This window comes from Pseudomonas sp. TE3899, from assembly GCF_056279105.1.
In genome coordinates this window covers 4,130,001-4,244,668 of sequence record NZ_JBWBQR010000001.1, presented here as the reverse complement: position 1 = coordinate 4,244,668, position 114,668 = coordinate 4,130,001, and the positions used below count along the sequence as shown (strand labels likewise).

Annotated in this window: 93 protein-coding genes and 3 pseudogenes (1 of these 96 only partly in view); 39 read left to right on the top strand and 57 right to left on the bottom strand. The window is 61.5% G+C overall.

All coding sequences use genetic code 11. The features are described from left to right. The 6 genes from ACZ89E_RS19400 to cbiE all read right to left on the bottom strand — a co-directional run. On the bottom strand, positions 1-174 hold the start of the coding sequence (locus ACZ89E_RS19400) for a DUF2946 domain-containing protein (RefSeq protein WP_476256267.1). Its footprint begins 249 nt before the window's first position; the window shows 174 of its 423 coding nt (coding positions 1-174); its start codon is at positions 172-174; its stop codon lies off the left edge, out of view. Positions 175-194: 20 nt separating this feature from the next. Next, positions 195-674 carry a copper chaperone PCu(A)C gene (locus ACZ89E_RS19395; protein ID WP_476256266.1) on the bottom strand — a complete coding sequence of 160 codons (480 nt, stop codon included), beginning with the start codon at positions 672-674 and terminating at the stop codon, positions 195-197. A gap of 48 nt (positions 675-722) precedes the next feature. Then, positions 723-1,121, bottom strand: a complete 399-nt coding sequence (locus ACZ89E_RS19390) for a DUF2946 domain-containing protein (protein ID WP_476256265.1) — start codon at positions 1,119-1,121, stop codon at positions 723-725. A gap of 256 nt (positions 1,122-1,377) precedes the next feature. Then, positions 1,378-2,112, bottom strand: coding sequence for a cobalt-precorrin-6A reductase (locus ACZ89E_RS19385; protein WP_476256264.1), 735 nt, complete (start codon positions 2,110-2,112; stop codon positions 1,378-1,380). Continuing rightward, positions 2,109-3,206 carry a cobalt-precorrin-5B (C(1))-methyltransferase gene (locus tag ACZ89E_RS19380; protein WP_149660654.1) on the bottom strand — a complete coding sequence of 366 codons (1,098 nt, stop codon included), beginning with the start codon at positions 3,204-3,206 and terminating at the stop codon, positions 2,109-2,111. Before ACZ89E_RS19380 ends, ACZ89E_RS19385 begins: the two co-directional genes overlap by 4 nt. Continuing rightward, entirely contained in the window at positions 3,199-4,410 is a 1,212-nt protein-coding gene (gene cbiE, locus ACZ89E_RS19375) for a precorrin-6y C5,15-methyltransferase (decarboxylating) subunit CbiE (protein ID WP_476256263.1), read from the bottom strand. The genes ACZ89E_RS19380 and cbiE overlap by 8 nt, the downstream gene beginning before the upstream one ends. A 231-nt stretch (positions 4,411-4,641) precedes the next feature. Here cbiE and ACZ89E_RS19370 point away from each other — a divergent pair, with 231 nt between their 5' ends. The 6 genes from ACZ89E_RS19370 (at position 4,642) to ACZ89E_RS19345 (ending at position 17,109) form a co-directional block, all read left to right on the top strand. Further along, positions 4,642-5,283, top strand: coding sequence for a hypothetical protein (locus ACZ89E_RS19370; protein WP_149660657.1), 642 nt, complete (start codon positions 4,642-4,644; stop codon positions 5,281-5,283). A gap of 128 nt (positions 5,284-5,411) precedes the next feature. Then, entirely contained in the window at positions 5,412-6,716 is a 1,305-nt protein-coding gene (cobG, locus tag ACZ89E_RS19365) for a precorrin-3B synthase (protein ID WP_476256262.1), read from the top strand. Then, the gene (locus tag ACZ89E_RS19360; protein WP_149660659.1) at positions 6,709-7,335 is read left to right on the top strand and encodes a precorrin-8X methylmutase; all 627 of its coding nucleotides are present in this window, start codon (positions 6,709-6,711) and stop codon (positions 7,333-7,335) included. Before cobG ends, ACZ89E_RS19360 begins: the two co-directional genes overlap by 8 nt. Beyond that, positions 7,335-8,066: a precorrin-2 C(20)-methyltransferase gene (locus tag ACZ89E_RS19355; protein WP_149660738.1), complete on the top strand. Its 732-nt coding sequence runs from the start codon at positions 7,335-7,337 to the stop codon at positions 8,064-8,066. The genes ACZ89E_RS19360 and ACZ89E_RS19355 overlap by 1 nt, the downstream gene beginning before the upstream one ends. After that, the gene (gene cobJ / locus ACZ89E_RS19350) at positions 8,066-9,763 is read left to right on the top strand and encodes a precorrin-3B C(17)-methyltransferase (RefSeq protein ID WP_476256261.1); all 1,698 of its coding nucleotides are present in this window, start codon (positions 8,066-8,068) and stop codon (positions 9,761-9,763) included. Before ACZ89E_RS19355 ends, cobJ begins: the two co-directional genes overlap by 1 nt. 377 nt (positions 9,764-10,140) lie before the next feature. Continuing rightward, positions 10,141-17,109, top strand: a complete 6,969-nt coding sequence (locus ACZ89E_RS19345; protein ID WP_476256260.1) for a TcdA/TcdB pore-forming domain-containing protein — start codon at positions 10,141-10,143, stop codon at positions 17,107-17,109. A 91-nt stretch (positions 17,110-17,200) separates the two neighbouring features. Here ACZ89E_RS19345 and ACZ89E_RS19340 read toward each other — a convergent pair whose 3' ends face one another. Next, positions 17,201-17,797 carry a MarC family protein gene (locus ACZ89E_RS19340; protein WP_149660662.1) on the bottom strand — a complete coding sequence of 199 codons (597 nt, stop codon included), beginning with the start codon at positions 17,795-17,797 and terminating at the stop codon, positions 17,201-17,203. Between the two features lie 252 nt (positions 17,798-18,049). Between ACZ89E_RS19340 and ACZ89E_RS19335 the strand changes: the two genes are divergently transcribed. Both ACZ89E_RS19335 and ACZ89E_RS19330 read left to right on the top strand, forming a co-directional pair. Continuing rightward, positions 18,050-18,841, top strand: coding sequence for a hypothetical protein (locus ACZ89E_RS19335; protein WP_149660663.1), 792 nt, complete (start codon positions 18,050-18,052; stop codon positions 18,839-18,841). A 57-nt stretch (positions 18,842-18,898) separates the two neighbouring features. Next, positions 18,899-19,600: a hypothetical protein gene (locus ACZ89E_RS19330; protein ID WP_476256259.1), complete on the top strand. Its 702-nt coding sequence runs from the start codon at positions 18,899-18,901 to the stop codon at positions 19,598-19,600. A gap of 43 nt (positions 19,601-19,643) precedes the next feature. Here the strand turns inward: ACZ89E_RS19330 and ACZ89E_RS19325 are convergent, their stop codons facing one another. From ACZ89E_RS19325 to prmA, 7 genes are all read right to left on the bottom strand, one after another. Further along, positions 19,644-22,418 (bottom strand): hybrid sensor histidine kinase/response regulator, encoded by a 2,775-nt coding sequence (locus tag ACZ89E_RS19325; protein ID WP_149660665.1) that lies wholly within the window; start codon positions 22,416-22,418, stop codon positions 19,644-19,646. A 99-nt stretch (positions 22,419-22,517) separates the two neighbouring features. Then, the gene (purD, locus tag ACZ89E_RS19320; protein WP_463259284.1) at positions 22,518-23,813 is read right to left on the bottom strand and encodes a phosphoribosylamine--glycine ligase; all 1,296 of its coding nucleotides are present in this window, start codon (positions 23,811-23,813) and stop codon (positions 22,518-22,520) included. Between the two features lie 169 nt (positions 23,814-23,982). Next, on the bottom strand, positions 23,983-25,590 hold the full coding sequence (gene purH, locus ACZ89E_RS19315) for a bifunctional phosphoribosylaminoimidazolecarboxamide formyltransferase/IMP cyclohydrolase (protein ID WP_463259285.1): 1,608 nt from the start codon (positions 25,588-25,590) through the stop codon (positions 23,983-23,985). 81 nt (positions 25,591-25,671) lie between these two features. Further along, a complete protein-coding gene (gene fis / locus ACZ89E_RS19310) occupies positions 25,672-25,992 on the bottom strand; it encodes a DNA-binding transcriptional regulator Fis (protein WP_007907419.1) in 321 nt (106 codons plus the stop codon). After that, positions 25,989-26,999, bottom strand: a complete 1,011-nt coding sequence (dusB, locus tag ACZ89E_RS19305) for a tRNA dihydrouridine synthase DusB (protein ID WP_149660668.1) — start codon at positions 26,997-26,999, stop codon at positions 25,989-25,991. The genes fis and dusB overlap by 4 nt, the downstream gene beginning before the upstream one ends. 185 nt (positions 27,000-27,184) lie before the next feature. Then, entirely contained in the window at positions 27,185-28,399 is a 1,215-nt protein-coding gene (locus ACZ89E_RS19300) for a DUF3426 domain-containing protein (protein WP_476256258.1), read from the bottom strand. A 30-nt stretch (positions 28,400-28,429) separates the two neighbouring features. After that, positions 28,430-29,308, bottom strand: a complete 879-nt coding sequence (prmA, locus tag ACZ89E_RS19295) for a 50S ribosomal protein L11 methyltransferase (protein ID WP_149660670.1) — start codon at positions 29,306-29,308, stop codon at positions 28,430-28,432. Positions 29,309-29,578: 270 nt separating this feature from the next. Between prmA and ACZ89E_RS19290 the strand changes: the two genes are divergently transcribed. Next, entirely contained in the window at positions 29,579-33,214 is a 3,636-nt protein-coding gene (locus ACZ89E_RS19290; protein WP_476256257.1) for a hypothetical protein, read from the top strand. Positions 33,215-33,288: 74 nt separating this feature from the next. On the opposite strand, the gene accC is transcribed toward ACZ89E_RS19290, so the two are convergent. The 6 genes from accC to gcbA form a co-directional block, all read right to left on the bottom strand. After that, complete coding sequence (gene accC / locus ACZ89E_RS19285; RefSeq protein ID WP_054044025.1) at positions 33,289-34,644, bottom strand: acetyl-CoA carboxylase biotin carboxylase subunit; 1,356 nt, start codon at positions 34,642-34,644, stop codon at positions 33,289-33,291. 17 nt (positions 34,645-34,661) lie between these two features. Continuing rightward, positions 34,662-35,123, bottom strand: a complete 462-nt coding sequence (gene accB, locus ACZ89E_RS19280) for an acetyl-CoA carboxylase biotin carboxyl carrier protein (RefSeq protein ID WP_054044024.1) — start codon at positions 35,121-35,123, stop codon at positions 34,662-34,664. A 24-nt stretch (positions 35,124-35,147) separates the two neighbouring features. Beyond that, positions 35,148-35,603, bottom strand: coding sequence for a type II 3-dehydroquinate dehydratase (aroQ, locus tag ACZ89E_RS19275; protein ID WP_149660672.1), 456 nt, complete (start codon positions 35,601-35,603; stop codon positions 35,148-35,150). Positions 35,604-35,734: 131 nt separating this feature from the next. Continuing rightward, on the bottom strand, positions 35,735-37,489 hold the full coding sequence (locus tag ACZ89E_RS19270) for a protein-disulfide reductase DsbD (protein WP_476256256.1): 1,755 nt from the start codon (positions 37,487-37,489) through the stop codon (positions 35,735-35,737). A 197-nt stretch (positions 37,490-37,686) separates the two neighbouring features. Next, on the bottom strand, positions 37,687-38,730 hold the full coding sequence (locus ACZ89E_RS19265) for a methyl-accepting chemotaxis protein (protein ID WP_375538919.1): 1,044 nt from the start codon (positions 38,728-38,730) through the stop codon (positions 37,687-37,689). A 955-nt stretch (positions 38,731-39,685) separates the two neighbouring features. Continuing rightward, entirely contained in the window at positions 39,686-41,356 is a 1,671-nt protein-coding gene (gene gcbA, locus ACZ89E_RS19260; RefSeq protein WP_054044020.1) for a diguanylate cyclase GcbA, read from the bottom strand. Between the two features lie 290 nt (positions 41,357-41,646). Between gcbA and ACZ89E_RS19255 the strand changes: the two genes are divergently transcribed. From ACZ89E_RS19255 to ACZ89E_RS19225, 7 genes and pseudogenes are all read left to right on the top strand, one after another. Continuing rightward, complete coding sequence (locus ACZ89E_RS19255) at positions 41,647-42,714, top strand: DUF2333 family protein (protein ID WP_149660676.1); 1,068 nt, start codon at positions 41,647-41,649, stop codon at positions 42,712-42,714. A 3-nt stretch (positions 42,715-42,717) separates the two neighbouring features. Next, positions 42,718-43,275 carry an NUDIX hydrolase gene (locus ACZ89E_RS19250; RefSeq protein ID WP_476256255.1) on the top strand — a complete coding sequence of 186 codons (558 nt, stop codon included), beginning with the start codon at positions 42,718-42,720 and terminating at the stop codon, positions 43,273-43,275. A gap of 281 nt (positions 43,276-43,556) precedes the next feature. Then, complete coding sequence (locus tag ACZ89E_RS19245; protein WP_123599678.1) at positions 43,557-43,928, top strand: translation initiation factor Sui1; 372 nt, start codon at positions 43,557-43,559, stop codon at positions 43,926-43,928. A gap of 217 nt (positions 43,929-44,145) precedes the next feature. Next, the gene (speA, locus tag ACZ89E_RS19240; protein WP_149660678.1) at positions 44,146-46,059 is read left to right on the top strand and encodes an arginine decarboxylase; all 1,914 of its coding nucleotides are present in this window, start codon (positions 44,146-44,148) and stop codon (positions 46,057-46,059) included. Positions 46,060-46,292: 233 nt separating this feature from the next. Continuing rightward, the gene (locus ACZ89E_RS19235; RefSeq protein ID WP_476256254.1) at positions 46,293-47,603 is read left to right on the top strand and encodes a type VI secretion system Vgr family protein; all 1,311 of its coding nucleotides are present in this window, start codon (positions 46,293-46,295) and stop codon (positions 47,601-47,603) included. Continuing rightward, complete coding sequence (locus ACZ89E_RS19230; protein ID WP_149660680.1) at positions 47,600-48,397, top strand: DUF4123 domain-containing protein; 798 nt, start codon at positions 47,600-47,602, stop codon at positions 48,395-48,397. Before ACZ89E_RS19235 ends, ACZ89E_RS19230 begins: the two co-directional genes overlap by 4 nt. Positions 48,398-48,415: 18 nt before the next feature. After that, positions 48,416-49,292, top strand: a pseudogene (locus tag ACZ89E_RS19225) (alpha/beta hydrolase). On the opposite strand, the gene ACZ89E_RS19220 reads toward ACZ89E_RS19225, so the two are convergent. Both ACZ89E_RS19220 and ACZ89E_RS19215 read right to left on the bottom strand, forming a co-directional pair. Then, positions 49,286-50,635, bottom strand: coding sequence for an MATE family efflux transporter (locus ACZ89E_RS19220; RefSeq protein ID WP_476256253.1), 1,350 nt, complete (start codon positions 50,633-50,635; stop codon positions 49,286-49,288). The pseudogene ACZ89E_RS19225 and the gene ACZ89E_RS19220 sit on opposite strands and share 7 nt — an antisense overlap. 156 nt (positions 50,636-50,791) lie before the next feature. Next, on the bottom strand, positions 50,792-51,085 hold the full coding sequence (locus tag ACZ89E_RS19215; RefSeq protein ID WP_133839339.1) for a hypothetical protein: 294 nt from the start codon (positions 51,083-51,085) through the stop codon (positions 50,792-50,794). Positions 51,086-51,379: 294 nt separating this feature from the next. Between ACZ89E_RS19215 and ACZ89E_RS19210 the strand changes: the two genes are divergently transcribed. The 5 genes from ACZ89E_RS19210 (at position 51,380) to ACZ89E_RS19190 (ending at position 55,843) form a co-directional block, all read left to right on the top strand. Further along, positions 51,380-51,682 carry a MazG-like family protein gene (locus ACZ89E_RS19210; protein ID WP_017336358.1) on the top strand — a complete coding sequence of 101 codons (303 nt, stop codon included), beginning with the start codon at positions 51,380-51,382 and terminating at the stop codon, positions 51,680-51,682. Further along, positions 51,682-52,431 carry a methyltransferase gene (locus ACZ89E_RS19205; RefSeq protein ID WP_149660683.1) on the top strand — a complete coding sequence of 250 codons (750 nt, stop codon included), beginning with the start codon at positions 51,682-51,684 and terminating at the stop codon, positions 52,429-52,431. The genes ACZ89E_RS19210 and ACZ89E_RS19205 overlap by 1 nt, the downstream gene beginning before the upstream one ends. 12 nt (positions 52,432-52,443) lie before the next feature. Then, positions 52,444-53,058 (top strand): DUF4136 domain-containing protein, encoded by a 615-nt coding sequence (locus tag ACZ89E_RS19200; RefSeq protein ID WP_149660684.1) that lies wholly within the window; start codon positions 52,444-52,446, stop codon positions 53,056-53,058. A 55-nt stretch (positions 53,059-53,113) separates the two neighbouring features. Continuing rightward, on the top strand, positions 53,114-53,668 hold the full coding sequence (locus tag ACZ89E_RS19195) for a DUF4136 domain-containing protein (RefSeq protein WP_463259295.1): 555 nt from the start codon (positions 53,114-53,116) through the stop codon (positions 53,666-53,668). Between the two features lie 198 nt (positions 53,669-53,866). Continuing rightward, positions 53,867-55,843, top strand: coding sequence for a pilus assembly protein TadG-related protein (locus tag ACZ89E_RS19190; RefSeq protein WP_476256252.1), 1,977 nt, complete (start codon positions 53,867-53,869; stop codon positions 55,841-55,843). On the opposite strand, the gene ACZ89E_RS19185 is transcribed toward ACZ89E_RS19190, so the two are convergent. Together ACZ89E_RS19185 and ACZ89E_RS19180 are read right to left on the bottom strand one after the other, a co-directional pair. Continuing rightward, entirely contained in the window at positions 55,813-58,581 is a 2,769-nt protein-coding gene (locus tag ACZ89E_RS19185) for a PAS domain-containing sensor histidine kinase (RefSeq protein ID WP_476256251.1), read from the bottom strand. The genes ACZ89E_RS19190 and ACZ89E_RS19185 overlap by 31 nt on opposite strands. After that, complete coding sequence (locus tag ACZ89E_RS19180; RefSeq protein WP_476256250.1) at positions 58,578-59,018, bottom strand: TadE/TadG family type IV pilus assembly protein; 441 nt, start codon at positions 59,016-59,018, stop codon at positions 58,578-58,580. Before ACZ89E_RS19180 ends, ACZ89E_RS19185 begins: the two co-directional genes overlap by 4 nt. A gap of 75 nt (positions 59,019-59,093) precedes the next feature. Here ACZ89E_RS19180 and ACZ89E_RS19175 point away from each other — a divergent pair, with 75 nt between their 5' ends. Beyond that, a complete protein-coding gene (locus tag ACZ89E_RS19175; RefSeq protein ID WP_476256249.1) occupies positions 59,094-59,564 on the top strand; it encodes a prepilin peptidase in 471 nt (156 codons plus the stop codon). A 127-nt stretch (positions 59,565-59,691) separates the two neighbouring features. Further along, complete coding sequence (locus tag ACZ89E_RS19170) at positions 59,692-60,483, top strand: response regulator transcription factor (RefSeq protein ID WP_149660690.1); 792 nt, start codon at positions 59,692-59,694, stop codon at positions 60,481-60,483. Positions 60,484-60,568: 85 nt separating this feature from the next. Here the strand turns inward: ACZ89E_RS19170 and ACZ89E_RS19165 are convergent, their stop codons facing one another. From ACZ89E_RS19165 to cpaB, 9 genes are all read right to left on the bottom strand, one after another. Beyond that, positions 60,569-60,937 carry a DUF6124 family protein gene (locus ACZ89E_RS19165; RefSeq protein WP_476256248.1) on the bottom strand — a complete coding sequence of 123 codons (369 nt, stop codon included), beginning with the start codon at positions 60,935-60,937 and terminating at the stop codon, positions 60,569-60,571. A 388-nt stretch (positions 60,938-61,325) separates the two neighbouring features. Further along, on the bottom strand, positions 61,326-61,601 hold the full coding sequence (locus ACZ89E_RS19160) for a DUF3613 domain-containing protein (RefSeq protein WP_463259301.1): 276 nt from the start codon (positions 61,599-61,601) through the stop codon (positions 61,326-61,328). 12 nt (positions 61,602-61,613) lie between these two features. Beyond that, positions 61,614-62,327: a tetratricopeptide repeat protein gene (locus tag ACZ89E_RS19155; protein WP_476256247.1), complete on the bottom strand. Its 714-nt coding sequence runs from the start codon at positions 62,325-62,327 to the stop codon at positions 61,614-61,616. Positions 62,328-62,337: 10 nt separating this feature from the next. Beyond that, positions 62,338-63,228 (bottom strand): type II secretion system F family protein, encoded by an 891-nt coding sequence (locus ACZ89E_RS19150; RefSeq protein WP_476256246.1) that lies wholly within the window; start codon positions 63,226-63,228, stop codon positions 62,338-62,340. After that, entirely contained in the window at positions 63,225-64,109 is an 885-nt protein-coding gene (locus ACZ89E_RS19145) for a type II secretion system F family protein (protein ID WP_476256245.1), read from the bottom strand. Before ACZ89E_RS19145 ends, ACZ89E_RS19150 begins: the two co-directional genes overlap by 4 nt. A 10-nt stretch (positions 64,110-64,119) precedes the next feature. Next, positions 64,120-65,400 carry a CpaF family protein gene (locus ACZ89E_RS19140; RefSeq protein ID WP_476256244.1) on the bottom strand — a complete coding sequence of 427 codons (1,281 nt, stop codon included), beginning with the start codon at positions 65,398-65,400 and terminating at the stop codon, positions 64,120-64,122. Further along, on the bottom strand, positions 65,397-66,587 hold the full coding sequence (locus ACZ89E_RS19135; RefSeq protein WP_149660697.1) for a CpaE/TadZ family protein: 1,191 nt from the start codon (positions 66,585-66,587) through the stop codon (positions 65,397-65,399). The genes ACZ89E_RS19140 and ACZ89E_RS19135 overlap by 4 nt, the downstream gene beginning before the upstream one ends. Continuing rightward, the gene (locus ACZ89E_RS19130; RefSeq protein ID WP_476256243.1) at positions 66,584-67,846 is read right to left on the bottom strand and encodes a type II and III secretion system protein family protein; all 1,263 of its coding nucleotides are present in this window, start codon (positions 67,844-67,846) and stop codon (positions 66,584-66,586) included. The genes ACZ89E_RS19135 and ACZ89E_RS19130 overlap by 4 nt, the downstream gene beginning before the upstream one ends. Positions 67,847-67,867: 21 nt before the next feature. Next, a complete protein-coding gene (cpaB, locus tag ACZ89E_RS19125; RefSeq protein ID WP_476256242.1) occupies positions 67,868-68,815 on the bottom strand; it encodes a Flp pilus assembly protein CpaB in 948 nt (315 codons plus the stop codon). Positions 68,816-69,138: 323 nt separating this feature from the next. Here cpaB and ACZ89E_RS19120 point away from each other — a divergent pair, with 323 nt between their 5' ends. The 3 genes from ACZ89E_RS19120 to ACZ89E_RS19110 all read left to right on the top strand — a co-directional run bounded on the left by ACZ89E_RS19120 (position 69,139) and on the right by ACZ89E_RS19110 (position 72,385). After that, a complete protein-coding gene (locus ACZ89E_RS19120; protein ID WP_149660700.1) occupies positions 69,139-69,336 on the top strand; it encodes a Flp family type IVb pilin in 198 nt (65 codons plus the stop codon). A gap of 86 nt (positions 69,337-69,422) precedes the next feature. Continuing rightward, positions 69,423-69,833, top strand: coding sequence for a response regulator (locus ACZ89E_RS19115; protein WP_476256241.1), 411 nt, complete (start codon positions 69,423-69,425; stop codon positions 69,831-69,833). A 167-nt stretch (positions 69,834-70,000) separates the two neighbouring features. After that, the gene (locus ACZ89E_RS19110) at positions 70,001-72,385 is read left to right on the top strand and encodes an autotransporter family protein (RefSeq protein ID WP_476256240.1); all 2,385 of its coding nucleotides are present in this window, start codon (positions 70,001-70,003) and stop codon (positions 72,383-72,385) included. Between the two features lie 56 nt (positions 72,386-72,441). On the opposite strand, the gene ACZ89E_RS19105 is transcribed toward ACZ89E_RS19110, so the two are convergent. The 4 genes from ACZ89E_RS19105 to ACZ89E_RS19090 all read right to left on the bottom strand — a co-directional run bounded on the left by ACZ89E_RS19105 (position 72,442) and on the right by ACZ89E_RS19090 (position 78,474). Further along, positions 72,442-74,109, bottom strand: a complete 1,668-nt coding sequence (locus ACZ89E_RS19105; RefSeq protein ID WP_463259309.1) for a ShlB/FhaC/HecB family hemolysin secretion/activation protein — start codon at positions 74,107-74,109, stop codon at positions 72,442-72,444. Between the two features lie 168 nt (positions 74,110-74,277). Next, a complete protein-coding gene (locus ACZ89E_RS19100; protein WP_476256239.1) occupies positions 74,278-75,852 on the bottom strand; it encodes a collagen-like triple helix repeat-containing protein in 1,575 nt (524 codons plus the stop codon). A gap of 412 nt (positions 75,853-76,264) precedes the next feature. Next, positions 76,265-77,119, bottom strand: a complete 855-nt coding sequence (locus ACZ89E_RS19095) for a MaoC family dehydratase (protein ID WP_476256238.1) — start codon at positions 77,117-77,119, stop codon at positions 76,265-76,267. A gap of 2 nt (positions 77,120-77,121) precedes the next feature. Beyond that, the gene (locus tag ACZ89E_RS19090) at positions 77,122-78,474 is read right to left on the bottom strand and encodes a 3-oxoacyl-ACP reductase (protein WP_476256237.1); all 1,353 of its coding nucleotides are present in this window, start codon (positions 78,472-78,474) and stop codon (positions 77,122-77,124) included. Positions 78,475-78,816: 342 nt separating this feature from the next. Here ACZ89E_RS19090 and ACZ89E_RS19085 point away from each other — a divergent pair, with 342 nt between their 5' ends. Together ACZ89E_RS19085 and ACZ89E_RS19080 are read left to right on the top strand one after the other, a co-directional pair. After that, positions 78,817-80,094 (top strand): acetyl-CoA C-acetyltransferase, encoded by a 1,278-nt coding sequence (locus ACZ89E_RS19085; protein WP_463259312.1) that lies wholly within the window; start codon positions 78,817-78,819, stop codon positions 80,092-80,094. Positions 80,095-80,351: 257 nt separating this feature from the next. Next, positions 80,352-81,143 carry an AraC family transcriptional regulator gene (locus ACZ89E_RS19080; RefSeq protein ID WP_476256236.1) on the top strand — a complete coding sequence of 264 codons (792 nt, stop codon included), beginning with the start codon at positions 80,352-80,354 and terminating at the stop codon, positions 81,141-81,143. Positions 81,144-81,289: 146 nt separating this feature from the next. On the opposite strand, the gene ACZ89E_RS19075 is transcribed toward ACZ89E_RS19080, so the two are convergent. Further along, on the bottom strand, positions 81,290-82,018 hold the full coding sequence (locus ACZ89E_RS19075) for a methyl-accepting chemotaxis protein (RefSeq protein WP_476257061.1): 729 nt from the start codon (positions 82,016-82,018) through the stop codon (positions 81,290-81,292). 129 nt (positions 82,019-82,147) lie between these two features. Continuing rightward, positions 82,148-83,236, bottom strand: a pseudogene (locus tag ACZ89E_RS19070) (cache domain-containing protein); the annotation flags it as partial. A 446-nt stretch (positions 83,237-83,682) separates the two neighbouring features. Between ACZ89E_RS19070 and ACZ89E_RS19065 the strand changes: the two are divergent. Together ACZ89E_RS19065 and ACZ89E_RS19060 are read left to right on the top strand one after the other, a co-directional pair. Beyond that, positions 83,683-84,576: a PA4780 family RIO1-like protein kinase gene (locus ACZ89E_RS19065; protein WP_133839310.1), complete on the top strand. Its 894-nt coding sequence runs from the start codon at positions 83,683-83,685 to the stop codon at positions 84,574-84,576. Positions 84,577-84,793: 217 nt separating this feature from the next. Continuing rightward, complete coding sequence (locus ACZ89E_RS19060) at positions 84,794-86,008, top strand: MFS transporter (RefSeq protein WP_476256235.1); 1,215 nt, start codon at positions 84,794-84,796, stop codon at positions 86,006-86,008. Here the strand turns inward: ACZ89E_RS19060 and cueR are convergent. The 3 genes from cueR to ACZ89E_RS19045 all read right to left on the bottom strand — a co-directional run bounded on the left by cueR (position 85,962) and on the right by ACZ89E_RS19045 (position 89,374). After that, on the bottom strand, positions 85,962-86,375 hold the full coding sequence (gene cueR / locus ACZ89E_RS19055) for a Cu(I)-responsive transcriptional regulator (protein WP_054043982.1): 414 nt from the start codon (positions 86,373-86,375) through the stop codon (positions 85,962-85,964). The genes ACZ89E_RS19060 and cueR overlap by 47 nt on opposite strands. Continuing rightward, complete coding sequence (locus ACZ89E_RS19050; protein WP_476256234.1) at positions 86,372-88,762, bottom strand: heavy metal translocating P-type ATPase; 2,391 nt, start codon at positions 88,760-88,762, stop codon at positions 86,372-86,374. The genes cueR and ACZ89E_RS19050 overlap by 4 nt, the downstream gene beginning before the upstream one ends. A gap of 228 nt (positions 88,763-88,990) precedes the next feature. Beyond that, on the bottom strand, positions 88,991-89,374 hold the full coding sequence (locus ACZ89E_RS19045) for a hypothetical protein (protein ID WP_149660714.1): 384 nt from the start codon (positions 89,372-89,374) through the stop codon (positions 88,991-88,993). A 146-nt stretch (positions 89,375-89,520) separates the two neighbouring features. Here ACZ89E_RS19045 and ACZ89E_RS19040 point away from each other — a divergent pair, with 146 nt between their 5' ends. Both ACZ89E_RS19040 and ACZ89E_RS19035 read left to right on the top strand, forming a co-directional pair. Continuing rightward, a complete protein-coding gene (locus ACZ89E_RS19040) occupies positions 89,521-89,718 on the top strand; it encodes a heavy-metal-associated domain-containing protein (protein WP_149660715.1) in 198 nt (65 codons plus the stop codon). A 323-nt stretch (positions 89,719-90,041) separates the two neighbouring features. Next, positions 90,042-91,238 (top strand): multidrug effflux MFS transporter, encoded by a 1,197-nt coding sequence (locus ACZ89E_RS19035; protein WP_149660717.1) that lies wholly within the window; start codon positions 90,042-90,044, stop codon positions 91,236-91,238. An 8-nt stretch (positions 91,239-91,246) separates the two neighbouring features. On the opposite strand, the gene ACZ89E_RS19030 is transcribed toward ACZ89E_RS19035, so the two are convergent. The 3 genes from ACZ89E_RS19030 to ACZ89E_RS19020 form a co-directional block, all read right to left on the bottom strand. Continuing rightward, on the bottom strand, positions 91,247-91,417 hold the full coding sequence (locus ACZ89E_RS19030) for a hypothetical protein (RefSeq protein WP_177332684.1): 171 nt from the start codon (positions 91,415-91,417) through the stop codon (positions 91,247-91,249). 187 nt (positions 91,418-91,604) lie between these two features. Beyond that, positions 91,605-92,618 carry a zinc-binding alcohol dehydrogenase family protein gene (locus tag ACZ89E_RS19025; protein ID WP_476256233.1) on the bottom strand — a complete coding sequence of 338 codons (1,014 nt, stop codon included), beginning with the start codon at positions 92,616-92,618 and terminating at the stop codon, positions 91,605-91,607. Between the two features lie 33 nt (positions 92,619-92,651). Then, entirely contained in the window at positions 92,652-92,945 is a 294-nt protein-coding gene (locus ACZ89E_RS19020) for a putative quinol monooxygenase (RefSeq protein WP_463259319.1), read from the bottom strand. A 119-nt stretch (positions 92,946-93,064) separates the two neighbouring features. Between ACZ89E_RS19020 and ACZ89E_RS19015 the strand changes: the two genes are divergently transcribed. From ACZ89E_RS19015 to ACZ89E_RS19005, 3 genes are all read left to right on the top strand, one after another. Further along, the gene (locus tag ACZ89E_RS19015) at positions 93,065-93,994 is read left to right on the top strand and encodes a LysR family transcriptional regulator (protein ID WP_149660720.1); all 930 of its coding nucleotides are present in this window, start codon (positions 93,065-93,067) and stop codon (positions 93,992-93,994) included. 303 nt (positions 93,995-94,297) lie between these two features. Beyond that, entirely contained in the window at positions 94,298-95,032 is a 735-nt protein-coding gene (locus ACZ89E_RS19010) for an ArsR/SmtB family transcription factor (RefSeq protein ID WP_149660721.1), read from the top strand. 127 nt (positions 95,033-95,159) lie between these two features. Beyond that, the gene (locus tag ACZ89E_RS19005; RefSeq protein ID WP_463259320.1) at positions 95,160-96,536 is read left to right on the top strand and encodes an MFS transporter; all 1,377 of its coding nucleotides are present in this window, start codon (positions 95,160-95,162) and stop codon (positions 96,534-96,536) included. Between the two features lie 120 nt (positions 96,537-96,656). Here ACZ89E_RS19005 and ACZ89E_RS19000 read toward each other — a convergent pair whose 3' ends face one another. From ACZ89E_RS19000 to ACZ89E_RS18990, 3 genes are all read right to left on the bottom strand, one after another. Next, a complete protein-coding gene (locus tag ACZ89E_RS19000; protein ID WP_054043972.1) occupies positions 96,657-97,610 on the bottom strand; it encodes an adenosine deaminase in 954 nt (317 codons plus the stop codon). An 81-nt stretch (positions 97,611-97,691) separates the two neighbouring features. Beyond that, positions 97,692-98,657: a 2-oxoglutarate and iron-dependent oxygenase domain-containing protein gene (locus ACZ89E_RS18995; RefSeq protein WP_476256232.1), complete on the bottom strand. Its 966-nt coding sequence runs from the start codon at positions 98,655-98,657 to the stop codon at positions 97,692-97,694. A gap of 134 nt (positions 98,658-98,791) precedes the next feature. Continuing rightward, entirely contained in the window at positions 98,792-99,874 is a 1,083-nt protein-coding gene (locus ACZ89E_RS18990) for a BMP family ABC transporter substrate-binding protein (RefSeq protein WP_476256231.1), read from the bottom strand. A 316-nt stretch (positions 99,875-100,190) separates the two neighbouring features. On the opposite strand from ACZ89E_RS18990, the gene ACZ89E_RS18985 reads away from it, so the two are divergent. Continuing rightward, complete coding sequence (locus tag ACZ89E_RS18985; RefSeq protein ID WP_476256230.1) at positions 100,191-101,279, top strand: calcium:cation antiporter; 1,089 nt, start codon at positions 100,191-100,193, stop codon at positions 101,277-101,279. 97 nt (positions 101,280-101,376) lie between these two features. Here the strand turns inward: ACZ89E_RS18985 and ACZ89E_RS18980 are convergent, their stop codons facing one another. The 3 genes from ACZ89E_RS18980 to ACZ89E_RS18970 all read right to left on the bottom strand — a co-directional run bounded on the left by ACZ89E_RS18980 (position 101,377) and on the right by ACZ89E_RS18970 (position 104,068). After that, positions 101,377-102,735 (bottom strand): 8-oxoguanine deaminase, encoded by a 1,359-nt coding sequence (locus tag ACZ89E_RS18980; protein ID WP_476256229.1) that lies wholly within the window; start codon positions 102,733-102,735, stop codon positions 101,377-101,379. 270 nt (positions 102,736-103,005) lie between these two features. Then, complete coding sequence (locus ACZ89E_RS18975) at positions 103,006-103,692, bottom strand: SDR family oxidoreductase (protein ID WP_463259326.1); 687 nt, start codon at positions 103,690-103,692, stop codon at positions 103,006-103,008. A gap of 25 nt (positions 103,693-103,717) precedes the next feature. Continuing rightward, positions 103,718-104,068 carry a MerR family transcriptional regulator gene (locus ACZ89E_RS18970; RefSeq protein ID WP_123402752.1) on the bottom strand — a complete coding sequence of 117 codons (351 nt, stop codon included), beginning with the start codon at positions 104,066-104,068 and terminating at the stop codon, positions 103,718-103,720. Positions 104,069-104,150: 82 nt separating this feature from the next. On the opposite strand from ACZ89E_RS18970, the gene ACZ89E_RS18965 reads away from it, so the two are divergent. After that, positions 104,151-104,591, top strand: coding sequence for a hypothetical protein (locus tag ACZ89E_RS18965; RefSeq protein WP_476256228.1), 441 nt, complete (start codon positions 104,151-104,153; stop codon positions 104,589-104,591). 40 nt (positions 104,592-104,631) lie between these two features. Here the strand turns inward: ACZ89E_RS18965 and ACZ89E_RS18960 are convergent, their stop codons facing one another. From ACZ89E_RS18960 to ACZ89E_RS18935, 6 genes and pseudogenes are all read right to left on the bottom strand, one after another. Continuing rightward, positions 104,632-105,558, bottom strand: coding sequence for an ABC transporter permease (locus ACZ89E_RS18960; RefSeq protein ID WP_463259328.1), 927 nt, complete (start codon positions 105,556-105,558; stop codon positions 104,632-104,634). Further along, positions 105,558-106,664: an ABC transporter permease gene (locus ACZ89E_RS18955; RefSeq protein WP_123514978.1), complete on the bottom strand. Its 1,107-nt coding sequence runs from the start codon at positions 106,662-106,664 to the stop codon at positions 105,558-105,560. Before ACZ89E_RS18955 ends, ACZ89E_RS18960 begins: the two co-directional genes overlap by 1 nt. 11 nt (positions 106,665-106,675) lie before the next feature. After that, positions 106,676-108,229 (bottom strand): ABC transporter ATP-binding protein, encoded by a 1,554-nt coding sequence (locus ACZ89E_RS18950; RefSeq protein ID WP_476256227.1) that lies wholly within the window; start codon positions 108,227-108,229, stop codon positions 106,676-106,678. A 577-nt stretch (positions 108,230-108,806) separates the two neighbouring features. Further along, positions 108,807-109,389 (bottom strand): annotated as a pseudogene (locus ACZ89E_RS18945) (IMPACT family protein). A 7-nt stretch (positions 109,390-109,396) separates the two neighbouring features. Then, entirely contained in the window at positions 109,397-110,047 is a 651-nt protein-coding gene (locus ACZ89E_RS18940) for a TetR/AcrR family transcriptional regulator (RefSeq protein WP_149660733.1), read from the bottom strand. A gap of 210 nt (positions 110,048-110,257) precedes the next feature. Next, positions 110,258-111,178 carry a LysR family transcriptional regulator gene (locus ACZ89E_RS18935; RefSeq protein ID WP_133839289.1) on the bottom strand — a complete coding sequence of 307 codons (921 nt, stop codon included), beginning with the start codon at positions 111,176-111,178 and terminating at the stop codon, positions 110,258-110,260. A gap of 125 nt (positions 111,179-111,303) precedes the next feature. On the opposite strand from ACZ89E_RS18935, the gene aptA reads away from it, so the two are divergent. Next, positions 111,304-112,653 carry an omega-aminotransferase AptA gene (gene aptA / locus ACZ89E_RS18930; protein ID WP_133839288.1) on the top strand — a complete coding sequence of 450 codons (1,350 nt, stop codon included), beginning with the start codon at positions 111,304-111,306 and terminating at the stop codon, positions 112,651-112,653. A 66-nt stretch (positions 112,654-112,719) separates the two neighbouring features. Then, entirely contained in the window at positions 112,720-114,213 is a 1,494-nt protein-coding gene (locus tag ACZ89E_RS18925; protein ID WP_149660735.1) for a CoA-acylating methylmalonate-semialdehyde dehydrogenase, read from the top strand. Positions 114,214-114,668 lie beyond the last annotated feature (455 nt).

Here is a 114,668-nt window from a genome sequence, read left to right as displayed (position 1 = left end):
CATGTCCATCGACATGTTCATGGACATTGGGGCGCCCTGATCCATCGGCATCGACTGAGAAATCAGTGGACCGATAAAGATCATCAGCATGGCGAACAGGCTGATCCAGCTACCTCGCGTCAGGCCTGACGACTGACGGCGATGTGCGGATGACCTGGCGCTAAGGGCGCGCATGGCGGTTTCTGCTCAGGCGATTACTGGGCGTGAGCGTGCATCTGCATGTCTTCCGGTGGCTTCTTCTGCACCGAGACTTCAACCGTCACGTTGCCGGACTTCTCGAAATGCATCGTCAATGGAAAACGCTTGCCGTCGCTCAAAAGGCTGCGGTCCTTCAGGTTCAGCAGCATCACGTGATAGGCCATCGGCGCAAACGTGATGGTGCCGCCGGCAGGGATTTCCACGCGCGGCACTTGCTGCATTTTCATCAGATCGTTTTGCATGACGTGTTCATGCAACTGGGCTTCGCCGGAGATCGGCGAGTCGACACTGAGCAGTCGATCAGCGGTTTTGCCGTTGTTGTGAATCACGAAGTACGCCGCCACGGTCGGCGCGTTAGGCGGTAGTTCCTGCGACCACGGATGGGCGATTTCCAGCTCGCCGGCCTTGTATTCGTGGGCATTGGCGAAACAGGCAGGCAGCAGCAACGCGGCCAGAACGATGAGTTTGTTCAACATGGCAGTTCTCCAGAACGATTCAAAACGCAGGTCAATTGCGAGAAGGAATCACACCAGAGGGGAAGCGCGGGGGTTGAGACTCGGCCATTGCTGGCGCGGCGTGGGCGTATCGAGCGAGGCGGCGGGCAGGCTTCGATTGGCCTCGAACCGCGCGAAATACAACTGCGGTACATGCCCCGGCAGCGCCACCAGAGGCGCCGAGCCCGAGCAGCACCAGCAATGCTGCATAGTGGAATGATCGTCGTTTTGCGGGGTTTTCTGTTCCAGCGTGCCCAGGGAAATCGCCACCATCTTCGTCCCGCTGGACGTGCAGAAACTGCCCCACAACAACTGCTCGGCGGGTGACTTCGCCGACTGCGCCATCGCTCCGGTCATCGGCATGGCGAGCATATTGAACAGCACTGCAAAGCAGGCGATCCAGGCAAATGCGAGCCGTTGTCGGGACATGGGACAGATCCGGTTGAGTGGGCGATCAGGCGCGGCTATTTAGCCTGATCAGGGCCGATAAGTAAAAAAGCGGCGTGCGGTGTGGTGTCGCAGCGTACTTTCAAAAGAGTGTAGCGGCTTCGATTCAAAATGCCGGAGTTCAGGCTAGAACACTACCCTGTGGCGAGGGAGCTTGCTCCCGCTGGACTGCGTAGCAGTCCCATCTTTTGTGAGCGCTTCGCACTCAAGCGGGAGCAAGCTCCCTCGCCACAATGATTTATGCGTCTGTCATATTGCATTCCGCCAGTGCGGCCAATACCTCATCCACCAACCCAAACTCCCGCTCAACCCGCGCTAACACCGGCCGCTTCAACACCAGCACCGGCACCCCGCGCTCCCGCGCCACTTCCAGCTTCGGCTCGGTGGCGGTGCTTCCGCTGTTTTTGCTGATCAGCACATCGATTTGCCGACGTTCGAACAAATCCCGCTCCTCCTCGATCACAAACGGTCCACGGGCGCCGATGACTTCGCAGCGTTCGTTGCCGGGGTAAACGTCGAGGGCGCGCAAGGTCCAGAATTGCTCCGGGGGGATTTCGTGCAGGTGTTGCAACGGCTCGCGGCCGAGTGTGAACAGTGGTCGGCGGAACGGTTTCAAGGCTTCGATCAATTCTGCCCAGTCGCTGACTTCCCGCCAGTCGTCTCCGGCCTGAGGTTGCCAGGCCGGGCGTCGCAATGCCCAGCACGGGATGCCGCTCATTTGTGCGGCGGTGGCGGCGTTCTGGCTGATTTGCGCGGCGTAGGGGTGGGTGGCGTCCAGCAGCAGTTCAATGCCTTCATCGCGAATGAACTGCGCCAGGCCTTCAGCACCGCCGTATCCGCCGACGCGAACCTGGCAGGTCAAATCCGTCGGCACCCGACCGACGCCGGCCAGGCTGTAAATATGCTCCGGCCCCAACGTCCGGGCGATGGCCAGGGCTTCGGTGACGCCACCGAGCAACAACATACGCTTCATTGAAAAGCTCCCGCATGACCCACAATCCCGCCCTGGCGATCAATCGCAAACACCTCGACCTGCACCTGCGCCGGCACCACGCTGCGGGCAAACTCCAGCGCATGCCGACACACTTCATCCCCCAACGCGATGCCGACAGCGCTGGCCATGGCTAACGCCTGCTGACTGGTATTGGCCTCACGGATCGATTGCTGCAAAGCACCGTCCGCCCCAATCGCCGCCGCCCATTCGGCCAGTTGCGGCAAGTCGATGCTTGAATGCCGGCTGTGCAGGTCCATGTGCCCGGCCGCCAGTTTGCTGATCTTGCCGAAGCCGCCGCAAATGCTGAGTTTATCCACCGGCACTTTGCGCAGGTGCTTGAGCACCGCACCCACGAAGTCGCCCATTTCGATCAGGGCGATTTCCGGCAGGTCGTAGACCCGGCGCATGGTGTCTTCGCTGGCATTGCCGGTGCAGGCGGCGATGTGCAAGTAGCCGTTGGTTTTCGCGACGTCGATGCCCTGGTGGATCGAGGCGATGTACGCCGCGCAGGAAAACGGCCGGACGATGCCGCTGGTGCCGAGGATCGACAAGCCGCCGAGAATCCCCAGGCGCGGGTTCATGGTTTTCAGCGCCAGGGCTTCGCCGTTCTCGACATTGACCGTGACCTCGAAACCGCCGCTGTAGCTCAGCTCTTCGGCCAGCAATGTCAGATGCTCGGTGATCATCTTGCGCGGCACCGGGTTGATCGCCGGCTCGCCGACGTTCAGCACCAGACCGGGACGCGTCACGGTGCCGACGCCACGGCCGGCAAAAAAGCGAATCCCCGGCTCGGCACCCAGGCGCACGTGGGAATAAAGCAACGCGCCATGGGTCACGTCCGGGTCATCCCCGGCGTCCTTGAGGGTTCCAGCCTCGGCGCCGTCGTCGTTCAAACGGCAGAATTCCAGACGCATCCGCACCTGCTTGCCCTTGGGCAGGACGATCTCCACCGCGTCCGCCGTCGCGCCACTGAGCAACAACCGGGCGGCGGCGAGGCTGGTGGCCGTGGCGCAGCTGCCGGTGGTCAGGCCGCTGCGCAGGGGCGCGGGTTGTTCGGCGGTTTCGTCACGCATCGAACGGTTTCGTCACGTCGAGCAAGGTAATCGGCAACGCCTGACGCCAGGTATCGAACTCGCCAAGGGGTTGGGCCTGGGCGATGTGGATGCGGGTCAGTTCACCGCCATGCTGTTCGCGCCAAGCCATCAGGGTCATTTCACTTTGCAGGGTCACCGCGTTGGCGATCAGGCGGCCGCCGGGTTTCAGCGCCGACCAGCAGGCGTCGAGCACACCCTCGCGGGTCACGCCGCCGCCAATGAAAATCGCATCCGGGCGTTCGAGCCCGGTCAACGCTTGCGGCGCGCTGCCGCGAATCAATTGCAGGCCCGGGACGCCCAGGGCATCGCGGTTGTGTTCGATCAATAGCTGCCGGCCTTCATCAGCCTCGATGGCCAGCGCCCGGCAGCTCGGGTGCGTGCGCATCCATTCGATGCCGATCGAGCCGCTGCCGGCGCCGACGTCCCACAGCAGTTCGCCGGGTGTCGGCGCGAGGCGGGCGAGGGTGATGGCGCGCACGTCACGCTTGGTCAGTTGGCCGTCGTGCTGGAAGGCGCAATCCGGCAAACCGGCGAGGCGTGACAGGCGAGGGGTGCCAGGGTCGGCGATGCACTCGATGGCGACAACATTGAGATCGGCAATGCCCGTTGCGCTCCAGTCGCGGGCCACCCCGTCGATGCGCCGTTCGGCATCGCCGCCCAAGTGTTCCAGCACGGTCAGTCGGCTCGCCCCGAAACCCCGTTCGCGCAGCAACTCGGCAACCGCCGCCGGGCTCTGCCCGTCATTGCTCAACACCAACAACCGCACGCCACCGGACAACTGCGCATTCAGCGCAGCCACCGGGCGAGCCACCACTGAAAGCGTCACCACGTCCTGCAACGGCCAACCCAGGCGCGCCGCGGCGAGTGAGCTAGAGGAGGGCGCCGGCAGAATCAGCATTTGCTCGGCAGGAACCTGTCGCGCGAGGCTGGCACCGACGCCAAAGAACATCGGGTCGCCACTGGCCAGCACGCACACCGCTTCGCCATGACGCTCGAGCACCGGGGCCAAGGAAAACGGACTCGGCCACAACTGCCGCTCGCCGCGAATGCACACCGGCAGCAAATCCAGTTGGCGCTGGCCGCCGATGATCCGCGAGGCGTTCATCAGGGCGCGTCGGGCGTTTTTGCCCAGGCCCTTGAAGCCGTCTTCACCGATTCCCACAACCGTCAGCCAGGGTGTCATGCCGTTCCTTAATCCAGGGTTGATCTTCAAGGGCGGCATGATAACGCGGCTTGCGTCATTGCAGGCTCATCACTTGTCGAATGCCTGCCTGCTGTGCACTGACATTTAATGTTGATAAACCTCGACTGTTTTAATTAATCAATTTGTTTAGTCTGGTTTGTGCAGGGGCGCTGGGTATAGGGCGCCCATCAAAAGACCGGATGATATAAATGCCAAGGAGGCGAGGAAGTAATGAACTCAGTAAGTAACTTAAAAGGCACAGCCACCGTTGTGGATAACACGGTGTTATGCAGTGCCCAAGGGCCGACAAAAGAGGAACGTGACTTTGCCAGGAACTGCTTTTTACTGGCACAGCGCGAAGCAGACCAACATTACAACGTGGAAAGAGAAACAGGGCGGTGGTTTGACCATTACGCCGACTTGATGTGGAAGCATGGCTGGTCGCTGGACAGCGATCACATTGAAGTGGTTAAACCCAGTTTTTCCGGAAACATACAACAGATGTGGTCAAGTGCGGTTTCTAAACTGGTTTCCGGCCCTCAGATAGAAGAAGTTGAGCGGGTTATTGCATTGGTCGAACGAGATGCCCGATTGCTGACGGCATTTTCCGACGTCAGTGGAAGAGCGGTCAGGTTTCAACTGATTCCCATGGGCTACAACCGTAACGGGGATCTGGACGTCGTGGTGTCGCACATCCGGCTGATAAAACTGACCATGAGCACGACCTATCTGTTCTGGCGCGTGCGCCAACATACTTCTCAGTTGGAAATCCGCGCCCGACGCCTTGTAATCAAGCGCCGGGTGGTCGAGGCCCGAAAAAAGAGCGTGGAAGACGCTGTTCGGAGTCTGCCTTTTACAGAGTACGAACTGTAAGCCCGCCCGGCGGCGGATTTTTACCCTCGATCGGTCGGCAGGCATTTTCATGCGCTCGGGCAAAGCAGGCATAATGGCGACCTTTCGCCCATCACCGCGCAGCCAACCATCCCTTGAACGTCCGTCCGATGTCCACCGCCTTACGCCCCTCGGCTTGCCCGGGGTTGCTGCGTATTGTCCAGGCGCTGGATGGCGGTATCTGCCGGATCAAGTTGAATGGCGGCTCGATCAGCGCAGCCCAGGCTGACGCCGTGGCCGATGCCGCCGAGCGTTACGCCGGCGGCGTGATCGAGGCGACCAACCGCGCCAACCTGCAGATTCGCGGGATTGGCCGCGAAGAGACGGCATTGATCGACAGCCTGCTGGCCGCCGGGTTGGGGCCACGCACGGCGGCGGGCGACGATGTGCGCAACCTGATGCTCAGCCCGAGCGCCGGGATTGATCGGCAGATGCTGTTCGACACGCGCCCGTTGGCCGAGCAGATCCTCACCAGCCTGCAAAGCCATGAGCGTTTCCACGGGTTGAGCGCCAAGTTCGCCGTGCAACTCGATGGCGGCGAAGCCTTGGCGATGCTCGAACATCACCATGACCTGTGGCTGAGTGCCGTTGAACAGAATGGCGAGTGTCTGTTGGCGTTCGGCCTGGCCGGCTGCCCGACGGACGTAGCCCTGGGCGCGGTGCGGCTGGAACACGGTCATGCCTTGGTGATCGCGGTGCTGGAGCGGTTCCTCGACCTGGCGCGCCCCGAGCAGACCCGCCTGCGTCATCTGTTGGCCGAGTACCCGCTGGCCGGGTTTGTCGCGCAATTGGCCGAACGTGTGCCGCTGCTGTCCATCGCCAGTGTGCCGCGCACCGTTTCTGGCGTCCTGCACATCGGCGCGCATCCACAGCGCGATGCCGGTCGCGTCTATATCGGCGCGGTGCCCACGTTGGGCCGGCTCGATCCCGCCATGCTCCGTGGCGCGGCACAACTGGCTCGCGAGAAGGGCGACGGCACCCTACGTTTCACGCCATGGCAAAGCCTGCTGCTGCCCACTATCCACGAAGACGACGCCGCTGAAGTTATCCACCGCCTGGAAAACCTCGGCCTGCGCTGCTCGGCCGACGACGCCCTGACCCATGTGATTGCCTGCACCGGTTCCGCCGGTTGCGGCAAAGGTGTGTCCGACACCAAAAGCGATGCCCTGCAACTGGCGGCGCTGCTGCAACGTCACGACCAGATCCTCAATGTGCACCTGTCCGGCTGCCCGCGTTCCTGCGCCGCCGCGCACGTTGCGCCGGTCACCTTGCTGGCGGTTTCTCCCGGTCACTACGACCTCTATTTTCGCGATGCAGCACAGCCCGGTTTCGGCGCGCTGCACGCACGCAACCTTACTATTGAAGCGGTCGCGACCTTGCTCGACGCCCGCTCACGGAGCCCCCTTGATGCTTGATTACATCCGCGACGGTCAGGAGATCTATCGCAACTCCTTCGCGATCATTCGTGCCGAGGCCAACCTCTCGCGCATCCCGGCCGACCTGGAAAAACTCGCGGTGCGGGTGATCCACGCCTGCGGCATGGTCGACGCCATCGACGGTCTGCAATTCTCCGAAGGTGCCGGCAAGGCCGGGCGCGATGCCCTGGCCGCCGGCGCGCCGATTCTGTGCGACGCGCGGATGGTGTCCGAAGGCGTGACCCGCACGCGCCTGCCCGCCAATAATCAAGTGATCTGCACCCTGCGCGACGACAGCGTGCCGGAGCTGGCCCGTGAGTTGGGCAACACCCGTTCCGCCGCCGCGCTGGAACTGTGGCGCCCGCACCTGGAAGGCAGCGTGGTGGTGATCGGCAACGCGCCGACCGCGTTGTTTTATTTGCTGGAAATGCTCGACGCCGGCGCCCCGAAACCAGCGCTGATCCTCGGCTTCCCGGTGGGCTTCGTCGGTGCCGCCGAATCGAAAGCCGCGCTGGCGGCGGACAGTCGCGGCGTGCCGTTCGTCATCATGCAAGGCCGGCTCGGCGGTAGCGCCATGGCCGCCGCCGCCGTCAACGCGCTCGCCACGGAGATCGAATGATGCAGCAGCCTGGACGCTTGATCGGCCTGGGCGTGGGCCCCGGTGACCCGGAACTGATTACCGTCAAAGCCCTGCGCCTGCTGCGCGAATCGCCGGTGGTGGCGTACTTCGTCGCCAAGGGCAAGAAGGGCAATGCGTTCGGCATCATCGAAGCGCACCTTGTCGATGCACAAAACCTGTTGCCGCTGGTGTACCCGGTGACCACCGAAGCGCTGCCGGCGCCGCTGTCCTATGAACAAGTGATCAGCGATTTCTACGACACCGCCGCCGAGCAGTTGGCGCAACATTTGGACGCCGGGCGCGACGTGGCGGTGATCTGCGAAGGCGATCCGTTCTTCTACGGTTCCTACATGTACCTGCACGATCGTTTGGCCGAACGTTATGTGGCTGAAGTGGTGCCGGGTGTGTGCTCGATGCTTGGCGGTGCTTCGGTATTGGGCGCGCCGCTGGTGTATCGCAATCAGAGTTTGTCGGTGCTGTCCGGCGTGCTGCCCCATGACGAACTCAAGCGTCGTCTAGCGGATGCGGACGCGGCGGTGATCATGAAGCTGGGGCGCAACTTCCCCAAGGTGCGCCAGGTGCTGGAAGAACTCGGTCTGGCCGGGCGTGCGCTGTACGTCGAACGCGCGACCATGGCCAACCAGAAAATCGTGCCGCTGGATGCAGTCGAGCCGATGTCCTCGCCCTACTTCTCGCTGATCATCGTCCCCGGCGAACGGTGGCAAGGGTGATGGGCCGTCCTGCTCCGGCCATTGTCATCCTCGGCAATGGCAGCCTCGCCACGGCGCGGCGGATTCAGCAGCGCTACCCGGACGCTTTGATTCACGGACTGGCCGGGCGGGTTGAAGGCGCCAACCGCGACTATCAGGAATTTGGCGCGACCCTGCGCGAACTCTATCAGCAAGACACGCCGATCATCGCCCTGTGCGCCGCCGGCATTGTCATCCGCACCCTGGCGCCGTTGCTCCTGGAAAAAGGCGCCGAGCCGCCAGTGCTCGCGGTGGCCGAAGACGGCAGCGCCGTAGTGCCGCTGCTCGGTGGCCTGGGTGGCGTGAATGTCTTGGCGCGGGAAATCGCCGCCGCGTTGGACGTCGCCGCCGCGATCACCACCAGCGGTGAATTGCGCTTCGGCACCTGCCTGCTCAACCCGTCCGCTGGTTATGCCTTGGGCGATCTGGAGCTGGGCAAGCGCTTCGTTTCGGATTTGCTCGCGGGTGAATCGGTGCGCATCGAAGGCCCGGCGCCGTGGCTGGCCGCGGCGCAGTTGCCGGAGGATCAGCAGGCGCGATTGGCGATTCATGTCGGGCATGCCGAGCGTGAGCCGAGTGCCAATGAACTGCTGATCTATCCGCGCAACGTGCTGGTGGCGTTGACGGCGGGGACGGCTGAAACCCTTCGCACCGCATTGCATGACGCGAATATTGCGCTGCAATCGCTGGCCTGTTTGTTGGCCGATGAACGCGAGATGGCCAACCCGGCCCTGCGCGAAGCGGCGCTGGAATTGGGTGTGCCGCTGCGATTCAGTGCCCGGCCCGGCAGCGTGCTTGAGCTGGCCCGCAGTGCAGTGCCGTCGCTGCTGACGTCGATTGAAATCAATGACTCGATGGCCATCGCCGTCGCCGCCGAACCTCTCGACCCACTGCTGCTCGGCCGCCCGCGTGGTCGTCTCGCCGTGATCGGCCTCGGCCCCGGCGCCGCCGAATTGATGGTGCCGGCGGTCAGGGCCGAACTGGCCCGGGCCAATGACATCCTGGGTTACGAAACCTACGTGCGCATGGCCGGGCCGTTCCGCGCCGATCAAGTGATGCACTGCACCGACAACCGCGAAGAGATGCAGCGTGCCCGCCACGCCTTCGAACTCGCGGCCCAGGGGCGTTCGGTGGTGGTGGTGTCGTCGGGTGATCCGGGCGTGTTCGCCATGGCTGCGGCGGTGCTCGAAGCCTTGCACGAATCCAGCGATGCCAACTGGCACAACGTCGATCTGGAAATCCTGCCCGGCGTTTCCGCGTCCCTGGCCACCGCCGCTCAGGCGGGTGCGCCACTGGGCCATGACTTCTGCGTGATGTCGCTGTCGGACAACCTCAAGCCGTGGGCGATCATCGAGAAACGACTGGATCTGGCCTCCCAGGCCGACTTGGCCCTGGCCTTCTACAACCCGATCTCCCGCTCACGTCCGTGGCAGCTGGGCCGCGCGCTGGAGATCGTCGCGCAGCACCGCACCGCCGAAACGCCGGTGGTGCTGGGGCGTGACATTGGCCGGCCGGGGCAGACATTGCGTGTCACCACGCTTGGCCAATTGACCCCGGACCAAGTGGACATGCGCACGATGGTGCTGGTCGGTTCGTCCACCACCTGCGTGTTCCCTCGCGCCGAGGGTGGTGCGTGGGTCTATACGCCGCGCTGGTACGGCGACAAGCCGACCTCTTGATGCACGACGCCTCCACTCGGAGGCGTTTTTTTGTTCATTTATTAGTTGGCACGATGTGATGTCGGGCTGGTTTTTGTGTGCCTGGCACTAAGTTTCAAGTTGTGTAGACATTAAATGAATTTGTTTGTGGTTTGAAAAGTTCTATGCGAACTATTAGTTTTGTTCCGTGCAGTGTGTTTGTTGTTATTAATTTTAATACTTTTCAGATGATTTCAATTGTGACTTGTTACTCCAGTTGCAAGTGGCGGTGTGTGCTTGTCTGATGGATCGTATTTAATAACTGCCAAGAAAAATCAATGCGAAGTTGAATGTCGAGGGATGAACATTTTTCGACGTGCCCACGCGTGTCCCATTTTTTATTCAATGGATAAGTTGTCATGGAAGAACGTAATTTGAATGCGCTGGCCCTGCCGGCCTGGATCGATATGGCTGAAGTCAGGTCGATACTGGCCGAAGCTGTTTCGATGCCCGAATTCAGTCACTTGGAACGGTATTTTCAGGCCTCCATTAGCGCCATGGATGTGTCCGAAGAACTCACGGCGGTCAAGCTGTTCGAAGACACCCTGACGTCGCTGATCAAGCAACTCGAGACACCGACGACCGGGGAGCAGACCAGGCTGATTGCAACGGTCAGGGAATACGCGGTGCGCTGCGAAAACACCGTCAACATGTTGGTCGGTACGCAACCGGAAGTGCCGAAGGTCATGCACTTTGTCTGGGTCGGTGGCAGCGAGTTCGGCGCCATTCAAAGGGATTACATGAACATCTGGCGCCAGGTGATGGTGCCCGAGGGGCATCGGTTCAACCTGTGGTACGACAGCGATGCATTGCTGGCCTTTGAGATGAATCGGGTCATCCATGAGAGCGCCAGGGTGCATGCCATGGAGGCGGGCGGCGCCACGGTAACGAAGCCGGCTGAACTGGCGGGGATGATCGAAGATCGGGCGCGGGTGCTCAAGTGGCAAATGGCTGAGCATCTCGCCCAGCCGCAATGGGCCGGCAAGGCCGATGAAGCGCGGATCGATTTGATGGTCAGGGCTTATGGCAAAGACAAGGATGTGCTCACGGCCTTCCGGCAAAAGTGCCTGGACAGTCACTTGGCCATGGTTGATGACAACACCCGCCTGCGCGATGTTCGCGATACGTTCCAGTCGCACTTTCTCTGGGATGTTTATCAGCGTGAAGTGGCGATGCGTGGCAATTTTGCAGCGGCCAGTGATGTGGTGCGCCTGCTGGCGGTGGATATTGAAGGTGGACGCTACAGCGACCTGGATTACTTGCCGGGGCTGATCAAGCCGATCGGCGGTGTCGATATCAGCAAGTTTAGCGATGGGGCAGCAATAGGCGTGTTGCAACTTCTGCTCAATCACAATGCGCTGCTGTTGCCGGGGCGCGATGTTAAACGCTACGAGGATCGAACCGGGAGCATCCCGGTGGAGCATCAAGAGGCACTGCGCAAGTTTGCCGAAAGTAAGCCCTCGGTTCATGACATTTTTGTCTTACCCAAAGACAATCGAGTCGCCGTGGACGGCATGCGCCTGGCGCGTGCCACGTTCGGTGATATGAATTCGCACATCATCGCCCACCCAAAGAGCGGAGCTGTGCAGCACACGCTGCAATTGATCCGTTTCCACTACGACTGCTTGCTTGAAGTCGAGCGAAGGCTGTTAGCTCTGGGAACTGATTTTGGAGATGCCCGGGTAGCGTCTGATCTTATTGTTGATGTCGTGCGCGATCGCTATGCACAACGTTCATTCCAGTCTAGTGATCCCAGTACCGTAATCAAAAATGTGACGGATGGAATCAGCGCTTATTACCGGGATGGAATACGGCCGGAAGCTCGTGGAACCGTTGCGATGACTGGCCCTGGTGCGACGGTACTCGGTCTTGCAGAATTTGGCGAAATGCACCTTTCGCCTAGCGGGGCTGCAACCATCAGGGTGGACATGCAACTGAAGGAAGGTTTCAACGATCTGACCGAAGAAGACAAAATTTCTGGTTGGTCAGTCAACGACAATCCACAGGAATGGCTGCAACAAGAACAGGAAAAATGGACCGCCGGCCGCTACAAAACCCGTTACGCCGGTGACCTTGCCGAGTTGCTCAAAGGCCAGGCCCTGACCTTCGAAAAAGGCTGGCCGGTGATCGAGGGGCGTCCGGTCCTGGATACCCCGTTATTGCAACGCTGGGTCGATGAATCGGGTGAATCCTTCGTCCGCGCCATGACCGATAAATTGACCGGCGAGGTTCGCCTTCAAGGGCGGCTGCGTGTCAGTTTCGAAGAGCGCCAGCGGATCCGCGCACAAGCGCCGGTCGAACTGCCGTCGTCAATTGGTGCTCAGCCGCTGGGCAACTTTAACGAACTGTTCGCCCGTATCGCCCATGGTTCACTGCCGCTGAACCAACTGAGCCCGGTGCACCGGGTGTATCTCGGCGGTTTGTTCGGCGCCCAAACCCTGGACGATGCGGGGTTTGCCGACACCTGGCAGCGCAGCCGCGAGCTGGCACAGAACACCGTCGAGCGCGGTCTTGCGCAGCGCTACCTCGCGATTGAGCAAGCGTTGCTCAGCCAGAACAGTCCCGCTTTTGCCGCTGGTTTCGCCGAAGGACAAGCGCGTTTCGAAGTCTCGGCGCAAAACGCCAAAACCCTCAAGGCTCTGGCCTTTACCCAACCGTTGAGTGTGCGCGCGTGGGGCGAGCACATCGCTCGGATCCGCCTGCAAACCGAACACGAATTACGCATCCAGGTTCTGGACCGCAGTGCTTCCGTGCTGGAACGTTTTGTCGCGGCGGGCGCGTCGTCCGCCAAGATGATGCCGCAGGGGCTTTTGATTCGCGCAGAAGGCGACCCCGGCCGGCACTGCTATCCGCTGGTGCTGACCCTGGCGGCGGCGCTGTCGAAGGACGCGTCGGCAGTAGACGCAATGATCGCTCGCGTGGCCAACGCGAACCTGGACCCGAATGCCAACGATAGCCACGTGTTTCTGCGCACCCTGGATGAGTTGCGGACGGTGGCGATGGTCGAGACCGGTACGCCGGCCGGTCAGTTGCGGCTGGACCAGCTTCTGCGAACGCTGGAAGACAGTGCTAGCACCCGCACATTGATGGTCAATACCGACAACCACTCGATGCTGATCGCCAAAGTGGTCGACGGAGCATCAAGCAGCTACCGGTTCTATGACCCGAACTTTGGCATCTTTGGTTTTACAGAGGCTCAAGCTCTGCGCCGCGGCCTCCAGCAGTTTCTCGGCGATCCGGGCATCAGTGGCCTGTACGGCATCAGCCCGTCGGTGGATGCGACCTACCATGTGCTCGATCTCAATGGCTCGCGAATCGCCGAGAGGTCGCTGCCGTCGCATGTTGCAGTATCTGCATTGCTGGAACATGCCCCACTGAGTGGCGACACGGCGGTCACGCCATGGGCGCATCACGCGGCATTGCGCGCACGCTCCCTGTCGGAAAATGCCCGTCTGGGTCAGGGGCTGGCGGATCTGGAAGGCCAAAACTGGGCCCGGCAACTGGATGAAGTGACCTCCCGGCTGCGCCTGGAAAACAGCCTGGGTCGTGAATTCATCCCAATGATCGAAACCGCACAAACCAACGCCGCCGGCCAAGTCACGGTGTCGATGGTCAACGTCAAGAATTCGCAGACGGTGATGAGTGTCACCACGGCCGACACTCGCCTGATCCGGATCAAATCCTATCTGCGCGAACGTTTTCTGGCGCTGGGCCAACCCGCCGAAGCTTCGCCGGTCAATACACTGAACGCCGGTTTCGCGATCCAGTCCCTGATGCTCGCACTGCATCAGCGCGAGGGCGCATTGAGCGCCGATAACGCGCCGTTGGCGCTGTCCGTGCGGCTGCACAGCTATGTCGTTTACGCACAAATGATTCACGGCGTTGTCAGTGATGTGGTCGGCGTCATACGGCTGGTGCGTGAGGCCTTGAGAAACGAGAAGGTGATCGCCGCCACGACGTCCAGTGTGGTCGGTCGCGCGCTGGGCCGGGCCGTTGGTGAGGGCATCGGCCATCTGCTGGCCGTTGCCAGCGTCGGGTTCGATATCTATGAACTGGCCAACGCCGATGACCCCGCGCAAATCGCGCGTATCGGTACTCAGCTGTTTTTTGATTCGGTGGGGCTGGTACTCGGAGTGGGTGGGCTGGCCGTCGGCGGCACCGCCGGTGCTTTTGCCGGAGCAGTCGCGGTGCCATTGGCAGGAATCGGTTTTGGCGTTTCAGCCCTGGTCAATAACTACAGCTCGATCCTTCTGAAGTCGCAGAGCGTCGGCAAGTATTTCTACAGGTTGAAGTCCGCCTACGAGGATGGCGGTCACCTGGTGTTCAATGGCGTGTTGTGGCCAAGGCCGGAGGTCGTGACCACCACGATTGAACTACGCCGTCGGAATATCCAGTTCGACACGCATAAGTTGTTTCCCTCGCGGCGAAACGGGCCAGGCTTGCCGGACTATGTGGTCGACAGGTCCCGGGGGATTGATCTACGGGATAATTGGGGCTTGCTCGACTTTGCCTTGATTGATGGCGGCATTGACCCTAATACCGACCAGCCCGGTGATGAAGTGATCACCAGGGTCGTGCTGCCGAGCACGCCCAAACGTCATTACGGGTTTGAGTATCAGTTGCTGCCTGGTGCCGTGAACCGGCATGACAAAGGCTTCGACGAGGCACGCGAGCTGGAGTTCGATGGTCGGGGCAACCGCCAGTTTTACTTCACTCCCTGGACCCCTTTCGAATATATCGTCTACAAACTATTGCCAGTCTATGAACCCACGCAAATCAGTGTGCACCTGGATAAAGTCGTCACCTCGTTGTCCGTCTGGCCAATTCTTGCTGAATGCCATGGCCTGGTCTCCTATGACATTGAAGGCGTCGGCGGACAATGCTCTCTCACGCTCATCCCGGGCATTGCCAGCGTGCAGCTGACCACCTTGAAAGGCTCTGGCGCGATGCGTTGGATGATTGGCGCGGCCTGGGTCAATGAACGAAGCGTGGTTGTGGGTGACTCGACGCTGAAAGTGGGTGGCATTGAAGTCACGGTCGAAGCGGGCAACGAAATCTATCTGCTGCTTGAAGGCGGTCAGGTGTTCCAGGTCGATCGGGCGAAGCGCCAGTTGGTCCTGACGCAACTGAATATCAGCGACAAGACCGACTTGGCAGCCTTGCGAGAACAATTGGCCAAACTGGGTGATGATCACCGAATCCCCACCCCCTATCTGCCGTTGCAGCACTTCACCGCGCCTTTCAGTGACCCGGCGGCACCGGTTCGAACCCGGGCTTTCTACGACGTAGCGAAAAAACGGACGCTGTACGCGCGCAACCTGCCTGCCGCTGTCCGCGAGGAACTTCAGCTCGGCACGGTGGTGGGCGACCACGTGTATTTCTATCATCGTGAACACACGAGCATCTGGCGCGTCGATGTATCCACCGGGCTGGTCAACCGTCGCTACCGGTTGCTCAATCCTCAGTCGGGTTCGACCCTGATCGCTTGTGAGAGTGCGGGGTCGACGGTGCGAGTTGTGCAGCAGGTGATGGGTAATAACGGCCAGTCCTATAGCCTGGTCTATTTGGTACAGGGCGATCAGATCCATATGAGCGCCGTATCGACAATGGTGAGCGACGCAGATCAGGAGGACCCGTACTGGTATGCCTGGAATGACTTCCTGGCGCTGTTCAGCTTGAGCGATGTTTATGCGGATGCCACGCCGAACATGGCTTCGGATGTCAAACAGTGGCAACCGCCGCTGTACCTCGCATTGCAGGCCCACTTGAAGACTCGGATCTACACCTCCTGGTTGCGCATCCGTGACAACTGGATGATTGTCAGTGCTGACCCTGTCGCTGATAACGCTGTGTTGCTAATGCCAGAGACGGATCAGCACGACAGCTTCCTGATCTACACCATTTCTCTCGGGCGGCTGCGACGCGGCACTCGAGGCGAGGGAGACAGGATCACCGTCGAGACAGTGCTGGACGGCATCAAGAGCTTGACGGCACAGGGGCGCAGCTACCTGGTGGTGACCGACTCCGGCCTGATGTTTGATGCACGCGGCTCCGGGACGGTGGAACTCTGCGGGGTCAACCTGACGTGGCTGGAAAAGCAGGCTAATTGGCTGAGCGAGTTGGCATTGCTGGCCGAGCAGTATCAGGTGGCAGGCATCGAGGTGACGGGATTGACCACGTCCCGGGGAAGCGCGCTGGTCGGCTGGTATCAGGACAAGCGTTTGCTGTTGGTCGATGCTCAGAGCGACCAGGGCTTGCGTTTCCTGGCAACCACCCCGGACCAACGCTACGCCTGGTTGTTCGCACCGACGACTGGCCAGCTTTATCGCCAAGCCTATCTGGATAACGAACAACTGAGCGCGGCATTTGCCCAGGGCACGCGCCTGCTATCAGGCCATCCGTTGGCCGCCGCGCAGCGCGAGTGGTCAGAATGGACGTTTGCCGAGGTCGAGCTGCATGGCAGCGGCCTGAGGGGCGTGACCCGCGATGGCATTCAGCTTGATTTGCAATACGGTCTTCAAGCCCGCATCGTCGGTGTCACGGAGAAATGGCTCCGGGCCAATGCCGCAACGTTTGATCCGAGGCACGACCGTGCAAGAGCTGCTCTGAAAACGCTGGTCAGCCAGCACCCGCATCACCCTAATGTGTCCATCGGCAATCGCTTCAGCCGTGACTGGTATGTGAGCGACATTGATGAGGTGGTGGGCGTGAGTGGCTCCAAGCTTGACATGCGATTGCTGGGTGTTCGCAACCTGGGTGTCGGCAACAAAACCATGGCATTGGTGCATGAAGTGCCGACTGAGCTGACTTACAACTCATCCAAGGTCGTGTGGGTGCAGCCGAGCTTCGCCCGGCGTGAGGGTGACGTGCTGACCCTGCGACTGCAGGGCAGCTTCACCGACCTGGAGCCACTGCTGCCTGATGGCGTCACACAATTGGTCCTGGGCACGGGCTCGGATTCGCTGAGTTGTCGCGTATCGCTTGCGGTCTGGCAGCGTCTGGAATGCCTGGTGCTGGATGCCTCCGGGCGATCATCGGACGGTGCGGCCGGGCCGTCCACCACCCTGATCATGGACGTCGGTCCTCAGGATCTGTGGCGCGTGGATCAGGTTGACGGGCAGTTGCTGTTCACCGATCCGGACTCAGGCCACAGCCTGGTCCTGAGCGAGGTGGAATCGGCTGATCCAGCTTCGCGCAGCCAGGTAAGCCTGGGCCTGCACGTGCTGGGTGAAACACGAACCGTGAGCCTGGAGCAATTGATCGGGGCGCTGAGCGTCGGTCAGGTTGATTCGCTGGCGGCGCTGGTCCGGCGGATAAACCCGAAGTGACAGGGCTTCGGCAGTCCGTGTAAATGAAAACGCCGCAGGTTATTCAAACCTGCGGCGTTTTTTTTCACGGTCACTTTTCAAGACGTGGCATTCAGGGCACCAGGTAACCCCTGACCCCGGTAAAGATGATTTGTGCCGCCAGGGCGCAGACGAACAGGCCCATCAAGCGGCTGACGATCTGCAAGCCCTGATCACCGAGGATGCGTTCGATACGGTTGGACAGGTAAAGCACCACGCCCACGGTGAGGCTGGCCATGGCAATGCTGAGGATGGCCGTGAGTTTGTCATCCCAATGCGGCTGGCTGACGCCCATCACCAGCAGCGCACCGATGGTGCCGGGGCCGACGGTCAGGGGAATGGTCAGCGGCACGATGGTCACGTCTTGTTGCACGTTGTCGGTCTGCACCACGGATTTGCCTTGGGCCATGCCGAGCGCGGAGATGAACAGCACACTGCCGGCGCCGATGCGAAAGGCATCCACCGTGATCCCGAACACGTCGAAGATCACTCGCCCGAACAGGTACAGCAAGACGCTCGAGATCAGGGTCGCCAGGGCCACTTTCCAGGCCAGGCGACGTTGCTCCTTGCGTGAGTAACCGCGGGTCAGGCTGATGAAGCAGGACAATACGAAGAACGGGCTGTAGAGCACCAACATCTTCAGGTAAACGCTGAATAACACGTGGAGCATGGTTGGAACTCGCAGCAAGAGAGTTGAGGCGGAGTCTATCAGTCGATACGTGGCCCGTGGGATATGTTTCAAGCGTCTTTTTTACCTTCGTTCTTGCGCTGCTCCAGTGTGTTCAGGGGGTGGTTTCTTAGTTGCGAAAGTTGATTAAGGATAATGTTACAGCTTTCAGTTTGTTGGTTTTTTAGAGCTTGGTTAGAGTGGGTTCCACAAGCTCATGATGAGTTTGATTAATTATTTAACAAGGAGTTTGTTATGTACAACCAATCTATTCGTGACAGCTATGTTGCTACTTGCCTGAAAAATATTGAAGCGTATGAAGTTGATGCCCCGGAAGTTTCCCGTCCGCGTGGCTTTCTAATGGCGCAACCGCCTGTTGAAGAGCCGAGCAAAGCGTCTATTGTGGGCGAAGCCGTTGTAACGTTCACCGGTAATCTCAGTGCGGAAAATCGCTCGGATGCTCAGAACGCCTTTCTGTTCGCTTCCCTGGTAGCAAACAAGAAATACCCGTTGCAACATCAGGGTAAAGAAAATTACGAGATGTTCCGCGAAGTGATGACCAGTTGCGGTTGGACGCCAGTCACCAAGTTCTACAGTGATTTGAATGTGTCCGGGACCAGCGTCCGTATGGATAAGTTGGTACTGGAGATCCTGGGCTCGGTCGTCGCCGGTGTCGCCCTGCCGGGCCCGACCAGTGCACTGATGCTCAAGGTCGCGGGGGATGCCATTTCCGCTTTGCAGAAACGCGATACCGCGCTGACCACGTATGAGCGAAACCTGCTGGAAAACGGTATTGGCGGTGTCGCCACCGGTGCGTGCACTGAAGTTAATGGCGAGGCGATCATGGCCGTAGGCGCGGTGCGTTTCATGCGTCGAAACTCGTCGACCAAAGTGCTGTTCGTGGATGTAGATATTCGTGATGCGAAACTGTATCGCGGTGAAACCATGTTTGCCAAAAACGATATGGTCGCTAATCAGGCTCGCGAAGCGATCAAGACTAAACTGGGCTTGAATATCGAGAAGAAGATTGAAGATTACGAAATCTGATTAATTCGTGACGGAGCGGCCAGGTATCGGCCGCTCTTTCAATAGTACGGGGGTTGAATGGATTACAAATTTTCCTTTTTGGTCGTTGGCAGTGCGCTCGTTATTATTCCTGGCGCGGATAAAAGTGTCGTCGGCACAGACATGCTCAACTCTGTATTGCTGGCGCAACTGGTTGCCAACAAAGAAGTTGAAAAGCACCCGCAACGCAATTGGTACGATGCTTATTTGCAAGTGCTGGATGATTTCTGGCTGCGGTATGCAAAAGCACAGCAGAAATGGCGGATAACCGGCGATAGTGCTGAGTCTGCGGTCGACTGGATCGTCGGCGCGATGGGCAAGGGTGAAATGAGCGAAGGACAACTCATTGCTGCAGCCTTGAAGCAGGTAGCAGGTTTGCCGGGGACCGAGCCTGCCATCGGCTTACTGCGTAAACACCTGCAAAACGCTATCGATGGACAGCGGGAGGACACGGAAGCGTCCTCGAAAAATGCACGTTTGCTGGTGCTCCTGGCGCAATCGGCGACTTCACTCACCAGTGTGTATTTCGAGTTTCAATCCCATCAGGCCGTCGGCCCCAACCCCTTCGCCCAGTTGCATACAGCCCTGGACGTGCCAGGCTCTGTGTCCATGCGCTACGACCAGGCGAAACTGGCCGAAACCCGCTATAGCCCCGTGCGTGACCTTATTGCCCAGAAAGTTCGGGACAGGCTCAAGGACAATGTCGCAGTGATAACAGTGAGCGAGAAGTCGCAGCCCTGAGTCTTGAGATGCCGAACAGCCTGGACCTGCCGCGAGAGCGGCTTCAGAACGTCGAGGCTGTACGATTCTGCTGATCGCGCTGGGCCACCCAGTGTTCGATCAGTTCACGCAACTGCGACAACTCCACCGGTTTGGCCATGTGCCCGTCCATACCCGCCTGGCGCGCGCGTTCTTTGTGCTCGGCGAGGATGTGTGCGGTCAACGCCACCACCGGGGTGCGAATCCGTTGGTTGCCGACTTCCCACGCCCGCAATTGCTGGGTGGCGGAGAAGCCGTCGAGGATCGGCATTTCGCAATCCATCAACACCAGGTCGTAGCGTTGGGCCTTCATCGCCTGCAAGGCCTCTTCGCCGTTGCTGGCGGTGTCCGGTTGCAGGTTGAGCTTGCCCAGCATGCCGCGAATGACCTTGGTCGAGATGCTGTTGTCTTCGGCCACCAGGATCCTGAAGTCGCTCGGCACCTTGACCGGCAGGGTCGGGCCGGCGGGCAGGTGATGGTTCACGACCTGGCCTTTGTTGCGCTGGTTCAGCTCATCCGCCAGGGTGGTCTTGAGGGTGTAGCCGGCCACCGGTTTGGCGAGGATGCGCTTGATCCCCGAGTTGCGGGCGATGATCTTGCTCGGCGCATTGCTGATGCCGGTGAGCATGATCAGCAGGATGTCGTGGTTCAGGCTCGGGTCTTCCTTGATCTTGGCCGCCAGTTGCATGCCGGTCATGCCGGGCATGTTCTGGTCCAGCAGGACCACGTCGAAGTAGTCGCGCAGGTGCGCCTTGGTGCGCAGCAACGCCAACGCCTCCTTGCCGGATGGCACGGCGCTGACGTTCAGGCCCCAGGCGCTGCATTGCTGCACCAGCACCTTGCGACAGGTGTCGTTGTCGTCCACCACCAGCACCCGCGCGCCTTGCAACGGGCTGTCGAGGTCGGAGGTCGGGTGTTCCAGGCGATCCGGGTCCAGCGGCAAGGTCAGCCATAAGGTGCTGCCCTGATTGGTGCCGCTCTTGATCCCGAATTCCCCTTGCATCAGGCGAATCAACTGACGGGCGATCACCAGCCCCAGGTTGCCGCCCAGGCGCGTGGCCGAGAGGAAATGCTTGCTGTGCAACTCGGCGTGCATCAACGCATCGCGTTCCTCGGCTTCCATCGGCACGCCGCTGTCCTGCACGGCGATGCGCAGGCGTGGTTTGGCGCTGCGTTCGTCGAGGGCGACGACGATCAGGATTTCGCCTTCGTCGGTCTTTTTCAGGGCGTTTTCCAGCAGGCTCAGCAGGGTCTGGCGCAGGCGCGTCGGATCACCGCTGATCACCCGTGGCACTTGCGGCTGGATAAAGCTGATCAGCTCGACGTTCTGCTGTTCGGCCTTGGCCCGGAAGATACTCAGGCAGTCTTCGATCAGGGCATTGAGGTCGAATTGCACGTCGTCCAGTTCGATCTGCCCGGACTCGAGCTTGGAGATGTCGAGAATCTCGTTGATCAGGGTCAGCAGTTCGTTGCCGGCGCTGTGGATGGTCTGCACGTAATCCCGCTGCTTGACCGACAGCGGCGTACCCAGCAGCAGTTCGGTCATGCCCAATACGCCATTCATCGGCGTGCGGATCTCGTGGCTGATCTTGGCCAGGAACTCGGCCTTGGCGTTGATCTCGGCATTGCTGGCGGCCAGGTCACGGCTGACGCTGAAGCGGTCTTCGGTGATGCTGCGCTGGCGCTCGCCCAGGGCGATGCTCATCAACAGGCCGCTGATGCAGATGAAGGCCAGCAAGGTGATGATCAGGCCTTGCGGCGCCACCAGGGTCAGCCCCAACAGTGCCGGGAGGATGATCAGCGCGCCGATGTTGAACACCACCATGGCCGCCACGAACAGGCGCGCCGGGCGATAGCCTTTTTGCCAGTGGAAGGCGCTGACGAACAGCATGCTCAAGCCTGCGAGCGCGACGAGGGCGTAGGTGATGATGTTCAACGGCAGGGTGTTGACGAACAACAGCAGCAGCCCGCAGACCACCGTGAACAGAATGGCCCCGAGCAGCAATTTGTTCAGCGGGTGCGGGCCCAGCGGCGCGAAGAAGCGGTAGGCGAACATCAGGCCGCACGGCGCGGTCAGCAGCAAGGCGAGATAGGCGCCGGGGGTCTGGACCGCGTGCCAGTTCGGCAGCCACGGTCCGGCCAGGTTCAGCAGCAGGATCAGGCTGAGCATCAGCAGGAATTCGCACGCGGCCAGCCACAGGCTGCTGCGCGAGCGGGTGTAGGCGTAGCGCACGATGTTGTGCAGGATCAGCATGGCGATGCAGCCGAACAGCAGGCCATAGATCAGCGTGAGGTTCTGATTGGCGGCGGTCATTACTGCCGATTGCAGGGTGATGTAAGGCCGCAATTGGTGTTCGGACACCAGTCGCAGGTAGACGTCGAGGGGTTTGTCGCTTTGCGGCAGCGGCAACATGAAGTCGCTGCTGGGTAATGGCCGATCGGCCTGGGGCTGCTGGGTGCCGGTGTTCAGTTGCTCGACCAGCTTTTCGCCGTCCAGCACATACAGATTGAGGTGTGACAGGTCCGGGGCGAACACCCGCAGCAATTGTTCGTGCTTGCCGGGGGCCAGGCGAAAACGCAGCCATAACGCACCGTCGGGCTCGGCCGCGGTGAGGCGGTCAAGTTCGATGGGGCTGAATTGATTGGTGAAGCGGGCGGAACGGATGTCGCTCAGCGCCAGGTCGCCCTGTTCGTCGAGCAATACCGACCAGCCACTGCCTTGCGCGGCCTGGGCCGGGAGCATGCAGAGCAAGGTCAACAGAGTGACGGTAAGACCTATGGCAATCCTGAGCCAGCGCACGGCGAAATCCCTTCGTAGGTTGATGCCAGAATATAACTATGCGCGGCGCTGGAACAGTCCGGCAAGGGCATCACGCCCTTGCCTGGCCGAATGGCTGGCCTATTCCTGATTTTCGCCACGCTCGCGGGCAATGGCACGGTAGCCAATGTCCTTGCGATAGAAGCTGCCTTCCCAGTCGATCTTCGCCGCCAGCTTGTAAGCCTGCTGCTGGGCCGCATCGACGCTGGCGCCCATGGCCGTGGCGCACAACACCCGACCTCCGGCCGTTACCACCTGGCCGTCCTTCAGCGCGGTACCGGCGTGGAAGACTTTGCCTTCCAGTGCCGCCGCTGCTTCCAGACCGTTGATCGCCACGCCTTTAGCGTAGTCGCCCGGATAGCCGCCTGCCGCCAATACAATGCCGACGCTCGGACGTGGATCCCATTGCGCTTCGACCTTGTCCAGGGCTTGCGCCAGGGCCGCTTCGACCAGCAATACCAGGCTCGACTGCAAGCGCAGCATCACCGGTTGGGTCTCAGGGTCGCCGAAACGGCAGTTGAACTCGATAACTTTTGGGTTACCGGCTTTGTCGATCATCAGGCCGGCGTAGAGGAAACCGGTGTAGACGTTGCCTTCATCGGCCATGCCGCGCACGGTTGGCCAGATCACCAGGTCCATCACGCGCTTGTGCACTTCAGCGGTCACGACCGGGGCAGGGGAGTAAGCACCCATGCCGCCGGTGTTCGGGCCGGTGTCGCCGTCGCCGACGCGTTTGTGGTCCTGGCTGGTGGCCATCGGCAATACGTTCTTGCCGTCGACCATGACGATGAAGCTGGCTTCTTCGCCGTCGAGGAATTCTTCGATCACCACGCGGGAACCGGCGTCGCCGAACGCGTTGCCGGCGAGCATGTCGCGCACGGCGTCTTCGGCTTCGGCCAGAGTCATGGCGACGATCACGCCTTTACCGGCGGCCAGGCCGTCGGCCTTGATCACGATCGGTGCGCCTTTTTCACGCAGATAAGCCAGGGCCGGCTCGATCTCGGTGAAGTTCTGGTAGTCGGCGGTCGGGATCTTGTGGCGCGCCAGGAAATCCTTGGTAAACGCTTTCGAGCCTTCCAGCTGGGCAGCGCCCGCGGTCGGGCCGAAGCAATCCAGGCCACGGGCGCGGAACAGGTCGACAACACCGGCAACCAACGGGACTTCCGGGCCGACGATGGTCAGGGAAACGTTCTTCTCGGCAAAGTCGGCCAACTGCTCAAGGGCCAGCACGTCGATGGCGACGTTCTCGCATTTGGCTTCGATGGCCGTACCAGCGTTGCCCGGCGCGACGAAAACCTTCTGCACGCGCGGATCCTGAGCCACTTTCCAGGCCAGGGCGTGTTCACGGCCACCGCTGCCAATGATCAAAATGTTCAAAAGAAGACTCCTTCGGAGAAGCTGCAAGCTGCAAGCGGCAAGTTGAGAGCAATCTGTATCGCTCTGAAGTGCGGCGTGCAGCTCTGAATTAGTAAGGCTGCAAGTGGCAGTAAGAGCTACGCAGGTCGGCTTTTACTTGTCGCTTGCAGCTTGGGACTTGTCGCTGCACTCAGTGCCTGAAATGGCGCATGCCGGTGAAGACCATGGCGATGCCGGCTTCGTCAGCGGCAGCAATCACTTCCGCATCACGCATCGAGCCGCCTGGCTGGATCACGGCGGTGATACCGACCTTGGCCGCATTGTCCAGGCCGTCGCGGAACGGGAAGAACGCGTCCGATGCCATCACCGAGCCCGCCACTTGCAAACCGGCGTGTTCAGCCTTGATCGCGGCGATACGCGCGGAGTTCACACGGCTCATCTGGCCAGCGCCGACACCGATGGTCTGACGGTTCTTGGCGTAGACGATGGCGTTGGATTTAACGTACTTGGCTACTTTCCAGGCGAAGATCAGGTCGTTGATTTCCTGTTCGGTCGGCGCACGCTTGGTCACGACTTTCAGGTCTGCGCTGCTGATCATGCCGACGTCGCGGCTCTGTACCAGCAAGCCGCCGTTGACGCGCTTGTAGTCCCAGGCAGCGGCGCGATCAGCCGACCACTCGCCGCAGGCCAGCAGGCGCACGTTGGCTTTGGCCGCCACGATGGCGCGAGCTTCTGCGCTGACGGATGGCGCGATGATGACTTCGACGAATTGACGCTCGACGATGGCCTTGGCGGTTTCAGCATCCAGCTCGCGGTTGAAGGCGATGATGCCGCCGAACGCCGATTCGGTGTCGGTGGCATAAGCCAGTTCGTAAGCCTGACGGATGCCGCCTTCGGCGTCCGGGCTGACCGCAACGCCGCACGGGTTGGCGTGCTTGACGATCACGCAGGCCGGCTTGACGAAGCTTTTTACGCATTCCAGCGCGGCGTCGGTGTCGGCCACGTTGTTGTACGACAGTTCTTTGCCTTGCAGTTGGGTCGCGGTGGCGATGCCGACTTCGGCAGGCTTGGCTTCCACGTAGAACGCCGCGCTCTGGTGCGGGTTCTCGCCGTAGCGCATTTCCTGCGCCTTGACGAACTGGCTGTTGAACGTGCGCGGGAACTCGCTGCGACCTTCGGTGCTGAGTGTTTCAGCGGCCTGGTTCACGGTGCCCATGTAGTTGGCGATCATGCCGTCGTAGGCGGCGGTGTGTTCGAAGGCCTTGAGCATCAGGTCGAAACGCTGTGCGTAGGTCAGGCCGCCGGCCTTGAGGCTTTCCAGGACGTTGGCGTAGTCGCTGGCATTCACCACGATGGCCACGTCTTTATGGTTTTTTGCCGCCGAACGGACCATGGTCGGGCCGCCGATGTCGATGTTTTCGATGGCGGTCGGCAGGTCGCAGCCTGGCTTGTTGATGGTGGCTTCGAACGGGTACAGGTTGACCGCCACCAGATCGATCGGCTTGATGCCGTGCTCGTTCATGATGGCGTCGTCGATACCGCGACGACCGAGGATCCCACCGTGGATTTTCGGGTGCAGGGTCTTGACCCGACCGTCCATCATTTCTGCGAAACCGGTGTAATCCGCGACTTCCACTGCGGCAACGCCGTTGTCACGCAGCAGCTTGAACGTCCCGCCGGTGGAGAGGATCTCGACACCCAGGGCTTCGAGCTCCTTGGCGAATTCGAGGATCCCGGTCTTGTCGGAGACGCTGATCAAGGCGCGGCGGATCGGCAGGCGGGTAGTCTGGTCGGTCATTTCAATTTCCATCAAAAGCAAAGGAGTCAGCAAAAAAGGCGACCGTTTTTACGCGGGCGCCTTTCTGGTTTGATTGAATGCTTACAGCAAATCGTACTGCTTGAGTTTCTTGCGCAGCGTGCCTCGGTTCAGCCCGAGCAGCTCGCTGGCCTTGGTCTGGTTGCCCTTGACATAGTTCATCACGCACTCGAGCAGGGGAGCCTCGACTTCGGAGAGCACCAGGTTGTACACATCCGTGACGGCAGCGCCCTCAAGGTGGGCGAAATAATTGTGCAGCGCCTTCTCGACACTCCCGCGAAGGGTCTGGCCTTCTTCGCTCGGCGTATTGAGGTGCTGTTTCAAATTCACGTTGTCGCTCACGGGTGTTGTTCCACTCACTAAAGTCTCGGTCATCATCGTCATGCGGCCACCCCTTCTCCGTCCCCTGTCAGGCTCTTGTAACGTTCGGCGAAGAACTCCCGGACGTTGGCGCATTGTGTTTCCGTACCATCCAAACGATTGAAGTGGGCGCGGAACTCCCTGGCGCCCGGCAGGGTTGCGAGGTACCAGCCCACATGCTTGCGGGCAATGCGTACGCCCATCACGTCTCCGTAGAAAGCGTGCAGCGCGGCCAGATGCTCAAGCAGAATACGTTCCACCTCGATCAGTTCCGGTGCCGGGAGTTTTTCGCCGGTCCGCAGAAAATGGTCGATCTCACGGAAAATCCATGGCCGCCCCTGGGCGGCCCGGCCTATCAACAGGCCATCGGCACCGGTCGCGTCGAGCACGTACCGGGCCTTCTCGGGTGAATCGATGTCGCCATTGGCGAAGACCGGGATCGACACCGCCTGCTTGATCGCGGCAATGGTGTCGTACTCGGCCTCGCCGGTGTACAGGTCGGCCCGGGTGCGGCCATGGACCGCCAGCGCCGTGATGCCTGCCTGCTCGGCGATCTTCGCCACGGTCAGGCCGTTCTTGTTGTCCCGGTCCCAACCCGTGCGGATCTTCAACGTGACCGGCACATCCACCGCAGCCACCACGGCCTGCAGGATCTCGGTCACCAATGCTTCATCTTTCAACAGCGCGGAACCGGCGGCCTTGTTGCAGACCTTCTTCGCCGGACAGCCCATGTTGATATCAATAATCTGTGCGCCCAGTTCCACGTTGGCCCGGGCCGCGTCCGCCAGCATTTGCGCATCGCCACCGGCGATCTGTACCGAGCGTGGCTCGGGATCACCTTCGTGGATCATGCGCATCCGCGATTTGCGGGTGTTCCACAAGCTCATGTCGCTGGTGACCATTTCCGAGACTACAAGCCCTGCGCCCAGTCGCTTGCACAGCTGACGAAAGGGCTGGTCGGTGACCCCCGCCATCGGGGCGAGGATCAAGCCGTTGTGCAATGTATATGGACCGATGCGTACCGCCGACATAGGACTTCCCTGTTGTGGGGCCGGATCATTAGAGTTCGAAAAAGGGTTGGCATGATACCCGCTCTCGATGACTGGTTAAAGGCTGAATTGAACAAAATCTGAACAGTTATTCTGTTATCGCCAGCGGTTTGGTTCGCAGGGGTGAAGTCAGAAAACCGCCGTCAATCCCGCAACACTGAAGCGTTTCACTCGGGTGAATGGAAGCTCAGGCTGTAGTTCACCGCTTTGGGGCCTGGATCGAGGATGTCCAGCGCGATGTGGATCGGCGTCTGTGGTGGCATCTCGGCCATGCCTTCGAGGTCACCGTTGAGGTACTCGCCGGGTTTGAAGCGACGACTGGCGATCAGGTGGCCGTTGAGGTCGGCAAAGCGCAGTTCCAGCAGCGGGAAGGGCTGGGAGAACGCCGCGCGGTTATAGATGATCGCATCCACCACCAGCGCGCCGCTGAAGTCCGGGTGGCTGCGCACCACCAGGTTGCTGCTTTTGACCTTGGCGATGTCGACCTTGGACGGCACCGTGCAGCCGATGTGCGGGCACAGTTGCTGGAACCACGGGCGGTATTGGTCCTGGCGCGCCAGTTCTTCGAAATGGTAGGCCACGTACTGGCCGACGAGGGCGCCGACGCCGAGCAGGATCAGCACCAGCCAGAAAAACCGTCGGCCCCACGGCGAGCGGCGTTTTTGCCAATCGAGTTGCAGCGGGTCGTCAGACAGGTCGAGCAAGGCTTCGTCACGCTCGGTCGCCTCGCTGCGTTCGTGTCGCTTGCGCAAGGGGACAATCGGAGGCAGGTCGTCGTCAGTGGTAGCGGCGGCCGACAGACGATCATGGCGCAGCGGCGTGTCGAGTGGATCATTCAGGCGCAGGTGCGGCACCTGGGGCTCGTCGTCCAGATCAACCGGTTCCAGCGAGAACGAAGGTTCGGTGCGCGAGTGCTTGCCCGGATCAGCTTGCGTTTCCCGTTGGTCGGCTTCGACGGCCTGGGCGCGATCGGCGGCCGATTCGCTGAACAGGCTGTCGGACCAGGGCTCGTCGTCGTGCTCGACACTGTCCCGGCGCGCGCTCAAGGTGTCTTCGCGGTGCTGGCCGAATTCCTTGGTGGGCTGGATTTCCCGCTGTTCGAGCCGGGCCAGTTCCTGGTCCAGGTCGAGGCTGTCCAGGTCCATTTCGGCGGCGGACCACTGCTTTTGGCTGATGGCCCGTACCGGCGGCTCGACGATGGCCGGGGCGACCGGTGTGACAGCGTCTTTGCCGGCCCGCTGCTCAAGCAGTTGCTTGGCGGCGTTGAACACCTGCAAGCAGGAGCCACAGCGAACCACCCCACGGGCCACGCTCAATTGGGCATGGCTGACGCGGAAGCTGGTTTGGCAATGCGGGCACTGGGTGACGAAGCTATCGGTCATGCGGCGATCCGGATTATGCAGGCGCTCATTCTAGCGCCGACGGCCAGTGATGCGCACCCAGCCATCGCGATTGGCAATCGGGTCCAGATCGAAGTCCTGGGCGTAGGCCTTGGCCACTTCTTCGCCTTGTTCGGCGAGGATGCCGGACAACGCCAGGCGGCCACCCGGTTTGACCAGGCTCGACAGTTGCGGCGCCAGGGACACCAGCGGCCCCGCCAGGATATTGGCCACCAGCACGTCGGCCTGCACCTGCGGCAGATCTTGCGGCAGGTACAGCGGGAAGAGTGCTTCGGCAATGTTGTTGCGCCCGGCGTTATCGCGGGAGGCTTCCAGGGCTTGCACGTCGATGTCGGTGCCGACGGCTTCCTTGGCGCCCAGCAACAGGGCGGCAATCGCCAGAATCCCCGAGCCACAGCCGAAGTCGAGGACGTTGCAATCCTTCAGGTCCTGGCCGTCGAGCCATTCCAGGCACAGCGCGGTGGTCGGGTGGGTGCCGGTGCCGAACGCCAGGCCCGGATCCAGCAGCAGGTTCACGGCGTCGGGTTCCGGCGCGGCGTGCCAGCTCGGGACGATCCACAGGCGCTCACCGAAACGCATCGGCTGGAAGCCATCCATCCAGCTGCGTTCCCAGTCCTGGTCTTCGATGATTTCGCTGTGATGCTCGGGCAGCGGGCCGCCGGTCAGCAGCTCCATATGGGCCAGGACGCTGGCGGCTTCGGTGCCGTCTTCGAACAGGGCCAGCAAATGGGTGTGCGACCACAGCGGCGTGGTGTTGAGTTCCGGTTCGAAGATCGGCTGGTCTTCGGCGTCCATGAACGTCACCGACACGGCGCCCACTTCGAGGAAAGCGTCTTCGTAGGTTTCGGCTTGTTCTGGGCTGATGGCGAGACGGACTTGCAGCCAAGGCATGGCGGGCACCTTTGAAAAATGTTGATTGCAGCCTAGCGGGCTGCGAGAAGCGCGCAAGTTTACGCGAGCGCGCAGCAGAAGACGACCGGATTGCGGTGAGGCGGGCGCGCGGGCGGATTCCGACCTGTCGACGGAACAATTCCTTACGAATTCGCGGACTCATCTCACTGCTCGTCTTGAATCGTCCTCTTTTGCCCGATGGTGCGCTTTACGAACATAGGTCATTCATGGCGCCCCAATACCTGGGGACCTGGCAGCGGTACTTTTTTCATGGAAGAACATTTGTTTATCAAGGGGCCGGTGGCCGGCAAAGACCTGGACTCGATCCGGCTGGCGGATTTTCAGGTCAAGGGCGACGAGGGCGACCGCGCGCTCATCAATGTGCTGGTCGACTGCCTGTCGGCCGCTGTGGCTCGGGAGTCGATCCGGTATGAAATGCCCGATACCTTTGCCCTCCCCGAGAATTGCATGCTGTGGCAATGGCTGGACGTGTACCTCAAAGCCATCCAGCACCCTGAATTCCTGGCTTGGGCGGCCGAACGTCATCTGGACCTCAAGAGCCTGCGGGTGCACGACGGGACGTTGTATGTGAACGCCGTTGAAGACGCTGTCACGACCCCGAAGGTCATGGCCTTGCACGATGATTCCGGTTGGTGGCGGGTGGCGGACCCCATCAACGCTGTGGCGCGGATCATCGACCCCGCCGGCATTGATCCGTTTGGTTTGCGGGACCCATCGACAGCTTCCAGCCATGCGTTTTCCCTGGCGGCGACCCTGGCTTTCCACGGCTATCCGCTGCCGGCCAATCGCCCCCAGGCCCATGTCCTGATTGACGAATTGCGCCGATTGTCCGGCTTTCCGGTGATTGACAGCAGTGGCCATATTTCCACCTCCGTGTCGGTGGAGCAGGCGGAACAACTCAAGGATTGCGCGAAGGTGGCCCGCGAGTTGGAACGAGCGCTGCAGGATCAGCTCTCGAGCACGGGGGAGTACGATTTCCTGGAAGCTTATCGGCGGCGCATCAAACTGGATTCCGGCTCGATGTTGTCGCAAGCAATGAATTCGGCGCTGCGTCTGCTCCAGGGCCTGAGCATCAAATTGAATGTGGGGCGCTTGCCGACGCCGGCCGGCTACTATTTTTCCCTGGTCGAGAAGACGCTCATGGAAGTCGACCGGTTTGCCGTGCCGAAAGCCGTGGCGGCCGACCGGCTCTCGGCGCCGGAGGTGGCCGGTGATTTGCGTGAGCTCGCTGCACTGGCGCAGAAACTCGGCGCCAACGTGCATGCCGATGGCTGTTTCAGCCTGGCTGTCGTGCTACGGGCCTATGAACGCGAGACGCCGACGGATGTGGATGAGGTCCGGGCGCTGGTCGTCGACCTGTGTCAGGAGCCTGATACCTTCACACCCTATGTCCATGCGTCGGCCCATTCCACCGCAGCGTTGCTCAGGCATCGGCGTTACCTGGGCTTGCTCAATAACCGCTACTGGATGGGCTTCGAACTCCAGCGCCTGGGCAGCGGCCTGGAGGATAGCGCCGCTGTCGCCACTGGCGCGGTGACGGTCGCCATCGACCCTGATTCGCCGCTGTCGGAGTTGACCGAGGCTGGCCGCCAAGAACTGTTGGCGGTAATGGCGCTGGATGAATTCAAAAGCATCGTCCGATCCAGGCAACTGGATCCGGCCGGTCATGTGCTGGTGAGCAGTTCCGGTTATGTCGGTGGTCTCAAGCTGGACGGTACCTGGGCCGATCTGGACACGGCGGTGAACGCCGTCGCTGTGCTGGCAGGCAAGTTCCAGTCCCTGGCGGCGATTGCCCGTCGAACCGGTGGCGCCCTTCGATCCAATGGCAACGTGACGCTGGAGCAGATGCTGAAGTTCTACAGCCTCGCGCCATCGGTCACGGCGCAAGAGGCGCTAGTCATGGCGCAGCGACTGCGTGGGGTGCCATTGCGCCCGCGCCCGTCGGTGGAGTACTGGAATGCGCTGGGCGGGCCATTTGCCTCCGTGTCGTCGCCCTTGTTATCCCGGCGCTTGCAGATCATTGAAGAGCCCGAGCATTTCATGCCGAGGATCGGCACTTCGCTGTATTACTGGTCAGTGCTGAAAAGGGTCGACGTCACCGTTGTGCTTTCAGCTTCCCAGCGCCAGCAGGTGCGCGATGCGGCGGCGCAGTTTATGGGCGGGATTGATGGCCCGTTGTTCGACTACCTTGCGCAGTCACTGGTGAGGGGCAAGTCCAGTGAGAGCGTACGGGCCGAGGCTGATCTGCTGGTCTCGCAGATGCTCGCGTGCCCGCGGGCGCAAAAACTGGCGGACACGCTGTCCCGGGCCGTGACCTGGCATGGCGAGCAGGCCCGTCACGCCGCGACCCGCGCTGGTCGTCACTCGCTGGTGCTGGCGGCGGCGATTCTCAGTCTTGATCCGCTGGCCGGGCAGAGCAGGACCCGGATTGCCGGGATTGACCTGGCGGACGAGGCATTCTGGGCGGACGGCTATGGCAATCTCCTGGCCGTCATCGAGCAACGGCTGGTGGCTGACTTCGGGATCGGCAACAGCAGCGCGCCGCTGGCCGCGCACCTGTTGCTCAGTGGTATCGCGCCTGAGTTCCTGGTGCGGGATATTCCTGAAGCAATGGCCTATATGTCCGGCCAGGTCTGGGTGCATTTCAAGCACTGTGTCGCGTACCTGGAGGGGAAGTACCCCGGGTCTTCGCGCCGGCTGACGTTCGACAGCATCATGAGCGGCGACCGGCTGAAGTCGATCAAGCCGCAGTACTGGGAGTTGAAAGAATTTTCCGGCCCGGTGATCGACTGGGCACGGGCCAATGGTTTGCTGCCCAAAAACGGTGAGGTGTTCACATCGTCGGAACTCGCCAGGGGCAAGGCCGCCTTGCTGGCTCAGTATGAGGGGCTCCAGACAACCATTGACTCGTTCCACCGTGTGCCCGTCACTCGCCGCGAGATGGCCCTGGCTGATTTGCGCCGGGTTTACCCGGGCAATGAGGCGCTGGAAAGGAAGGTCCTGACGCGGCTGCCGGATGATCCGACGGCGGCGGGAGACACCGCAGTGGGGCCGGGCGTCCAGCAGGCTTCGTTAGTCGATTTGCACCTGGCCGGGCTATTGGCCTCGGGCTCGAACCGCTGGACCTCCACCAGTGACACCCTCGATTATCCGGGCATGGCCCGGCAGTTCCATTTGCTGAACGACGTCAATACGGCGTACGGCCAGGATTTCGTCACCCGTGAAACCGAACTGTGGGCTGCGCATGTGCAGGCACTGCGGTACAGCCTGTCGCTAATGTCGCTGAGGCATCGCAAGCGTCTGGAATATGGCGCGCTGACGCTGTTCTTCGTCAGTCAGTCCCAGGCCGGTACGGTGACGCGGGGGCGTTTCGGCATCCTGGTGCTGTGCCAGCACCCAGCCTTTGCCGATTGCGTCTACGAGTTTTTCCCCCGGCAATGGCTCGTCGTCGAGCGTGAGGACTTGAATGTCCGGCGTTTGCGCGGGTACGCCGAACCGACTTCCCTTGGCTCGGCGACGCCCGGTTCACCGCTCGCCGCCGGCGCCCCGACCTTGTTGCCGCTTGACTGGGCCGCTTATGAAACCGGGGCGATGCCCAAGCCTGGCGTGACGTCTACGGTCACTCTGGAAAAGTTCGGCGCCATGACGCTGGCCCCCGAACAGGCCGCCGCGGATGCCAGCACCCTGGACGTGCCGCAAACCATGACGTCATTCCGAATCCGCAGCCTGGCCTCGGACGTGCTGAGCAACAGCCTGTTCTCGGCGAGTCTGGGACTGCGCCTGACGGCCGCCAGCACGCCAAGCCTGGAGGATGCGATCAGTGGGCGTGATCCCTGGGCCGAGTACCTCATGGGCATGACAATCCAGGAGAGCCCGCAGGTGTAGTGCGCTGTCGGGAAACGCATAAAGCAGAAACAACAAAGCCGCTCGAAAGCGGCTTTGTTGGTCTGGATCACATCTTAATGCTGGTTAGCCAGCTTGTGTTCCAGGTAGTGGATGTTGATTCCACCTTTGCAGAAGCCTTCATCGCGGACCAGGTCGCGGTGCAGCGGGATGTTGGTCTTGATCCCGTCGACAACGATTTCGTCCAGCGCATTGCGCATGCGCGCCAGGGCTTCGTCACGGGTTGCGCCGTAGGTGATCAGCTTGCCGATCAACGAATCGTAGTTCGGCGGAACGGCATAGCCACTGTACAGGTGCGAATCGACGCGAACGCCGTTGCCGCCTGGGGCGTGGAAATGCTTGACCGTGCCTGGGCTTGGCATGAAGGTTTTCGGGTCTTCGGCGTTGATTCGGCATTCAAGTGCGTGACCACGGATGACGACGTCTTCCTGGGTATACGACAGCTTGTTGCCAGCGGCGATGCTGAGCATCTCCTTGACGATGTCGATGCCGGTGACCATTTCCGATACCGGGTGCTCAACCTGAACGCGGGTGTTCATTTCGATGAAATAGAACGCGCCGTTTTCATACAGGAACTCGAAAGTGCCTGCGCCACGGTAGTTGATGTCGATGCACGCCTTGACGCAGCGGGCGAGGACTTCAGCACGAGCCTTCTCGTCGATGCCCGGTGCCGGCGCTTCTTCGAGAACTTTCTGGTGACGACGTTGCAGCGAGCAATCGCGGTCGCCCAGGTGGATCGCGTGACCCTGGCCATCGGAAAGCACCTGGACTTCCACGTGACGTGGGTTGGTCAGGAATTTTTCCAGGTAGACCATCGGGTTGCCGAACGCCGCGCCAGCTTCGGAGCGAGTCAGTTTGGCCGAGGAGATCAGGTCTTCTTCTTTATGCACAACGCGCATGCCGCGACCACCACCGCCGCCAGCGGCCTTGATGATCACCGGGTAGCCGACTTCACGGCCGATGCGCAGGGCAGTTTCTTCGTCTTCCGGCAGCGGACCGTCGGAACCCGGAACGGTTGGAACACCGGCTGCGATCATGGCGTGCTTGGCCGATACCTTGTCGCCCATCAGGCGAATGGTGTCGGCTTTCGGGCCAATGAAGGCGAAACCGGAGTTCTCGACCTGTTCGGCGAAATCGGCGTTTTCCGCGAGGAAACCGTAGCCTGGGTGAATAGCGGTAGCGCCGGTCACTTCAGCCGCGGCGATGATCGCCGGAATGTGCAGGTAAGACTTTGCAGCCGATGCCGGACCGATGCAGACGGATTCGTCCGCCAGACCCAGGTGCATCAGCTCTTTGTCTGCCGTGGAGTACACGGCGACGGTCTTGATGCCCATCTCTTTGCAGGCACGCAGGATCCGCAGGGCGATCTCACCGCGGTTGGCGATCAGAACTTTTTCCAACTTCGCAGTCATCAAAGTCTCTCCGCGGTTCAAACGATGGTGAACAGCGGTTGGTCGTACTCAACCGGCTGGCCGTCTTCGACGAGGATGGATTCGATCACACCGCTGGTTTCAGCTTCGATGTGGTTCATCATCTTCATCGCTTCAACGATGCACAGGGTGTCGCCTTTCTTCACGGTCTGGCCCACTTCAACGAAGGATGGCGAGGACGGGGAAGACTTGCGATAGAAGGTGCCGACCATAGGCGAACGGGCAACGGTGCCGTTCAGTACGGGGGCGGCCGGAGCAGCAGGGGCGGCAGCAGCCACCGGAGCAGCGGCAACAGGTGCCGGGGCCGGAGCGTGCATTGGCGCAGGAGCGTAGTACTGCTGAGCCGGGGTCTTGCTGTGACGGCTGATGCGAACGGACTCTTCGCCTTCCTTGATCTCGAGCTCGTCGATGCCGGACTCTTCCAGCAATTCGATCAGTTTCTTAACTTTACGGATATCCATGAATCATCAACTCCCAAGGGTCGGTCAGGGGCGTTTAGCTTGTGTTTCAAGCTGTTCCAGGGCGGCCTCCAGGGCCAGTCGATAACCGCTGGCGCCAAGGCCGCAGATCACTCCCACCGCTACATCGGAGAAGTAAGAGTGATGGCGGAAAGGTTCGCGTTTGTGCACGTTAGACAAATGCACTTCGATGAATGGGATGCTCACCGCCAGCAGCGCGTCACGTAATGCGACGCTTGTGTGAGTAAAAGCTGCTGGATTGATCAGAATGAAGTCCACACCTTCGCTGCTGGCAGCGTGGATGCGGTCGATCAATTCGTACTCGGCGTTGCTTTGCAGGTAGAGCAAATGATGGCCGGCTTCACGGGCACGGCGTTCCAGGTCCTGGTTGATCTGCGCCAGGGTGGTCGCCCCGTAGACGCCCGGTTCGCGGGTGCCGAGCAAGTTCAGGTTGGGTCCGTGCAGAACCAGTAGCGTCGCCATCTGCTGTTCCTTGTTATCTGTGTGCAATTGTCAGAACCCGGCGACTATGCCGCAAAGCCTTTGTGACTGTCCAGTTCTATGCAATAGCCAGCACGATGGCCGATGTTTGCGCGAAATATATGACCGAGTGATTAAATCCGGTCATTCGCTTTGACGACACGTTCGGCGAAGTCTTTCGCATTGATCTCGCCGATCACTCGCACATCGGCACGTTCGGCGCCGTCTTTGCCGAAAAACATCAGCGCGGGCGGGCCGAACAGCTTGTAGCGGTCGAGGAGGGTGCGTTGCTCGGCATTGCTGGCGGTGATGTCGAAACGGATCAATCGATAACCCTGCAGATGTTCGACGACTTTGGTGTTGTTGAGCACCTCGTGCTCGATGACTTTGCAACTGATGCACCAGTCGGCATACCAGTCCAGCAACAGCGGAGTGCCGGACGATTTGGCTTCGGCGAGGACACGGTCGAGGTCGGCGGGGGTGCTGACGGTTTGCCAGGCGTTGCTGGTTTGCACTTGGTTGGCAACCACGGTGCGGCCCAGCGGGTTGAGCAAGTCACCCTGGCCGCTGAAAGCGCCATACCAGCAGGCCATCGCGTAAAACAGCAGGAACAGGCCGAGCAATTGCCCGAGGCGCTTTCGCGGCGGTTTATACACAAACTCCAGCGCGCCCAGGAACAGGCCGACGCCACCCCATAGCAAACCCACCAGCAGCAAGGTGACCTGGCCCGGTACGACGCGGCTCAGCAAACCAATCGCCAGCGCCAGCAACAACACGCCAATCGCGTTTTTCACATAGACCAGCCACGGGCCGCTTTTCGGCAGCCAGGCCGCACCGCCGGTGGCTACCAGTAACAGCGGCGTGCCCATGCCCAGGCCCAGCACGAACAGTTTCAATCCGCCGCCCAGCGCATCGCCGCTGGCGCTGATGTACAGCAGCGCACCGGCCAATGGCGCGGAAACGCAAGGTGATACCAACAGGCTGGAAACCACCCCCAACACCGCCGCGCCCCACAACGAACCGCCCTCGGTGCGCCCGGCAATCCGGTCCAGTCGGCTGCTGATGAAGTGCGGCAGTTTCAGCTCAAACACGCCAAACATGGCCAGGGCAAACACCGCAAAAAATGTGGCGAACGGCACCAGCACCCAGGCCGATTGCAGGCGGGCCTGAAGATTGAGTTGTGCGCCGAACATCCCCATCAGCGCGCCGAGCAGGGCGAAACACGCGGCCATCGGCAGCACGTAGGCCAGGGACAGATTGAAGCCGCGCAACCCGCCAATCTGGCCGCGCAGAACCACGCTGGACAGGATCGGCAGCATCGGCAGCACACAGGGCGTAAACGTCAGGCCCAATCCGGCGAGGAAGAACAACGCCAGTTCGCGCCAGCTCCAGTTTGCCGCCGTTGGGGCGACTTGATCGGCAACCACCGCGCCGTTGCCATCAATGCTCAACCGCTCGGTTTCCGGCGGATAGCACAGGCCTTTGTCGGCGCAGCCCTGATAGGTCACCACCAACGTGAACGGTCGTTGATCGGTGCGCGGCAGTTCTACATCGAGAATCCCGTGGTACACCTCGACATCGCCGAAGTACTCATCGTGCTTCTTTTCACCGTCGGGCAGTTGCGCCGCGCCGAGCACGACATCCGCCGGATCGGCGCGAAACTGGAAACGGTGACGATAGAGGTAGTAACCCTCGGTGGCGACGAAGCGCAGCTTGATCGATTGCGGCGTGCCGTCTACCAGGCTCAACTGAAAGGCTTCGCGCACCGGCAGGAAATCGGCGCTGTTGTTGATCGAACCCAATGTCGAACTGGGCCGACTGTCCAGCAACCCGGTGGCGGAGGCCGGCAGGGCGAGCACTAACAGCAGCAGGCAAAGCAAACGGCGCATGACAATCTCGCGTGTTGGACGTGGGGGCATGATAGCGGACAGCGACGCGGATTGCCGCCGTACCTGTGGGAGCGAGGCTTGCCCGCGAAGAACGATTACGCGGTACATCAGGCAGACCGCGTTATCGTTCTTCGCGGGCAAGCCTCGCTCCTACAGGTGCCCCGATCATTCCCACGCGCGGTGAAAACGATCATTAATCAGACGCGGAAGGCCTGGACGGCGGTGTGAAGCCGCCCACCCAGCACCAACAAATTCTCCCCTTGCTCACGCCCCTCACCAATCCTCAGCAAATTATCCCCACCCAACTGATGAATCCGCTCGCTGTGATCGCGAATCTCGCTGACCGCGCCACTTTGCTGCGCCGTGACATCGGCAATGCGCACCGCCGTGTCGGCGATGGTCTGGATCGCGTCGACGATTTTATCCAGCGCCCCATCCGCGTCTTGTGCCTGATTGGCCGTGGCTTCGGCATGTTCGACTTGCGCGCGCATGCCTTCCACCGATTGCCGCGCTGCCGTTTGCAGGCCGGCGATCAAGGTCTGGATTTCGGCGGTGGCACCGGCGGTGCGTTGGGCGAGGGAGCGCACTTCTTCGGCGACCACCGCAAAACCACGGCCCATTTCCCCGGCGCGCGCCGCTTCGATGGCCGCGTTCAGGGCCAGCAGGTTGGTCTGGTCGGCAATCGAGCGGATCACCGTCAGCACGCCGCCGATGGTCGCCGACTCTTCGGCCAAGTGTTCGATCATCTGTGCGTTGCCTTGCACCTCGCCCACCAACGCATGCAGCCCGGTCAGGCTCAAGCCGATGACTTTCTGCCCATGCTCTACCGCCAACCCGGCATGGCGACTGGCGTCGGCGGCCTGGCTGGCATCGCCGGCCACTTGTTGGATGGTGGCTTCCAGTTCGCCCAGGGAGTCGCGGATTAACGCCGTGTCGCCGGCCTGGTGTTCGGCGCCGCTGTGCAGGTCGTTGCTCAACTCGGCCAGGGTGCGGCTGCTGCCGGCGACTTGTTCGGCGTTGAGGCGAATGGTCCCTACCAAGTCCACGAGATAAGCACGCAAGCGATTGAGCGAGGCCTGGATGTCATGCAGTTCGCGGTTGGTCTTGCCCAGTTGAATGTCCTGGCTGAAGTCACCTTCGGCCCAGGTCGACAGGGCGGGTGCGAGGTTGGTCAGGGTTCGGGCCAAACGGCGTTGCAGGGTGTCGATCAACAGTGCGATCAGCAGAATCAGACCGATCATCAGCCCTTGCATCAAGCGCACTTCGCCCTGGATCTGCCCGTGCTGGGCGCGTACCACCGGTTCCAGGCCGGCGATGGCTTGTTGCGCGGCGGCGATTTTCAGGTGCGTGGCGGCGCTCAGGTCGGCGCGTTTTTGAATTTGATCGCGGGTGCGCGCCAGTTCCGCCGGGTAGCGGGTGAGCAGGCCGTTCAATTCACGCTTGAGGCCGACGCCGGCATCTTCGGCCACGGCTTTTTCGGTGTTCTCCAGGCCCATCATCGCGTTGAAATCGTCGCTGCTCGATTCCACGCTGGCCGTCACTCCAAGCAGCGGCAACGCATCCAGTTGCGTCGCTTGGGCGCGAATGCTGGTGACCTCGCGCTCGACATCAGCGGCCAGTTCGCTGCGCCCGCTGCTGACCAGTTTGTCCCGGGCCAGGGACAGCTTGCCCAAGTGCTGGGAGGCGGTGAGCAACGGCGTCAGGTAGCTCGCGTTAGCGCTGGCGTACTGGCTGAGCTGATCGAGGCTGGCGCCCAGCTCCCGTTCGGCTTGCAGTAATAGCGCTTGCGGATCCCCCGCAAGTTTGCCGGCGGCCAGCAGGTCGGTCTTGCTGAATTCTTCCAGGCTCGACAGGCTCGGGCGCAAGGACTCAGCCAAGGTCGGGGGCAGTTCGGTGAGTTCTTTTTGCAGGCCATCGATGGCCTGGCCGGCACTGCTCAAGCGCAAGGCATCGCCGCTGGACAGGTAATCCTCGACGTTACGCGCCACTTCATTTTGAAACTGCTGGGATAAACCGAGGTAGCGCTCCATCAACAGATAGGGGCGCTCCAGGGCTTTTTGCGACCACCACAGTGTGGCGCCGAGGGCGACGCACACGGCGATCAGCAGGAGAGTATTGAGATTGGTCAGCAGCTTCAGGCGCATAACGGGTCTACCGACGGCAGAATGGTAAGCGCCTGAATTTATTGCGTTTGTGTTACAGGGTTATGACCGACTCAGTGGATTCCGATGAAAAAGTGGCACTTTGCTTTGACGCCCGCGCGGCCTGCACACGGTTGCGCCCGGCATCCTTGGCGCGGTACAGCGCCTCGTCCGCCTGGCTGGCCATCATCAGGCTGTCGGAATCTTCGCGCAGCTCCACCACCCCGGCGCTGAAGGTGCACCAAAGGTCTTGCGGTTGGGCCGGGTAGTGAATTTCGGCAAAGCGCTGACGGATTTCGTCGAGCACCTTGTGGGCCGATTCGACATCGGTGTCCGGCATGACAATGGCGAACTCTTCACCGCCATAACGGCCAATGAAGTCGGTCTTGCGCAAGCGTTGCTTGAGAAACAGCGCCAGGCTCTTGATCACCCGGTCGCCCATGGGGTGGCCGTGGCTGTCGTTGACCCGTTTGAAGTGGTCGATGTCGAGCATCGCAAAGCTCAACGGCTTGTTCTCGCGACGGGCGCGGAACGAGCAGTCTTCGAGCAATTGCAGAATGTGCGTGTGGTTGTACAGGCCGGTGAGGCTGTCCCGGACCATCCGCGCCTTAAGGTTACGCGCACGGGCGGCGCGGTTGCGCACGGTGGTGATCAGGTGCCGGGGCTTGATTGGCTTGGTCAGGAAGTCGTCGCCGCCTTCGCTCATGGCGTCGAGCTGCTTGTCCAGGTCGTCCTCGGCCGACAGATAAATGATCGGCACGCTGACATAACGGTCGTTGTGGCGGATCACCTTGGCCAGTTCGGTACCGGTGCAGGCCGGCATGTACATGTCGAGGATGATCAGGTCGGGCTGGAAATCCGCGAGTTCGGCCATGGCCTGGATCGGTTCGATCAAGGTACGCGTGACAATCCCGGCGCTGTTGAGCAGGCGCTCGGTGTGTAGGGCCTGGGCGCGGGAGTCGTCGATGATCAGCACTTTATAGGGTTCGTACTGGGCGACGCAGGTCAGGACTTCGATCTTCTCCAGCAGGCTCGAGGCTTCGAGGGTGCCGGTGAGGAATTCCTGGCCGCCGGCGCGCACGGCGGCGAGCCGGGTCGGGGTGTCGGTTTCGTGCAGGCTGAAAAACAACAGCGGCAGTGGTTCGTCGAGGCCGACCTGGGCTTCGGCGGCCAGTTTCAGGCCGATGCCGGGGCCGCTGAAGTCCACATCCATGACAATCGCCGCCGGCAAGCGCTCGACCATCGAGGAGCGAAACGCCGAGACGCTGTCCAGGGACTGGGCGCTGAGGCCGAAGAATTCCAGTTGCTTGGCCAGCCGCTCGGCCCGGTCGTGATCCTGCAACATCACGTAGATCGGCTTGCGCAGCGGCGGCAGGAACGTCTGGTCCAGTTGATCGCCGTGACGCAGGCCGGTGCGCGACAGGCGCTGCATCAAACGGTTGAGGTCAGTGATCAGGCCGCTGCTCAGGCGTCCGCGATTGGCGTCCACCGCTTCCAGCGACTGGCCGATGTGGCGCGCCAGTTGCGAGTGTTCCGGTTGTTCGAAACGCTCGGCAAAGCGCAGCAGGCGCAGGTTGGCCTCGCTCAGCTCGGACAAATCGGTGGTGGACCACTCGCTGCGTTGCAGGCGCTGCCATATCTCAAGAATTTGACGTGCCTGATGAATTACCCGCTGGGCAAAGTGGTGCTTGAGGCGCTCACGGCTGGGGTCTTCTGGCTCGGTCATATCCTGACTACTAGTTAGGGTGCATGCTGAGATCGACTGGTGGCTCTATGCTAGCACCTCTTTTCCGTCACATGAGTGTCGTACGTCAATAATCTGCAAAGCGACCTCATTCAGTTTCTGACCGACTGGTCGCATAGGCTCCAGGGCTGTGCTTCATTTATAGTGGCGCCTCGATCGCCGCGATTGTATGGCTCGTTGTTTCCCGCAGGATTGAGGTGCGGTAAAAAGCGGCACGATGGCGTAGGGTTGTGGTCGAACCGATGAACTCAAGTGATTGAAAGGATATCGCCATGCTGGACTGGAAGAACCGCGCGGGCAGCGCACCCGAACGTGCCGCTGAACCGAAATCGGCCACCCGCAGCTACGTCAGCGGCCTGTTGTTCAGCCGGGCGCTGGCCACCCTGATTGCCATTTACCTGTTGGTGACCATCGGCCTTGGCTGGTACTGGAGCGAAGAGCCTGCGCTGTTTCCGGTCCAGCAAAATGCCCAGGTCGCGGCCGAGCAACAAGGCAAGCAGATGGTCGTCGGCTACACCACGGTGGAAACCCTCAAGACCGTCGCCGGTACGTTGCTGACCAAACCGGGCGGCTACATTTCCAACGACCGCTTCCCGCCGGGCCTGTGGATGGACAACATGCCGAGCTGGGAATATGGCGTGCTGGTGCAGGTCCGCGACCTGACCCGCGCCCTGCGTAAAGACTTCGCCCGCTCGCAATCGCAGTCGGCGGAAGACTCGGACCTGGCCAAGGCCGAGCCGCGTTTCAACTTCGATAACAAGAGCTGGATCTTGCCGTCCAGTGAGTCGGAGTATCAGGAAGGCATCAATTCCCTGAGCCGCTACCAGGCGCGCCTGTCCGATCCGTCGCAGAAAAACGCGTTGTTCTATGCCCGCGCCGACAACCTGAACAACTGGCTGGGCGATGTCGGCACCCGTTTGGGTTCGTTGTCGCAACGCCTGTCGGCCAGTGTTGGCCGGGTCAAGCTCAATACCTCGCTGAAAACCGAAGTGGTGGTGCCGGGCCAGGTACCGCAGGTTGACGAAGAAATCGTCGAAACCCCGTGGATGCAGATCGACAACGTGTTCTACGAAGCACGCGGTCAGGCCTGGGCCCTGTCCCACCTGTTGCGTGCCATCGAAGTCGACTTCGCCGACGTGTTGGCGAAGAAAAACGCCACGGTCAGCGTGCGCCAGATCATCCGTGAACTGGAGGCTTCCCAAGAGCCGGTCTGGAGCCCGATGATCCTCAACGGCAGCGGCTTCGGCGTGTTGGCCAACCACTCGCTGGTCATGGCCAACTACATTTCCCGGGCCAACGCGGCGGTGATCGATTTGCGTCAACTGCTGAACCAGGGCTGATTCATGGTTGATAACGCCAAAGAGGCCGCCCATCGCGCGGCCTCGGATGCCGAACAGATCGCCTGGGTCGACGAGCAGGACAACCTGCTCGGCGGCCTGGTCCGCCGCGACTTGCGCGAACGCGGGCTGATCGGGCGCGGCACCTACATCATGCTGTTCAACTCGGCCGGTGAACTTTGCGTACACCGGCGCACCCTGAGCAAAGCCATTTATCCCGGTTACTGGGACGTGGCGGCGGGGGGCATGGTCCAGGTCAACGAGAGCTACGCCGAGTCGGCCGCCCGAGAGCTGGAAGAGGAACTGGGGGTAAGCGGTGTGGAACTGACTGCCCATGACCATTTTTTCTTCGAAGACACCGGCAATCGGCTGTGGTGTTCGGCGTTTTCGGCGGTGTGGGACGGCCCGTTGATCCTGCAGCCGGAAGAAGTGCTTGAAGCGCGCTTTATCCCGATCGATCAGGTGATGCTGGAAATCCAGCAAAAGCCTTACTGCCCGGACTCTTTGGCCGCGTTGAAGCGTTATCTGCGGGCTCAGCAAACCGACGTCGCAAAAGAGCCATAAATTGGCGCCGATTGGCTCTTAGCAAGTCGGCTTTTTGCCGTTACACTGCGCGACCTTTTCAAGCTGAACCGACATGGCTCTTTGCAGGAGCGAAGCTTGCTCGCGAAGACAGCGGCACATCCGGAATGGATGTACCTGACACACCGCTTTCGCGAGCAAGCTTCGCTCCTACAGGTCTGTACCGTTTCAGTAGCGCTGCCCCTGCCTGAGTGGGGCTTCGCGGTCGATGGCGCCCTCCCGGGTTGCCGCGGCCAGTCTTTGTCCTCCCAAGAGGATTGCCGGTGGCCAAAAAAGCCGCATCCTTCGCCGCCCTAGGTGGCCTGGTATTTTCCACCGACGCAGGTCGTCATTGCCCGGATTGCAGTAAGCCGGTGGACGCCTGTATCTGCAAACAGACCGTGATCCCGGCCGGCGACGGCATTGCTCGCGTGCGTCGCGAAAGCAAGGGCCGTGGCGGCAAGACGGTGACCACCATCACCGGCGTGCCGTTGGCTCTGGATGCGCTCACGGCCCTGGCGACCACCTTGAAGAAGCGTTGTGGCACCGGTGGGGCGTTGAAAGACGGCATCATCGAAATCCAGGGCGATCATGTCGAGCTACTCTTGGCCGAGCTGATCAAGCTGGGTTTCAAGGCCAAGAAGTCCGGCGGCTAGCAGCTTCTGTGAAAACCACCCTCGGCTTGATCCGGTCCTGATTTCATTCGGTCCGGCGTCGCCTACATGGTTTTCACAGAGCCTGTTCTGACTGGTTTCTAAACTCACTGCGCTCAGCGAGGTCTATCCCCTCGTTGACGAACCGTCATTTTCATTCTTTAGACTGCGCCGGCCTGAACCCAGGCGACGCTCTATGACTTCTTTATAGGGGACTTCAATGTCCGTAAGACGCACACGCAAAGACGATGGCAGCCAATGGACAGTTGCGGACAGCCGCAGTGTTTACGGGATCCGCCATTGGGGGGCCGGATATTTCGCGATCAATGACGCCGGTCGCGTCGAAGTTCGTCCGAACGGTCCGACCAGTTCGCCTATCGACCTGTTCGAGCAAGTCGACCAACTGCGCAAAAGCGGTTTGTCCTTGCCATTGCTGGTGCGGTTCCCCGATATCCTGCAAGACCGCGTGCGTCAGCTGACCGGCGCCTTCGACGCCAACATCGAGCGCCTGGAATACCAGAGCAAATACACCGCGCTGTACCCGATCAAGGTTAACCAGCAAGAAGCGGTGATCGAGAACATCATTGCCACCCAGGACGTGTCCATCGGCCTGGAAGCCGGTTCCAAGCCTGAGCTGCTGGCCGTGCTGGCCCTGGCGCCGAAGGGCGGAACCATCGTCTGCAACGGCTACAAGGACCGCGAGTTCATCCGCTTGGCGTTGATGGGTCAGAAGCTCGGTCACAACGTGTTCATCGTGATCGAGAAAGAGTCCGAAGTTGAGCTGGTGATCGAAGAAGCCGCCTCGCTCAAGGTCAAGCCACAGGTTGGCCTGCGCGTGCGCCTGTCGTCCCTGGCCTCGTCCAAGTGGGCGGACACCGGCGGCGAGAAATCCAAATTCGGCCTGTCGGCGGCGCAGTTGCTGTCCGTGGTCGAGCGCTTCCGCGCTGCGGGCCTGGATCAAGGCATTCGCCTGCTGCACTTCCACATGGGCTCGCAGATCGCCAACCTGGCGGACTACCAGCACGGTTTCAAGGAAGCGATCCGCTACTACGGCGAACTGCGCAACCTCGGCCTGCCGGTGGACCACATCGACGTCGGCGGCGGCCTGGGCGTGGACTACGACGGTACGCACTCGCGTAACGCCAGTTCGATCAACTACGACATGGACGACTACGCCGGTGTCGTGGTCGGGATGCTCAAGGAATTCTGCGACGCGCAGAGCCTGCCGCACCCGAACATCTTCTCCGAGAGCGGCCGCTCCCTGACCGCCCACCACGCGATGCTGGTGGTGCAAGTGACCGACGTCGAGAAACACAACGACGACGTGCCGAAGATCGAGAACAAGGAAGAGCTGCCGGAAACCGTGCAGTGGCTGGTTGACCTGCTGGGCCCGACCGACATCGAGATGGTCACCGAAACCTACTGGCGCGCCACGCACTACATGAGCGACATCGCCGCCCAGTACGCCGATGGCAAGCTGACCCTGGCGGAAAAAGCCCTGGCCGAGCAGTGCTACTTTGCGGTCTGCCGTCGTCTGCACAACTCGTTGAAGGCGCGTCAGCGTTCGCACCGCCAAGTGCTCGACGAACTCAACGACAAGCTGGCCGACAAGTACATCTGCAACTTCTCGGTGTTCCAGAGCCTGCCGGACACCTGGGCCATCGGCCAGGTATTGCCGATCCTGCCGCTGCACCGTCTCGACGAAGAGCCGATGCGCCGTGCGGTGCTGCAAGACCTGACCTGCGACTCCGACGGCAAGATCAAACAATACGTCGACGAGCAGAGCATCGAAACCAGCCTGCCCGTGCACGGCCTGAACGAAGGTGAAGACTACCTGCTGGGGATCTTCCTGGTCGGCGCTTACCAGGAAATTCTCGGCGACATGCACAACCTGTTCGGTGACACCGACTCGGTGAACATCTACCAGAACGCCGACGGCAGCGTGTACCACGCCGGGATCGAGACTCACGACACCATCGAAGACATGCTGCGCTACGTGCACTTGTCGCCGGAGGAGTTGATGACCCACTACCGCGACAAGTGCGCCAGTGCGCGCATCACTGCCGCCGAGCGCACCCAGTTCCTCGACGCGCTGCGCCTGGGCCTGACCCGCTCGTCTTACCTGTCTTCTTGAGGTAAGGCACTGTTCCCATCGGGTTGTCTGAAAATGTTCCGCACGCTGCGGAAATTTCAGATGACCCGGTGCGACATTTCTCTCTTTCCAAGCGAAATGACTCACATCGACGGTTGTTAAAGCGATGTGGTCTTCTTTTCGCGTAGGTCATTTCCTAAGTTGTACTTCGGCACTCTACTCGGCCATGTCTCTCGGCGAGAATCCCCGGCCGCCCCTCCTGTAGAGAATCGCCGATGTTCGATCCAGTCAACGAGCCGTCATTTCGTCTGGACGTAGCGGGCCTGCCCGACGCCTTTGAGGTCCTGGCCTTTACCGGCAGTGAAGCCATCAGCGAACCGTTTGTGTTCGAGGTGGACCTGCTGATCGATGACCCGACACTCGACCTTGCCAGCCTGCTGTATCGCGGGGCGTTCTTGCAGTTCGAAGCCTCGGGCACCGGTATCCACGGGCAATTGCATGAACTCGTCCAGCGTGAACATGGCACCTTGTCCCGGCTGTGTCGTGTGCGTCTGCGGCCGAAACTGGCGTGCCTGGCCCAGCGCTTCAGCCAGCGCATCTTCAGCGGGCGTTCGGTGCCGCAGATTCTTGGGCAGGTGCTCAAGGAGCATGGGATTGCCGGCAAGGACTGGCGCCTGGCCTTGAGCAGCGATTACCCGCCCCGGGATTTCTGCACGCAGTACCGCGAATCGGACCTGCAATTTTTCCAGCGTCTGTGCGCCGAAGAGCGTCTTCACTACCACTTCGAGCATTCCAGCCGAGGGCACTGTTTGATCATCAGTGACGATCAGGGGGCCTCGCGCCATGGGCAAACGCTGGTGTTCCAGGGTGAAAGCGAGCCGTGCGCAGTGTCTCGGTTCGAGGTGCAAGTTGGTGTGAACGCGGCGCCGGTCGCCGAGGGCCGGACAACCCTGACGACGTTGCGCAGTGGTCAGTTGATGCCGCTGGCCGGCCATCCGGTCAACGAGTGGAATGATGTGTGGCGCTTGATTGAGGTTGAGCACCGGGGCGGCCAGGAGCCGCTGTTTGCCTATGCCAACACGATTCGCGCCGTGCCATGGGAGGCGCCCTGGGTGGCCACCCATGGGCCGGCGAAACCCCGGATGCTCAGCCTGCAACGGGCCTGGGTCGTCGATGTCGAGGAGGCCCAACCCGATCCGGCGCGTCCCGTAGCGGTGCAGTTCGACTGGCTCTATCAAGGCGAAGGCGCAAAACCGGATCACTGTTGGCTGCCCCTGGCCCCCGAACTGAACAATGCCGCCCACTCGCAATGGAGGGCAGGGGCCGAGGTGGTGGTCAGTTTCATCGAGGGCGATCCGGACCAGCCGTTGATCACCGGGTTGCTGCAAGGCCCGCCGTGCGTCAATGAACCTGAAGTGACGAGCGCGGTGCAGCCTGAATCAGCAGGTTTGCTGGCCTTGCTGCGATCGAGCGAACCCTTGCTGTTGCTCTGCCTGCTGCCGGGCGGCGGTAGTTTCAGTCATTGTCGGGAGCAGGTCTGCACCTGTCGGGCGGCAACGCTGTTTGGCCAGAGCGGTGCGGCATGATCGGCGTCCAGACGCCAGACCCGACCTCGCAATGGCTGTTGCTGGATGTACCCGGTGCGCCTGGCGCGGCGGCCATGCTGCGGCGACGATTCACCGATGTGCGCTGGTGCTGGTTGTTCGAAGACACCGAGTTGCATTCCTTGCGCGAGCACGGACCGGCGCTGATCGAACTGCGGGACTGCCCGGCGCTGATCGAGTTTTGCTACAGCGAGCCCCACACCTGGCAAGGTTTGCTGCTGGTCAGCGAGGCGTCGGTGGCCCTGCTGCTGGCGCATTTGCGGCGCATGCTCACGGTGTCGCTCGGCCTGCATCACCGGGCGCTGCTGAGCTATTACAACCCGCACTGCGCCAGCTACTTCTTTGATGCCTGTGATGCCGAGGAGCTGAGCCGCTGGCTCGGCCCGATCAGCCAGTTGCGCTGGTTCGGCGGGACCTGGGCCGATCGGGCCATTGGCAGTCAGGGCTGGCAGAAACTGCTCAATCCGGGACTGGCGGTCAGCCCGCTGGCGGTCGAAGAAAACCTCAGCCCGCGCCAACAAGAAAAGCTGCAAACCTGTGTGCTGGAGCAACATGCCTGGCACTGGAGCCGATCCACTGGCACTGAGTACAACCGCTTGTGGTCCCATGTGCAGGAAGGCCTGGCGCTGGGCTTTAGTGAACGGCCGGTACTGGATGGCTGGTTGTGGCTACGCTTGCAGTGTCCGGGCGCTTTGCCCGCGCAACCCTTGCCGGGGCAGACCCAGCAGGAACGACTCGATTACCTGCGCAATCGCTGGCAGGGCGATCAACCCTGACACGAGGATGTCACCGATATGGCGAACACAATCCGACGACTGTTCAAAGCGTGTATCGGCGGGGTTTTACTGGCCATGGTGGTTGCCTGTTCGCCACTGAAAATGCTCAATGCCCTCACCCCTGACGGCACTTTCGACAAGACCGACGGCATTGCTTATGGCGGTGATCCACGGCAAAAACTCGATGTGTATGTGCCCCGGTATCCGGTGAAAAACGCGCCGGTGGTGGTGTTTTTTTATGGCGGCAGCTGGAACAGCGGTTCACGCAGCGATTACAGCTTTGTCGGCGAGGCGTTTGGCCTCCCGAGGCATCGTCGCGGTGCTGGCGGATTATCGTTTGTATCCACAGGTGCGTTATCCGCTGTTTCTAGAGGACTGCGCCAAAGCCGTAGCCTGGGCCCACGACCACATTCGTGAGTTTTCCGGGGACCCTGAGCGGATGTTCCTGATGGGCCACAGTTCGGGGGCCTACAACGTGGCGATGTTGGCGCTGGAGCCTCCGTTGCTGGAGGCGGTGGGCATGTCGCCCCATGATCTGCGTGGCTGGATCGGCCTGGCCGGGCCGTATGATTTTCTGCCGATCAAGAATCCCGAGGTGCGCCCGGTATTTTTCTGGCCAGATTCACCGCCGCAGTCACAGCCGATCAATCACATCAGTCGCGGGGCGCCGCCGGCCTTGTTAATCGCGGCAAAGGACGATGACGTGGTCAACCCGACCCGCAACACCGGCGGCTTGGCGAACAAACTGCGGGCGGCCGGGGTTGCGGTTCAGGATCGATACTATGCCCGCACCAGCCACGCCACGCTGGTGGCGACGCTGTCCCGGCCCCTGCGCGGCCTGGCGCCGGTGCTGGATGAGGTCACGTCTTTCGTCAAATCCACGCCGAGTCAGTGAACGCGGCCGGCAAACCAGCCATCGTTCTGGCGCAAGCGCCAGGCAATCGCGCCAAGCGTCAGGCTGCGCAGCAACATGAACAGCAGGAAAGTGATCCACAGCCCATGGTTGCCCAGACCTTGCAACGCCCAGGCGAAGGGCAGCAACAGCAGCATGGTCAACAGCATGCCGTTGCGCATTTCCCGGGCGCGGGTGGCGCCGATGAACAACCCGTCCAGCAGGTAACTCCAGACCGCAATCAGCGGCAGGGCGGCGAGGTAGGGCAGGTAGACGAACGCGGTGTCGCGCACGCTCTGGATGTTGGTTTGCATCTCGACGAACAGATGCCCGGCGAACAGAAACAGCGCGGCAAAGCCCAGGCTGGCGATCAACGACCAACCGGCGGCCACCACCAATGAGCGGCGCAAAGCATCGCGATCCCGCGCGCCGATGGCATGGCCGCACAGGGCTTCCACGGCGTGGGCCAGGCCATCGAGGGCGTGGGCGGTCAATAACAAACCGTTGAGCAGCAGCGCGTTGGCGGCGACCGTGGCATCGCCCAGCCGCGCGCCTTGTACGGTGATCAGGAAAAACACCGATTGCAGCACCAGGCTTCGGATGAAAATGTCGCGGTTGACCGCCAGCAGCGGGCGCCAGCTCTGCCACAGCGCCAGAGCGGCCCAGGCGATGTGGCCGGGATAGGCGCGCAGGGCCTTGCGGGTCATGAACAGGCCGATCAGCGCACCGGTCCATTCGGCAATCACCGAGGCCCGGGCGGCGCCGACCACGCCCCAATCCAGGCCGAGGACGAACCACAGGTTCAGCGCGATGTTCACCAGGTTAGTGCCCAGCAGAATCGCCAGCGGCGCCCGGGCGTTCTGGGTGCCGAGGAACCAGCCGACCAGCGCGTAACTGGCCAGCGCTGCCGGCAGGCCAAACAAACGGGTGTGGAAAAATTCCCGGGTCAGTTGATCCAACTCGGCCGACGGTTGCATGAAGTGCAGCGCCACGCCGCTCAACGGAATCCCCGCCGCCCCGAGCACGATGGCCAGGCCCATGGCCAACAGCAGGCCCTGCAACAGAATCTGCCGCAACGCCGCGCCATCCCCGCGCCCGGCGGCCTGTGCGGCAAAACCGGTGGTGCCCATGCGCAGAAAACCCATGCCCCAGGCCAGGAAGGTATACAGGCTGGCCCCGACGGCGACGGCGCCCAGTTGATGGGCGTGGGGCAAGTGACCGATGACGGTGCTGTCGACCAGCGCCACCAGCGGTACGGAAATGTTCGAGAGGATCATGGGGGCGGCGAGGGCCCAGACCTTGCGGTGGGTCGGGCGGTCGCGCCAGTCGGCGATCAGGTTGGACATGCGGGCTCCTTGGGGAGCGGGCATTGTAGCGACAGTTTGCGTGATCGTTCCCACGCTCTGTGGGAATGACTCCTGTGACGCTCTGCGTCACGTCGTCAGGGACGCGGAGCGTCCGGGGCTGCATTCCCACGCAGAGCGTGGGAATGATCAGGGGTGTCAGTGGATGATCCAGCTCAACAACCAAAGCCCCAGCAACAACCAGATGATCCCCATGATGATCGACGCATTCATGAACGCCCGGATCGCCGACCACAACAGCATCAGCCCGATGATCAGCGCGATGATGCTGATGATCGAGGTGTCCATGCCCAGCGTCCGGGACAGCCCTTCGACAAAGTTGCTGCCGGCATGGCTGAGGATATTGAACAGGCCACTGAGGCCGTCGACGATAAAGCGGATGACCGAACCGAGTGCCTGGCCGAGCCATTCAAAGAAACTTTCTACCTGCATGTGGGCGTCCTGATGATGGTGGTGGCAAGGTTGCCGCGCCTGACTTGGGCCGCGGATCGTAGTGCCGAGTTCCCTACTAGCATAGAGGGTTTGACTTGCCCCTGTGGCAGGGCTTTTGTGGCGAGGGAGCTTGCTCCCGCTTGAGTGCGCAGCACTCACCCAAGGGGCCGCTGCGCAGCCCGACGCGAGCAAGCTCGCTCGCCACAGGTTCGACACCCATGGAAAAGCGCGCAATCTCCGGGACTTGCCTTCACCCGCCATCCCCCCGAAGCTATACGCCTTCAGGAGAGCCCGATGAACCTTGTTGAACTGACCGAACGCCTGCACGCCATCCGTGACCGTAATGACTGGCGCCAATTTCACAGCCCGAAAAACCTGGCCATGGCCGCGAGCGTGGAAATGTCCGAGCTGGTGGAGATCTTCCAGTGGCTGAGCGAAGACCAGTCCCGCCAATTGCCCGCCGACAAACTGGCCCACGCCGGGCAGGAAGTCGGCGACATCGTGCTCTATCTCTTATTGCTGTGCAGCGAGTTGGGGTTGGACATGAACGAAGTGGTGCGCAGCAAACTCGCGGACAGCGAACGGCGGTTCAGCTGATGAGCGACCGTCATTTCGATCAACTGGCGACCCGCTTCGCGGAAAAAATCTACGGCGGGGCCAAAGGCGCGATTCGCCTGGCGGTGCTGCAAGCCGACCTGGCGGAAACCCTGCCGGACCGTCCGCTGCGCGTCCTCGACATCGGCGCCGGCCTCGGCCATATGTCGCTGTGGCTGGCCCAGCGCGGGCATGACGTCACCCTCGCCGAACCGGCCGCGCCAATGCTCGAAGGCGCGCGCCAACGCTTCGCCGACGCCGGGCAGAGCGCGACCTTCATTCAAGCGCCGTGGCAGGATTTGCTCGGCCAGCTCACCGAACCCTACGACCTGGTGCTGTGTCACGCCGTGCTGGAATGGCTCGCCGAACCCCACGCGATCCTGCCGGTGCTGCATCAACTCACGACCAAGGAGGGCTGGCTGTCCCTGGCCTTCTATAACCGCGACGCACTGATCTACCGCAACCTGCTCAAGGGCCACTTCCGCAAAATGCGCAAGAACGACATGGCCGGTGAGAAGCAGAGCCTGACCCCGCAACAGCCCCTTGATCCACGGGAACTGGCGGCGCAACTTGAAGGTCTGTGGCAGGTCGAAACCCAAAGTGGGGTGCGGGTTTTTCACGACTACATGCCGGTGGAATTCCAGGCCCGCGCCGAACTGGTGGACTTGCTCGAAATGGAACTGGCCCACCGTCGCCACCCAAGCTTTGCCGGGCTTGGGCGTTACTTGCACTGGATCTGTCGGCCGATCTGATCGGAGAACAACATGAACGCGCGTTCAGGGTTACTGCTGATGTGTCTGGGGTTGGCCGCCTGCCAGGGCAGCAACCCGTATGTGGCGACGTCCAACCCCTTGCCGCCGGCGCCCGCGCAAGCGGCGAATACCTTCGACCGCAGCGCCTACCCGGCGCCGCCCCGGGACTACGGGCGTTACCGCAGTTGGGCCTGGCTCAACGGGCAACTGCCGCCGGGTTCGGCCTGGGCGGATTCGGCGCAAGTGGCCGAAGCGGTCAGCAGCGCCCTCGATCAGCGCGGCTTGCGCCCCTTGCACGATAATCGCCCGGCGGACCTGTTGGTCAGCGCCAACCTGCATCTGGAAACCCGCTTGCGCCAGGTTCAGGACGACTATGGATATTACGGCGGCGGGTATGGCGGCTACCGCCGATATGGCGGCGGTTACGGCATGTACGAAACCGTGCCGATCGTGCGCACTTATTCGGAACAGGTTGTGGTGGTGCGTGTCGATCTGTTCGACGCCGGCACCGGTCAACCGGTGTGGAGCGCCAGCGCCGAAACGGCGAACCAGGGCAATCAAAGCCAGCGCGTCGATGCGATTCGGGAGGCTGTGGAAAAGGCCATGTCGGCGTATCCTCCCAGTTAGCTTCTTGTAGATAAGAAGCATTGCGCAGGTTCATGTCTTCAATCGGAGAACCATCATGTTCCGCCCTCTCGTATTACTGGCTGTGGCCGTGCTGCTCAGTGCCTGCGCCCACCAGGTCAACCATGATTTCGACGCCAGCCGCGACTTCGCCGCCTATCGCAGCTGGAGCTGGAAAGAACCCGCCCTGCAATACCGCCCCGATGACCCGCGCATCAAGAGCGACCTGACCGAACAGCGCATCCGTCAGGCGGTGACCGATCAGCTCGATCAACGCGGCTTGCGTCCCGCCGCCGGGGGCCAGAAGGGTGATGTGAATGTGCAGGCCTACCTGATCGTCGAAGACCGTCAGCAACAAGTGACCACCAATTACGGCGGCGGTTGGGGCGGCCCTTGGAACGGCTACTGGGGCGGCCCGATGTACAACGAAACGCGCAACGTCAGCTACAAAGTGGCGACCATCCAGATCGACCTGCTCGACGGCAAGGACGGCAAACTGGTGTGGCGCGGCAGCGACGAGCAAATCCTCAGCAGCTCGCCCAACCCGGCAGATCGCAGCAATGCCGTGCGCGAAACCGTGGGCCGGATCCTGGCCAACTACCCACCCCGATAAACCCCACAATCCCTGCAGGAGCAAAGCTTGCTCGCGAAGACGTCGGCACATCCAAAACGGATGTACCTGACACACCGCTTTCGCGAGCAAGCTTCGCTTCTGCAGGTTTTGTGTGGTCGGCAACCTCGCCAACCCTTGTCTACACTGCAATTTGCCAATGGAGGCAGCACAAGGTGTGCGCCGGCGAAGGAGTGCGCGATGTCGCAGTTTCGCGGCCCGGTTCGGCAACGGGGGGCTATCGGTTTGATGGCGGCGCTGACCTTGGGCATGGCCCTGGTGTTCCTGCTGCTGGTGGTCGATAGCGGTCGGCTGTACCTGGAAAAACGCAACCTGCAACGGGTGGCGGACATGGCGGCCCTGGAAGCGGCCAGCCGGGGTGGCGATTGCGCCGCCGGTGCCACGGCCACCACGTATGCCACCGCCAGTGCGACACGCAACGGTTTCATCCTGCCCGACCCCACTCGCACCCTGGCCGTGACCTGCGGCGCCTTGAGCCTGGACGCCAACAACCTGCGGGTATTCGGCGCCGATCCGAGTAAAAGCGAAGCCATTCGAGTGATCGCCAGCCATGCCGTCCCGCGCAGCATTGCCGGGGGCATCGGCGCGCTGTTCGGCGGTGCGTCCGCCGGATCGACCCTCAACCTGAGCGCCACCGCCGTCGCCGCATTACCGCCGCCGGTGGCCGCCCTGACCATTCGCAGTACCTTGCTGAGCGTTGATACCAGCAAGTCCGCCATGCTCAACGCATTGTTCGGTGGCTTGCTCGGGGGCAACGTCAATATCAGCGTCGCGGGCTGGAACGGATTGATCAATACCAACATCAGCCTGCTCGGTTACCTGGACCGCTTGAAACTGGACCTCGGCCTGACCGTCGCCGGTTATGACCAGGCTCTGGGAACCGCCGTCAACGTCAGCCAACTGATCCAGACCGCCATCAATGTGCTCGACCCCGGCGGCACGCTGGGGGCGACCGTGACCATCGCCAGCCTGCAAGCGCTCAAGGTTGCGGCGGGTACCACCAAGGTGGTGCTGGGCAATCTGCTGCATGTCGAGGCCGGCAGCAACATCGCGGCGCTGGCGACCAACATCAAGGTGTTCGACCTCGTCGAGTCATTTGTGCAACTGGCCAATAAGAAGAACGGCCTGGTGGCGACCCAGCAAATCAACCTGGCGGGGCTGGCGCAAATCACGGCCCGGGTACAAGTGCTGGAACCGCCGCAGTTGTCGGCCATCGGCAACCCGAAAAATGCGGCGCTCGCGCCGTTGGGGCCGAATCGGATTTATGTGAAAACCGCCCAGGTGCGCACGCTGCTGTCGATCAATTTGCCGGTGCTGGATGCGATTACCCCGCTGGTCAACGCGGTGGCCGATCTGGCCGGGCCGTTGACCAATACGCTCAACGCCTTGCTCAACCTCAATCTGGTCGGCGTGCTCGATTCGCTCACTTGCCTGTTGGGCGTGCCCTGCCAGACGCCCGACATCATCGTGCTGCCAGCGCCGATCCGCCTCGATGTGGCGCTGGACGTGGCCAGCGCCAACAGCTACGTCACCGCCTACAGTTGCCTCAGCCCCACCAGCAAAACCCTGACCACCAACACCAGCACATCATTGGTGAACCTGAAAATCGGCACCATCGATCCGGCCACGGCGTTCGGCAGCAACATCACGCCGCCCACGGTGGTGGCGCAGCCGTTGAAGGTGATCGATATCGGTGTGAAAACCTGCCAGCGCTTTCTGTTGGTCTTGCCGTTCAACTGCACCCCGCGCACGCCGGGTGTCGGCGGAGGGCTCGATATCTCGGCCAACACCACCGTGGGTTCGAACGCCAACATGCCTCACGTGTATGCCGCACCCGCCGCCGCCAACCTGCCGGACATCAACCAGCCGCCGTTCTATTACTCCTTTGCCACCACCAACGTGGTCAGCAGCCTGAACGACACCCTGAACAACCTCCAGCTCAACATGTATGGCCCGTCGGGCAGTCTGGTCAGTGTGCTGGGGACGATCCTCAGCTCGGTCAAAACCTTGCTGGTCAACGCGATCAATAGCGTCCTCAGCCCCTTGCTCGACACGCTGATCAACACCTTGCTGGTGAGCCTGGGCATTGACCTGAACAAAGTTGATGTCGGCGCCAACCTCAGCTGTCACTCAGGCCGCGCCTCGCTGGTGATCTGATTGTCCGGGGCAATCGGCAGCTCGATACAAAACCGCGCGCCCTCGCTCGAGTTGCGCACGCTCAAGCGCCCGCCCATGTTTTCGACGATGCCATAACTCACCGACAACCCCAGCCCGGTGCCGACGCCCACCGGTTTGGTGGTGAAGAACGGTTCGAAAATCCGCTCCAGCAAACGCGGATCGATGCCGCCGCCGTTGTCCTCGACCCACAGCCTCACCGACTGAGCATCGCGTTCGGCGTACACCGAGATCCACGGCTTGAAATCCCGATCCGCCTCGCGCTTGCCGAGCAACGCGTCCCGGGCGTTGACGATCAGGTTGATCAGCACCTGTTCCAGTTGATCCACATGACCGCGCACCTGCACCGCAAAATCGATCTCGCTGACCCGCAGTTCCACGCCTTTGCCGCGCATGCCTTCGGCCAGCAGCGCCAGGGTGCCTTCGATGGCCTCGGCCGGGTTGAACGGATGCTGCTCGACCTCGGAGCGGCGGCCGAACACGCGCATGTGGTCGACGACCCGTGCCGCCCGCTGCACCTGCGTGTCGATGCGCTTGAGTTTGTCGGTCAGGTAATCGATTTGCACATCGCCGTTGCCCAGGCGCTTGAGCACATTGACGATGGCCATGCGCATCACGTTCAGCGGCTGATTGATCTCATGGGCCAGCCCCGTGGCCATTTCGCCGAGGGTGGCCATTTTCGCGCTCTGGGTCAGTTGCTGCTGGGAGCGGCGCACGTCCGTGTTGTCGCGGCCCACGGCCTGGACTTCAAGCAAACGGCCCTGCTCGTCGAACACCCCGCGATCCGACCAGACCCACCAGGCGTGTTCCCGTCCCGGCAATTGCAGGTTGATTTCCGCGGTGCTGACCGGGCATTCCGGGCTCAGTTGCCCGATCCGTTGCAGGAAGGCGTCACGCTGTTCCGGCGACATCCAACTGCCCAGGTTCACTCCGGGCAATTGATCGGGTTGGCATTCCAGGTACGTCGCCAGCGGCCGGTTGCCAAAGCTCAGGGTCAGGTCCGGGCGATAACGGCAGATCATCGCCGGGGAGTCTTCCACCAGTATCCGATAGCGTTCTTCGCTTTGTTTCACCGCCTCGGCCGCCAGGGTTGCTTCGGTGACGTCCAGCCACAGGCCGACGGCTTCCACCGGCAGCCCGAGGTCATCGCGCAGCAGCTTGGCTTCGTCGAGCAGCCAGTGATAATCGCCGCGCCTGTCGCGCAGTCGATACCGGGCGCGCACCGAGCCCTGACGCAACAGCTGCCGCGTGCGCTCGAAGTAGTGCTCGCGGTCGTCGGGGTGCACCCGTTCCACCAGTGAGCCGTTGCTGATATCGGCCAGGTTCCAGCCCAGCAGCGGCAACAGGCTGTCGCTGAAAAACGTCGGTTGCAGCGCCCCTTCGACATAGCGCTGCACGTAGATCACCGCCGGTGAACTGGCGATCAGATTGTCCAGCCGGGCATGGGCCGCTGCGGCCTGTTGCTCCTGGTTCTTGATGTCGCTGATGTCGAGCATGAACCCCACCAAACGACGGTTTTGCCCGAGGCCCAGGGCCTGGCCTTGCAGGCGATACCACGCTGCGCTGTGTGGCGCGTCGGGGTGATGCAGGCGCACGCACAGGACGAATGTCGTGCCTTCGTCGCGCAAGGTGTGCAAGTGGCTGCGCAGTTCTTCGCGGTCGGCCGGGTGGACCTGATCCAGCCAGTCGTGCAGCGGCAGTCGGCTGCTCGACAGGTGCAAGGTGTTGGCCAGTGACGGCGCCAGTTGCACCTCGGCCTGCTCGCTGAACAGCTCCCACCAACCGGTACCCAGCAAGGCTTGCAACGACTCCAGCCGCTCCAGTTGCAGGTGATGCCAGTGTTCGCGCAAACGCTCCAGCAACGGGCCGGCGAGGGCGGCGCACAGGTGCAGCCAATCGCGCTCGGTCACGTCCGGCGCCTGCTGTTGCGCGGGGTAGAAACCACAGAGCAGCCAGGCGACCACGCCCTGGGCATCGTGATAGGGCACGGCCAGGCCCTCGGCATTGCCGAACGTACTTTGCAGGCGCGGGTGTTCATTGAGGGTCATGCGCTGGGGGGCGGAGCCGCTCAAGCTGTCGAGGCCGGCACCCAGGTGTTGCCCGGTCTGCCACAGCTGCGGAGCATCGAAAGCGGCGAACTGCTGGTGAACCTGCCAGCCTTGTTCCTGCTCGTCGAGCAGGGCCACGGCGAGGCACGGGATGTGAAAGCGTTGCGCCAGGCCTTGCAGTTGTTCCGTCAACACCTCGGGCAGGCGCGACAGGCTGCACAAGCGCAACTGTTCGCTGATCTGCGTCGCCAGGAACTGGCAGTGTTCGCGGCTTTGCGCCTGCCGCCGTTCCAGCAACAAGTCGCCGATGTCCATCAACTGCAACAGCCAGGTGTCGGCCAACGGCTGGACCCAGCCGCGCAGATGCAAGGGCTGGCCGCTGAGGCTGAAGAAATCCAGGTCCAGGCTTTGTCCCTGCCAGTCCGCCGGTTTGCCTTCGACCACCAACACGCTTTGCGGCATGAGGTAGTCAAGCAAGTGCGGGGTTTGCCCGACCGGCATCGACGGGGCCAACACATGGCGCAACGGACCGGTCAGGTGCAGCACCCGGCCCTCGGCATCCACATGCACTTGCAGGCCGAGGCTGGGCACGTTCAAAGGTTCTGGTGCTTGAGAGGAGGGCGGCGATTGGCGATGGAGCAGGCGCCCGAACAGCGTGTCCCCGGAACTCAAAATTGCAGGCTCGAACTGGCCGTCAGATTGGCCGGCAGATTGGGCACCGCACCGATGCCCGGCAACACCAGGAACGGGATGACCTGATTCAGCTTGGCGACCGGATAAGTGATGGTGACCTTCAGGACCCCGCCGGTGTAGGTGGCCGCCGTGTCGGTGGCCACATTGAAATTCAGCGCGGCAGGAATCCACGACAGTTGCCGGGCCAGTTCGGTGGTCGCCAGGGCGGTGACGGCGGTGTTGTAGTTGGCGGTGCCGGGGTCCAGCGCCACGCTGCGGCGCACCGCTTCGGCGGTGGCCTGGTTGAATGACTGCATCAGCAACAGCGGCAGGCTGTAACTCACCAGCCCATAAAACACGGCAAAAAAGATCACGAACACCAAGGCGAATTCAATCGCGGCGGCGCCTTTTTGCTTGCGGGGGAGGCCTGCTTTCATGACTGCGTCTACCCTGACAATCACTGCGTAATATCAGCATAGAATCATTCAGCCAAAACGGACGGTTTTTACCGGATGCAGAGCCTTGTCTTGATTATCTGGCTGGCGCTGTGCGCCGTGCAGGACGCTCGTCAGCGCCACATCGCCAACGTCCTGACGTTGGGCGCCGGCGGGTTGGCCCTGACGTATGTGGTGTGCACCGGCACCACCTGGCTGGGGGCCGGGGCCGAACAAGCCGGCTGGGCGGTGTTGCTGGCGCTGGCCTTCACATTGCCGGGCTACGTGATGAAGCGCATGGGCGCCGGCGATGTGAAATTAATGACAGCTTTGGGTTTGGCGACCGACGGTATGCACCTGCTTGGGGCGATTATCGGTGCGGGGCTGGCCAGTGCGTTGTGGTTACTGCTTGCGCCAAAAGTCTGGCTGCATATGAGTCAAGGACTTAGGCAGCGTCTGCGCTTTTTTCGCCACGAAGCGTCAAGGAAGCAGCCTTACGCGCCGTTCGTATTGATAGGCATGGTGTGTACGCTCCTGTGGATCCATTAATCGCAACAGGCCACTAGTGCTATGTACATAGTCGGAAAGTGCGACTACTTTCAATTTAGAGCAGTTATACAACCAGCGGCTATTAGTACAGGAATGGTCAGCTTTCGGCCTGGGCATGGAGTAGCACGTGAACAAGCTTACGTCCGCAGTAAAAGTGCTTGTGGTCGACGATCAGCCTCTGGTGGTCGAAGAACTGTGTGAATTCCTGGAGAGCAACGGTTACCGCTGTGTGCCGTGCGAGTCCAGCACCCAGGCGGTCGAACGCTTCACCCAGGACCCGGAGATCGGTCTGGTGTTGTGCGATTTGCACATGCCGGACATGGACGGCATCCAGATGGTGCAGGAGCTCAAACGCCTGTGCGGCCGGCAGCGGGCGTTCGAGGCGATCATGCTCACCGGGCGCGCCGACAAGCAGGACGTGATCAAGGCCTTGCGCGCCGGGATTGCCGATTACTACCAGAAGCCGATTGACCTGGATGAATTGCTGGAAGGTTTGCAGCGCCAGGAAGCGGCGTTGCAGGAGCGGCATAAAGATGTGCAGCTCGGGCATTTGAATCAGAAGTTGCAGTACTTGTCCGAGTCGATCGACGACCTTTACCAGGATCTGGACCGGGTGCGACGCGCGCCGCGTTCGTCGGCGTTGCTGGGCACTGACACGGGCGAGCCGAGCGAGGCGGAACGGCAAGAGATCCCGGCGATTTTCAATCAGCTGTCGCCACGCCAACTCGATGTGGCGCGCTTGGTGGGCAAGGGCCAGACCAACTATCAAATTGCCTGTGAGCTGGGGATTACCGAGAACACGGTGAAGTTGTACGTGTCCCAGGTGCTGCGCCTGACCCACATGCATAACCGCACGCAATTGGCGCTGGCCCTGTCGCCGAACAATGCCGCAATGCACCAGCGCGTGACTGCGCACTGATAGAGGCCGACCGCCTAAAACCTGTGCGCTAACGCGTAATCAGGACAGTGAGGGAGCACGCCCCCCTCACTGCTGTGCCTGGAGGTTACCCAGGCTTGTGGTTATCCAGTACGCGATTGACCGACAGCTCACTCAACATGATCACCCGCTGCAGCACCAGCATCGAATAGCGTCGCGGGCCGTCCGACAGTTCGACGAGGTCGTTGACCAACTCGCGGGCGGATGCCAACGATTCGCTGGCATCGACCAGCAACGTTTCATCATCCACCGCTGCGTCGATGGTGAAGAAGGTGCCGGATGTGCGGGGCGGTATCTGCGTTTTCGTCGCCCCGGGGGTGAGGTAATGCTTGAGCGCGCGCTCGGCCGACGCTTTCAGCTTCTCGGGATCGAGATTGAAAGAGGCGTCGTTGGGGACTGGATCGGTGTTCGGGGGGTTAGGTGTAACTTTGAACATTGTTAAAACTCCGTCGCAAATTTTAAGGAGCCATCACCCTCGCTACCAAACGAATGGGTGGCGGCCATGCATGGGTTGGTAGACCGGTCGCGACAGAAAACCCGGCGCTCACGAATGAGCCCCACACATGACCACCATATAAAGCGAGTCCCAACAACAGGGCTGCATAAGGTGTTGCCATACGACTATCACGACGGGCTACCAAACCCGGTCACTGTTTTGCAGTGACCCGGAAACGATATAGCCCACCCCACAGCCGCACAAGCCGGCGGATTCTGGCGTACGCGTAGGCAACGACGCAAGGCGTTGTAGCCGTTTATGACGTAACACTGGGTGTCTTTAAACGTTCGCGAAAAAAACTGTTTAACCGTGGCAAAAACGGTGCCCGTTATCCCCCCGACCCACTGTCGACTTTCCCGCCCTCATCCTGATCAAAGAACTTCGGTATCTCGTGCAGGTAGCTTTTCAACCAGCGCTGCATGCTCAGTTCGCGCTCGGTTGCGGTGGCGGTTTGCAGCTTGGGCGAGGCCAGTGTGTTGCGGCTTTGCAGTTGCAGCCAGACTTCGGTTTCCTGCTGTTGCGGCGACGCGGGGCCGGCGTCGATGGCAAATGAGCCCAGGGGCAAGGTCAACAGCGCGAGGCCGCAGAAGGTGGTGGTTTTCATCAAAGGCCTCGTCTATTGGATGGTCGATGCCGTCGCGGTGGCGTCCTGCGCCGCCACGGCCGGGACAGCCTTGCCCGGCGTCTTGAGTCGTTCTGCGCGGGCCTGGGCCTCGGTGACTTGCGCCGGGCTCAGGCCGACGCGGCTGACCAGTTCGGCGGCGCGGCTCCAGTCATCCTGGTAGATCAACAGCGTCACCAGATTGACCGCCGCCAACTGGTCGCTCTGCTTGAGCTCCATCGCGGTGAGGAATTCGAATTGGGCGTCTTCGACCCGCCGCTGATTGAGATAAACCACGCCCAGGTCGTTGCGGATTTTTTCATCGGTGGGCGCCAGGCGTGCGGCGCGTTGCAAGTGGGCCTGGGCTTGACCGTTGTCGCCGTTGGCGGCGGCGAGTTGGCCCAGGCCATGTTCGGCTTCGGCGGCCATGCAACTGCCGAGCAGGCTGCGGTACAACGGCTCGGCTTCGTTGCGGCCCAGCAGTCGATAGACCTTGGCTTTGCGCAAGCGCACGTCGGCCAGGTTGTCGGGCAGGTTTTGCAGGTTGGCCAGGCTGGCGTGCAGTTTGCCGTCCTTGGCCATGTCGTCGGCCAGGTTCAACGACAGCTGTTGATCGGCGCTGGGTTTGCTGCAACTGGCGCTGCTGGTCAAAGCGCTCCAAGGGTCCTGCCCGTTGCTCGCGCAGCCACCGAGCAACAGCAGACTCAAACCGGCCATCATCGCTTTCATCTCATTCCCCTCAAGAAGCAAAGGCCCGGGCCAGGGCGGTGAAGCCCGGGCCGGCCAGCACGATCAATAACGCCGGGAAGAGGAACAGCATCATCACGACGGACATTTTGGCGGACATCTTGGAAATGTATTCCTGCAAGCGCGTCAGGCGCCGGTCATCGAGCAGCAGTTTGAGCGCCAGCAGGGATTTCATCGCGCCGCCGCCCTGGTGAATCAATTGCTGAAGGATCACGCAGGTGTCGCTGAACTCATCCACCGCCAGCAAGCGGCTGGCCTTGTTCAGTTCCTCGCCCAGCTCCAGGCCGGAGTCGACCCGGGCCAGCACCAGGCGCAATTCATGGGTCAGGGCCGGCAGTAAATGTTTGCCTTCGAGGCTCAACACCCGCAGCGCCTGCTCCACCGCCATGCCCGACTCGAACAAAATCCGCAGCAACGGAATGAAGGTGGAAATCTCGGTCGCCAGTTGTTTTTGCCGGTGTTGCGCCGCCGCGACCAGCAAGCGTTTGGGCAGCAGATAACCGATACCGGTGGCGAACGCCGGGACGATCCAATGGTTGTCCAGGTCAGGAAAAAACAGGCCCTGGATCAGCAACGTCACCGCCAGCGCCAGCACTGGTACGCCAACCTGGAACGCCGCGAACAGTGAGCGCCGACGCGCACTGCGCCAGCCCAGACGGTTGAGCAACACCTGGGTTTCATGGTCCAGGTTGACCGAGCGCTGACCGAGCCGGCTGTTGCCCAGCACCTGCAACCAACGGCTGAAGCGGCGGCGGTCCGGCATCTTTCCATCCAGCCGCCGTGTCACCTGGCGCACCCGGCGCTGTTGGTCCAGCAGGCCGGCGAATAACAACACACCGGCGGTGAGCAACAGCAGCGCGCTGATCAGCAACGGGATCTTCATAGGCTGCGCAACATGCGCCACAGCGCCAGGCAACCCACCGCCTGCAAACCGAACGCGGTGGCGAGCATGAGCTGCCCCGAACCGTCGTGCCACATGGCGAGCAGGTATTGCGGGTTGGACAACAGGAAGTAGCCGGCGAGGCTGATCGGCAACCCGGCGAGGACGATTGCCGTGACGCGGGTTTCACCGGTCATGGCACTGAGCTGACGCGCGGCCTGGTCACGCTCGCGAATCATCTTGATCAGGTTTTCCAGCAGCTCGCTGGCGTTGCCGCCGTAGCGGTGATTGACCTTAAGCCCCAGGGCGAACAGACGAAATTCCTCCTGCTCATACAGCTCGGCCAGGTCCGACACGGCATCCGGCAGGCTGACCCCCAGCTGCACGTTACGCTGGACCCGGCTCATGGCGTTTTTCAGCGGGTCTTCGGCGGCATCGATGCCGCCTAGCACGGCGTCGGCCAAGGTGCGTCCGGATTTCAGGCTGCGCACGGTGTGATCGAGCAACTGCGGCAGTTGTTCGATCATGCGCTTGAGCCGGCGCTGGTAACGCCAACCGACGTACAGCCGCAGGAGCAGCGGCGGCACCGCCAGCAACACCAAAAGGCCGGGCCAGCCACCCAGCGCGAAACCGATCACGACGCCCAGCGCCCACAGCAGCAACCACAGGCCGAGGCGTTCGGTGGGACGCCCGAGGCCGGCGCGCAGAAAGGCCCGTTCCAGGCCGACCCACGAGGACTTTTGCACCACCAACTCCGGCTGCCCTTGGGTTAACCGGCCGATCACCCGCTCGGTGGCGGACTGGCGTAATCCGCGCTGGAACATCCGCGCCGATAAGCCGAGCAGCGCCAGGCAAACCAGGATCAGCAGCAACACCTTGAGCATGCCCGGGCCCTCAGTTCGGAAAAGGAATGAGCGCCGATTCGCGGCGCAATTTGTCGCCGGCGGGGTGGACCGCCTCGCGCAGAAAACCGAATCCGGTACGCCGGTCGAGGCGGAACAATGTGTTGGTCACGTAGACGTCGTCGCGCACGCCGACCACCTCCACCACCTCGCTGACACAGCGCCGGCCATCGGGCAGGCGGGTCAACTGGATCACCACGTCCAGGGCCGCGCAGATCATATGGCGCAGGGTGCGTTCGGCGATGGTCCGGCCGGTCAGGCCCACCAGAGTCTCCAGGCGCAACAGGGCATCCTGGGCGTTGTTGGCGTGCACGGTGCTCATGGAGCCGTCGTGGCCGGTGTTCATCGCGGTGAGCACATCGAGCACTTCGACGCCGCGAATCTCGCCGAGGATGATCCGGTCGGGACGCATGCGCAGGGCGTTGCGGATCAAGTCGCTGGACTTCACTTCGCCGTGGCCCTCGGCATTTGGCGGACGGGTTTCCAGGCGAACCACATGGGGATGGCCCAACTGCAACTCCGCCACGTCTTCGATGGTGACCAAGCGTTCGTGGGGGTTGATCAACTGGCTGAGAATGTTCAGCAACGTGGTTTTGCCGGTGCCGGTGCCGCCGCTGATCAGGATGTTGCAGCGCTTGCCCACGGCGTCTTGAAAGAAATCGAAGATCGCCTGATCGATGGTTTGCATGGCCATCAGGTCGTTGCTCTTGAGCATGTCCTTGCGAAATTTGCGAATTGACAGGCATGGGCCATCGAGGGCAATCGGCGGAATGATCGCGTTGACCCGACTGCCATCGGGCAGCCGCGCATCGACCATCGGCGACGACTCATCGAGCCGTCGCCCGAGCGGCGCGAGGATCCGCTGCATCACCCGTTCGACGTGGTGCGCATCGATAAAACGCAGGTCACTTTGATGCAGCACGCCGTCGCGTTCGATGAAGACCCGGTGCGGGCCGTTGACCAGAATCTCGGTCACGGCGGGGTCGCGCAGCAGCACTTCCAGCGGACCGAAACCGGTGAGTTCGTCGACGATTTCCTCGGCCAGGCGTTCCATCTCATAGCGGGAGATCGCCAGGTGCAGGCGGGCGATGTACTCGGCCACCTTGTCGATCACGAACTGCGACAGCACTGGCCGCGAGCCTTCCAGCAGGTTTTTTCCGGACTCTTCGATGGCGTCGATGATGTAGCGGTGCAACACCAGTTTCAGGCCTTCGTGGTCACTGTTGCCGACCGGTCCGCGCTGGGGCGCGCCGAACAGTTTTTCGCCGCTCATGGTGTGCCCCTCAAGCGGTTGAACCAGCCGGCCTTGGGTTTGGCCAGGCCTTCGGAACGTTTCGCCAGCCGCTCGCCGAGGGTGCGCAGGCTCTGGGTGAGGACTTCGCGGGGGGCAAACTGGAACAGCGTGACGCCCTGGTTCTTGGCGTTGAGCCGCACTTCGGGGCTGTAGGCGAGCACGGCGATGACCTCCAGGCCGAAGCTCTTGCCCAGGGTCTCGGAATCCGGGGCGACGCTGCGCAAATAACGGTCCACCAGCAGCCGTGCGTGGTCGAGTTTCATGCCTTTTTCCCGCCACAGATTCAGCACCGCCAGGTTGCGGCGGCAGTCGAGCACGTTCTGGTCGGTGTACCACAGCAACTTGTCGCAGTGGCTGACAAAGGTGCGCAGCGCTTCACTGTCCGGCTGCCCGGTGAGGTTCACCACAATGTGCTGGAAGTGTTGGCGCAAGGCGCTGAGCAGCATGTACAACTCGGCGGCGCTGGTGTGTTCCAGCGGCTCGTCGCTGGCGGCGTAAGCGAGGATGCGCAGCCCGGCTTCGGCGCTGGTGAAGGCACTGTCGATCAGGGTCGCGTCGAGGCGCCGCAAATGCCGCAACGCATCGCCGAAGTGGAACGAACTTTCAAGGCCGAGCAAGGCCAGGCTGTCGCCGCGCGGCAGGCCCAGGTCCAGCAGCAGGGTTTGCTGGCCGCTCTTTTGCACCACTTGCGCCATGTGGTTGGCCAGCAGCGCGCCGTCCCCGTTGCTTTGCACGCCATACAGCACCGTCAGGCCGCCCAGTTGCGTGTTGGGTGCCACCGGCGGCAGGCGTTTGCTCAGGCGTCGCACCAGCCCGGCGACCTCACTGGAGCGCGAGCCATACGCGACGAAATCCCGCGCCCCGGCACGCATGGCGTTGAGCACCAATTGGTTGTCCATGCCGTCGCCCAACGCGACCACCGCCAGCATCGGTTTGGCTTCCAGCGCGCCTTCAATCAACGCGCTCTGGGCCACCACGTGTTCACGGTCCAGGCCCACGAACACCAGGCTGGCGAAGGTCACGTCGACCAGCGCCAGCAGTTCGTCAAGACTGCCGCCACCGGCGCTGACCACTTGCCCCAGCGGCGCGAGCGCGCCTTGCAGCCACTCCAGGTCGGTGCTGTTGCGGGTGATGGCGAGGAAGGTCTGGTTCAGGTTCTGGCTCATTGCGATAACCCGCTGCGTTTATCGAAATTGCCGTTTTCCAGGAAGTAGAGGCGATACCAGTTGGGGTCGTAGTTGCGCAGATTTTCACCGGGCAACGACGGCAATTGCGCGTTGGCCGCCAATGGCTGCACCAGGTGCGGGGTGACGATCATCAGCAGTTCGCGCTCTTCGCGCTTGATCGACGAGTTGCGAAAAAACGCACCGATCACCGGGATGTCGCCCAGGCCGGGAAACTTTTCGACCTGCGACGAGTTCTGGGTGCTGATCAAGCCGCTGATGACGAAGCTCTCGCCATCGGCCAGGGAAATGCTGGTGTCGGTGCGGCGAATGGTGAACGCCGGCACGGTGGTGCCGCCGATGGTCACGCCGTTGTTGTAGTCCAGTTCACTGACTTCCGGCGCCACCTTGAGGGCGATGCGATCCTGGCTGACCACGGTCGGCGTCAAGGTCAGGCGGATCCCGAACTCCTTGTACTCGATGGAGTAGCTGTTGCTGTTGGCGCTGGGCACCGGGATCGGGATTTCACCGCCGGCGAGAAAACTCGCGCTCTGTCCGCTGATCGCCACCAGGCTCGGTCGCGCCAGGGTGTAGGCAAAGCCGCTGCCTTCCATGGCGTTGATGATGGCGAGGAAATTACCGCCACCGGCGACGATGTTGAACATGTCGTTGGCCAGGGGAATGCTCGGCACGGCGATGCGGGGATCGAGGTTGCGCAACGGCAACACCCGGGGGGTGACGGCGGTGTTGGGCACCGTGCCCGGCGAGCCGAACAGAAAGTTGGAGTTCTTGCCATAGATCGAGGTGCCGGCCTCTTTCAGTTTGGTGCGGCTGACTTCGACGAAGCGAATATCGGTCTGCACTTGCGACGGCAGCAGCGGGTCATCGGACGGCAACCGGGTGGCGCTGGTCATGGCCGCCGTGGCCTTGCCCTGCACGAACACCATGCTTTGGCGCGGTGCGCTGGCGCAGGCCGTCCAGACCATCAGGCTGGTGGCGCCGGGAGCCATGCCGGTGACCAGAAACGCTTGATTGCCGTTGACCCGAACATCGGCGATTTTCGGATCGCCCACCGCCACCCGGGTGATCGCCACCGGTGATTGCAGGGCCTGTTGCACCCCTTCACCGACTTCCAGCACCGCCGGCAACGGGCCGAGCGCGGCGCAATTGCCGACGGCTGCCAGGGTGGTTGTCAGTGGCAGGCCGCTGAGCACGGAGGCCCAGAGCAGGCCTTGGAACATGGACATGGAACGTCTGCGCATTTAGATGCGTCCTTGCTCGACTCAGGGGGTTTGTTGGGTGATTTCATTGCCGCGAATGACTTCCACGCCCGGCGTGCGCGGTGCGGCGCGACTGGCGGTGGCGAGAGGTTTTGGCGCAGGCGTCATGGCCAGTTGGTTGAACTGGATCAAGTCGCGGTTGGCGCTGCTGAGGTTGGCGGGTGAAGCGCTTTCACCAGCCCAGTAATGGGCCAGGCGTTTCTCTTCGGCGCTGCGTACCGCCAGGCGCAAAACCCCGGCCTGGGCAGCGAGCATCAAGCGACTCAGCAACGGTTCGGGCACCGCGAGCAGCACCGACCGGGCGCTGGCGCGCAGTTGATCTTGCTTGAGTTTGTCGTCGTCGCTCAGGCCGGGCCTGGCGGGTTGACCGTCGTTGGTCAGGCCCAATTGTTCACCGACCCCGAGCACCCGCAGCGCCGGCACCACGACCTGGGCCGATTGCTGGGGGTTGTTCACGTCCGAGCGCAGAAACAGCAGCACGTCGACATAGTCACCGGGGCTCAACTGGCCGCCGGCATTGATCACTTCATCCACGGCCACCGCGAGGGCGCGTTCGTCGGGGCGGATCATCCGGGCCAGTGCGCTGCCGGCTTCGAAACTCTCATCGTTGAGCCAGCTCCCGGCGCTCAGGGCGCGCCACGGCGCACGACCGATCGCCTGATCGAGTCGGCTCAGGCTGCCGGCCGGCGCGGTGCGCAGTTTTTCCAGGGCCACGTCGGCTGCAGTGATTTGCACAAACGGCGCGATATCGCGCAGCAACACCACCACCGGTTGGCGGGTGGGGTCTTCCTCGGGCGCTGCGGCCACGGCCGGTGCGGTGACCGTCACCACGTTGGGCTGCGCCACAGGCGCGGGTTCCGGCTGACGGCCCAGCACCAGGCCCCAATAACCGGCAATGACGGCACCTGCCAAGAATAATCCGGCCAGGCCCAGGGTGACACGGCTGTTCATGACGGCTCTCCCTTTCCCCGCTGCTAATGACTCGCCATTCCTTCGAGACAATTTCGCAATCAGGCAGCTATGAACATGCAACTATTTCGCTATTTGACGGTAGCGCAGCTAAAGCAAAACGCCATTACCTCGCTTTAAATAGCGAACGAAAGTAGAGGGTTAAAGCGCCAAACGTGGTTTTTTCAAGCGTAAGTGCACGACTTAATACTTAAGTGATAATTCGTTCTTACAGTTGTTGGTAAAGCCTTTGCCGACAATGCTGATGCTGGCATAGGGGAATTATGTTGTGACCCTGCAACACCGCAGTCATCAGGAGAAATGCCATGTCCTTCAAAGCAACGGCTCAGAAGATCAAGTCCGAACTTTCTTTCTACGTAAATCTGGCGAAGGACACCGAAGGGGCTTCGGGTATCGAGTACGCCATCATTGCCGGCATGGTGGCGGTGGCGCTGGCGGCCTTCGTTACACCGATCAAAACGGCGGTGACCACCATGTTCACCACCATTTCGGGTGCGCTCTGAAGCCTGTCGATGCCAATGGACGGTCACTTGCCAATGCGCCAAAGGGCTTCTAACGTCAGCGCTTAGTCCACAGCGGGTGCCATCCTATGAACGCTTCTCAAGAACGCCAACAGTTGCTGCTGGTTGACGACGAAGAGGACGCGTTGCTGGAGTTGGCGGAGTTGCTGGAGGGCGAGGGCTTCAGTTGCTTTACGGCCACCTCGGTCAAGCTCGCCCTGCATCATCTGACCCGCCACCCTGATATCGCCCTGGTGATCACTGATCTGCGCATGCCGGAGGAGAGCGGCATGTCGCTGATCAAGCGTTTGCGCGAACACACCTCACGCCAGCACTTGCCGGTGATCGTGACGTCCGGGCATGCGGACATGGAGGATGTCAGCGACATGCTGCGCCTGCAGGTGCTCGACCTGTTTCGCAAGCCGATCTATCACGTGCGGTTGCTGGAAACCTTGAACAATCTGTTCCCGCTGCCCGCGACCCACCTGGTTAATCCTTGATCAGTTAAATTTGACGCCATCACTTTGACTTTTATGTAGTGTCGAAATGATGGCTCGTGTACATTTGCCGCCCCCGATCAGCACCCTGCTGAGGGGCCGGTAGGGATGCCTGATTAATTCGTCACCCTGCTGAAACTGCCATTTCAAGTTTCGGAAGGGACTCTCGATTGAATACCTCTTGCCTGCGCCGCTCGTTGTTGGCGTTGTCCGTGGCGACCGCCGCGTTTCAGACCTCTGCCGTTGAAGCGGCGGACCTCAATTACGATTTGAGCAATGGCCCGTACTCTGGCACCGGGCAGACGTGGCGAGCCGCCACGTTCACCGGAAGTCTCAACGTCGTACCTGCGTTGCCTGGATCGGGTGATGCGGTGAACTTCCAGGCGCTGACCCTCCAGGAAAACCTGACCAACAAAGGCTCGATCGTCATTGATGGTCTGGCGTTTGCACGCGGCATCTCGATCAGCAATGGCAGTGGTGCGACGGTGATCGGCGGCTCCCTGATCAATGACGGCTCAATCAAGATCAATGGCCTTGCCACAAGCGGTGCGTCGATGGGTATCGACGCCAGCGGCATCACGCTGACGAATTCGTTGGTCAATAGCGGCGAAATTACGGTCAATGGCATGCGCCCGGTAGGGGTGCTGCTGTCCCACACCACGCTGACGGGGATCAACAACACCGGTTCGATCAGCGCCAATGGTGAAGGTGCGATGGCGGTGGATCTGGACCGCGCGACGCTGAGCAACACCGTCTATAACGAGGGCAGCATTCGCGCCACCGGCCTCGACGCCGAGGCGCTGGCATTTGAAGGTGTGGTGTTGGCGCCCGGCAACCGGTATGCGGCGTGGAACCGCGGCACGATCTCGGGTGAGGCCTACGGCATCCATGTCAGCCTGCCCGTCGCAGGCCAGGGCGCCTTCAATTTTTATCAGGACGGCGGCCTCATCGAGGGCGGCACGGCTGCGATCCAGGTTGACGGTGGCAATAGCTATTTCTACTGGAATGGCGGCAACGTCAAAGGCGATCTGCTGGGTCTTTCCGGGGTGCTCATCGACGGCGACGTGAACTTCGATGGCTCAACCATCCGCTCGGGGTACGTCACGGTCGAGAGCGGCAAGCTGACGCTGATGCAACCGCACACCACGATCATCGGCGACTTCGACATGGAAGGGTCCGACTCGGTGCTGGAAATGTACCTGGGCAACGACACCAACCCCGCGTTGCCGGTGTTGAAGGTCACTGGCGACACGGATATTGCACCGGGTGGGCAACTGAAGTTGCTGGCGCGCTCCAGCGACTTCCGCATCAACGCGGGCGGCACTCGCTACACCTTGATCAGTTCGGGCTCATTGACCGGCGGTGAGAACCTGAGCGTGACTTCGTCGTCGGCCTTGCTGGATGTCAAAAGCTTTGGCGTGGAAGGCAACGACATCAAGGCATTGGTGACGACCAAATCCGAAGCCGTGGTTGCACAAAATATCCTCAGCGCCGGCGGTACGCGCAACGCGGTTGGGGCCATTGGGCGTTTCTCGACGGCCGTCATGCCGTTGCTCGACGAGCAGGACCCGGTGTTCCAGGCCTTCGCCAACGCGGGCACGGACGCCGAACTGGCGCAACTGTCGGAAAAACTCAGCCCGGACGTCAGCCGTGGCGTGTTGCATGCAACCACCAACAGCCAGACGCTGATGACCAATGCCATCAACGACCGCTCCAGCCGCGCCCGTACCGGCACCGGTTCGACGGACAAAGGCGTGTGGTTGCAAGCGCTGAGCAGCGATGCCAATCAGGACGAGCGCCATGGCGTGGCGGGTTATGACGCCGACAGCCACGGGATTGCGGTCGGTGCTGACGGTCAGTTGAATGCCGACACCGTTGTCGGCCTGGCCTACAGCTACCTCAAGAGCGATGTGAAATCCGATCTGGGCAGCAAGACCGATGTCACCGGACATGCGTTGACCCTGTATGGCAACTGGACCCATGACAACTGGTTCGTTGATTCGTCGTTGATGTATGGCTGGAACGATAACGAGTCCAAGCGCTACATCGCCGGCACTCGGGCCAAGGGCGATTACGACAGCGATATCTTGGGTGTTAGTGCATTGGCCGGTTACAGCTTGCGCTTGCAGCCGAACCTGGTGCTCGAACCGCAGGTGGGTGCGCGTTACGCCAACGTCGGCATGGATGCGTACCGCGAGAAGGGCAGTTCGGCGTCGCTGAACGTCGGCAGCCAGCGCTATGAAGTGGGCGAAATGGGCGTGGGCGCACGCCTGGCCGCGGCGTTCGATGTCGGCACCGGCAGCTTTGAACCTGAAGCCAAGGTCATGGCGTGGCACGACTTTATCGGTGACAAGACCGCGACCACGTCGGCCTTTGCACTGGGCGGCGATTCGTTCACTACGCGCGGTACGACGCCGGTGCGCGACAGCTATGAACTGGGCCTGGGCGCCAACTATGTGATGGGCGCCTGGAGTGTCGGTGGGTCTTACAACTACGTGACCAGCACCGATTTCAACGCCGATTCCTTTACGGCGAAGGTGCGTTACGCGTTCTGATTTCAGACCGCGTTTTGTTCATCGCGAGCAAGCGTGTTGCCTGCTCGCGATGGCCTCTACAACTGATAACTGAAACTCACGCTATAGCGCGGTCGCCGGTTAAACGTGTCCAGCGCTTCATCCGACATCGGCTTGGCCGCTTCCAGCGCGATGTTGTAGTACTTCGCATCCCCAAACCGCAGGCCCACCGCCGCCGAGGACAAGTTGTTGCCCTGCACCGGCAACTGGTTGAACCAGGTTTTCGAGCGGTCCAGCACCACATAGGGTTGCAGCACCCGCAGCCAGTTTCCGTCGCGGTTGAAGCTGTAGTTCACTTCGTAAGCCACCCCCCAACCCTTGTCACCGGACGCCTGGTCGTCGGGGTAGCCACGGCCGAAATTCTGTCCGCCGAACACCGCGCGTTCACTGTCGGGCAGGGTGTCGTCGCTCCAGTACAGCGCAGCCGAGAGCACGCCTTGCCAGTTGTCGAAGAACTTGTCGCTCTGCACTCCCGATACGCGCAGGCGCAGGAAATTGAGGTCGACATCGGCACTGGTTTTCGCCCCCATGCCATCGATGCCCTGGTACGCCCCGCCACTGAGAATCCGTAATTGTCGGGCGTCGGCCTGGCGCCAGTCGCTTTCGAAGGCGAGGGCGCGGATGTCGGTGCGCACTTCGACGCTGCGCGGGTCATCGACCACGTCGTAGCGGGTTTTGTCGTTGACCGCATACAGCCGCGCACCGGCGCTGAGTTGTTCATTGGGCGAGGCGATCAGCGGGTGGCTGAAGCCGATGGAGTAGCGATCGTTTTCCCGGTGCGGCTTGAGCTGCAGGCCATTGTCGAGCAGCACATTGGTGCCCGGATCAGCGCGGTAGCGCGAGGCCGACAAGCTCAGTTGCGTGCCTTCGGCGTTGAGGAACTGGTTGTAGTCCAGACGGTAGTAATGCTCTTTGTCGTCCCCCGGCGGGAACAGCCCGCTGAGGCTCACTTGTTCGCCCATCGCCGTCTGGGAATTGCTGCTGATTCCGAGCAAGGCCTGGGTGCCATTGCGACTGTTTTCGGTGGCGCTCAAGCTGCTGGTGAACGGTTTGCGACTGGCTTGCACCGCCAGGTACGCCGCGCCGTCGGTGGTGCCCGGTGGCGGCACTTGCGCCTGCAAGGTCACGCCGGGGATGCGGCTCATTAACGTGGTGTAGCGCTCGAAGGTTTTGCGGGTCAGCGGTCGTTCGGCCTGGAGCTTGGCCACCAGTTTGTCCAGCAGGCTTTTCACCCGCCCGAGGTCGCCCTGCACCTGGTAGTCCTTGATGTAACCCTCCACCAGCACCACCCGTGCCACGCCCTGGCTGAAATCCTGTTGCGGCAGGAAGGCGTAGGACAGCAAGTAACCGTCCTGTTGGTAACGGCGGGTGATATTGCGGGTGGCTTCGATCAACTCGGCGAGGCTGGTTTCGTGGCCGAGCAACGGTTGATACAGCGCCGCCAATTCGTTGAGCGGGTAAATCGTCCCGCCTTCGATCTGCACGTTTTTGATCGTCACTTTGGTGCCCATCATCAACGGTTGCGCTGCGGTCGCGCCGGGCTCCGGCACTTGCAACGGTGCCGCTGTCGGGCGGTAGGCGTCGGCGGGCAGGTTTGGCACGGGGAGGTTGCGGATCGTTTCGTTACTGTTGAGAAAGCTCGGAAGGGTGTCGGCGAAAGCGAAAGAACTGACGGTCAGGCACAGCAGGGAAGCCATAACGCGCATAGGACACTCCATGGTCATATCGCGACATCCCGGGGCTCGTCAGCTGACTGAACCAGAACCGCAGGTTGTCTTGCTCCAAAAGAAAAAAGCGGAAGACTCATCTGAATCTTCCGCCTCCAACCAAGCGTAGGCGCTGCAGGTAAGGCCGTCGAATCGGCCAGGTGCAATTCAGCGTTTGTTACCGCTCAGGCCACCCAACAGGCCGCCGAGACCACCGGTTGTGCCGGTGCTGCCGGTGCTGCCGGTGCCGCTAGCGACCAGCCCACCGACCGCGCCACCGACCGCGCCAACGGTAGCGCCGACGGTGGTGACGGTGTTGCCGACAGCGGCTACTACCGGGTTGGGCGCGGCAGCGGTAATGCTGCTACCGACGCCGCCGACCGCTCCACCGACCTGGCTGAGCAGACCAGTGACCGGGGCGCCGAGACCGGTGGTGCCACCCACTTGTTGAGTGAGGCTGGTGACGCTGCTGGTGACAGGATTCAACGCAGTACCGATCACGCCTGCGACGCTGGCCAGCGGTGCGGTTGGGCCGAGGTTGGGAGCACTCGAGCCGCCGAGTGCGCCGCCAATCGATGCCACCGTGCCGCCTATGGCGCCCAGGTTCACACCGCCGGCACTGACAACGGAGCTGGTACTGCCGGCGTTCAAACCACCGCCGACATTCGCCACGGCACCGCCGACTGTTTGCAGCAACCCGGTGCTGCCCAAGCCACCCAGACCGCCGCCCGTCCCTGCACCGGAACTCGCCACCAGGCCGCCCGCCGAACCCACGGAGGTGCCCAGGTTAGTCAGCGCGCCGCCCGCGGTGTTAGTCACCGCATTGCCATTGCCTGCCGCCGTCACTTTGCTGCCCAGACTGCCCACGGTGCTGCCGACCTTGTCGACCAGGCCATCGATTGGGTTGCCCAGGCCAGTGGCGCTGCCGACTTTGCCGGTCAGGCCTTCAGCCAGCGTGACCACCGGCACCAGCACCTTATTGCCCACGCCGTTGGTGACGGACCCCAGCGGCCCGGTGCTGGTGGCGATGTTCAAGGTATCGCCGAGCATGGTGACTTTTTCACCGACATCGCCGAGCACCGGGGTGACTTTGCTGACGACGCCGCCGACCAGGGGAATGCTGCTGGTGGCCGTGTTCAGTTTGCTGCTCAAATCCGTCACGCCGTTACCGGCATCGGACACCACGTCGCCGACGACTGCCGTGGTTTTACTGAGGGCTTGCGGGTCGCTGCCCAATTTGCCCAAGCCATTGGCGAGGTCGTCACCGACGGTGCTGACCACATTGCCGGTGGTGTTGACCGCGCTTTGCACCACGCCGCCAACCACCGGAACCGTGCTCAGGGAATCGCCGATCTGCCCGACGCCATCGCCCACGCCGCTGACGGTTTTGCCGACGTCCTGGACCAGCGTGCTGGTCACCAGTGGTGCAGGCCCGCCGGGATTGGTCGGGTTGGTGGGATCAGTCGGGTCTGTCGGATTGGTTGGATTGGTTGGGTCGGTGGTGCCTCCCGTGCCGCCAGTGCCTCCGGTCCCGGCCGTTCCATCCGTCCCGCTCGCACCACCGGTGCCGCCACCCGTACCGCTGGTGCCGCCGCTACCCGTTCCCGCCGCACCCGCCGCGCCATCGGACGAGCTGCCGGACGTGCTGTGATGACCGCCACCGCCGCTGCTGCAACCGGCCAGGCCGAGGGAGAGGACCAACGCCAAAGCTGTTGCCGACTTGCACCACACTTGAGTTTTCATGAGAGTCATTCCTTGCACCTGTTACAACGTTCGTTGTCTTCGATGGCTTGCCGATCTGTCGCCGGCAATGCCTTCGTCCGTTGTGCACATCACAATCCAGGGCGTGCTTTGAGGCCATTCTCAAGTTGGTATTAACGCCTTTATACAAGGCGCAGGAATGCTGCCTAAGGGTTAATACCTTGGGTGTGGGTCGAGAGGGGAATTCGTTTTAAATCAATGAGGATGGTTTGGACGCAGGCGAGTAATGGCGGGGGAGAGCACTTAAGTTATATACACAATTAACCAGGGTCCCCCGACACCTGATCGTTCCCACGCTCTGCGTGGGAATGCCTCAACGGACGCTCCGCGTTCGGCTCTGAAGGGACGCGGAGCGTCCCGGGCTGCATTCCCACGCAGAGCGTGGGAACGATCATCAGGCCACCGGCCGCCAATGCCCGGCCATATGCTCCAATTCCCCGGCGCCGACCAACTGCAAATCGCCACTGGACGCCGCCGCACTGGCCAGCAACGTCACCTCGCTGGGCAGGCGCACCGGTTTGCGAAACTGCACGGCGATCTCAATGTTCGCCGTCGGCAGATGATCGGCCAGCGCTGCCAGGGTCCGCGCCTTGTTCCACAGGCCGTGGGCAATTGCCGTAGGAAAGCCGAACAGCTTGGCGCTGGCCGCACTGAGGTGAATCGGGTTGTAGTCCCCGGACACCTTGGCATATTGCCGGCCAATGTCCGCCGGGGCTTTCCAGTGCGCCACTTCCGTCAGCGCCAGCGTCGTCGCCAACTCATCCTCCGCCGGCTCGCCCTCGAGCTTGACCCCGCGACACAGCATCTGGCTTTCGGCCTCCCACAGCGTGCCGAGTTGATCGTCCAGCGTCGTCACCAGATCGAACGTCGCACCCTTGGCATGGGGTTGCAGGTTTTGCACTTGCACACTGACCCGTACACGGCCCACCCCGCCCATGGGCCGCAGCACGCGAATGCGGTTGCTCAGGTGAATCAGCCCCAACAGCGGAAAGGGAAATTCCCTGGCGGTGAGCAATTGCATCTGCAAGGCAAAGGCGAGGATGTGGGGATAGGTCGGTGGCAGCAGGCCGTTGTCCGCAAAACCACAGACCTTGCGGTACGCCGCCAGGCGTTTTGGATCGACGTCGAGCCAGCAGCGCAAACCGCTATCGGGCAGGGTGGTGCCGGTGATTTTTCGGCGCGTGGCCGCCCGCACATACAACCCGGGCAGGCTTGGTTCACGGTTGAGGGTGTGCCAGTCGATGATCATCGCTACGCTCCCAGAACACTTTGCCCACACACCCGCAACGCCTGCCCGGTAAACGCGCCGGTGCCCGGTTGCGCGAGCCAGGCCACCGCCTCGGCGACGTCTTGCGGCAAACCGCCCTGGCCCAGCGAACTCATGCGCCGGCCCGCTTCACGCAGGGCAAACGGAATGTGTGCGGTCATCTGGGTTTCGATAAACCCCGGTGCCACCGCGTTGATGCTGATCCCGCGCTCATGCAACAGCGGCGCCCAGGCTTGGGCCAGGCCGATCAGCCCGGCCTTGCTCGCGGCGTAATTGGTTTGCCCGCGATTGCCGGCGATGCCGCTGATCGAGGCCAGCAAAATCACCCGGCCGTTGTCGCGCAGGGTGCCGGCGTCGAGCAGGGCCTTGGTCAACACTTGCGGCGCATTGAGGTTGACCGCCAGCACCGCGTCCCAGAATTCCGGGGTCATGTTGGCCAGGGTTTTGTCGCGGGTGATGCCGGCGTTATGCACCACGATGTCGACGCCGTCGGGCAAGTGCTCGATCAACTGCGCGGCGGCATCGTCGGCGCAAATATCCAGGGTGATGCTGCGCCCGCCAAGGCGTGCGGCGAGGGCTTCGAGATCGGCCTTGGCCGGTGGCACGTCGAGCAGGATCACCTCGGCGCCGTCCCGGGCCAGGGTTTCGGCAATCGAGGCGCCGATGCCGCGAGCGGCACCCGTCACCAGCGCCTTGCGCCCGGACAGTGGCCGCGTCCAGTCTTCGACCGGCGTGTCGCAGGCGTTCAAGCGAATCACTTGCCCGGAGACAAACGCGCTTTTCGGCGAGAGGAAAAACCGCAGTGGCCCTTCCAGTTGCGCCTCGGCGCCTTCGCCGACGTAGATCAGCTGCAAGGTGCCACCGCTGCGCAATTCTTTGGCGAGGGAACGGCTGAACCCTTCCAGGGCACGCTGGACGCTGGAGGCGATCGGGTCGCTCAAGGACTCCGGCGCCCGGCCCAGAATCACCAGGTGTGCACTGTGATCGAGGTTTTTCATCAGCGGCTGAAAGAACTCGCGCAGCTGTTTGAGCTGATCGGTTTGCACCAGGTGACTGGCATCGAACACCACGGCTTTGAGTTTCGGGCCGTGGCCGGGAATCCACGCGGTGGCCAGGGACGGCTCGGTGCCGTAGCTGTAGATTGCGTCGGTCAGGCGGTTGGCGAAGGCGCTGACTTTTTCTGTCAACGGTCCGCCACCCATCAGCAATGCGCCTTCGACCGGCCGCAGGCGCCCGGCCTGCCAGCGTTCCAGACGCACCGGCGACGGCAGGCCCATGGCCCCGACCAGACGATGGCCGATGGACGAATTGGCGAAGTCGATATAACGGTCTGACATGGAACGCTCTCCGGCAGCTGGGGTTCAAAGTGTGGACCATGAATGGCGATCAGTCGTTCGATCCACGAGATAAGGCCTACGCTAGAACACAGGTGATTGATGTGTAGCAGGACTTTCGGGGAAATGCAGAACCTGTGGCGAGGGAGCTTGTGTGGCGAGGGTGGCTTGCCCCCGTTCGGCTGCGAAGCAGTCGGAAAACCATCCCCTGCGGTGTATTTGATGTATCGCGATTACGGGTTTGGGGGCGCTTCGCGACCCAACGGGGGCAAGCCCCCTCGCCACAGGCCACCCGTTCCCACAGTGGATCGCATTCATATTTGAATATTTGGAAAGGAGCATTTCATGACTCAGCTGCGCCGCGTCGCGATCATTGGCGGTAACCGTATCCCTTTCGCCCGTTCCAACGGGCCGTACGCCACCGCCAGTAACCAGGCGATGCTCACCGCAGCGCTCGAAGGTTTGATCGAACGCTTCAACCTGCACGGTTTGCGCATGGGCGAAGTGGCGGCGGGGGCGGTGCTCAAGCATTCCCGGGATTTCAACCTGACCCGCGAATGCGTGCTCGGCTCGCGGCTGTCGCCGACCACCCCGGCCTACGACATCCAGCAAGCCTGCGGCACCGGTCTGGAAGCGGCGCTGCTGGTGGCCAACAAAATCGCCCTCGGTCAGATCGAGTGCGGCATTGCCGGCGGTGTCGACACCACGTCCGACGCGCCAATCGGCATCAATGAAGGCCTGCGCAAAATCCTCCTGCAAGCCAACCGCGCCAAGACCACCGGCGACAAACTGAAAACCTTTCTGCAACTGCGTCCCGGCCACCTGATCCCCGAGTTCCCGCGCAACGGCGAACCGCGCACGGGCCTGTCCATGGGCGAGCATTGCGAGTTGATGGCCCAGACCTGGAACATCCCCCGGGCCGAGCAGGACCAACTGGCCCTCGAAAGCCATCAGAAACTCGCCGCGTCCTACGCCGAAGGCTGGCACAACGACCTGATGACGCCGTTCCTCGGCCTGAACCGCGACAACAACCTGCGCCCGGACCTGACCCTGGAAAAACTCGCCTCGCTCAAACCGGCGTTCGAGAAAAGCGCCAAGGGCACCATGACCGCAGGCAACTCCACACCGCTCACCGACGGCGCCTCGCTGGTGTTGTTGGGCAGTGAGGAATGGGCCAAGGAACGCGGCTTGCCGATCCTCGCCTATTTGCGCGATGGCGAAGCGGCGGCGGTGGATTTCGTCAACGGCGCCGAAGGCCTGCTGATGGCGCCGGTGTATGCGGTGCCGCGCTTGCTGGCGCGCAATGGCCTGACCTTGCAGGACTTCGACTACTACGAAATCCACGAAGCCTTCGCCGCGCAAGTGCTGTGCACGCTGAAAGCCTGGGAAGACCCGCAATACTGCAAAACCCGCCTCGGCCTCGACGCGCCGCTGGGCTCCATCGACCGCAGCCGCCTCAACGTCAAGGGCAGTTCACTGGCAGCCGGGCACCCGTTTGCCGCGACGGGTGGGCGCATCGTCGCCAACCTGGCGAAGTTGCTGGATGCGGCGGGCAAGGGGCGGGGGCTGATCTCTATCTGCGCGGCTGGCGGCCAAGGCGTAACAGCCATCATCGAACGCTAAGGCGCACGAAGCTAATGCGGGGAGGGCTTTTGTGGCGAGGGGGCTTGCCCCCGTTCGGCTGCGAAGCAGTCGTAAAACCATTACACGCGATTCGCCTGATGCATTTAGGTGGCAAGTTTTGGGGCCGCTTCGCAACCCAACGGGGGCAAGCCCCCTCGCCACAAAGGTTCGCTCCACCTTGGAGGATTGTGTTTGTCAGGGCGGGCAAGTTGGCCTAACGTCGCGTTATCTGCCGTCCTGCGACACAAGGCTCAACAATGACGTCCAACGGACAACTTTCCCTCGAACGTTCAATCCCGGCGCTAACCGCCTTACCGCGGCCACTGTTCGCCCGCGCCGAAAGCCTCAACGCTGGTTCCTGGACACCACCCCATCGCCACGACTGGGTGCAATTCTCCTACGCCATCAGCGGCGTGCTCGGGGTACACACCGCCGAGGGCAGTTTCTTCGCGCCGCCGCAGTGGGGCATCTGGATTCCGGCCGATCTCGAACATCAAGTCGTCACGTCGATGCGTGCGGAGATGCGCAGCCTCTATGTGCGCCGCGAGGATTGCCAATGGGCAGACGGACGTTGCCGAGTGCTGGAGGTGACGCCCCTGGCCCGGGAACTGATCAAGAGTTTTTGCCTGTTGCCGGTGGAATATCCACAGGGCGACAGCCAGGAAGCGCGGCTGGTGAATGTGTTGCTGGATCAGTTGGCGAATCTGCCGGAAGTCGAGTTCTCGCTGCCCCTGCCCCGGCATGAACGCTTGCTCGGGTTGTGCAACGAGCTGATCGAGAATCCGGAGCTGAACGTGACGTTGCACGCGTGGGCGGGGCGCTTGGGCACGTCGGAGAAAACGTTAATGCGGCTGTTTCAGCGCGAAACCGGGTTGAGCTTTCGCGGCTGGCGCCAGCGTGCGCGGCTGCTGTCGTCGCTGAGTTTGCTGGAGGAGGGCGACAGCGTGACCAATGCGGCGCTGGCTTGCGGGTATGACTCGACGTCGGCGTTTATTGCGGCGTTCAAGGGATTGTTCGGGTTTACCCCGGGGGAATTGTTTCGGCAGTAATTGTGGCGAGGGAGCTTGCTCCCGCTGGAGCGCGAAGCGGTCCCAATTCGGTCAACGCGGTGTATCAGGTATTTCGCGTTTTCCGGTTTGCGACTGCTTCGCAGCCGAGCGGGAGCAAGCTCCCTCGCCACAGGTATCGGTGCGGATCAAGTCCTGAACCGTCGAACCAACCCATCCAGCTCATTCGACAACCCGGCCAAACTCTGGGAATCCAGTCGCGCCGAGTTCGCCAGTTCCGCCACCAACTGCGCATCGCCATGAATCTGGCTGATGTGCCGATTGATGTCTTCCGCCACCTGATGCTGCTCTTCCGCCGCCGTCGCAATCTGCGTGTTCATGTCGCGAATCACATCCACCGACTCACGAATCAGCCCGAAGCTGCTGCGCGCTTCGCCAATGCGCGTCACCGACTGCTGCGACACTTCCAGGCTCGCGTGCATCTGCTGCGTGACCTGGCTGGTGCGCTTGGCGAGGGTGCCGAGCAAACCGTCGATTTCTGCCGTGGAATCGGCCGTGCGTTTGGCCAGGGCGCGAACTTCATCCGCCACCACCGCAAACCCGCGACCTTGTTCACCGGCCCGTGCCGCTTCAATTGCCGCGTTCAGCGCCAGCAGGTTGGTCTGTTCGGCAATCGAGCGAATCGTCCCGAGAATCGACTGAATGTCATTGCTGTCCCGTTCCAGTTGCTGCATCGACTGCGCTGACGATTCGATTTCCTGACTCAGGCGATCGACGCTGGTCACCGCGGCATCAATCTGCTGCTGACCTTCGCGCGCCTGGCGTTGGCCACTGTCGGCCGACTCGGCGGCCTGGCTGCACGAACGGGCGACTTCGTTGGCGGTGGCGACCATTTCGTGGAACGCCGTGGACACCATGTCCACCGCTTCGCGCTGGCGCCCGGCGGCTTCGGCCATGTCGCTGGAGACCCGGGTCGAGCTCTGGGAAGTGGCGAGGATTCTGTTGGCGGCGCCGCCGATGTTTTGAATCAGGTTACGGATCGCCGACAGGAACTGGTTGAACCAGCTGGCCAGTTGCGCGGTTTCGTCGCTGCCACGGATTTCCAGGTTCTTGGTCAGGTCGCCTTCGCCCTGGGCGATGCCTTCCAGACCGCTGGCCACGCTGCTGATTGGCCGCACAATGACACGGGCGAAACTGGCGCCGACGATGGCGAAGAACACCGCCAGTACCCCGGCAATGCCCGCGATCAACCAAGTTAGCTGAGTAGCGGAGCTCATCACATCGGCTTGCTTGATCAGGCCGATAAAGGTCCAGCCCAGTTGCTCCGACGGCCAGACGTTGGCCATGTAGCGCTCGCCATTCAACTCGACTTCCACCAGGCCTTTGCCGGCCTTGGCCAGTTGCGCATAGCCCTCGCCGAGGCTGCCCAGGGCCTTGAAGTTGTGCTCCGGCTGTTTCGGATCGACCAGCACGGTGCCGCTGTTTTCCAGCAGCATCAGGTAGCCGGTTTCGCCGAGTTTGATCTGTTTGACGATTTCGGTGAGCTGCTTGAGCGTCACGTCGATGCTGACCACGCCGCCGTTGCTGCCCAACTTGTTATCGATGGTGCGCACGGTGCTGACGTACGTCGCGTCGTCCTGGGCCCAATAGTAGGCCTCGGTGCGGAACGGCTTGCCGGGCTTGGCCTGGGCAGCCTTGTACCAGGGGCGCTGGCGCGGGTCGTAATTGTTCAGTTTTGCGTCGTCCGGCCAGGACACATAACCGCCGGCGGCGGTGCCGACGATGGCATACGCGTAGGACGGATGGCTGTTGCCCAGATCCTGGAGGAACGCGAAGACCTTTTTGTCCATCTCGCCCTGGGGAATGGACTCGGCGTTGGCGGCCATGTAGGTCTTGAGGCTGTCGTCGGTGTTCTTGATCAGCGGTTGCGACGCCAGGTAATCGACGTTCTGGCTGATGCCGTCGAAGAACAACTGCATGGCATTGCTGACCTGGCGAATCTCGCGGCCGCTGCCGTCGACGAAATCGTCCTTGGCCTCGCTGCGCAAGTTCAGCACGACCAGGGTGGCGACCAGTACCACCGGCAAGCAGGCGATGATTGCAAACGCCCAGGTCAACTTCTGTTTGATGTTCATCCGCGCTCCAGATTTTCTTGTTGGCCCACGCAGTGCAGATGACTCGCGGATTATTGGCAGCCGAAAACGGTGTAGAAGGACTCGGTTCCTTGAGTACGGCCTCGTCTTTTTGGTCAGGACGATTGTCGGACAAATCCTTTTCTCTCTGAGGACTTCGGCCGAAAAAAGGGGAAATTGAGGCTCCTTGAGAAAAATCCGACAAATAGAAGGAATACGGATGTCAGCTTCTGTCGTAAATGCCCTTGCATCCCTTCGCCAACAAGTGCCGGCGGCTCGGCTATGATCTCCAACGGTCGTTGAGCGGCGGCGGATTTGCCGGAAAAATCCGGCACATTGTGTGCATCTGCAATGTTCATAGGTCGGCAACCCCTCCCCGAGGCGCGAGGATTGCCGTATAACGAATGACTTTCGCGTGTTTGGTAATAAAGGACCCACAATAAAAGCTGATGAAGACTCCAAAACGCATTGAACCCCTGATCGAGGACGGTCTGGTCGACGAGGTGCTGCGCCCACTCATGAGTGGTAAAGAAGCAGCTGTTTATGTGGTGCGCTGCGGTAACGAGCTACGTTGCGCGAAGGTCTACAAGGAGGCGAATAAACGCAGTTTCCGCCAGGCGGCCGAGTATCAGGAAGGCCGCAAGGTACGCAACAGCCGACAGGCTCGGGCGATGGCCAAGGGCTCCAAGTTCGGCAAGAAAGAAACCGAGGACGCCTGGCAGAACGCCGAAGTGGCGGCCCTGTTTCGTCTGGCCGGTGCCGGTGTGCGGGTGCCCAAGCCGTATGACTTCCTCGAAGGCGTACTGCTGATGGAGTTGGTGGCCGACGAATACGGCGATGCCGCGCCGCGTCTGAACGACGTGGTGCTGGAACCGGACCAGGCCCGTGAATACCACACGTTCCTGATCTCGCAGATCGTGCTGATGTTGTGTACCGGTCTGGTGCACGGTGACCTCTCGGAGTTCAACGTGCTGTTGACCCCGACCGGCCCGGTGATCATCGACCTGCCTCAGGCAGTGGACGCGGCGGGTAACAACCACGCGTTCACCATGCTGGAGCGGGACGTGGGCAACATGGCCTCTTACTTCGGGCGGTTTGCGCCGGAGTTGAAGAAGACCAAGTACGCCAAGGAAATGTGGGCCCTGTACGAAGCCGGCACCTTGCACCCGGCGAGCATCCTGACCGGCGAGTTCGATGAACCGGAAGAGCTGGCCGATGTGGGCGGCGTCATCCGCGAAATCGAGGCGGCACGCCTGGATGAAGAGCGCAAGCAAGCGGTGCGCGCGGCTGACGACGCGCCACCGGGCAAAACCGAAGAACCGCCTCCACCCTGGATGCAGTGATCGGTTAACAAAAAACCCGGCTTAAGCCGGGTTTTTTGTGGGATTGTTTTTTTGAGACCGTGGCGTCTGCATCGCGGGCAAGCCTTGCTCCTACAGGGTTAGGCGTCGTATGGGATATCCCGGTCTGCGCAAACCCGGAGCAAGGATTGCCCGCGATGGCGTCAAACCAGACAAACACATATCGTGTCGTCGACGCCAACACACTCAAGGATTGAATGTGAACTCCACCCGCAACGCCCACCTGATCATCACCGCCCGCCTGATCTCTGATTTCGGCGCGTTCCTCAACATGGTCGCCCTGGCCACTTACGTCTATGTCCTGAGCAACAGCGCCATGAGCGTGGCGATTTTCCTCGCCAGCCGCGTGGCCGGAGGGATTTTTGCCAGTTTGATTGGCACTCCGTTCTACCGTCGCGTGGCCGGGCGCCTGCCGCTGATTGCCTTCGATTTGTTGCGCGCCGGGGTGCTCGGTTTGCTGCTGATTCTGCCGGTGACCCAGCAAGCGTTGCTGCTGCCGGTGATCGCCTTCGGCCTGGGCTTTGGCAATTCGATGTTCGCCATCGGCCTCAACAGCCAGTTGCCAAACCTGATCGACCGTGAACACTTGCTCAAGACCAACGCCTGGATCACCTCGGCAGCGTCGATTGCCATGGTCGGTGGCAGTCTGGTGGCGGGGCTGGTCGTTGCGGCGTTTGGCTTTGAAGCGGTGTTTGCGCTGAACGTGGTCACGTATCTGCTGGCGGCGTTGTTGATTGTGCCGTTGCGGTTTCGCGCGGCAGCGACGAGCGCTGAATCCAAAAGCGAGCGCGGGGAATGGTCGGCGTTGCTGCAAGGCCTGCGCAGCGCTCCGGTATTGGCGGCGATGCTCGCGGTGGCCATGGCGGATACCTTGGGCAGTGCGGCGCATAACGTCGGTTTACCGATCATCTCGCGGCTGCTGACGCCGGAATCGGCCAGCACCACCCTGGGCCTGATGCTGGCGGTGTGGGCCAGCGGCAAACTGATCGGTGCGCGGATCGCCAGTCGCCTCAAAGGCTCGGACAACATCAACCTGGAGCGGCGCTTTTTCTACGGCGTGCTGCTGATGTCCTGCGGCTTCATCCTGATGTTCCAGCAGCAGACGCTCGTCGGTTTGCTGCTGTTCTCATTGCCGGCCGGACTGGGTGACGGGTTTTCCGAAGTCGGTTTGATGTCGCGCCTGCAACGGGAGCCGGAGCACCTGCGCCTGCCGATCTTCAGCTTCCTGACCTTGCTGCAAATGACCGGGTTCGGCATCGGCATGCTGATCGCCGCGCCGTTCTACGCCTGGTGGACGCCGGGTGCGGTGGTGGCATTGTTTCACGGCATTCCCCTCACCACGTTGCTGGTGGTGAAGGGGGTGTCCGTCAGGCGCGGGCAGGTTCGGCGCAGCAACCCGACGCCAGCTCCTTGAGGATCGGGCAATCGGGGCGGTGGTCGCCGTGGCAGTGCTCGACCAGGTCCTGCAAGGTGTCGCGCAACTGGCCGAGTTCGCGGATCTTCTGGTTCAGCTCGTCGATGTGCTGACGGGCCAGGGCCTTCACGTCGGCGCTGGCGCGCTGGCGGTCCTGCCACAGGGTCAGCAACTTGCCGACCTCTTCAAGGGAAAAGCCCAGGTCCCGGGAGCGCTTGATAAACGCCAGCGTATGCAGGTCGTCATCGCCGTACACCCGGTAGCCGCTGTCGGTGCGATGGGCCGCCTTGAGCAGGCCGATGGACTCGTAATAACGAATCATCTTCGCGCTCAGGCCGCTGTGGCGGGCCGCTTGGCCGATGTTCATCGGTTGTCCTCCAGATCCTTGGGTTTCCAGGTTTTCAACAGTAGCGCATTGCTCACCACGCTGACGCTCGACAACGCCATGGCCGCGCCGGCCAGCACCGGGTTGAGGAAGCCGAACGCCGCCAGCGGAATGCCGATCAGGTTATAGACGAAGGCCCAGAACAGGTTCTGGCGGATCTTCGCGTAGGTCTTGCGGCTGATCTCCAGCGCCGCCGGCACCAGCCGTGGATCGCCGCGCATCAGGGTGATCCCGGCGGCGTGCATCGCCACATCGGTGCCGCCGCCCATGGCGATGCCGATATCTGCTGCGGCCAGGGCCGGGGCGTCGTTGATGCCGTCGCCGACCATCGCCACCACGCCGGTTTTCTTCAGCTCGGCGACGGTGGCGGCTTTGTCCGCCGGCAGGACTTCGGCGTGAACATCGGTGATGCCCAGTGCCTCGGCGACGACTTTGGCGCTGCCCCGGTTGTCGCCGGTCAGCAGGTGGCTGCTGATGTTGCGCGCGTTGAGTTGCTGCACCGCTTGCAGGGCGCCAGGTTTGAGGGTGTCGCCGAAGGCGAACAGGCCGAGGACCCGGGGTTCGGGGCTTTGTTCGATCAGCCAGGACAGGGTCCGGCCTTCGGTTTCCCAGGCTTTTGCGGAGTCGGCGAGTACCCCGGCGTTCAACGCGCTTTCTTCCAACAGACGTCGATTGCCCAGCGCCAGCCGACGACCGTCGAGCGTTCCGGCAATGCCGCGTCCGGTCAGGGACTGGCTGTCGCTGACATCCGCCACGTCCAATCCGCGCTCAGCACAGGCATCCAGCACCGCCTTGGCCAACGGATGTTCGCTGCCCCGTTGCAGCGCGCCAGCCCTTTGCAGCAGGGCGGCTTCGTCACCGTCGAGCGCACTCAAATGCGCAATGCGCGGAGCGCCAGAGGTCAGGGTGCCAGTCTTGTCGAACACCACGGCGCTGACTTCATGGGCGCGTTCCAGCGCTTCGGCGTCCTTGATCAAAATTCCGTAGCGCGCCGCCACGCCAGTGCCGGCCATGATCGCGGTCGGCGTGGCCAGGCCCAGGGCGCAAGGGCAGGCGATCACCAGCACCGCAACGGCATTGATCAGCGCGGTTTCAATCGGTGCGCCGTATAGCCACCAACCGATCAACGTCGCCAGGGCCAACACCAAAACGGTCGGCACGAACACCTGGCTGACTTTATCCACCAGTTTCTGGATCGGCGCTTTCGCGGCCTGGGCGTCTTCCACCAGACGAATGATGCGGGCGAGCACGGTTTCTGCGCCGAGGGCCAGGGTGCGCACCAGCAAGCGGCCTTCGCCGTTGATTGCGCCGCCGGTGACTTTGTCGCCGGGTTGTTTCGGCACCGGCAGGCTTTCGCCGCTGATCAGCGCTTCGTCGGCGTGGCTCTGGCCTTCGACCACTTCGCCGTCCACCGGGAAACGCTCGCCGGGTTTGACCATGACCAGATCGTTCAAGCGCAGGGCGCTGATCGCCACATCTTGTTCGCGCCCATCGATCACCTGAATCGCCCGTTCCGGACGCAAGGCTTCGAGGGCGCGGATGGCGCTGGCAGTCTGGCGCTTGGCGCGGCTTTCCAGGTATTTGCCCAGCAGCACCAGCGCAATCACCACTGCCGACGCTTCGAAATACAGATGCGGCATGCGCCCGGCGGCGGTGGCCCATTCATAAAGGCTCAAGCCATAACCGGCGCTGGTGCCCAGCGCGACAAGCAAATCCATGTTGCCAGCCCCGGCGCGTACGGCTTTCCAGGCTGCAACGTAAAAACGTGCGCCGAAGATGAACTGCACCGGCGTGGCCAACGCAAATTGCGCCCAGGCCGGGAGCATCCAGTGCACGCCGAAAGGCTGCAGCAGCATCGGCAACACCAGCGGCAAGGCGAGGGCGATGGCCGCAAGCAGAATCCAGCGCTCGCGTTTCAGGCGGATGTGTTGATTGTCGGTGGGGTGTTCGATTTCAAAGACGCTGGCGTTGTAGCCAGCCTTGGTCACGGCGGCGATCAGGGTTTGTGGATCGATCTGGCCGAGCAATTCGAGGTGGGCGCGTTCATTGGCCAGGTTGACGCTGGCGCTTTTCACCCCCGGCACCTTGGTCAGGGCGCGTTCGACCCGACCGACGCAGGAGGCGCAAGTCATGCCGTCGATGCTCAATTCCAGACTGTGCTGTGGCACGCTGTAACCGGCTTGCTGCACCGCGTCCATCAACGCCGGCAAGCTGTCGTTGGGGGCCTGGACACGTGCCTGCTCGGTGGCGAGGTTGACGCTGACGGCGCTGGCGCCGATGACTTTGCTCAAGGCACGCTCGACACGCCCGGCGCAACTGGCGCAGGTCATGCCGGCAATCGGCAGATCGAAAGTGGTGGATTCGGACATCGGTCACGCTCCCTGTAGAAAGTGCCTACAGGATCAACCTTGCCATGCGGGCAAGGTCAAGCGCCATGTCGCAGATCAATGGATCGCCGCATGACCGCCTGATCGTTCCCACGCTGTGCGTGGGAATGCCTCAACGGACGCTCCGCGTTCGGCCTTTTGGGAACGCGGAGCGTCCCGGGCTGCCTTCCCACGCCGGAGCGTGGGAACGATCGGTCGATCAGGTGGTGATCAGTATTCGAGGGCGGCGGGTTTCAGGTACATCCCTTCCTGCGTCATCGCAATCCGGAACTTCAACACGTCCCCGGCCTTGAGCGTGATGTTTTGCGAGCCCGGCGCCAGCACCCCTGCGTTGCAGCCCGGCGCCTGGCCCGGCAGCAGTTTCAGGCGCAGGGACACATTGCCCGGCGGCAGGTTGAATGAGGTGCTTTGTTCCTGAAACAGCCGCGCCGACAGTTGATCCTGGATGTACACGCCGATCTCGCAATTGGTCGCGACTTCCAGGCGCTCGCGGGAAATGATCAGTACGCCGTAATCCTCGCCGGCGGCATTGGCCGAGGGCAGGGCGGCGAAAAGGCTGAGGAAGCCAAACAGGCTGAGAGCTGACCAGCGCATGGCTGAATCTCCTGAGGTCGGGTCATTGATGACGCAGCTTGGCCGAGCGCGACGCCGAATGCCAGCCCGGCAGTTTGTTTCAGAACTTGACCTTGCCATGGTGGCAAGCTCAAGACTGCCCGCAACCTCACTAAAGGAGTTGCACCATGCAAGTATTCAACGTTCAAGGCATGTCCTGCGGTCACTGCGTCAAGGCCATCACCCAAGCCCTGCTAGCCAAGGACCCGGCCGCCAGTGTGCGGGTGGATCTGGCGGCGAAGGAAGTTGGCGTCGAAAGCGCATTGACGGCCGAGCAAGTCATCGCCGCCATCACCGAAGAAGGCTACGACGCCAAAGTCGCCTGACACACCGCGCCTATGCTTTTGTAGGAGCAAAGCTTGCTCGCGAAGAGGCCGGCACATCCAACGTTGATATCGCCTGACACGCCGCGCCTCTGCTCCTGCTTCTGCTTCTGCTTCTGTAGGAGCAAAGCTTGCTCGCGAAGAGGCCGGTACATCCAACATCAATGTCGGCTGACACTCCGCTTTCGCGAGCAAGCTTTGCTCCTACGGAAGCGAATGCGTGTTTATCCGTCGGTTTTTAATAGTTAGCGACCTATCGGATTGTCCAAGGCGTCCCCACGCGGCTAGACTGTCGAGCCTGCCGACCCACGCCCAATGGATGCCTGATGAACTTCCGTACCATTCTGATTCTTGGCGCCCTGACCGCTTTCGGTCCGCTGGCGATCGATTTCTACTTGCCGGCGTTCCCGGCGATCGCACAGTCATTCGGCACCGACGAAAAACACGTGCAAATGACCCTCGCCGCGTATTTCCTCGGCTTGTCCATTGGTCAACTGCTCTACGGCCCGGTGGCGGATCGGTTCGGGCGGCGCATTCCGTTGCTCACTGGCGTTGGCTTGTTCACCGCAGCCTCTCTTGCCTGTGCCTTCGCGCCGAACCTGGAATGGCTGATGGGCGCACGCTTCATCCAGGCGCTGGGCGGTTGCGCGGGGATGGTGATTTCCCGAGCAGTGGTCAGTGATAAATGCGATGCGGTGGGTTCGGCAAAAGTCTTTTCGCAACTGATGCTGGTGATGGGCCTGGCGCCGATCCTGGCTCCGATGCTGGGTGGGCTGCTGGTCAACACCACCGGTTGGCAGTCGATCTTCCTCGTGCTGACCGGGTTCAGCGCCCTGGCCGCACTGGCCGTGGCCCTCGGTTTGCCGGAAAGCCTGCCGGACTACGTGCCGCGCCAACCATTGAAAGGCGCATTGCGTCAGTACGGCCGGTTGCTGGCCGATCCGGTCTACCTCGGCCACGCCCTGACCGGCGGTCTGGCTGTCGCCGGGATGTTTGCCTACATCGCCGGTTCGCCGTTTGTCTTCATCAAACTGTATGGCGTGCCGGCCGAACATTTCGGCTGGCTGTTCGGCACCAACGCGGCGGGCTTCATCCTGGTGGCGCAGGTCAACGCGCGACTGCTGGCCAAGCGTGGGCCGGCGTTCCTGTTGGCACGCACCGTGTGGATTTACCTGGGCGCGGGCCTGACATTGCTGGCGGTCAGTTCGATGCACACCGAACAGCTGTGGCCGCTGCTGATTCCATTGTTTGTCTGCATCGCCAGCCTCGGTTGCATCCTGCCCAACGCCTCGGCCTGCGCCATGAACGGGCAGGGCGCCCGCGCCGGCAGTGCGTCGGCACTGCTCGGGTGCCTGCAATTCAGCATCGCCGCCGGGGCGGCATCACTGGTGGGTTTCTTGCACGATGGCAGTGCCATGCCGATGGCCATGGTCATCAGCCTGTGCGGAGTTCTGGTGGTGAGCGTGGCGATGCTCACCCGGCGTTTGCAAAATGCCCGGGCACTGGCCCAAGCCGAAGTGTGAGTGCGGACTCAGCCAGCGGCACGCTGCTGGCGGTCGGGGATTTGATGAGGGGCTAGCAGTCGCGCTTCCAGGGTTCGGGTGAAGGCGCGCGCTTCGGCTTCGCTGCGGAAGGTGACGGCGTGTTGGTCCAGACGGACTTGCCACTGGGATGTTGCCACTTCTTTTATCAGGATCTTCATTGCTGACCTCCTTAAGTAAAAGACTGTGTCGCAGAGGTTTCGATTGTAGACCCGAATACGATCGCAATTATGACAACGGTCAACTCTCTGACTGACGGTGCAAGACCGCTTTTGTAGGAGCAAGGCTAGCCCGCGATGGCGATTCAGAGGGCGCCATCGCGGGCAAGCCATGCTCCTGCGCAAATGTTTAGAAACCTTCTAATACAATTTTGCCCTTGGACTTGCCGCTCTCCAGCAGTTCATGGGCGCGACGCAGGTTCTGCGCATTGATGGTGCCGAAGTGCTCGCCCACCGTGGTCTTCAGGGTGCCGGCGTCGATCAGTTCAGCGACGCGGTTGAGCAGTTTGTGTTGCTCGATCATGTCCGCGGTCTCGAACAGCGAGCGGGTGTACATGAACTCCCAGTGCAACGAAAGGCTCTTGCGCTTGAGCTTGGTCACGTCCAGCGCTTTCGGATCATCGATCAGCGCCAATTTGCCTTGAGGCGCCAGGGCCTCGACCAGTTGATCCAGATGCGCATCGGTCTGGGTCAGACTGGCAACGTGGGTCACCTGAGCAACGCCCGCACGCTTGAGTGCTTCGCTCAGCGGCTGGCTGTGATCAATCACCAGGTCGGCGCCCAACTCACGCACCCAGCTCTGGGTTTGCGGACGGGAAGCGGTGCCGATGACTTTCAGCCCGGTGAGCTGATGGGCCAGTTGAGTCAGGATCGAACCCACACCGCCGGCAGCCCCCACGATCAGCAAACTCTGACCTTCATCGGTGTTGCCTTCGCGCACTTGCAGGCGTTCAAAGAGCAATTCCCACGCGGTGATCGCGGTCAGGGGCAGTGCCGCCGCTTCGGCAAAGCCGAGAGTTTTCGGCATGTGCCCGACGATCCGCTCGTCCACCACATGCAACTCGCTGTTGCCACCGGCACGGGCGATGGAGCCGGCGTAAAACACTTTGTCGCCGGCCTTGAACAGCGTCACGTCGCTGCCCACTGCCTTGACCACACCGGCCACGTCCCAGCCCAGCACTTTGGCCGCGCCTTCTTCAGGCTGGACGTTCTGCCGGACCTTGGCGTCCACCGGGTTGACGGAGATGGCTTTGACTTCCACCAGCAGGTCGCGCGGGCCGGCGACCGGTTCGGGCAGTTCGATGTCTTGCAGGGAGTTGGCGTCGCTGATCGGCAGGGAGGCGTAGTAGGCAATGGCTTTCATCAAGAAGGGCTCCAGAGGTAATAAAGGAAGGAATCAGGCAAGGGTGCGCAGGCGCTTGAGCTCGAAGTGTTCGAGAAAGTCCCCGGCCCTGGCGCGGAAGTTCTGGACGTGGGCGCTGGCGTCGTGGGCTTGCAGGGCCTCGTCGCTACTCCATTGTTCGATCATGTAGAAGCCCAGCGGGTTGGCCAGGTCCTGGTGCAAATCGTATTGACCGCAACCGGCCTCGGCGCGGGTCGGCTCGATGAGTGCCCGCAGGTGCTGTTCGAGAGCGTCTTGCTGGCCGGGTTTGGCGATGAGGGTGGCGATGGCGGTAAAAGGCTGGGACATGTTCGACTCCTGACGCTGAGTGATTTTCGATGGGGCAGATGATTGGCTATTTCCCGGCAAGATAAAACCCGCTAAAAGAGCAGTCTCTTTCAATATTATTTTGATAATCGGGGCTGAAGATGCTGCGTTTCGACGACTTGCAGTTGTTTGTCCGGGCGGCGGACCTGGGTAGCCTGTCGGCGGCGGCACGGGTGATGGACATGTCGGCGGCGGTGGCCAGTGCGGCGCTCAAGCGTATCGAACAGCAACTCGGCGCCCGATTGCTGGCCCGTTCCACTCGCAGCTTGCGCCTGACTGCCGAAGGCGAAGGCTTTCTGGAATACGCCCGGGCGGCCCTGAGCAATCTGGACGAGGGCCGCCGGTTGTTGGCCAGCGGTCAGGATCAGGTCAGCGGTGTGTTGCAACTGTCGGCGCCTTCGGATTTCGGGCGCAACCTGCTGCTGCCGTGGCTGGATGAGTTCCAGCGCGAGCACCCGAAGTTGACCGTGCGTTTGTTGCTGGGCGATCGCATCGCCGACCTGTTTCGCCAACCGGTGGACATCGCCCTGCGCTACGGCGAACCGGAAGACTCGAGCCTGGTGGCGCTGCCCATCGCCCCGCAGAACCGTCGCGTGCTCTGTGCGTCGCCCGCTTACCTGGCCCGGCACGGCGAGCCCCGCCAGCTGGAGCAACTGGCGCAGCACAATTGCTTGCTGTTCATGCTCGGCAGCCGGGTGCACGACCGCTGGAGTTTCCATGATGGCAAGCGCGAAGTCGGGCTGACGGTCAGTGGCGACCGCTTCAGCGATGACGCCGACGTGGTGCGCCTGTGGGCGGTGGCGGGGGCCGGGATCGCCTACAAGTCCTGGCTCGATGTGGGGGCCGATGTGTTGGCCGGTCGCTTGAAAGTGCTGTTGCCGGAGTTGCTGTGTGAGCGCGCACCGCTGAATTTGCTGTGCGCCCATCGCGCGCAATTGAGTAAGCCGGTGAACCTTTTGCGGGAAATGCTTGCCAGCCGATGCGCACAGTTGAGTAGTCAATTTCCAGTGTTACCGGGGGCTGATCATTAGTCGCAGGTAAATAGCGAAATTTCTGTCAGGAACTATCACCACCCACGAACTCCCAAGGGCAGGATCCGACGGTCAACCCGCTTATACTAGCGCCGCCTCATACCTGCACCGTCGAACCGGCCCGGACGCGTTCACCTTGCAGTCGTCCTTGCCCGGGAGTCGGCCCGGGTGGTTCGACAGAACGCGTTGTGTGGGTGGCGTGCCTGACTCGGTCCAAGACAGTTTTGCGTCTTGGCCGACGACACATTACTGGTCAAGATGTCTCTGAGCAGTAGACGAAACGATTCAACAGGGAGTGAATACATGGAACATGCACCTTGCATCAGCCAGATCGCCACGTTGCTGGCTGACCCCAAGCGCAGCGCAATGATGTGGGCCTTGATGGATGGCTCGGCGCGGCATACCGAAGAGCTGGCCCTGGCAGCCGGGCTGTCGCCGTCTTCGGCCAGTGCACACCTGGGGCGTTTGTCCGCCGGAGGTCTGTTGAAAGTCGAAGAGCGCGGGCGAAAAAGGTTCTTCCGCCTGGCCGCGCCCGAAATCGGCGCCGCGGTAGAGGCCCTGGCCAGTGCGACCCTGGCCAGCAAGCCGCGGGATATTCCGGAGACGATCAAACGCGGCAACCCTCTGGGCAAGCGCCAGCCTGCACCGTCGTCGCTGTTGCAGGCGCGGCTGTGCGATGACCATCTGGGTGGCACGCTGGCGGCGGACCTGTATCAGCGTTTGCTGGATGCCGGCTGGATCGAGCAGTTCGATCAGCGCGTCGTCGTCACCTATAAAGGCTCTACACAACTGGCCAACCGAGGGGTGTTCATCCAGGCCCTGGCCCACCGCAACGGGCAAGTCGCCTGTGCCTGCCCTGACTGGAGTGAACGCCGTCCGCACCTGGGCGGCTCACTGGGCGCGGCGTTGTTGCAGTTGTTCATGCAGTCCGGCTGGCTGACCCTGCCCAATGATTCGCGGGCCTTGCAGATCACTGCGGCCGGGCAACGTGAAGTTCACCGTTTTGCCAAGGAGTCCGAGCTGGAAATGGCGTTGTAGACGCCTCGGGACCGACGTCTGAGGTGTCGGGCGTCGTTCAGGGTTGCGGGCAGGTCGCATCCAGCGATAACCCCCAGCCGCTATCGCGCACACTCGATCCGGGGACTTTCGGATGGGGGGACGTGGCATGGAAATACCAGGATTCAGCGCGGCAGAACGCTTGGAACGGCTGCCCATCAGCGGCTATCACCGCATTATTTTCATCATTATTGCCTTGGCGTTTTTCTTCGACTCCATGGACCTGGCGATGATGACGTTCCTGCTCGGCTCGATCAAAACCGAGTTCGGCCTGAGCAGCGCCCAGGCCGGGTTGCTGGCCAGTTCGAGCTTCTTTGGCATGGTGCTGGGGGCATCGCTGTCCGGCATGCTGGCCGACCGTTTCGGGCGCAAACCGGTGTTCCAGTGGAGCATCGTGTTGTGGGGCCTCGCCAGTTACCTGTGCTCCACCGCGCAGACGGTGGAAACCCTGACGCTGTTCCGCATCCTCCTGGGGATCGGCATGGGCATGGAGTTTCCCATCGCTCAGTCGATGCTCTCGGAGCTGATTCCGGCCAAGGGCCGTGGGCGCTATATCGCGTTGATGGACGGATTCTGGCCGCTGGGTTTCGTCGCCGCCGGGGTGCTGTCGTATTTCCTGTTGCCGGTGATTGGCTGGCGCGACATCTTCCTGGTGTTGGCGGTGCCGGCGGTGTTTGTCCTGGCGATTCGTTTCTTCATTCCCGAGTCACCGCGCTGGCTCGAACAGGCCGGCAAGCATGCGGCGGCGGACAAGGTCTTGTTGGGTATCGAAGATCGGGTCCGCAGGTCCTTGGGACGTTCTGATCTTCCCTCGCCGATCCGCTTGCCCCGAGTGGCAAGCACGCCGGGGACTTTCTTTTCCGCGTTGCAGCAGATCTGGTCGCCGCTGTACCGCCAGCGCACGATGATGATCTGGAGCGTCTGGTTCTTCGCTTTGCTCGGCTTCTACGGCTTGACCTCGTGGCTCAGCGCCTTGTTGCAACAGTCGGGTTTTGCCGTGACCCAGTCGGTGTATTACACGGTGCTGATTTCCCTCGGCGGGATTCCCGGTTTCCTCATGGCCGCCTGGCTGGTGGAACGCTGGGGACGTAAACCGGTGTGCATCGTGACGTTGCTGGGCGGTGGGGTAATGGCGTTTCTCTACGGCCAGAGCGCGGTGTTTGGCGGCAACGTCGCCCTGCTGATCACCTCGGGTCTGCTGATGCAATTCTTCCTGTTCGGCATGTGGGCCGTGCTCTACACCTACACCCCGGAGCTGTACCCGACCTCGGCGCGAGCCACGGGCTCGGGGTTTGCTTCGGCGATCGGGCGCGTCGGTTCGTTGCTCGGGCCGTTGGTGACCGGGCTGGTGTTCCCGATTACCGGGCAGGGCGGAGTGTTCGCCTTGGGGGCGATGTGCTTTGCGATTGCGGCGGCGGTGGTGTGGATGTTCGGGATGGAGACGCGGGGCAAGACGTTGGAGGAGTTGAGCGAGGCGGTTACTTGAAGATCGTTCCCACGCTCTGCGTGGGAATGCCTCAATGGACGCTCTGCGTCCGCTTTTGGGACGCTCTGCGTCCCGGGCTGCATTCCCACGCGGAGCGTGGGAACGATCATTGCGGCAAGCTTACGGTTTGACCAGTCGAGCATCCAGGCTGTTCTGGGCCAAGCGCTTGGCCTGGTCCTGGGTCATGCCCAGATCGGTGTACAGCGCATGGAAGTTCTCTGTGACATAACCGCCGAAGTACGCCGGGTCATCGGAGTTCACCGTCACTTTCACCCCGCGTTCAAGCATGTCGAGGATGTTGTGCTGGGACATGTGATCGAACACGCAAAGCTTGGTGTTCGACAACGGGCACACGGTCAGCGGGATCTGCTCGTCGATGATCCGCTGCATCAGACGCTCGTCTTCGATGGCGCGCACGCCATGGTCGATACGCTGGATTTTCAGCAGGTCGATGGCTTCCCAGATGTACTCCGGCGGGCCTTCTTCACCGGCATGGGCGACGGTCAGGAAGCCTTCGTGGCGAGCACGATCAAACACGCGCTGAAACTTGCTCGGCGGGTGACCCATCTCCGAACTGTCCAGACCGACAGCCACAAACGCATCGCGGAACGGCAGCGCCTGGTCGAGGGTTTTCTGTGCTTCGTCTTCGCTCAAGTGGCGCAGGAAGCTCAGGATCAAACCGCTGGTGATACCCAGTTGCTGCTCGCCATCTTTCAGCGCAGCCGCGATGCCGTTGAGCACCACTTCGAACGGCACACCACGGTCGGTATGGGTCTGCGGGTCGAAGAACGGTTCGGTGTGAATCACGTTCTGCGCCTTGCAACGCAACAGGTAGGCCCAGGTCAGGTCGTAGAAATCCTGGGAGGTGCGCAGCACATCGGCACCCTTGTAGTACAGGTCGAGAAACTCCTGCAGGTTGTTGAAGGCGTAGGCCTTGCGCAGGGTTTCGACGTCGTCCCAAGGCAGGGCGATCTTGTTGCGTTCGGCCAGGGCGAACAGCAGCTCAGGCTCCAGCGAGCCTTCCAGGTGCAAGTGCAGTTCTGCCTTGGGCAGGGCATTCAGCCAGTCGTACATGTTCGAATTCTCATCAGGTGCAATGACGGCATTCTACAGATGCTCGCTGCAACAATTGGTAAAACCTGACCAGACGGTTGATCAAACCGCTTCCTGTTCCCGGCGATAGGCGTAGGTATCGGCGAAGCGTGACAGCAGGAATTCAGCGCAGGTGGTGGCCGGATATTTCGCCGGATGCGATTCATCCTGGCAACCGGGCAGGCATTCGATGGGTGTGTCGGGATGCGGTTCGGCGAAGAACGGCATGGAGTAGCGGTCCACACCCAGCGGACTGATCACCCGGTGCGGTGTCGACAGGTAACGATCGTTGCTCCAGCGCGCCATCATGTCGCCGAGGTTTACCACGAACGTGCCTTCGATCGGCGGCGCGTCGATCCATTGACCTTTGACGTTGCGCACTTGCAGGCCACCGGCGGCGTCCTGGTAGAGCAGGGTGATGCAGCCGTAATCGGTGTGGGCGCCGGCGCCTTGTTGCTCTTCGGAACTGGCGGTGTGGCGCGGCGGGTAGTGAATCATCCGCAGCACGCTGACCGGCTCGTTAAAGCGTGTGTCGAAGAAGTCCCGTTCAATGCCGAGCGCCATCGTCATGGCGCGCAACAGGGTTTGGGCGAGGGCCTGCATGTCGAGGTAGTGCTGCTCCATCAGCGCTGGCCAACCGGGCATCGAGGGATGGCGATTGGGGCCGCGCAGCGGTTTTTCTGCCAGCACTTGCGGGTGATCGGCGGGCAGGTGCAGGCCCATGTCGAAGGTTTCTTTCAGGTCGCTGGGTTTGCTTGGGTCCAGTTGCTCGGTGGCGATGGCGCCGTAGCCGCGATGGTGTCGGGTCTGGGTGATGTCGATCTTGAGTTTTTCGACGGCGGGCAGGGCGAAGAAACGTTGGGCGTGGTCGAGCACGGCGTCGATGCGGGCGGCGCTGATCGGATGACCCTTGATGTAGAAGAAGCCCCAATTGCGGCAGGCGTGGTCGATTTGGGTGGCGACGGATTGCCAGGCATCCTGGTCGTCGGTGTAGAGCGGGGCGATGTCGATGATCGGGAGCTGATTCATGCTGAATTCTCGCTAATGATCGTTCCCACGCTCCGCGTGGGAATGCCTCATGGGACGCTCCGCGTTCCAAGGGGACGCGGAGCGTCCCGGGCTGCATTCCCACGCGGAGCGTGGGAACGATCTGCAGAAGGGAATTACTTCGGAATGTCGGCCTTCATGCCTTCCACGTAATAATTCATCGACGCCAATTCCGCATTGCTCGCCGTTGCCCCCGCCGCAATTTTCTCGACACCGGCCTGGTCCTTGATCGGCCCGGTAAACGGATGCAGCGCACCGCTCTTGATGTCGGCAATGATCTGCTCGGCCTGGGCTTTCACCGGCGCCGGCACCAGGTCGCTGATCGGCAGTTCAACCGTACCTTCCTTCAAACCACCCCAGTAATCCTGGGATTTCCAGGTGTGGTCGAGCACGCTCTGGGTCGCTTGAATGTAGTGCGGGCCCCAGTCGTTGACGATGGAGGTCAGCACCGCTTTCGGCCCGAAGTGCGCCATGTCCGAAGCGTAGCCCACGGCATACACGCCGCGACGTTCGGCGGCCTGGATCGGCGCCGGGCTGTCGGTGTGCTGGAACACCACGTCCACGCCCTGGTCGATCAGCGCGTTGGCGGCATCCGCCTCTTTACCCGGATCGAACCACGAGTTGACCCACACCACCTTGATCTCGGTGCCGGGGTTGTACTTGTTCAGGGCCAGTTGAATGGCGTTGATGTCGCGGATCACTTCCGGGATCGGGAACGAGGCGACGTAACCGATCTTCTTGGTCTTGGTCATCTTCGCCGCGAGGAAACCTCCTACATAGCGTCCCTCATAGGTGCGCGCCAGGTAGGTGCCGAGGTTTTTGTCCTGCTTGTAGCCGGTGGCGTGTTCGAAAGTGACCTTTGTGAATTGCTTGGCGACTTTCAGGGTCGGGTTCATGTAGCCGAAGGAGGTGGTGAAGATCAGGTCGTAGTTGTCCTTGGCCATGTTGCGGATCACCCGCTCGGCGTCGGCGCCTTCGGCGACGTTCTCCACGTAATTGGTGGTGATCTGCGAACCGAACTTCTCCGCCAGCGCCTTGCGTCCCTGTTCATGCTGATACGTCCAGCCGTGGTCACCGATCGGGCCGATATAGACGAAGCCGACTTTCAGCGGGTCGGCGGCACTGGCGCTCAGGCTGGCGCTCAGACCGATGGCCGCCGCGACGGTGCACAGCAACTTCTTCAACGGACGTTTATGCATGAACTCGAACTCCATTTTGTTTTGAGGTTGGCGAGGTCAATGCAAATTGCTGACCAACAGGACAACAAAAAAATCCGAAATCGTGTGGAGGCCTTCGCGGGCAAGCCTCGCTCCTACAAAAACGACGCGAACACCGCCCCTGCAGGAGCGAGGCTTGCCCGCGAAGAGGCCCTGACGGCTGCCGCAGAACTATCCCGGTGCACGCTTGCCCATCCACGCCATCCACTGGTGCGCTAAGGTGTAACGAAACGTTAGCGCCGCCCCGCAGTCAGTAGCTCATCACACCGATTCCGCTCCCCTGTGCAAAAGGCTCGCAATGCTCACACACCTCAAGCAAGAAAGTTTCCTGCTGCTGGCCGTCCTCGCCGCCATCATCGCCTACCCGTTGGAGCACTGGATGCTGCACAGCGGCCAGCCCGTCGCACTGGCCGCCGGCCTGGTGCTGATCGCCTTCATCGTCGTGGCCTCCATGCGTGTCGCGCATCACGCCGAACTGCTCGCGGAGAAAGTCGGCGACCCCTACGGCACGATGATCCTGACCCTGGCGGCGGTATTGGTGGAAGTGGTGATCCTGGCGATCATGATGAGCAACGAAGCCTCGCCGACCCTGGTGCGCGACACGATTTACTCGGCGGTGATGCTCGATATCAACGGCATCCTCGGCCTGGCGGCGTTGATGGGTGGGATCAAGCATGGCGAACAGTCCTACAACGACGATTCGGCACGCAGCTACAGCGTGATGATCCTCACCGCCATGGGCGTTTCCATGGTGGTGCCGGAGTTCATTCCCGAGGCCAATTGGAAGGTTTATTCGGCGTTCACCATTGGCGCGATGGTCGTGCTCTATACCTTGTTCCTGCGCATGCAGGTCGGGCCGCACAGCTACTTCTTCAGCTACAGCTACCCGGAAAAACGCCGCAAGAAAGACCCCGAAGAGGACACCGAATCGGTCAACGTGCCGCTCAGCATCGCGACCCTGGTGTTTGGCGTGGTGGTGATCGGCGCACTGGCCGAAGTGATGTCCAAAACCCTCGATCTAGGCCTTGAAGGCACGGGCGCACCGCCAGTGATCACGGCGATCCTGGTGGCAGCGATCTCCGCCGCCCCAGAGATCCTGACCGCGTTGCGCGCAGCCTTGGCTAACCGCATGCAATCGGTGGTCAACATCGCGATGGGGGCTTCGCTGTCGACGGTAATCCTGACCGTGCCGGTGATGGAAGCGATGGCGCTCTACACCGGCCAACCGTTTCAGATGGCGATGACCCCGGTGCAGACGGTGATGATCTTCCTGACATTGATCGTCAGTGCGATCAACCTCAATGACGGGGAGACCAATGCCATTGAGGGCATGACGCATTTTGTGTTGTTTGCGACGTTTATCATGTTGTCGTTACTGGGCCTTTAAGAGCTTCGCGGGCAAGCCTCGCTCCTACAGGTTTTGCGCCAATCTCATGACTGGCACAAAACCTGTAGGAGCGAGGCTTGCCCGCGAAGGCGTCCGATCAGACGCCGGCGATCAGTTGCCGAGCCGCCTGGCTATGATCCGCAATCAACCCCTTCAGATCCAACCCCTCAACCTGCCCATCAATCACCCGCCACTTGCCGCCGATCATCACCCGATCCGCGCGATCCGCGCCGCACAACAGCAGCGCCGACACCGGATCATGGCTGCCGGAGAAGCGCAGTTCATCGAGCTTGAACAGCGCCAGGTCCGCCTGCTTGCCCACCGCCAGCTCACCGATGTCGTTACGCCCGAGCAAACTCGCCGAGCCCTTGGTCGCCCAGCCCAGGACCAGTTCCGGGGTGATTTTCTCGGCGCCATAGCGCAGGCGCTGGATGTATAGCGCCTGACGGGTTTCGAGCATCATGTTCGACGCATCGTTGGACGCCGAACCGTCCACGCCCAGGCCCAACAACGCACCCGCAGCGGTCAGATCCAGGGTCGGGCAGATGCCGGACGCCAGGCGCATGTTCGAGCTCGGGCAATGGCAAATCCCGGTGCCGGCGGCGCCGAGGCGGGCGATTTCGTCGGGGTTGAAATGGATGCCGTGGGCCAGCCAGGTGCGTGGGCCGAGCCAGCCGACGCTGTCCAGGTAATCCACGGTGCGCAGGCCGAAGCGTTGCAGGCAGAAGTCTTCTTCGTCGAGGGTTTCCGCCAGGTGAGTGTGCAGGCGCACGTCGAGTTTGTTCGCCAGTTCGGCGCTGGCGGACATGATTTGCGGGGTTACCGAGAACGGCGAGCACGGCGCCAGGGCGATCTGGATTTGCGCACCGTCGCCACGTTCGTGGTAGGCGGCGATCAGGCGCTGACTGTCGGCGAGGATCACTTCACCTTGCTGCACGGTTTGCTGCGGCGGCAGGCCTCCGTCCTTTTCGCCGAGGCTCATGGAACCGCGGGTGAGCATAGCGCGCATGCCCAGTTCACGGACGCTTTCGACCTGTACGTCGATCGCATTTTCCAGGCCTTCGGGAAACAGGTAATGGTGATCGGCGGCGGTGGTGCAGCCGGACAACAGCAACTCGGCCAACGCGACTTTGCTGGCGAGGGCGAGTTTTTCCGGGGTGAGGCGGGCCCAGACCGGGTACAGGGTTTTCAGCCACGGGAACAACGGCTGATTCACCACCGGCGCCCAGGCGCGGGTCAGGGTTTGATAGAAATGGTGATGGGTGTTGATCAGGCCGGGCAGGATCACATGCTCGCGGGCATCGAAGACTTGTCCACAGGGCGCGGACGGTTGCTGGCCAGCGGCGAGCAGTTCAACGATCACACCGTCTTGCACCACCAGACCGCCACGGGCATCGAGGCCATTGGCAGTGAAGATTGCGAGGGGGTTTTTTAACCAGGTACGGGTCGCAGGCATGTTGGCCGGCTCCTCTGAAAGTGGGTTCAGGTTAGCCAGCTCAGTGATTACCCTGTCTGCTGATCCAGGGTCGCCGCGTGGGACGAGGTGCGGAGTTTCAAACAAAAGTGCGTTGTGAGCAAGCCCAGCCCGACCAGACGACACGACCTTGTAGGAGCGTGCGGTGCGACGATTCGACTTGCCCGCGAAGGCGGTGTGTCAGTCGACATCATTGTTGGATGACACACCGCCTTCGCGGGCAAGCCTCGCTCCTACAGGTTTTCGCGGGGGTTACCAGGGAATGGTTTCACCTTTGTAGTTCACGAAGTGATGACCGCCCTTGCCGGTGTACGCGTTCACCTGATCCACCAAACCACGGGTACTGGTTTCGACGTCAATATCAGCGCCTTCACCGCCCATATCCGTCTTCACCCAACCCGGATGCAGCGACAACACGGTGAGTTTCTGCTCGCCCAGCTGCGTCACAAAGCTATTGGTCATCGAGTTCAACGCTGCCTTGCTCGCCTTGTACAGCGCCAGTTCCGGCGCGTCGGGCATGGTCACGCTACCCAGCACCGAGCTCATGAACGCCAGCACGCCGCTGCCGTCGCGAATCTGCCCGGCGAAGCGCTGGGCCAGGTTGATCGGCGCCACGGCGTTGGTGAAAAACAGTTGCCCGACTTCGGCCAGTGTCGCGCCACCCGGAGTTTGAACATCTGGCCCTTTGACCCCGGCATTCACGAACAGCAAGTCAAACACTTCGCCCTTGAGTTGCTGGTTCAGCGCGATGACCGCTTGCTGATCATCCATGTCGAGTTTTTCAATCCGGACCTTGCCCAGCGCTTGCAGCGCCTCGGCGTTCTGCGGGTTGCGCACGGTGGCGGTGACTTGCCAGCCGTCGGCCAGCAGGGTTTTCACCAGGCCGAGGCCCAGGCCCCGGGAGGCGCCGATGATGAGTGCGGTTTTTGCCGTGGACATGAGTGGCTTCCTTGATAAATGAGAATCACGGATTTAGTGGACAACGTTGACCGAGCCGTTGCTGCAACTCGTTGCGCAGGGCGCCGAGTTCGTCCATTCGGGTTTCGATCAGCTTGAGCTTGTCTTGCAGCAATTGCGTGACGGCACTGTCCGGGTCGGGCGATTGCCACAACGCGGCGACACTGTTGCCGATCTCGCCGAGGGTAAAGCCCAGTCGCTGAGCGGTCTTGATGTACAGCACCAGTTGCACCATATCTGCCGGGTAGTCGCGATAACCGTTGGCGCTGCGTTGCGCCGCGATCAACCCGCGCTGCTCGTAGAAGCGCAACGTGTCGCGGCTGACGGCGCTGGCCTGGGCTAATTCACCGATGCGCATCATGACGTCTCAGAAAGGCTTGACCTTGGAGCATACTCCAGGCTTTAGCCTTGTTGCTCCCTGAATTTATGGAGCAACGCCGATGTGGACTTCAACACAATATCGCCGAGTGGTGCGCGGCAGCGCCTGGTACGACTTGATCGTGACGGCGGCGTTTGTCACGCCGTGGAGTTTTGCCTGGCTGCATGGTGCGCTGTCGGGGTTGAGTCAGGCGTTGAATCTGCCGGGTGAGCTGCCGGCGTTCGAGCCGATGCACATGTTAATGGCGAATCTGTTGGGGTCGATTGTGTGTGTTTGGGCGGTATTGCGGATTCGCGATCCGCAGCCGATTTACGGTCGGTATGACGCGGTGGGACGGTTTCTGTTTGCGGCGTGGCAGGCTTATGCCTTGGCCCAGGGTGCCAGTTCGTTATTGGTGATTTTCCTGTTCTTTGAATTGGCGTGGGGCGTGGTTCAGGTGTTGCCGGTGCGGACGCCTTCGCGGGCAAGCCTTGCTCCCGCGGGGGCTGCGTCGCTCTTGTAGGAGCGAGGCCTGCCCGCGAAGAGGCCGGACCTGCCAACCGCTAATGCCCTCCCTGCCACGGCTGCCCCAACGACACCGGCGCATACAGCCGCGTGCGCAGCGCATCCCGGGACAACAGCACCAACACCACAATGGTCGCGACATACGGCAGCATCGCCAACAAACTGGAAGGAATCGCCAGCCCCAACCCCTGCGCCACCAAATGCAGGATGCTGGCGAGCCCGAACAGGTACGCCCCAAGCAACAACCGCCACACCCGCCAACTGGCAAACACCACCAGCGCCAAGGCAATCCAGCCGCGCCCGGCGCTCATGTTTTCCGCCCACATCGGCGTATAGGCCAGGGACAAATAAGCCCCGGCCAACCCGGCCATCGCCCCGCCAAACAGCACCGCCAAGGTACGCACACCGAGCACCGGCAAGCCCATCGCGCTGGCCGCGTCCGGGTTTTCCCCGACCGCTTGAATGATCAAACCCACACGACTTTTCAGAATCACCCACGCCACCAGCGCAAATAGCGCGAACGACAGGTACACCAACAAATCCTGGGCAAACAGCATCCGCCCGATCAGCGGAATCTCACTCAAATACGGAATCGCCACCGGCTCAAAACCGGCCAGCGGTTTACCGACCCACGCCGCACCGACAAAGGTCGACAGGCCCACGCCGAAGATCGTCAACGCCAATCCGGTGGCCACTTGATTGGCGTTGAACACCAACGCCACCAAGGCAAACAGCGACGACAGCAGCATCCCGGCCAGCATCGCCAGCAACACGCCGAGCCACAGGTTGCCGCTGTTCAGGGCGACGATAAAACCGATCACCGCGCCAAACAGCATCATGCCTTCCTGGCCCAGATTGAGGACGCCGCTCTTCTCGCAGATCAGTTCGCCCAGCGCCACCAGCAGCAACGGTGTACCGCAACGGACCATGGCGTAGAAAATGTTGCTCAGCAGATCGATATCCATCACAGCGCTCCAGCGGTTACGGCGGTGGCGGGGGCGCGGCGGGCCCAGCGCAGGTTCAAACGTGGTCGGTAGAGAATCAGCACGTCACTGGCCAACAGGAAAAACAGCATCATCCCCTGGAACAATTGAGTAATCGCTTGCGGCAGGTTCATGCTCATCTGCGCGCTCTCGCCGCCGATGTACAGCAGCGCCATCAACAGGCTGGAAAACAGAATGCCGATGGGATTGAGGCGCCCGAGAAACGCCACGGTGATCGCCGCATAGCCGTAACCCGGCGAGACTTGCGGCACCAGTTGGCCGATCGGCCCGGTGACTTCGCAAACCCCGGCCAATCCCGCCAAACCACCACTGATCAACAGCGCCAGCCAGATTAGGCGTTTCTCGCGAAAGCCGACGAAACCGGCGGCGCGCTTATCCAGCCCAAGCACTTTGATCTGAAACCCGACAAAACTTTTCTGCAGCAACACCCACACCGCAACCAACGCCAGCAGGGCGAAATACACCCCGGCGTGAACCCGACCGTCCTCCATCAACAACGGCAAGCGGCTGGCATCGCCAAACATCGCAGACTCTGGAAAGTTGAACCCGGCCGGGTCTTTCAGCGGCCCGTGCACACAGAACAGCAACAGGTTGAGGGCGATGTAATTGAGCATGATGCTGGTGAGGATTTCGTTGGCGTTGAAGCGCGTGCGCAACCACGCCGTGAGCCCGGCCCACGCGGCGCCGGCCAACGTACCGACCAGCAGAATGAACACCAGCGCCCAGCGACTTTGCATGTCGATGATATTCACCGCCAGCGCACTGCCGGCCAGGGCGCCGAGCAGCAGTTGACCTTCGGCGCCGATGTTCCAGATCCGCGCCTGATACGCCACCGCCAGGCCTAACGCGCAAAGCAGAATCGGCAAGGCTTTGACCAGCAACTCGGAAACGCCATACAAATCGCTGATCGGCGCGATCAGCAAGGTGTGTAACGTCAGCAATGGGTCGTGGCCCAAGGCGATAAACAACAAAGAGCCGCAGCCGAGGGTCAGCACCGCCGCCAGCAACGGCGAGCACCACAACATCAGGCGCGATTGCTGGCCACGGGGTTCGAGAGAAAGCAGCATGTGAAACTCCGTTAAACCGTTGCGGGTGCAGGTGAGTGAGGGGCGTCGAACTGGCCGGCCATCCAGCCACCGACGTCGCTCAGCCGGGTGTCGACGGTGGCCTTGAGTGGCGACAATCGGCCGCTGCACAAGGCGCCGAGCCGATCGCAAATCTGGAACAGTTCATCGAGGTCTTCGGAAATCACCAGGATCGCCGCGCCGGCGTCGCGCAAGGCAATCAGCGCGCGGTGAATGGTTGCCGCCGCACCGACATCCACGCCCCAGGTCGGGTGCGCGGCCACCAGCAATTTCGGCTGCTGGAGGATTTCCCGGCCGAGGATGAATTTCTGCAGGTTACCGCCGGACAGGCTGCGGGCCGGGGTCTGGGTGTCGGGCGTCTTCACTGCGAAACGGCGGATGATCTCTTCGGCTAACGCCTCGACCTTGGCGCGCAGGATCAAGCCGTTGCTGACCAATCCTTGTTGGAATGCCGTGAGCAGGGCGTTGTCGGCCAGGCTCAGTTCCGGCACCGCGCCGTGGCCCAGGCGTTCGGCGGGGACGAAGGCGAGGCCGAGATTGCGTCGCGCATCGGGGCGCAGATGCGCGACGGCTTGCCCGGTGAAACTGATGGTTTTGCTTTTGTTGCGATCGAGGCGTTGTTCACCGCTAAGCAACGCCAGCAACTCATCCTGGCCGTTGCCCGCGACTCCGGCGATGCCGACGATTTCACCGCTGCGCACTTCCAGATCGATGTCTTTGAGCGAGCAACCGAACGGGTCCGGGTTGTGCCAGGACAATCCATTTACCTTCAAGAAAACTTCGCCGCCGATGACCTTCGGGAAGTCAGTGATCAACTCGGCCGCTTCACCGACCATCAACCGCGCCAATTGCTGATCCGAACACTCGGCCGGCACGCAATGCCCGGCCACTCGACCGCCGCGCAACACCGTGGCGCTGTGGCACAACGCGCGGACTTCACCGAGCTTGTGGCTGATAAACAAAATGCTGCAACCCTCGCCAGCCAATCGGCGCAGGGTGATGAACAATTCGTCGGCCTCTTGCGGCGTCAGCACCGAAGTCGGCTCATCGAGGATCAACAGACGAATGTCTTGCATCAGGCAGCGAATGATTTCTACGCGTTGCCGTTCTCCAATGGACAGGCTGTGGACCAGGCGCTCCGGTTCCAGCGCCATGCCGTAGCGTTGGGACACTTCGCGGATCTTTGGCTCAAGCTGTTTCGGCGTGCCGGCCGCCGCACCCATGGCCAGGGCTATGTTCTGCGCCACGCTCAGGGTTTCGAACAGCGAGAAATGCTGGAACACCATGCCGATCCCCAAGCCTCGGGCCTGGGCCGGATTGCGCATGGCCACGCGTTGCCCTTGCCAGATCACTTCCCCGGAATCAGCGTGGGTGACGCCGTAGATGATCTTCATCAGCGTACTTTTGCCCGCGCCGTTTTCACCGAGCAGGGCATGGATTTCACCGGGTGCGATGCTCAGGTCGATGGCATCGTTGGCCAGGCAGCCGGGGTAGCGTTTGCTGATGTTGCGCAGTTGCAGGCGTGGGGTTGGATCGGGGCTGGGCATGACTGGCTCGGTCGCTTGGAGTTATGCCTGTGGATAAAGCAATTTTCTGGCCATTGAGTCAGGAAATTTGAAAAGCCATGCCGATCAAGGGCTTCGCCAGTGTCCCAGGAACTGTTTCGCCGCTGAATCAAGCACCACTTGAGGGCAAAGCCGTTGATCCGGCTCCGGTTTTGCCCGCGCTTACTTGATCAAAAAACGAGCAGTCGACTGCAAGCTATGCCAGATAGGGGGCTGCGCCAGTCATGAACGGGTTATCCACAGGTTGCTCCACAGTATTTGTGCGCAAGCCCGACGCTCGGGCATAAGCACTGAGCGGCTATCTTCTAAAGGACATAAACCGCGCTAACTGTTTGTTTTTTGGTGGGTTTGGAAAATTTTGTGGCACTTTGGACGAAAAATGAACAAAGCCCTGAAAGCCGCATGACAGAAGGGTTACAGCGGAATGTGCTCAGGTTATCCACAGCCGGGTGCACAGCAGATGTGGGCAAGTGTGGAGTGCAGGGGGAATCACCAATGCCCCAAAAAAAAGCAACCTCCTGTAGGCGCTGCCGTAGACTGCGATCTTTTGATCTTGCTCTTATCGCTCCAACAAAATCCGCCCGCGACTCAAATCCGCCAACTGCAATTGCAACGTCTCGATTTGCGCCTCGCCAATCGCCAATTTCAAATCCACACCGTTAGCCGTAAAAGACTCTCCCACCACCAACCCACCCAATTCCGCCACCCGCAACTTCACCAACGCCAGCTCGCCAAACCCACAGGCACAACTCACCGGCACCCGGCTGATCAACTCAACCTTCGGCGCCCCTTGCAGGCATTTGTTCGCGCCGCCGCCGTAGGCTCGGGCCAAGCCGCCGGTACCAAGTTGAATGCCGCCGTACCAACGAATCACCAGCACCGCGACCTGATCGCAATCCTGCGCTTCAATCGCTGCCAGGATCGGCCGGCCTGCGGTGCCGCCGGGGTTCGCCATCGTCGTTGCTGCGGTATTGGTCGCCGAGCTTCCAGGCCCAGCAATTGTGCGAGGCGTTCAAGTCGCTGTGCTGCTCGATGAACGCCTGGGCTTCGGCCGGGCTACTGATCGGCCCGGCGAAGGTGATGAAGCGGCTTTTGCGAATCTCTTCGCGGTACTCGCAAAGACCGCTGAGGGTAAAAGGCATAGGCTTCTTAAATGGCAGGTGTGAGGCCGCAGCCCTTGAGGATGATGCGGATCAGGTTGTTGCCGGCGTCTTCCATGTCTTGCTTGGTCAGCTTGGTGCGGCCGCTGACCCGGCAGATCTGCGTGGCGAAATCGGCGTAATGCTGAGTGCTGCCCCACAACAGGAAGATCAGGTTCACCGGGTCCACCGGGTCCATTTTGCCGGCGTCGATCCACGCCTGGAACACCGCCGCCCGACCCTGGAACCAGGCGCGATAGTCCTGGTTGAAATATTCGGTCAAACACTCGCCACCGCTGATCACTTCCATGGCGAAGATTCGCGAGGCTTGCGGCTGGCGTCGGGAGAATTCCATCTTGGCGCGGATGTAGCGGGTCAGCGCTTCGGCCGGATCGTCCTCGGCCGTCAACGTGTTGAAGGTGCTGTCCCACAATTCGATGATGTTGCTCAGCACCGCCACGTACAACCCAAGCTTGTTGCTGAAGTAGTAATGCAGGTTCGCCTTGGGCAACCCGGCATTCAGGGCGATGGTGTTCATGCTGGTGCCTTTGAACCCGTGGCGGGCGAATTCATCTTCGGCGGCTTTGAGGATCGTCTCTTCGTTCTTCTGACGAATGCGGCTGGCAGGTTTGCCGCCGTGGGCGGGGACTTCAAAGGTCATAGGCACTTCCGAAATAGTCTGTGGGTGCAACCCCTGCGTTGATAGCGCACCCGCAGGTTTCAGACAAGTGCCGACACGATAAAACCTCCAACACCACAACCCCTGTAGGAGCGAAGCTTGCTCGCGAAAGCGGCCTGACATTCAGCATTGATGTTGGCTGATCTGACGCCTTCGCGAGCAAGCTTCGCTCCTACAGGGTTTCGTGGTGGTTTAGCGAGTGGCCGCCAGGCTTTCGAGGAAGCTTTCCAGCACCAAATGCGGGCGCCGGCCCTTGCGCGTGACCGAGGCGAGGCTCAGGTCATAAAAACGCACGGTCGGTTTGAGCGCGCGCAACCGACCCTGCTGGACCCAAAGGCTGGCGTAGTGGTCCGGCAGGTAACCGATGTAGCGCCCGGTCAGAATCAGGAACGCCATTCCTTCGCGATCGGATGCACTGGCGGTGCAATTGAGCGCCTGGTAATGGGCCTGGATCTCGGCGGGCAGGCGGAAGGTCGGGGCGATGGCGTCCTGGCTGTTGAGGCGCTCGTCGTCAAGTTGCTTGTCATCGACGTAAAACAGCGGGTGCCCCACCGCGCAGTACAGCAGCGAACGCTCGCTGTAGAGCGGTTGGTATTCCAGCCCCGACAACGCACTGGCCTGTGGCACCACGCCGACATGCAGGCGCCCGTCGAGCACGCCTTGTTCGACTTCATTAGGCGCAATCATGCGGATCTGAATCTGCACATCCGGCCCGCGTTCCTTCAACTGCGCCAAGGCATGGGTGATGCGCATGTGGGGCAGGGTGACCAGGTTGTCGGTCAGGCCGATGGTCAGTTCGCCGCGCAGGTGTTGGTGCAGGCCGTTGACCTCGGTACGGAAACTTTCCAGCGCACTTAATAGCTGCAACGCCGATTGATAGACCTCGCGGCCTTCTTCGGTCAGGGAGAAACCGGCGCGACCGCGTTGGCACAGACGCAGGCCGAGGCGTTGTTCCAGATCGCTCATTTGCTGGCTGATGGCCGAACGGCCAATGCCGAGCACCGATTCGGCTGCAGAGAAGCCGCCGCACTCCACCACGCTGCGGAAAATCCTCAATAAGCGGATATCAAAGTCGCTGACTTGGGCCAGAGGATCGGGGCGTCGAGTGCTCATAAGTTTAGTGCCGGCCTGACTGAACGTTAGAAGAGTTGGGTTTCACCGACTCTAGCCCCGTGGCAATTTAGCTGCAAGAACGCTTTTGATCTCTACGCCGCTTATTGCCCTGCGAGGTTTTAATCATGAACTTGCCCGAAAACGCCCCGTCTTCCCTGGCCAGCCAGCTCAAACTTGATGCGCACTGGATGCCCTACACCGCCAACCGAAATTTCCAGCGCGATCCGCGACTGATCGTCGCCGCCGAAGGCAGTTGGCTGACAGACGACAAGGGCCGCAAGGTCTACGATTCGCTCTCGGGTCTGTGGACCTGTGGCGCCGGGCACACCCGCAAGGAAATCCAGGAAGCCGTCGCCAAGCAATTGGGTACCCTCGATTACTCGCCGGGCTTCCAGTACGGCCATCCGTTGTCGTTCCAGTTGGCGGAAAAAATCACCGACCTGACCCCGGGCAATCTGAATCATGTGTTCTTCACTGACTCGGGGTCCGAGTGTGCGGACACCGCGGTGAAAATGGTCCGCGCTTACTGGCGTCTGAAAGGCCAGGCGACCAAGACCAAAATGATCGGCCGTGCCCGTGGTTATCACGGCGTGAACATCGCCGGCACCAGCCTGGGTGGCGTGAACGGCAACCGTAAAATGTTCGGTCAGGCGATGATGGACGTCGATCACCTGCCGCACACTTTGCTGGCGAGCAATGCTTATTCCCGTGGCATGCCGAAAGAGGGCGGTATCGCCCTGGCGGATGAGCTGCTGAAGTTGATCGAACTGCACGATGCGTCGAACATCGCGGCGGTGTTCGTTGAACCCATGGCCGGTTCCGCTGGTGTGCTGGTTCCACCTGAGGGCTACCTCAAGCGTCTGCGCGACATCTGCGACCAGCACAACATCCTGCTGGTGTTTGACGAAGTGATCACCGGTTTCGGCCGTACCGGTTCGATGTTCGGCGCCGACAGCTTCGGCGTGACTCCGGACCTGATGTGCATTGCCAAACAAGTCACCAACGGCGCGATCCCGATGGGCGCGGTGATTGCCAGCTCCGAGATCTACCAGACCTTCATGAACCAGGCCACGCCTGAGTACGCGGTGGAATTCCCGCACGGCTATACCTACTCGGCCCACCCGGTGGCGTGCGCCGCCGGCCTGGCGGCACTGGACCTGCTGCAAAAGGAAAACCTGGTGCAGAGCGTGGCCGAAGTCGCACCGCACTTTGAAAATGCTTTGCATGGTTTGAAGGGTTCGAAGAACGTTATCGATATTCGTAACTACGGCTTGGCTGGTGCGATCCAGATTGCCCCGCGTGACGGCGACGCGATCGTGCGTCCGTTCGAGGCGGGCATGGCGCTGTGGAAAGCCGGGTTCTACGTGCGCTTCGGCGGTGACACCCTGCAGTTCGGCCCAACCTTCAACAGCAAGCCGCAAGACCTCGATCGCCTGTTCGACGCGGTCGGCGAAGTGCTGAACAAGATCGACTGATTTCTCCCTCTATATAAGAAGGGCGCCCGTTGACGGGCGCCTGCGAACAATTTTCTGGAGTACCGCATGAGCCTCATCCCGCATTTGATCAATGGCGAACTGGTGACCGAAGACGGTCGCACGGCTGACGTGTTCAACCCGTCGACTGGCAAAGCCATTCATAAGCTGCCATTGGCCAGCCGCGAAACCATTCAAAAAGCCATCGACGCCGCCAAGGCTGCGTTCCCGGCTTGGCGCAATACACCGCCGGCCAAACGTGCCCAAGTGATGTTCCGCTTCAAGCAACTGCTGGAACAGAACGAGGCACGCATCGCGCAGTTGATCAGCGAAGAACATGGCAAGACCCTGGAAGATGCTGCCGGTGAACTGAAGCGCGGGATCGAGAATGTCGAGTTCGCTTGCGCGGCGCCGGAGATCCTTAAAGGCGAGTACAGCCGTAACGTCGGCCCGAACATCGATGCGTGGTCGGACTTCCAACCGTTGGGCGTGGTGGCCGGTATTACCCCGTTCAACTTCCCGGCGATGGTGCCGTTGTGGATGTATCCACTGGCGATCGTCTGCGGCAACTGCTTCATCCTCAAACCGTCCGAGCGTGATCCAAGCTCGACGCTGCTGATTGCCCAGCTGTTGATCGAGGCTGGTTTGCCTAAAGGCGTGCTGAGCGTGGTACATGGCGACAAGGCGGCGGTGGATGCGCTGATCGAAGCACCGGAAGTCAAGGCGCTGAGCTTTGTCGGCTCGACGCCGATTGCCGAATACATTTACGCCGAAGGTACCAAGCGCGGCAAACGCGTCCAGGCACTGGGCGGTGCGAAGAACCACGCGGTGCTGATGCCGGATGCGGATCTGGATAATGCCGTTAGTGCCTTGATGGGCGCAGCTTATGGTTCCTGCGGTGAGCGTTGCATGGCGATCTCGGTGGCCGTGTGCGTCGGTGACCAGGTGGCGGATGCGTTGGTGGCCAAGCTGGTGCCGCAGATCAAGGCGCTGAAAATTGGTGCGGGCACTTCCTGCGGTCTGGACATGGGGCCGCTGGTTTCCGGTCAGGCTCGGGACAAGGTCAGTGGCTATATAGAAGACGGCGTTTCTGCCGGTGCTTCCCTGGTGGTGGATGGCCGTGGTCTGAGTGTGGCCGGGCATGAGGAAGGGTTCTTCCTGGGTGGTTGCCTGTTCGATAACGTCACGCCTGAGATGCGCATCTATAAAGAAGAGATCTTTGGGCCAGTGCTGTGCGTCGTCCGGGTGAACAGTCTGGAAGAGGCGATGCAACTGATCAACGATCACGAGTATGGCAACGGTACCTGCATCTTTACCCGTGACGGTGAAGCGGCGCGGTTGTTCTGTGATGAGATTGAAGTCGGCATGGTTGGCGTTAACGTGCCATTGCCGGTGCCGGTGGCGTATCACAGCTTTGGTGGCTGGAAGCGCTCGCTGTTCGGCGACTTGCATGCCTATGGTCCGGATGGTGTGCGTTTCTACACCCGTCGCAAGGCGATCACCCAGCGCTGGCCGCAACGGGCGAGCCATGAAGCTTCGCAATTCGCGTTCCCTAGTTTGTAAGTAAAAGGGGAGAAGGCCGGTCCCTTGGGACCGGCTTTTGCGTTTTTAGAGGCTTTTCTGACCTATATGACAGAAATGTGAAATTAGGTGTTGACGGCAGATTCTGGAAGTCTATAATTCGCCCCACTTCCGGCGCAGTCGAAACGGAAAGCTCCTTGGTAAACAAAGAGTTACGCAGTTTTCGACAGCGAGTTGCTTCAGGTTATCGAAGCCCAGAAGGAGTTGATAAGGCAGTGTGTTATCGCCTTGTTAACGGTTCGATCTTCTCGGTCGAAAGCGGAACAAAAGAGGTGTTGACAGCAGCGAGTAACGCTGTAGAATTCGCCTCCCGCTAACGAGAGATCGGAAGCGCAAGTGGTTGAAGTTGCAAAGGAAACTTTGAAAACTTCTGAAAATAACCGCTTGACAGTAACTGGCGCTGCTGTAGAATGCGCGCCTCGGTTGAGACGAAAGAT

What these genes read in the sequence shown, in the direction of transcription:
- ACZ89E_RS19395 (WP_476256266.1), bottom strand. Translation starts at nt 674, where the DNA reads ATGTTGAACAAACTCATCGTTCTGGCCGCGTTGCTGCTGCCTGCCTGT.
- ACZ89E_RS19390 (WP_476256265.1), bottom strand. Translation starts at nt 1,121, where the DNA reads ATGTCCCGACAACGGCTCGCATTTGCCTGGATCGCCTGCTTTGCAGTG.
- ACZ89E_RS19385 (WP_476256264.1), bottom strand. Translation starts at nt 2,112, where the DNA reads ATGAAGCGTATGTTGTTGCTCGGTGGCGTCACCGAAGCCCTGGCCATC.
- ACZ89E_RS19380 (WP_149660654.1), bottom strand. Translation starts at nt 3,206, where the DNA reads ATGCGTGACGAAACCGCCGAACAACCCGCGCCCCTGCGCAGCGGCCTG.
- cbiE (WP_476256263.1), bottom strand. Translation starts at nt 4,410, where the DNA reads ATGACACCCTGGCTGACGGTTGTGGGAATCGGTGAAGACGGCTTCAAG.
- ACZ89E_RS19370 (WP_149660657.1), top strand. Translation starts at nt 4,642, where the DNA reads ATGAACTCAGTAAGTAACTTAAAAGGCACAGCCACCGTTGTGGATAAC.
- cobG (WP_476256262.1), top strand. Translation starts at nt 5,412, where the DNA reads ATGTCCACCGCCTTACGCCCCTCGGCTTGCCCGGGGTTGCTGCGTATT.
- ACZ89E_RS19360 (WP_149660659.1), top strand. Translation starts at nt 6,709, where the DNA reads ATGCTTGATTACATCCGCGACGGTCAGGAGATCTATCGCAACTCCTTC.
- ACZ89E_RS19355 (WP_149660738.1), top strand. Translation starts at nt 7,335, where the DNA reads ATGCAGCAGCCTGGACGCTTGATCGGCCTGGGCGTGGGCCCCGGTGAC.
- cobJ (WP_476256261.1), top strand. Translation starts at nt 8,066, where the DNA reads ATGGGCCGTCCTGCTCCGGCCATTGTCATCCTCGGCAATGGCAGCCTC.
- ACZ89E_RS19345 (WP_476256260.1), top strand. Translation starts at nt 10,141, where the DNA reads ATGGAAGAACGTAATTTGAATGCGCTGGCCCTGCCGGCCTGGATCGAT.
- ACZ89E_RS19340 (WP_149660662.1), bottom strand. Translation starts at nt 17,797, where the DNA reads ATGCTCCACGTGTTATTCAGCGTTTACCTGAAGATGTTGGTGCTCTAC.
- ACZ89E_RS19335 (WP_149660663.1), top strand. Translation starts at nt 18,050, where the DNA reads ATGTACAACCAATCTATTCGTGACAGCTATGTTGCTACTTGCCTGAAA.
- ACZ89E_RS19330 (WP_476256259.1), top strand. Translation starts at nt 18,899, where the DNA reads ATGGATTACAAATTTTCCTTTTTGGTCGTTGGCAGTGCGCTCGTTATT.
- purH (WP_463259285.1), bottom strand. Translation starts at nt 25,590, where the DNA reads ATGACCGACCAGACTACCCGCCTGCCGATCCGCCGCGCCTTGATCAGC.
- fis (WP_007907419.1), bottom strand. Translation starts at nt 25,992, where the DNA reads ATGACGATGATGACCGAGACTTTAGTGAGTGGAACAACACCCGTGAGC.
- dusB (WP_149660668.1), bottom strand. Translation starts at nt 26,999, where the DNA reads ATGTCGGCGGTACGCATCGGTCCATATACATTGCACAACGGCTTGATC.
- ACZ89E_RS19300 (WP_476256258.1), bottom strand. Translation starts at nt 28,399, where the DNA reads ATGACCGATAGCTTCGTCACCCAGTGCCCGCATTGCCAAACCAGCTTC.
- prmA (WP_149660670.1), bottom strand. Translation starts at nt 29,308, where the DNA reads ATGCCTTGGCTGCAAGTCCGTCTCGCCATCAGCCCAGAACAAGCCGAA.
- ACZ89E_RS19290 (WP_476256257.1), top strand. Translation starts at nt 29,579, where the DNA reads ATGGAAGAACATTTGTTTATCAAGGGGCCGGTGGCCGGCAAAGACCTG.
- accC (WP_054044025.1), bottom strand. Translation starts at nt 34,644, where the DNA reads ATGACTGCGAAGTTGGAAAAAGTTCTGATCGCCAACCGCGGTGAGATC.
- accB (WP_054044024.1), bottom strand. Translation starts at nt 35,123, where the DNA reads ATGGATATCCGTAAAGTTAAGAAACTGATCGAATTGCTGGAAGAGTCC.
- aroQ (WP_149660672.1), bottom strand. Translation starts at nt 35,603, where the DNA reads ATGGCGACGCTACTGGTTCTGCACGGACCCAACCTGAACTTGCTCGGC.
- ACZ89E_RS19270 (WP_476256256.1), bottom strand. Translation starts at nt 37,489, where the DNA reads ATGCGCCGTTTGCTTTGCCTGCTGCTGTTAGTGCTCGCCCTGCCGGCC.
- ACZ89E_RS19265 (WP_375538919.1), bottom strand. Translation starts at nt 38,730, where the DNA reads ATGATCGGTCTGATTCTGCTGATCGCACTGTTGATCGACACCCTGCAA.
- gcbA (WP_054044020.1), bottom strand. Translation starts at nt 41,356, where the DNA reads ATGACCGAGCCAGAAGACCCCAGCCGTGAGCGCCTCAAGCACCACTTT.
- ACZ89E_RS19255 (WP_149660676.1), top strand. Translation starts at nt 41,647, where the DNA reads ATGCTGGACTGGAAGAACCGCGCGGGCAGCGCACCCGAACGTGCCGCT.
- ACZ89E_RS19250 (WP_476256255.1), top strand. Translation starts at nt 42,718, where the DNA reads ATGGTTGATAACGCCAAAGAGGCCGCCCATCGCGCGGCCTCGGATGCC.
- speA (WP_149660678.1), top strand. Translation starts at nt 44,146, where the DNA reads ATGTCCGTAAGACGCACACGCAAAGACGATGGCAGCCAATGGACAGTT.
- ACZ89E_RS19235 (WP_476256254.1), top strand. Translation starts at nt 46,293, where the DNA reads ATGTTCGATCCAGTCAACGAGCCGTCATTTCGTCTGGACGTAGCGGGC.
- ACZ89E_RS19230 (WP_149660680.1), top strand. Translation starts at nt 47,600, where the DNA reads ATGATCGGCGTCCAGACGCCAGACCCGACCTCGCAATGGCTGTTGCTG.
- ACZ89E_RS19220 (WP_476256253.1), bottom strand. Translation starts at nt 50,635, where the DNA reads ATGTCCAACCTGATCGCCGACTGGCGCGACCGCCCGACCCACCGCAAG.
- ACZ89E_RS19215 (WP_133839339.1), bottom strand. Translation starts at nt 51,085, where the DNA reads ATGCAGGTAGAAAGTTTCTTTGAATGGCTCGGCCAGGCACTCGGTTCG.
- ACZ89E_RS19210 (WP_017336358.1), top strand. Translation starts at nt 51,380, where the DNA reads ATGAACCTTGTTGAACTGACCGAACGCCTGCACGCCATCCGTGACCGT.
- ACZ89E_RS19205 (WP_149660683.1), top strand. Translation starts at nt 51,682, where the DNA reads ATGAGCGACCGTCATTTCGATCAACTGGCGACCCGCTTCGCGGAAAAA.
- ACZ89E_RS19200 (WP_149660684.1), top strand. Translation starts at nt 52,444, where the DNA reads ATGAACGCGCGTTCAGGGTTACTGCTGATGTGTCTGGGGTTGGCCGCC.
- ACZ89E_RS19195 (WP_463259295.1), top strand. Translation starts at nt 53,114, where the DNA reads ATGTTCCGCCCTCTCGTATTACTGGCTGTGGCCGTGCTGCTCAGTGCC.
- ACZ89E_RS19190 (WP_476256252.1), top strand. Translation starts at nt 53,867, where the DNA reads ATGTCGCAGTTTCGCGGCCCGGTTCGGCAACGGGGGGCTATCGGTTTG.
- ACZ89E_RS19180 (WP_476256250.1), bottom strand. Translation starts at nt 59,018, where the DNA reads ATGAAAGCAGGCCTCCCCCGCAAGCAAAAAGGCGCCGCCGCGATTGAA.
- ACZ89E_RS19175 (WP_476256249.1), top strand. Translation starts at nt 59,094, where the DNA reads ATGCAGAGCCTTGTCTTGATTATCTGGCTGGCGCTGTGCGCCGTGCAG.
- ACZ89E_RS19165 (WP_476256248.1), bottom strand. Translation starts at nt 60,937, where the DNA reads ATGTTCAAAGTTACACCTAACCCCCCGAACACCGATCCAGTCCCCAAC.
- ACZ89E_RS19160 (WP_463259301.1), bottom strand. Translation starts at nt 61,601, where the DNA reads ATGAAAACCACCACCTTCTGCGGCCTCGCGCTGTTGACCTTGCCCCTG.
- ACZ89E_RS19155 (WP_476256247.1), bottom strand. Translation starts at nt 62,327, where the DNA reads ATGAAAGCGATGATGGCCGGTTTGAGTCTGCTGTTGCTCGGTGGCTGC.
- ACZ89E_RS19150 (WP_476256246.1), bottom strand. Translation starts at nt 63,228, where the DNA reads ATGAAGATCCCGTTGCTGATCAGCGCGCTGCTGTTGCTCACCGCCGGT.
- ACZ89E_RS19145 (WP_476256245.1), bottom strand. Translation starts at nt 64,109, where the DNA reads ATGCTCAAGGTGTTGCTGCTGATCCTGGTTTGCCTGGCGCTGCTCGGC.
- ACZ89E_RS19140 (WP_476256244.1), bottom strand. Translation starts at nt 65,400, where the DNA reads ATGAGCGGCGAAAAACTGTTCGGCGCGCCCCAGCGCGGACCGGTCGGC.
- ACZ89E_RS19135 (WP_149660697.1), bottom strand. Translation starts at nt 66,587, where the DNA reads ATGAGCCAGAACCTGAACCAGACCTTCCTCGCCATCACCCGCAACAGC.
- ACZ89E_RS19130 (WP_476256243.1), bottom strand. Translation starts at nt 67,846, where the DNA reads ATGCGCAGACGTTCCATGTCCATGTTCCAAGGCCTGCTCTGGGCCTCC.
- cpaB (WP_476256242.1), bottom strand. Translation starts at nt 68,815, where the DNA reads ATGAACAGCCGTGTCACCCTGGGCCTGGCCGGATTATTCTTGGCAGGT.
- ACZ89E_RS19120 (WP_149660700.1), top strand. Translation starts at nt 69,139, where the DNA reads ATGTCCTTCAAAGCAACGGCTCAGAAGATCAAGTCCGAACTTTCTTTC.
- ACZ89E_RS19115 (WP_476256241.1), top strand. Translation starts at nt 69,423, where the DNA reads ATGAACGCTTCTCAAGAACGCCAACAGTTGCTGCTGGTTGACGACGAA.
- ACZ89E_RS19105 (WP_463259309.1), bottom strand. Translation starts at nt 74,109, where the DNA reads ATGCGCGTTATGGCTTCCCTGCTGTGCCTGACCGTCAGTTCTTTCGCT.
- ACZ89E_RS19100 (WP_476256239.1), bottom strand. Translation starts at nt 75,852, where the DNA reads ATGAAAACTCAAGTGTGGTGCAAGTCGGCAACAGCTTTGGCGTTGGTC.
- ACZ89E_RS19095 (WP_476256238.1), bottom strand. Translation starts at nt 77,119, where the DNA reads ATGATCATCGACTGGCACACCCTCAACCGTGAACCAAGCCTGCCCGGG.
- ACZ89E_RS19090 (WP_476256237.1), bottom strand. Translation starts at nt 78,474, where the DNA reads ATGTCAGACCGTTATATCGACTTCGCCAATTCGTCCATCGGCCATCGT.
- ACZ89E_RS19085 (WP_463259312.1), top strand. Translation starts at nt 78,817, where the DNA reads ATGACTCAGCTGCGCCGCGTCGCGATCATTGGCGGTAACCGTATCCCT.
- ACZ89E_RS19080 (WP_476256236.1), top strand. Translation starts at nt 80,352, where the DNA reads ATGACGTCCAACGGACAACTTTCCCTCGAACGTTCAATCCCGGCGCTA.
- ACZ89E_RS19075 (WP_476257061.1), bottom strand. Translation starts at nt 82,018, where the DNA reads ATGGTGTCCACGGCGTTCCACGAAATGGTCGCCACCGCCAACGAAGTC.
- ACZ89E_RS19065 (WP_133839310.1), top strand. Translation starts at nt 83,683, where the DNA reads ATGAAGACTCCAAAACGCATTGAACCCCTGATCGAGGACGGTCTGGTC.
- cueR (WP_054043982.1), bottom strand. Translation starts at nt 86,375, where the DNA reads ATGAACATCGGCCAAGCGGCCCGCCACAGCGGCCTGAGCGCGAAGATG.
- ACZ89E_RS19050 (WP_476256234.1), bottom strand. Translation starts at nt 88,762, where the DNA reads ATGTCCGAATCCACCACTTTCGATCTGCCGATTGCCGGCATGACCTGC.
- ACZ89E_RS19045 (WP_149660714.1), bottom strand. Translation starts at nt 89,374, where the DNA reads ATGCGCTGGTCAGCTCTCAGCCTGTTTGGCTTCCTCAGCCTTTTCGCC.
- ACZ89E_RS19040 (WP_149660715.1), top strand. Translation starts at nt 89,521, where the DNA reads ATGCAAGTATTCAACGTTCAAGGCATGTCCTGCGGTCACTGCGTCAAG.
- ACZ89E_RS19035 (WP_149660717.1), top strand. Translation starts at nt 90,042, where the DNA reads ATGAACTTCCGTACCATTCTGATTCTTGGCGCCCTGACCGCTTTCGGT.
- ACZ89E_RS19030 (WP_177332684.1), bottom strand. Translation starts at nt 91,417, where the DNA reads ATGAAGATCCTGATAAAAGAAGTGGCAACATCCCAGTGGCAAGTCCGT.
- ACZ89E_RS19025 (WP_476256233.1), bottom strand. Translation starts at nt 92,618, where the DNA reads ATGAAAGCCATTGCCTACTACGCCTCCCTGCCGATCAGCGACGCCAAC.
- ACZ89E_RS19020 (WP_463259319.1), bottom strand. Translation starts at nt 92,945, where the DNA reads ATGTCCCAGCCTTTTACCGCCATCGCCACCCTCATCGCCAAACCCGGC.
- ACZ89E_RS19015 (WP_149660720.1), top strand. Translation starts at nt 93,065, where the DNA reads ATGCTGCGTTTCGACGACTTGCAGTTGTTTGTCCGGGCGGCGGACCTG.
- ACZ89E_RS19010 (WP_149660721.1), top strand. Translation starts at nt 94,298, where the DNA reads ATGGAACATGCACCTTGCATCAGCCAGATCGCCACGTTGCTGGCTGAC.
- ACZ89E_RS19005 (WP_463259320.1), top strand. Translation starts at nt 95,160, where the DNA reads ATGGAAATACCAGGATTCAGCGCGGCAGAACGCTTGGAACGGCTGCCC.
- ACZ89E_RS19000 (WP_054043972.1), bottom strand. Translation starts at nt 97,610, where the DNA reads ATGTACGACTGGCTGAATGCCCTGCCCAAGGCAGAACTGCACTTGCAC.
- ACZ89E_RS18995 (WP_476256232.1), bottom strand. Translation starts at nt 98,657, where the DNA reads ATGAATCAGCTCCCGATCATCGACATCGCCCCGCTCTACACCGACGAC.
- ACZ89E_RS18990 (WP_476256231.1), bottom strand. Translation starts at nt 99,874, where the DNA reads ATGCATAAACGTCCGTTGAAGAAGTTGCTGTGCACCGTCGCGGCGGCC.
- ACZ89E_RS18985 (WP_476256230.1), top strand. Translation starts at nt 100,191, where the DNA reads ATGCTCACACACCTCAAGCAAGAAAGTTTCCTGCTGCTGGCCGTCCTC.
- ACZ89E_RS18980 (WP_476256229.1), bottom strand. Translation starts at nt 102,735, where the DNA reads ATGCCTGCGACCCGTACCTGGTTAAAAAACCCCCTCGCAATCTTCACT.
- ACZ89E_RS18975 (WP_463259326.1), bottom strand. Translation starts at nt 103,692, where the DNA reads ATGTCCACGGCAAAAACCGCACTCATCATCGGCGCCTCCCGGGGCCTG.
- ACZ89E_RS18970 (WP_123402752.1), bottom strand. Translation starts at nt 104,068, where the DNA reads ATGCGCATCGGTGAATTAGCCCAGGCCAGCGCCGTCAGCCGCGACACG.
- ACZ89E_RS18965 (WP_476256228.1), top strand. Translation starts at nt 104,151, where the DNA reads ATGTGGACTTCAACACAATATCGCCGAGTGGTGCGCGGCAGCGCCTGG.
- ACZ89E_RS18960 (WP_463259328.1), bottom strand. Translation starts at nt 105,558, where the DNA reads ATGGATATCGATCTGCTGAGCAACATTTTCTACGCCATGGTCCGTTGC.
- ACZ89E_RS18955 (WP_123514978.1), bottom strand. Translation starts at nt 106,664, where the DNA reads ATGCTGCTTTCTCTCGAACCCCGTGGCCAGCAATCGCGCCTGATGTTG.
- ACZ89E_RS18950 (WP_476256227.1), bottom strand. Translation starts at nt 108,229, where the DNA reads ATGCCCAGCCCCGATCCAACCCCACGCCTGCAACTGCGCAACATCAGC.
- ACZ89E_RS18940 (WP_149660733.1), bottom strand. Translation starts at nt 110,047, where the DNA reads ATGACCTTTGAAGTCCCCGCCCACGGCGGCAAACCTGCCAGCCGCATT.
- ACZ89E_RS18935 (WP_133839289.1), bottom strand. Translation starts at nt 111,178, where the DNA reads ATGAGCACTCGACGCCCCGATCCTCTGGCCCAAGTCAGCGACTTTGAT.
- aptA (WP_133839288.1), top strand. Translation starts at nt 111,304, where the DNA reads ATGAACTTGCCCGAAAACGCCCCGTCTTCCCTGGCCAGCCAGCTCAAA.
- ACZ89E_RS18925 (WP_149660735.1), top strand. Translation starts at nt 112,720, where the DNA reads ATGAGCCTCATCCCGCATTTGATCAATGGCGAACTGGTGACCGAAGAC.